This window comes from Thioclava litoralis, from assembly GCF_045278885.1.
Lineage (GTDB): Bacteria > Pseudomonadota > Alphaproteobacteria > Rhodobacterales > Rhodobacteraceae > Thioclava > Thioclava litoralis.
This window is the reverse complement of record NZ_CP135443.1, coordinates 1297501-1412843: the sequence shown is the minus strand read 5'-3', so window position 1 is coordinate 1412843 and position 115343 is coordinate 1297501. Positions and strand designations below refer to the sequence as shown.

Below are 115343 nucleotides of genomic sequence, written 5' to 3'. Positions count from 1 at the left end.
AGTTTGGACAGCTCGACATCTTTCATCATCGCCGCAATCGCAATCATGCGGCCATATCCCTGCTGACTCATGCGCCCCTCCTTTGACGTGCGCGCTGACGCATCTTATCGGCAAAACGGATTGCGGCCGCGACAGACTTGTAATGCTCGCTCTTGATCTCGTCGCCGATATCCAGCGTGGCATAAAGCGCGCGCGTGCTGGGCGGGTCGCGATGGATCGGAATGTTGTGCTCTGCCGCGATCTCGCGGATCTTCAGAGCAACATCATCCACCCCTTTGGCCACACAGATCGGTGCCCGACGCGAGGCACGGTCCCATTTGAGCGCCACAGCATAATGGGTCGGGTTGACCATCACGACATCGGCCTTGGGCACCTCGGCCATCATCTGGTTCATCGCGATCTCGATCCCGCGCTGGCGACGCTGCTGTTTCATATGGGGATCGCCCTCGGCCGACTTCATTTCATCCATCAGCTCCTTGCGCGTCATTTTCTGCCGCTTCAGAAATTCGTAGCGTTGCCAGATATAATCCACCGCCCCGACAATCACGGCCAGCATGGTGATAAGAAACAGAAATTCCAGGATGATATGCATCAGATCCGCAGTGGCCAGATCCACCCCCACCCGCTGCGAGATCAGGATGCGGTCCAGATGGCGCTGAATGAACCATCCCAGCAAAATCGCCACAATCACCAGCTTCACGAAGCTCTTGAGAAACTCGAACAGACCGTTCGGACCGTATTTCTGCTTGGCATTCGAAAGCGGATTGATGCGGCTGCCTTTGGGCATCAGCTTTTCAGGCGCGAAAACGATCGCCTTCTGCGCCAGAAGCGCCGCCAGAACCAGCACCATCGGCACGATAAACCACAAGACAAGCGGTGCGACGACTTCGCCGATGATTCCGCCCGCAATGGTGGAGCCACCGGACTCCATCTGCTCTTGCAGCATATCGACATGGCCGAGAAACTCCATCAGCCGTGACCCCAGCTTCAGCAGCGTCTCGCCTCCGAAGGCATAGGATGCGATCAGCACACCGGCATAAGAGGCGGCCACCGTAATCTCGGCGGATTTGACAAGATCACCCTTTTCCCGCGCCCGATCCAGCTTCTGCTGTGTGGCCTCGTATTCCTTTTCGCTTTCATCGGTATCGCCACTCATCGCATCACCGAAAACGGGTTGAAGAGGAAGCTCCCGAAGGCCTCGCGCCAGACAATAAGCCCTGTGGGCAAAGCGATTGCCATCAGCACGATCCCTGCCAGAGTGATGGCCGGTGCGCCGATCATGGCCACCATAAGCTGCGGCATCGCGCGGTTGATCACCCCCAGCGCAGCGTTATAGACCAGCCCGAGAATGACAAACGGGGCCGCGATGGAAAAGCCCAGCCGGAACGATTTCGCGACACCGGCCACCCCCCATTCACGGATCAGGTCGGGGGCGGGAAACTGTCCAAAGGGGAAGGCTTTATAAGAGCCGATCATCAGTTCGGCCGCCTGCACATGCAGCCCCATCGCAAAGGCCAGCGCCAGACCCGCCGTGGTCAGCATGAAGCCGACGGCAGGCTGGGATTCCCCGCCCGCCCCGAAAATCTGGGCCAAAGAGGTCGCCTGCGCGATGATCATCCCCGCCATTTGCAGCCCGTAGATGAACATCCGCATGATCACACCGATCGAAAGGCCGATCGCGGTTTCGGGCAGGATCAGGCCAAGGCTGACATCATGGGGCAAGTGCGCAAGCTGCGGGCTGACCGCGGGGGCCACCACTGCCGTGAAGGCCAAAGCCGCGCCCAGCTTGACGCGGCTCGACAGGTTCTGTTCGCCGAAGCCGGGCATGACCGATACCATCGCCCCGACCCGCAGGAATACCGCGAAAGCGATCATGAACCCCTGATGGGTAAGATTGAGCACTTGCGCCGCCAGATCGATCATGCGGGCACCACCCCCAGCATCGCAGGTTTCGCATCCAGCCCGATCTCTTCGAAAGACAGCACCGGTGCCGAAATCCCCTTGGCCCCCAGAACGGTCTTGATGAACCGCCGCCGACGCGCCGAGGTCACGATGGCCGGAAACACGCCCTGCTCCCCCACCCGAGCGATACGTTCCGCGATGTTATTGACCAGACGCGAGAATTTCTCGGGCGGAAGCGCAATATCCCCATTCCCGTTATCGCCGGGCAGTTGATAGGCCGTAAAGGTCTCTTCCCATTCCGGTGCCAGTTGCAGCAGGGGCAAGGTGCCATCCTCGCGGCGGTATTCCGCGACAAGCTGGAAGCCCAGCCGCTGGCGGACATGCTCGGTGATCAATTCGGGCGAACTCATCCCGCGCGCCTCGGAGATCGCCTCGACGATCAGCAGCAGATTACGGATGGAAACACGCTCTTCCAGCAGCAGACGCAGCACCGCCAGCAGCATATCGATCGACACTTTATCCGGCACCAGCTCGTCGAGGATACGGCGGTTGGCCTCGCCACGGGCCGGATCGGAGAGGTTGCCGGTTTCCTCCAGCAGGCGGCGCAATGTCTTCAGCGTCATCAGGCGCCCGAAATTGTTCTTGATGACTTCCAGAAGATGGGTCGCCAGAACCTCGGTCGGTGTCACCACGGTCGACCCCGTCAGCGCCGCCTCTTCCTGCGCATCCAGCGGCACCCAGCGGGCGGGCGCACCATAGACCGGCTCGCGGACATTTTCCCCTTTGGGAAGCAATTCGGCATTATCCGCCAGCAGGGCCAGCACCTTTTCGGGGTATAGCCTGTCGCGCGCCTGTTCGACCCCCTGAATGCGGATGCGGTATTCCCCCGGGGCCAGCGTGGAATCGTCGGTCAGACGGATCTCGGGCAGGATCAGACCGAAGCTTGCCGCCACATGATTGCGCATATTGTTGATCCGCACATCCAGTCCCGTCGCGGGGTCCAGCGCCATCGCCACCAGATCGGCGGAGAATTCCACATGGATATCATCGACATCCAGCACATCCCCCATAGATTTCTTCTTCTTGGGTTCGGGGGGCGGCATGCGCATGGCCGCCTTGGCCTCTTCTTTCTTGGTCTTCTTGTGCAGATGATAGGCAGCACCGCCCAAAGCCGCAGCCCCCAGCATGAAGGGCACGAAAGGCAGGCCCGGCACCAATGCGAAAAGCGCCATCAGCACGCCCACGGTAATCAGCGCCGGCGGATATTTCGAAAGCTGTCCGAAAAGGTCGCTATCGGCCGAGCCATTGGCTCCACCGCGCGACAGCAGGATCGCGGTCGCTATCGAGATGATCACAGCGGGGATCTGGCTGACCAGACCATCGCCAACCGTGAGGATCGCATAGGTCTTGAGCGCATCCGATAGCGCCATACCATGCACCGCCATGCCGATCGACAGCCCCACAATCATGTTGAGCATCGTGATCATCAGGCCCGCAACCGCATCCCCCTTCACAAATTTCGACGCCCCGTCGAGCGAGCCGAAGAAGGTGGTTTCCTTCTGTTCGCGCTCGCGGCGGGTACGCGCTTCGGCATGGTCGATGGCCCCCGCGCTCATATCGGCATCAATAGCGAGCTGCTTGCCCGGCATCGCGTCCAGAGCAAAGCGCGCCCCCACTTCGGCCATCCGGCCTGCGCCCTTGGTGATCACGATGAAGTTCACGATCAGGATCACACAGAACACCACCAGACCGATCAGGACAGAGCCGCTCATGATGAAATTCGCGAAGCCCTCGATCACGCCCCCCGCCGCACCGGTGCCGGTATGGCCCTGCCCGATGATCAGCTTGGTCGAGGAAACATTGAGCGAAAGCCGCAGCATCATCGAGGTTAGCAGAACCGTCGGGAAAGACGAGAAATCCAGCGGTCGTTCGATGAAAAGCGTGATGGTGAATATCAGGATCGCGATGGCAAAAGACACCGCCAGCCCCAGATCCAGCACCCATGACGGAACCGGCAGAATCATCATCACGATGACCGCCATCAGGGCCAGTGCCAGCAGGATCGTCGGCTGGAAGATTTGGGCAATGGTGATTTTCACTGTGCGTCCTCCTGCGCGAAGGCCGCGTCATTTTCGGCAGCGACATCCGTCATGGGGGCCAGTGTCGGCGGGGCAACAGCAAACAGGCTGCCCGCACCGGTCGACGACGTTGCGGTGCCTTTCTGGAAGAACGGGTAGGTATTGACCCGCGGCTCGGACGGGGTCTCGGCCACAAGCGCATCGGCACGCAGCACGCGCCCATCAGGAAGCTGGGCAAGCTCCGGCAGCTCGGGGATCTCCGGCAGGCCGTCCGAAGGGGCAGGATCGTTCCAGACCGCCATCACATCCGCACGCAAGGCAGAAAGCGGCGCCTCATCCGCCAACACCACGGACGCAAGCCCGAGGATACCGATTAAAAAGACAGCCAGTAGCCGCCGGTAATTGATCATGGGATTCGCCCCGCAAACGCAATTCTTGCTTTGTGGGACGCTAGGGCGAAATCGTTAGCAATTCGTAACTAGCGACTTTGATTAAAGTTTTATCGAGCCCTAGTTCCGAAGCTGTGCCATGAAATCCGCATGCAATTCCGGCGGCGCCACAACCAGCCCGTCCTCCTGACATTCCGGACGGTTAAAGCCGAAAGGTTCGCCAAGGCGGTTGGTCACCCGCACCCCCGCGCGCTCCGCGATCAGACTGGCGGCTGCCACATCCCATTCCCAGGACTTGCGCATGGAGATCGTTGCGTCAAAACGCCCCTCGGCCACCAGACATAGCCGCCACGCCATAGAGGGACGGAAGGCGCGCTCGTAGCCCGGAAAGCCGTTCAGCCAGATCCCCGGATCATCGCTCAGCTTCGAGGTCAGCACCGTAGCGCCGCGTATCTGCGTGGTCTTGCTGGGCTGGATCGGTGCGCCATTCAGCAGCGCAGGCCCGTCCAGCGTGGCGGTATAGGTCAGGTCCAGCGCGGGCATGTGCACGACACCGGCAATCACGCGCCCGTTTTCGGCCACCGCGACAGACTGCCCGAACCCCGGATCCTCGCCCAGAAACGCGCGGGTTCCATCAATCGGGTCGATGATGAAGACACGTTCGTTTTCAAGGCGTTCAGCCCCATCCACACTTTCTTCCGAAAGCCAGCCATAGGCAGGGCGCGCCCCGCGCAGATGGCTTTCCAGAAAGTCGTTCACCGCCAGATCGGCCTCGGAGACGGGGCCCTGATCGGCGGGCTTGTTCCACGCCTCGGGGGATTGTTTCCAATATTGCAGTGACAGCTCGCCCGCCTCGCGCGCGACCTTCTCAAGAAGCTGCAGATCGTCGATGTAATCATTCACCGGCAAGTGTTAACCCCTCAACCAGAAGCGACGGAACAACATGGCTGAGATGCGCACGCGCATCATTGGCCGCGATCATGCTGCGCAGCATATCACGCAGGTTGCCCGCAATCGTGCACTCATTAACAGCATAGGCAATCTGCCCGTTCTCGATCCAGAACCCGTTGACCCCACGCGAATAATCGCCGGTGTTAGGGTTGATCGTGGCACCGATGAACGAGGTCACCAGAAGGCCTGTGCCCATCTGCGCCATCAGCGCCTCGCGGCTGAGATCCCCTTGGGTCAAGGCGATATTCCCCGCCGCAGGGGCCGGCGCGGAAGACAGGCCGCGCGAGGCATTACCGGTGCTCTCAAGCCCGAGCTTGCGCGCGGTTGCCAGATCCAGCGTCCAGCTTTTCAGAACCCCGTTTTCCACGATCACCCTCCGACGGGTCGGCAGACCCTCGGCATCGAACGGGCGGGAGCGCGAAATCCGCACGCGATGCGGGTCTTCGATGATCGACATCGTCTCCGGCAGAACCTGCTCGCCCATTGCATCGCGCAGCCACGAGGACCCGCGCGAGATCGAGCTGCCATTCACCGCCGACAACAGATGCGAGATCAGGCTCGAGGACACGCGCTCGTCGATCAGAACCGGATAGGCACCGGTTTTCGGGCGGCGCGGATTCTGCCGTGCAACGGTCCGCTCTGCCGCCAGACGCCCCACCTCTTCGGGGCTGGGCAGATCGGCCTGAAAGATGCGGCTTTCTCCGGCATAATCGCGTTCCATCGTCAGACCCTCGCCCGAGATCGCCACACCGGACAGCCCCCGCGATGAACGCGCATACCCGCCGCTAAATCCGTTGCTGGCGGCCATTTCAACACGTTGGCGCGTGAAGGACGCAGACGCGGCCGACACTTGGGTGATCCCCTCCACCGCCAGAGCCGCGGCCTCAAGACGCAGGGCGTCCTCTTCCAGAGCCTGCGCGGTGGGATCCTCCGAGGGGTCCTCCAGCTCGAGCGCCGCAATATCCCAATCGCGGGCAAGCTGCGACGGATCGGCAAGGCCCGCATAGGGGTCTTCAGGCGCAATCCGCGCCATCGTTACCGCACGCTCGGCCATGTCACTGATCGTGCGGTCGGAAATATCCGATGCCGACACGCAGGCCTGACGCCCGCCAATCAGCACCCGCAAACCGATCTCGACCCCTTCGGCGCGTTCGGCCTGTTCCAGAGCCCCCTGCCGCACGTCAATCGACACCGCCGTACCATCGACGGCCATCGCATCCGCGCTCTGCGCCCCTGCCTTCTTGGCAGCGTCCAGCAGTCGGGCGGTCAGATCACTGAGATCAGACATGGGGGTCTCCTTGGTCTAGATGGCAAGACGCCCGGCACGGACCGGGCGACTCACACGATTTCTCATGCTCTTACTGGATACGCTGGCCATTTGCCAGAATTTGCCCATCTTCGGTAAATTCCAGATCGGTTTCCATCGCATCGTCACCGGTTGGTTTTGCATATAGCCCGAGGATCATCTGGGCAAACATCGCCTGATCCTGCGGCAAAAGCCCCATATCGGTCAGTTTCGACATCAGCCCCTTGGCCCCGCTCAGCGCCAGATGCACTTTGCCCACCGGCCACGGAATCCCCGCCGCACTGTCAAACGTTACCGCGCCTTTCCCTTGCAGATCCACCCCGACCGCATTCAGATGCAGGGTATCGAGGTTCATATCCCGCAACTCGCCCGGCGCGCCGGGAAGCGTTGCGAAATCTTCCGAGAAGATGTCCTGATTGACCAGGGCATGGCCCGACAGCTTGAGGTCGAGATGGGCAGGATCATGCGGCAGCTTGCCTTGCGGGTCGAGCATGGTCCAGACCTGATCGCTCAGCGTCAGACCGGAAAGGCCCAGATCCAGCCCGAAGGGTTTGGGATCCTTGCCCGCCGCGATCGGGAAATCCGCACCGCTTTGCGCATGATCAAGCGCGAAAGAAGCCTCGATCGGCATATTCGGTGCCTTGACGTTCATTTTGATGGCATTGCCGTTGGCATGGTAGAAAACCATGCCGTCTTTCATGTCGATTTTCTGATCGCCATGCTCCGCCTTGAACTGGATGCTGGCGTCGCCATCTTCCGATTGCGCATCGAAATTCAGCGACATCGGGCCGACCTTGCTGAACAGGCGGCTTTCCACGCCCGGGGTGCTATAGGCGGCCATCTTGCCGTCAAGCGTGACGCCCTCCGGCAGGGTCGTGGACATGTCGGTAGAAATATCGCTGAGCGCCCCAGCCACGACAAAGCTGCCGCCAGCCGGATCGCTGCCCTTCCCGTTCAGAGTGCCCTGATCGATGTGATAGGTGCCGCTTTGCTTGGTGCCCGCGCGCAGGTCGTTATTGAAATCGCCCTTCATACCGGTCAGGCCAAGGGTCACAACGGTCGGGAAATCGGCCTCGTCCTGATGCACGGTCTGCTTGAGATCCATCTGCAGATCATCAATCCGCAGATCGTAATGCACATTCTGCGGCACGCCCGAGGCCACCACATCGGCCCCCTTCACGCGGAAATCGGAGGCCGCCGTCACAACCGGCTTCCCCTCGAGCACCGTCTTGCTATCGCCTTTGATATCCTTGCCGATATCCACACGCACACGCCCGTCGCCCATCTCGATAAAATCGAGCTTTGAGACCGTGAAACTGTTGGCGGATGTCACCTTGTCGCTGCCCGGTGCCTCGCGCGTCAGCGTCACGCCCTGAACGGTCAGGCCCTTGCCATTCGGCGTGACGGATTGAGCCGAAACCTCGAACCCCATCCCGCGATACAGATCCTGCACATTGGTCCAGACATCCTGCGCCGTGACATCTGCAAACCCTGCCGTCCCGATCATTGCCAGACAGGTCGCCGTGACGGCCACCCCAGTAATACGAGCCATACAAAAGCCCCCTTTAACGAAATTTGGCACACAATCCTTTTTGCCGCCCGCCGCGTCAACCCCGCGCCGCGCCCCCGAAGATCATCTTTCCATGCTTTTGACGAAAACCCTGTGCAAAAAACAAAGCCCCGGCGCGGGCCGGGGCTTTATCAGAACGGATGACCGTCAAATCAGTAGCGGTAATGTTCCGGCTTATAGGGGCCTTCGACCGTGACGCCGATATATTCGGCCTGATCGGGGCGCAGTTCGGTCAGTTTCACACCGATACGGTCCAGATGCAGGCGGGCCACTTTCTCGTCCAGTGCCTTGGGCAGGATGTAGACGCCCGGCTGGTAATCTTCGCCCTTGGTCCAGAGTTCGATCTGCGCCAGCACCTGATTGGTGAAGGAGGCCGACATCACGAAGGACGGGTGACCGGTGGCATTGCCGAGGTTCAGCAGACGACCTTCGGACAGCAGAATGATGCGCGCGCCCGAGGGCATCTCGATCATATCCACCTGATCCTTGATGTTGGTCCACTTGTGGTTCTTCAGCGCCGCGACCTGAATCTCATTATCGAAGTGACCGATATTGCCAAGAATCGCCATATCCTTCATCTCGCGCATATGCTCGATACGGACGATGTCCTTATTGCCGGTGGTGGTGATGACGATATCCACATCCGAGATGACATCTTCCAGACGCACGACTTCAAAGCCATCCATTGCCGCCTGAAGCGCGCAGATCGGGTCGACTTCGGTGACCTTCACACGGGCACCTGCGCCGCGAAGCGAGGCCGCCGAGCCTTTACCCACATCGCCATAACCGCAGACAACCGCAACCTTACCGGCCATCATCACGTCGGTCGCGCGGCGGATACCGTCGACCAGCGATTCCTTACAGCCGTATTTGTTGTCGAATTTCGACTTGGTGACGGAGTCGTTGACATTGATCGCGGGGAACGGCAGCTGGCCCTTCTTATGCAGATCATAGAGGCGGTGCACGCCGGTGGTGGTCTCTTCCGAAACGCCCTTGATCGCGTCGCGGGTCTTGGTGAACCAACCGGGGCTTTGCTCCATGCGCTTCTTGATCTGCGCCTTGATCACGGCCTCTTCTTCGGATTGCGGCACGGGGATGATATCCTCGCCCGCTTCGGCACGTGCGCCCAGCAGAACGTAAAGGGTGGCATCGCCGCCATCGTCGAGGATCATATTCGCGCCCTCGGGGAACTGGAACGAACGGTCGAGATAGTCCCAATGCTCTTCCAGCGACTGGCCCTTCACGGCAAAGACCGGAACACCTGCTTCGGCAATCGCCGCGGCAGCGTGATCTTGGGTCGAGAAGATATTGCACGACGCCCAACGCACATCCGCCCCAAGCGCCACCAGCGTCTCGATGAGAACAGCGGTCTGGATCGTCATATGCAGCGAACCAACGATGCGCGCACCGGCCAGAGGCTTGGATGCGCCGAACTCGGTGCGGCAGGCCATCAGCCCCGGCATCTCGGTTTCGGCGATGTCCAGTTCCTTGCGACCGTAAGCCGCAAGCGCGATGTCTTTGATTACGTAATCAGCCATGCTCGGCTCCCGTTTACCCTTGCTGGGGGATTACCTAGCATCCCCCTGCGTTCTGGGCAATTCTGACGAGCCATTTAACGTAGTGTCTTATCCCTTAACGGGAAGGATTTCTGCGTTTTCCAGCATAGCGACAGGGCTATCACCACGCTCCCAGCCCATACCGGAGGACAGAACACAGGCAACGCCATCCGCACGGTTATAGACCGCCGTCCACGTGCCCATGATATCCGAGGCCCAGAACTCGATCGAACGGTGGTCCCCGATCTCGCGCTGCATCCGTTTCTTCTCGGCGAAATCATGGTCAAGCGTCCGGGTCAGGGCCGCCGGTTTGTCACAATAAGGGACATTGGTGGCCTGATCATCGCCGATCTGCTGGATTTCATCAAACATCGACAGATCGCCGTTGCCATAGATCGGCCCCATCGGCTCGTCCATCGGGCGCCCCATATCTCCGTCATAAGAAACCGTTTGCGGAGCGGCGACAGGGTCCGCCTGCGCCGCCGCAAGGCCGATTTCAGGAACATCCATCTCGAACCCGTCAAAGTTATCCACCTTTGACATGGCAACTGTAACCGGCAGCGCAACCGCAAGGGCCGTAACAGCAGTGATCGTCGCAACTTTCTTTGGGCCGAGGCGCATGATGTTCCTCCTTATGTCCTGTTCGATCCCTCAACGCGCCCCGACCGCCCTTTGTTCCCGTTTCACCGATTTCGCGCTTATCTGACGGGGCTGCAGGCATAACAGCGCCCTGCCAAGGACCGTAAACGGTATTGGATCAAGCCTTTTCATAGGCCGCCTAAATCTGATAAATCCGCGTCGATCTTGTGGTGCAAAGCCGGGTCGTAGCACTCGCCCCAGAATTGCGCCTGACAGATTTCGAATCGGTTAAGAGACGCTTGCGTCACCTTTCATGCGGGAGAAATTATGACCATCAAGGTAAATGCCAGCCGCCCCGCTGCCCATCGAAAGGCGATTATTTTCTGCTGCGACACGGGCTACCTTCCCTATGCAAGCCTCGCCGCAGAGCAGATCCTGCAATCGACACCGCGCCATGATTTCGACATCTGCATCGCCTTCAACGAACGCCCTGTGCGCCTTCCCGAAAGCCTGTCACATCTGAACATCCGTCTTCTGAAGGTGGATATAGGCACGATGTTCGAAGGGCTGCGACTGGATGCGGGCAAAAGCCATGACGTGTATCTCCGGCTCGCCCTGCCGCAAGCACTCCGCGAGGAGTACGACCGCATTCTCTACATGGATGCCGATATCTACGTGCAAAGCGGGGATTTCTCGGCCCTGATGGACTGCGATCTGGGCCCCCGCCCGCTCGCCGCCGTGCGGGACAACATCCAGTGGCGCACCCCCACGCGGCGGGCGATGCAGTTCAAACGGCTCGGGCTGCCAAGTGCCCCCTATTTCAATGCAGGCATCCTGCTGATGGATGTCCATAACTATATGGCCAGCAACCTGCTGGAAAAATGCGTGGACCTCGGGCGCAAAGAAGCGTCGCGCATGATCCGCCATGACCAGAATCTGTATAATTCGGTGCTGCAAGGAAACTGGGCCGAGCTAAGCCCGTTCTGGAATTGGCAATATAGCTGGGCCGCGCGGTTCTTTTGCGACGTACAGGGCCCGCATGTGATCCATTTCATCGGCAATTCGAAACCCTGGAAAGACACGGACGGACAATTCCCTCCCCGCTTCCGTCTGCATTACAGCCGTTTCATCCGCGCGCATTTCCCCGACCATCCGGACTGCCATATCCCGCACTCCCAACTGCCCCCCGATGGTGTCAGGATGCGGAAGATGCTGATCAAGCACCTCCTCTCGTCAAAGGCCATCGGGCGCTATCTGGGCCGCTTCCCGACCGATCTGACGGTGATCAAATGAAACGCGCATGGCAACGCATGCTGTCTGGCCGCAGGCTGGATCTGCTGGACCCGACGCCTATGGATATCGAAATCGAGGATATCGCCCACGGGCTATCTTTCGTGGCGCGCTGGAACGGGCAGACCATCGGTGACTGGGCCTATTCCGTCGCCGAGCATTCCATTCTGGTCGAGGAAATCTTCGGCCTTCTCTATCCCAAAGCGACAGCCAGATCGCGCCTGGCAGCGCTGCTGCATGATGCCCCCGAATATGTCCTGGGCGACATGATTTCCCCCGTCAAGGCGGCCATCGGGCAGGATTATGGCGTTCTGGATGCGCGCCTGACGGCCGCGATCCATCTACGCTTCGGATTGCCGGCACAGATCAGCCAGCAGCTCAAACGCCAGATCAAGCGCGCCGATATCGTCTCGGCGCGCCTTGAGGCCGAACGGATCGCAGGTTTCTCCGCCACAGAGGCCGACAAGATCTTCGGCAGGGTCGATGCCGATCTCGCGGCGCGGCTGGAAATCCAGCTACGCCCCCCGCGCGAGACACGCACAGCCTTTGTCGCGCGCCACGCCAGATTGCTAGAGGCGCTCTGATCAGACCTTACGAATGGTGTCGCCCATCTGCAGCACCGGCTCCAATACCAGCTTCTCGCCCCCGATCATCCCGCTATGCGGCACACCGGCGATAATCTCTGCCGCCTTGAGCCCGATCTCGCGGCGGCAGGAATCCATCGTGGCCAAGCGCCGCGAGAATCCATCCAGCAACCGCAATCCGTTAAACCCCGCCATCCCGATCTGGTTGGGCACATCATAGCCAGTATCCAGACACCACAGCATCCCCCCTGCCCCGATCATATCGTTCGAGTAATAGAGAAAATCGAGATCGGGAGAACGGGTCAGGATCGTCTGGGTCATCTCGCGTCCCTTCGCCAGCGCCGATCCACCGCCATAGAATTCCTCATCGGCAATCGACAATCCCGCTGCGGCAAGCCCTTCCTTGAACCCTTCGAAACGCTTCCGCGCGCGATGGTCTTCCGGCATTTTGGACCCCAAGAAGCCGATCCGCTTATATCCCGCCGTCACGATGGCTTCGGCCATCTGCAAGCCCGCACGACGATGCGAGATCCCCACGACCGAATCCACGCCCTCGCCATCGGCATCCATGATCTCGACCACAGGAATACCCGCATTGATCAGCATGGCGCGGGCGGCCTCGCTATGTTCAAGCCCCGCGATGATCACCCCCGAGGGACGCCAGGACAGCATCTCGTACAGAACGCTCTCCTCCTTTTCAGGCGAATAATCGGTCACACCGACCACGGGCTGCAAGCCACTGCCCTCCAGCCCGTCGGAAATTCCGGCCAGCACCTCCGGAAAAACAAGGTTGCCAAGCGACGGGATAATCACCCCCACCAGATTGACGCGCTGCGAGGCCAGAGCCCCCGCAATCTTGTTGGGCACATAACCAAGCTGCTTTGCGGCTTCCAGAACCCTGCTGCGCGTGGTGGCCGACACATCTCCACGGTTGCGCAACACACGGCTCACCGTCATCTCGGAGACACCGGAGGCCTCGGACACATCACGCAGGGTCAACGGGCGGCGTGTATCATTGGGCGGTTTGGTCACGATGATGTCCTCGACTGCTGTTTATTCTTGTTAGCGTCAATTATTTGTCTTGCGCAAGTGCAACCGCTGCGCTATGTTAGCGATAACAGAAGGGGCGAGAATCCGAAAAACCCCGACTGACATAGGCAAGACCGCGTGTAGACTCCGATCGCGGGATCGCTAAGGCAAAGGGGAAGCGGTGGGCCAATTCGCTTCCCCTTTTCATTTTGCGACCATCATTTGTGATGCGAAAAGCAAATAGGCTTGAAACCGATAGCATTTGTGGGCATCAAGACCCTGCCTCAAGACCAAGTCAGTCTTGCGGGGCCCCGTGGCTCAACTGGATAGAGCAGCCCCCTCCTAAGGGGCAGGTTACAGGTTCAAATCCTGTCGGGGTCACCACTTTACGCTGATTTGCCAATTGTTGTTCGACATCCAAAGGCCGTCTTTTCGACAAAAGACGGGTTTTGAATGATCACCGCATTCTGCCGTCGATCTGGCTGCCGTTGCCAGAATACTGCGGTCAAATGGGACGTGCGGGATCAGCTCTGGCCAAGACCTACCGCCCTTTGCAGCACCGGTTCGGCCTCTTGGCGTAGATAAAGGGGACCGAAGTCCACTCCGTCAGGCGAGAACGGTCTGACGCCGGCGGCGCGCAGCCTGGCGGTGCAGGTCTGGCGGTGGAGGCCGAATTCATCCTGCATGGTCGCAGGGGTCAGGAATCGGCGGTGGAATTTGGTCGTATCGTCCTCAGAGACATAAAGTACGGCCCGCCCAATCACAGGGTGCCGGTTCCAGAATGCTGGGGCATGACCGGCCTGATGCAGCGCCGGATACCAGCCCTTGCGCCTCATGCCGATGCGGGTCGCAAAGACCGAGGCTGGTTGCCCGGCCGCCGCCGTTTCGTCGCGACGGCGGACATGAGGGCGCGCCCCAGTCATGCTGTCGACCTCGGCCTTCGGAACCATGAACGACCGATAACCCGATTGCCCGGGATCGCGCGCAACCCTCATGCGCCCCTCCCTGATGGCATCCAGCATCGCGCCGACCGGCAGGCCGGTGCGCCGTTTCGCGAACTGGAGCCCCTCCCAGCCAGAGCCATCGGCCGGCGGATCGGGTTGCATCAGGGCGTGCAGTTCCGCAACCAGTGCCAGCCCGTCGGCGAGCCGCCAAGGCGCCTTGACTCGAGGATGCCTGGTCAGTGGGCGAATGATGTTCTCTTCCCGTAGGGTGCGAAGCTGTGCCTCGGTCGCGCCCATGGCCGCAAGCATGTCGCCCCGTCCAACCAGCGCTGGGATCTCTGCCAGAAGCCACGCATATTCGGCCACATCGAAAGTTCGCAGCGCAGGTGGGCGCGGATCTGTGGCCGGCAATCCCCCAGCGTCGGTCAGGATCTGCTCGACCAGTTTTGTCGAGACGCCGATCTCATTTGCCGCCGTTCCGGAAGTATGAAGTCGCCGCGCTGGCAGCATCTCACCCAGGACGCGCTCGCCGGCGGCAATCGGCCAGGTCTCGAGAATGCAATCCCGCAGCATTGTGCGGAATGGATCAAAGGCTGCATCTGTCAGATAGTCATCGAGCGCGACATACAGCTTTCCGAAGGTCTGCCGTGGCGCGATCTGCGTGCCGCCGCGGCTTCGGGCAAGGTCCCGAAGGGCCTGACGGAATGCCGCCTCTCCTTGCGAAAGCACAGCGAAACCGGCTGCATGAGCCTCTGCCTCTTGTCTGTCGCCACGGCTTGCTTCGGGGGAGCGATGTTGCAGCAGGGCCATCCCGAAGAGCGCGGAGATCGTTGTTGCGGCATATACACCGTGCCCGGACAGCCAGGTCGGGTCCTCGCCGGTCTCGAGGCGGTTATCCAGCCAGAGATCGTAATCTGTCGGTTCAGAGCGGGGCCGATCGAACGCCCCTGCCATGATCTCTGGGGCAAGATCCCGCAGCCGGGCCACGCTGTCGAACCTCTTGGAAGGCCTAGCCACTTCCCAAAGCGGCACGAGAGGGTGGTGATGGTGGCAGCAGAGATTGACCGACCGCAACAGCCAGTCGCCCCGCATCGCCATCGATCGTTCCGGATGGCCGGGCGTCGCTTGGGCATCTTCTTGCAGGCACAACGGGCAACCTCGCATGACCGGATTGCGCAGGGCGCGCGATACAAAGACTTCACCTCTGAAGGTCATCCTGACGTCACCGACAGGCACGCCAGTCCAGGACGCAAGTTCATCACGTATTGCAGGGTCCAGTCCTGCCGCTTCGGCCAGGCGATCAAGGGCAGCGGTCTCCAGATCCAGAAAGCGGCGGATCTGATAGCCGAGATCGTTGGAAAAGTCGCTCATCGTTGCGGCGTTCATCGCGGCGAAACGCGAAAGGAAGGATAGGACCGTTTCGCGCGGGGCCGGGAGTGGACGGAGAGGCAGGGAGAAAGGCATCGGATTCCATATCGATTTTGTCTTGGACACCATGCGAGAACAGGCCAGGCTGGTCCAGAGACGATCGCCAAAGGGAGCTCGATCTGTCTCGCGATCGCGAGAGGTTCTGCCAGAAGGGCGTATTTTGTTGAAAAACTCGTGCTTGATCGAAGGGCCATCGGCTGATTCAATTCCTGCAAGGGACGGGAGGATCGGCGATGATGGGACCGCGGCAGGAGGCGCAACCGGCGCTGTTCTACGAGTTTTCTCTGGAGGATCATGTCCCGCAGAACCACCTGCTGCGTTCCATTGATCGGTTCGTGGACCTCTCCGGGATCCGAACCTACCTTGCCGATTTCTACAGCCACACGGGGCGCCCCTCAGTCGATCCAGAGCTGCTGATCCGAATGCTGCTGGTAGGGTATTGCTTCGGCATCCGGTCAGAGCGGCGGCTGTGCGAGGAGGTGCATCTGAACCTGGCGTATCGGTGGTTCTGCCGCCTGGACCTCAGCGACCGTGTCCCTGACCACTCTACCTTCTCAAAGAACCGACATGGCCGTTTCCGTGACAGCGAGTTACTGCGGCATCTTTTCGAGACGACTGTCGCACGGTGTATCGCAGAGGGACTGGTCAGTGGCCAGCGCATGGCTATTGATGCCAGCCTGATTGAAGCTGATGCCAACAAGCAGAACTCTACGCCGAAGGATGAGTGGGACGCCGGAGCGATTGATCCCGCGGATGCGCCCAGGGCCGTTCGTGAGTATCTGGACACTTTGGATGAGGCCGCATTTGGTGCCGCCAGCGAGGTTCAGCCAAAGTTCACGTCCCATTCCGATCCGGCCAGCCAGTGGACTGCGGCCCGTAAGGGACCGGCATTTTTCAGCTATTCCGACAACTACCTGATCGACACTGACCATGGTGTCATCGTGGATGTTGAGGCCACGCGCTCAATCCGGCAGGCCGAAGTCGGTTCAACCAAGACCATGCTGAAACGCGTGAAGGCCAGGTTCGACCTCCACCCTGAACGCCTGATCGCGGATACCGCCTACGGCACCGCTCCAATGCTGGGCTGGCTGGTCGACCGCAAGATCGCACCCCACATCCCGGTCTTCGACAAGTCAGGGCGCAATGACGGGACCTGGACCCGGGCCGAATTCGAATGGGACGCGGAAAACAACCAGTACATCTGCCCGGAGGGGCATGAACTGAAGCAATTCCGCCGCAACTATTCTGATCCGAACCGTGGGCCGACAGGTAAAGGCGTCGCCAAATACCGCTGTCTGAAGCACACCTGTCAGGCCTGCCCTTCAAAGGCGCGCTGTTGCCCGAACATGGACTTCCGGTCGATCACCCGCGAGGAACATGAAGACGCTCGACAGGTCGCGCGGGACATAGCGAAGACGGACCAATATGTCATCTCGATGAAGCTGCGGAAGAAGGTCGAGATGCTCTTTGCCCATCTTAAAAGGATCCTTGGCCTGAATCGGCTCCGATTACGTGGACCCTGCGGTGCGAATGACGAATTCCTCCTCGCCGCAACCGCCCAGAACCTTCGGAAACTGGCCAAGATCCTTCCTGCACCGCAGCAACCGCGAAAAGCCTGACAGGAAAGGCGCCCGCGCTCCAATCTGGGCGCAACATTCTGCGCCAGCGAATGGGTGTTTTTCCACGGAATCGGCGGAGAGCGGACTTTCGCTGCGTTTTGGATGAATGACAGCAATGCCCATGAAGCGGACGTATCTAGGATGGAAGAACTTGTTCAGCGTCCAGCCCGCTGAGGGGCCACATATCGGTGGTATGGTGCAGCGGAGCGAGTGTGGGGCTGTGCGCAATCTGGTCAACACCAACGTGGACTGTCGTGCCGAATAGGTTGAAATGACTTCGCTTGCTAGAAAGCTTAAGTGGTGTTTAGATCAGCATGGCTCGGCCGAGACATGTTGCATTAAGTTCATTTAGGAAATCAAATTGTCTATCCCCGATTGGAATATGGCGGGAGTTGTGCCGCCCATTAGGCCCGGCGCTCACCCAGCCGGAAAAGACCGTTCTCCTTATAGAGTTTCGCTGAGTGAATTTGCAGACCGATTTTGCTTGAGCCCCGAACGACTTGAGATACTCAACGGGTTAATAAAACTGAGAGCAGGACTGCATTCCATTGGCGTCACTCAGGGATTCCAGTGGATCGACGGGAGTTTCCTTGAGCACATTGAAGACACCGAGGCTAGGCCCCCGAACGATGTGGATGTAGTCACCTATGCGTTTCTACCTGCCGGAGAAACGCAGCAGTCCTTCATGCCCACGCTTTTTCCGTACATTGATCGCGCAGCTGTCAAGGCCACTTACAAGGTTGACCATATCGTAAGGGTTCTTCCTCAGATTGACATCCATGATGTATGTTACTGGTACAGCCTTTGGTCACACCGTAGGGATGGTATGTGGAAAGGATATGCCGAGGTTGATCTTGCTCCGACTGACGATGTGCAGGCTATGAACCTTCTGGCAGTCAAGAGCTCAGGATTTCAACCATGACGATTAGAAGAAGGGACGCGCTTCTTTCCGAAATCGGTGAGGTGCAAGCAATACTCAAAAAAATACCGAGCGAGAATGTCATTGATCGCTTCGGCCTAGAATCTCGCCTTAAAGAGCTAAACGAAGAGTTGGAGCAGCTTCCGGGTCGCCTCCAAGAGCCCGAAAGACTATCTTTGACCTTTCGGGGGGAGCCCGTCCGTGGGAGCACTGCCATTTCAGCTGATTTCGCTGGCAGCGCCTCTTCCGCATTCGTCGACGCATTCTCAGCCATCATCGCTGGGCTAAAGGGGTCGCTGAAGTATTCCGGTCCCATTCCGGACAAGGCTAGCACCCCTCTAATGATTACAGGGATGGCCACTGGCTCTTTCGGATTTGAAATGGAACTCCCGAACCTGCAAGGTGAGTTCTTTGAAGAAAGAGCGAGCGCCGGTGGTGCTGTCGAGATTTTCAAGGAGTTACTTCGTGTTTCCGCTAAAGGAACTGACGATGATATCTCGGACATTGTGGAAGAAATACACCCACGAGCGGTCCGAAAAGTCGCAAATTTCTTGTCTGAAATCTCAAAAAAGGGGGCATGGTGCGGATTGGAGTTCCGAGATAGCTATTTCAAATATAGTAGCCTTGAAGAGCTGAAGAGCTCAGAGGAAAGGCTGCGAAAGGAAAATATTTCGGAAACTGAAGAGGCGTATTTCGGGGAATTTCAAGGGTTCCTACCTCAAGGGCGGAACTTTGAATTTGCCGTTTCTGACGGCTCCGGAATTATTCGCGGTCGTTTGGGGCCAGATATCGAAGATCCAGACGTTCTCAATCGTGAATGGCTTCATAAACCGACGCGTGTGAAATTTAATGTCGTTCAGGTTGGTCAGGGTCGCCCGCGCTACACGCTTATTTCGCTTGATGACTTGGGTGCTTGAAGTGGCGACTAGAAGAAAGCGAGTCGGGGGGTTAGGGTAGTGGCCCTGGTCAGGGAAACGGATTCTGTGGTGGAGGCTTTATGATTTCGTTGTGGTCATGGCGCAGCCTTCCTCTACGCGCTACCACGTCCGAAGTCTGCTCGAGGCCGGGACCGGTCATTTCCTTCGCCAGAAACGAATGACTGCAAAGGGCCGATGGCTCTACTTTAGAAAAGTTTGCATAGTGCCAGGCAGGATTGGCTCCGCTCCAACTGAAAATCCGTTAGCTGCCAGGAGTGCATCTCTTGTTTGCTTCTCGCAAGTCGCTAGGATCATAAAAGCTTGCTGAAGTGATGAGCCTGGAAAATGGGAGTTTGCTGAATAGCCATGCATTTTTTTCAGCATCGAAATCACGATGGCGCTTAGCGAATAAAATGGCTCATGCGCTAAGTCACGTTCGACGGAATCTTGGTACAAAATACAATATAATCTTTCCATCACTTCTAGCTTTTCACCCCCTTCTGCATCTATTGGCAGAGACATATTCGGGCGGCGGTTGAAATATTCGTGACATTCTTTGTGACACTGCCTACATAGTGTGATCCCATTGCCTGGATCAAACTGTGCCGGACTAGCTATCACTTTTCTGAAAATGTGATGAGCTGCCAATCCATTCACTTCATGACAGTCGACACACCTTTGGCCGTCACGATAGCGCACGAAATCACTCCATTTGGAAAGGCAATAGGATCGAGAACGCCTTTCGCTGACTGCCTTTTGGAGCTTAGATAGTTTCGAATTAAGCAACTGAATATCTGGTTCAATCATTCCAACCTCTCTATTGCCTTACTATATGAAGACCTCTTGACTGCCCCAAGCTCCGTTTTACCTAACGCAGCTACCCAAAAAAAACCACACCGGGCCACCCCACCAACGTCGGCTCTGGTGAGTCTGCGCTGCAGCAGAGAGGCGCGGGACAGATGTCTCCTTTGGGCCGGGACCGGCGACTCGCATGGGTCGATCCGGGCTCAGGTTGCTGGTTGCCGCAAGTCCGCCTCCAGCCCGTTACTGACCTGTGCTGCCAAATTGCTTGCGCTGGAAGCGTCTCTCACCCCTTCAGCAGATTCCGACAAGTACTCCGGCGACTAGCGCCTTCCGTGTGTTTAGTAAGCAAGGGTCGGTCTAAGGGGAGTGATCATCAGAATCTTGTCGTCACGAGAAGACTACGTCGCGGCCGAACTTGAGCCCGGCTACGTCGCATGAGGCGCTTAGGATACGCGTTACATCGGCCTTGGAGCTGTTGGTGCTGATCCACCACCCTGCGCCGGGCCAGAGTTCGCGTGTGTATTGTTTGTTGAGATCGGAACGCCCTGGGTGGACGCGATCGCGGCTCGTGGTCACATAGGGCCTGGTCCGTCCGGCACCTTTGCTCAACTTATGAAGAAAGGTGTCGTCAAGGTCTGCCAGCGCCGTGAGCGCGCAGGTCAGGGCGTCGGAGAGAGTTGCGCACGGCTGTTCGTGTCCCAGAACCGAGACCGTATAGCGGCCCTGCGTTCGCTGTACCGGCAAGGGCATTGGAGCATCAACTTTGTCTTGGGGGCAAACGAGCCGCCCGATAACATCAACGAGTGGCTCGCCGGGCCGGGCATGCCGCGCGAGCGCGACGACGGTAGCCTCTGGCAGCACGACCGTCATGTGGTTCAAGTTTTTCATTGTTGCACTCCTTCCTTCCCACTCTTGCGAAGCTGCTTCCAGCCATGCCCATGGAGGCGACAACAGGTCACTACTGCGCTCCCTTCCATCACGACTTTATGGTCCCGAAACCGTTCCAGCCGCGCGATTTCCTTTTTGTATTTCGCGATCTGCCCCGCGACGTCCTGTCCACGTAGAACGTAGGTATCTGCGCCGATTTGAGTACCATGGACGACAATGACGGCTACGTCTTCGTCACGTATGCCTCTCTGTCTTATGCGGGCCGCCGCATGGCGTGTAAGTTCGAACGCGTTCATTGGACCGCTCCGACATCTGAAGATTGGTCAAGGTCAATCGACGCGATCATCGCCGTCCATTCAACCCACTCTTCCTCGGGCACGCGCTCTTCGATCCATCGTACCCGTTCCGCTGTGGCGTGGTCGGCCAGCAGTTCGTCGGGCATATCGGCCAGGCGCACATGCCCTTGCTCCAGCCCGAACCGAGCGCGCGGCGAAGAGGCGACGATACGGTCGAGGTCCGTGCGGCAAACAGCATATGCTGGGAAGCCATCCGGCGCGTCAGCCCACGCAGTGCCTTCCTCAACCTCGACTCTCGCAGTTGCGTCGAGGTCGTCGGACAGGTGCTTCAGGTAGTCGGCGAATGGGTTGGTCGCGTCCGGGTCTGCTGAGGCGTCGTAAGATCCTTCCGGGATCATTCGGCCGAACACATCACTTGCCTCAATAGAGGCTTCTTCGCCATCGGCGATGTCTTCCGCTCGATACGCGGCCAACCCATAGGCCAGGCGGCCTGCCGCGTCGTGCTGACCATTCAGCACTGCGATGGCTTCACGCGCCCGGGCCAGAAGCTCCCTCCGCCGACGCAGGCTACCCTCGGCCAAGAGTGTGAAAAGCAGTGGTGCCATCTCGATGAGAGCCGAAGCGGGTACGCCATAGCGTTGCTTCGTCAGTGCGTAGGCAAGACGATACCGCGGGCGGATGAGGGCGGCGATCTGGACGGAAGGCTTGCTGTTCTCGGGTCTCCGCTCATCTGGCATTGGCTGGTCGCCGGTTAGGACGCCCCTCTCGACACCAAGTGCTTTGGCGAGGCCACACAAGGTGTTTGCGCGGGGCCTATGTTTTTGGCCTCCCTCAAGGCGCCGGATCGTCTTCGCACTTACCGCGAGCGACCGGCCATCTTCCCCTTTCAGCTTGCTTGTCCGTTCTGCAAGTGTTTCCGGAGACCACCCCTTGTTCTCGCGTAGGGTTCTGACGCGCTTTGGTTTGATTTGCATGTATAACTCCTTTTGCTGAATACCAAGTTCGGCTTTAATGTCAATTCTTTCAATATTCCATATTTGGACATTTGACCGAAGTGCGCGACGCGCCATGCGATATTTGAGGCCACTATTTGGACATAAATGGTCATTGAGTGATGACAGGAGCGTGGAGGGCGCGTTTAAGCAGTGTTCCCCAAGGAACAGTTCGTGCGCCCCATCAGGCTCGGCCGCATGGCTTATAACAAGTTCACCGGCGGTCCTGAGACCAGTCGAACCTCTCGTAGGGGTTATTCAAACATTCTGCGGCTCTGTCGAAAGACCTCAAAGGCCTCCCTCGCAGCGCCATTTCTGAAAAACGGCTTTCGTGCAGTGAACTCAAAGGGGCCATAAATACACACTTCGCTCTGCGGCCTGTCTGAAATTTCTCCGAAACATCACGAACGACCGCTTCTGAGAAGTTGCACCGCAGAGACGGCCAGCATCTTCAAGGTCCGCGAAGGGCCGAAATTACCGATGCCATATTTCTGCATCTGCGAAAGCTGCAATAGCTGTATGTGGTAGTCTGGGCTCAAAGCGGTCATGCGGCGGCGCGGCGGCGCCATCACAAGGGCCGCGTCACCCTATCGACGCGATCGGCCCACTGCTGCCGTTCGCTTGATTGGCCATCGCTGCGGCGCAGGTTCCCAATGCGGTCACTCGAAATATTGCGAACCACGACCAGGTGCTGGAAGGATCGCAATACGGACAAAACTACCTCCGACAAGCTAGAATGTTTCAGTCAACCAGCGCCAAATAAACTCCATTGCTTCCGTTCATTTCTGCTCTGTAGAAACCTTCTCACATGAACAAGCGATAAGGATAAACACTCCGAGGCAGGTCCTGAACGTTCGCTATTGTGCGGGCCAGTTTCTGCGAATAACGAATGCTAACGGGTACTGGGTCGTAGAGGGCATCGTTATTCCAATCCATCTTCGTGAGGGCCAACGCCTCATGGGCTGTGTGTTCAAGTGGTCCGCTGCCGGCATGACGGATCAATTGTAGCGGCCGGGGAATACTCTTCTTACCCTGATAGTAATCGCCTTTGTTTGAGACATCGGGAGCATTGCCCGCCACCCATACCAAGGCAGAATTGCCCGTGCGGATCACCATCGTCCCGCGCGGCACGGGAAACCCCGAAGGTTTTGACGGTGGTTTCTCTACGCCCGACTTGATGAGCCAGACGCCGCGCCAGCACGACGCCGAGCTGACCTCGACGCACTCTATTTCCGCTACACCGGTAAGCGCATCGAAAGCGCCCTCGATTTCAGCTTCCTTGAACGCGGTCGTTTTGTGAATGACCATGCGTTTTGGTAGGTTGCCGCCATTGCGCCCTTGGTAGAGCTCCAAGCTTCGGGCGAGGACCGCGCGCATGTCGTCACGACTTAGAAAAGGGTTCCGGCGGGCTTCGACCACGTCGGCCACAGGGTCTCTCGCCTCGAACGCGACGAACTGCATGCCGCCACCGTCCATGTCGAACACTTGAGAGCAGCAGGTTACATAGTGGGCGTCTTGTTGGTCACCGCGCAGGGCATATGCCAATCCGATGTAGGCGGTGTCCGCCGGCACACCTTTCAGCGGCGCGAGCTTCCATGGCGTGCCTGCAGCCTTCACATACAGAGCGGTTGAAAGACGCCACGCGAGCGAGGCCTTAAAGCTGAAGTTGAAGACCCGATCGTTCAAAACCTGGGTCGGAATATTATACTTGGCGCCCAGAGCTTTCAGCACGTCGTGCGCGTCAAAGAACCTTCCGCGTGTCGCCGTGTCCCAGTTGTCGGGAAAATGGACCAACACAACGTCGAAATCGTTGCGAACGGCGTCGAGGCGGCGGAGCGCGGCCTCCATTGCGAAATATAGGCGCTGCTGTGCGTTGCCGTCACCTGGGAACTGGTCGAGGTGTTCGGGCCACTTGATATGCGCACTCGCTGGCGCGGGATCGAGCGATACGCGGAACAGGCGTTCGAAACCGGGATACTCCGGCACATATTCTAATCTGTCGGAAGGCCGATGGACGCCGCGCAACAGCTTCATCAGTTCGCCACGACGATGAAAAGCGCTTTCCGGGCCAACGGTTGCGATGCGAACGCGGGGAGTGTATCCGCTGAACGATCCTTTCGAATATGGCCCGAAGTTCAGGAGGCCGCGCAATGGATGGATATTGACCTGAGTGGCGTCGGATGGCGAAAACAACAGGTCCGGCTCATCCAAGAGCGTGAATGGCGGTAGCTCGGTGAGGGCTGGGTTCGCCATCATTTGCTCCTGTCGAAGTATTTGTGATGATGCGACGGTCGGCTAAACCCTGTGACGGGTGACACCTTGAACACGGCATCAATGCCAGCGCCATCTTCGAGTCCGAAAGCGCTTCGAAGTGTGCCGCCCGTCTCGGTCAGAAGCTGGGCCCAAGCACCAATAATGCTGGCCCAATTTTTATTATACCGCCGAGCCCATCGTTCTCGGCGCCAGTCACCGGCAGGATCAACTCTTCGCTCGGCCTGGTTTCGCATTTCAGCCGCACCGTCCGCTTGTGGAGGGTCTTGTCGGGGCAACTGGACGAACGTGTAAGGCTCGAAGCCGCACCACCACTTGCCATCAACCTGTTCCAGCTTGAGGTGAACACCCTCCTGAAAAGGCAGGCCAAGCTTGGGCACTGTGCCAAACAGGCTCGTGCCGTAGGCGTCGCGTAATCGGGATAAGGTTTGTTGCTGACGCTGCGTTCGATCAGGATCATCGCCTTCGCGCGGTCCTGCAACGACGAGTGAATGGCCTGAACGCCTGTAGCGAGGGATGAGCGGGCGCTGCCGGGCGAGAGATCGCACGAGCGTGTCGTAGATCAATCCCATCGCCCAGCTATCAGCGACCGGATCCATGTCTATCATTCCAGCGAGCGACGGACCCAGGGGAGCCAAGGCATCCAGGATTTCGTGGTCGCGCCCGAACACCGCCAAATCACGCCCCAAAGCGGCCCCCGTCGCCCGACATCTCTTTGCCTTGAAGATCGCGCGCATCTCTGCCGATGTTGTCGGTTGGCTCAACCTGATGCGCCTGGCTGCGGTCGGCATCGATTGGAGCAGAATTGCCGAATAGCGCAGCACCGGGAATGGGCGGGCTTTGGTATTCGGAACCTGAACGGGTACGAGACGCGGCGTAGGTCGTCCTTCCATTACACGATCAAGAAGCGGTTTGGGTAAATCGGTTACCTTGATGATGTCGGCAGCCAGTTCGTCGAAAGTGGCGCATTCAACGACGGCCACGTCCACGCCAGCCGCCCCGGCGCGCTCTAAGAATTCTGTCACTGCGGGCAGTAATCGCGAAGCTGATGAGGTGAGCCAGTACAGTCCGTTCGGGAATGGCGAAGGCGCTTCGAGAACCGTGTTCAATGCCTCCATGATCGAATTATCGCGTCCGCTATAGCCGACGAAGATCATTCCGAAGCGCTTGGCGGATTCCACCAGCACATGCCGCATCCGGGCGTCTTGTTCCTCCAGTTCCGACCCCGTGTTTTTGATCGCAATTGACTGGTAATCACCATGGAGCTTGGCGACCAACGGCCAGTCCGATTCATTTAGGCACCGCATGGCGCGGTCGGCGGAATCGATCGCAGCTACGGTCGGGCGATTCTGGCTGTCTGTCGGCAGGATCGCATTTGCCGAATGCGCCGACTCCTCGATGAGCGGATCGAAGTTGGTGGTGAAAACGTTATCAACCTTACCTGCAGCCATTAGACTGCCAAGCACCTTATGTCCAAAACAGGGAGACCCCTTCGAGATCGCATCGTCAATGTACTGTCGGCGGTGCCGAGCCAATGGATATACCGCTTCGAAGGCCTTGGAGTATTCCGTAGGATCACCGTCAGGCGGCAAAAGTGAGCTTTGCCGGAAGAAGGCATTGATCCTTTCGATCCAGATCGGGTCAGCGGTGTCGATCTCGCGCCTTGACAGGTTAGTTTCGCGGCAAAATATCTGAGCCTTGAAATCCCGTATCATTGCATAGCCAGTCGGAATACCGGAGGCAGCCGATGCGCCGGCACCAAGAAACCATGCCACGAGGTTTGGCCTGAGATCGAAAGCGGTCGCAAATTGTGCAGCGCTAATTTTCGGGACAGAACTGATTTGAATCTCCTATGACGATGTCCGGGCTGTAGAGGTTTTGTGGATATTCGAAGTTTTGAATAATGCCGTGTTAATGCAATCAGATCATCGTTTCATCTCGTAAACGCACGCGCAAGACTTTACGCGAATATGCTCTAGTATCGCCCGCCCTATCACGCGAGGTGAAGCGTTTTTTCAGCCTATGAGATACTCGCCGAGTCGACTCTGACGTTGCATGTGTCATCACTTTTCGAGGCTCCTTGGGCATGAATTTCTGCTTTCGCCTCAGTCTGCTGGGCGCTCTTCGTTTCGACGAGCCTGTGGTCGCGCATGACAGCCTGCCTCAATGGCAGCTAACACGGACAGTGACGGGCGTGTACGAACCTGCGGCGAAGTTCCGGAAACCGCCCTTCGTTTCGGACTGAAAACCTACGCGTCCGGCCCAAACCGGACCTTGGCATGGGAAACGAAAGCTGCGGTGCAGCTTCCCAAAAGCGGACAAATACCAAATGACAAGACAGAGTTGTCATCGAACAAGCTTTAGCTGTAGCCTGGCGAGAATATGTGGGAGGCTGATTTGGACGAAGAAATCGCGAATTTCATGCTTTTGGCTGCCAAGTTAGAGTTCTTTTTGGTCAATCTCGACCAAACCTTTGCCCATGTGGATGGAAAGACACGGGTGGTTAGGGGCATCGACTGGGACCGGATCGGTCAATCATTGGAAGTCAAGCATCCTTTCAGCGGATTTGATTTCGCAGGATCGGGGTTTCAGCTCTTCAAAGAAACGACGCCTCAACTTCTGTTAGCTAAAGAAGGTGGCGGGTTGAAATGGGACAGTGATGAAATCGAAGTTTCGTCTTGGCAGATATTGTTGGGGCGTAGCTATGCTCAGCTTCGGAACAATGTTGCACACGGAAACAAGGCTCAGCTCTCGGCACCTTTCACACATGATCGAACAAGGGAGTTTCTCGAAGCAGGGCGCCACCTGATCCACTTTCTTGCGGGAGCACATTCATCGGATGACACTTGGAGCTACGCAGTCCAGTTCCATTAGCGTGCTCAACGTATCACGGAAGATCCTCAGGCCATCGAATCGCGGACGGCCATCTCCAGACATTCGCCAAGTTGGGCTTCGCTGCGGAGCAGCTTACCCATACCGGACATCGGCGGCATCGTGCAGCATCGACTGACAGCCCAAGGTGCGCAGCGCGGACAATGCGCCGGTTCGCTGCCGCTATGCCGATGCCTGCTCTCCTGAAGCGGAAGGTGAGCACTATTGGAGCTTAAACCTTCGAACAACGATCATGAGAGATGTGGTTTCGAGATAGACTGAAGTCGCACAATAGGCCCCTGGTCGCAGTTTGATTGGTAAGGTTGCTGCAACAAGGTCGTCACCAATTTCTGCGGCCTGTTAGAGCTTTGTGGTAAAGCCCAACCGGGACCTGCTAAACCTGATTGAATGCTTCGCAACAGCAAATTTCTCAAGGTCACGTACTCGCAAGAAGTTGTTTCAGCGCTTCTGACGGTTCGCCTCGCGCGGAGCCACCGTCTTGTTCAGTAAATACACCGACCAAAGACACTTGCCCAAGTGCCAGTCTCGCGCTGTTCAACATAGGTCCGCCAGACAGGCCTCGTGGGATTGGCGCAGTTTGAAGCATTTCACTGTTGATAGATTTTACCTTGCTTCGTCGATATTGTAGACTAATCAAACCATCGGCTATTTCTTCGGACGTCCCGGTAAATATGTAGGGCTTAGGTTGCAGAGTTGCGCCTGGGCGTTTGAAGTCTCTGGCTAGCCAACCACCAATGGTGATTGGCGAGGAAGGCGTGGTGCTAATATTGCATATCTCCAGGCAAGGGCGACCAGCTAACTGATCTGCATAGAAACATGCAATATCGCGATCTTTCGCAAAGTAAACTTCACTATTGACGTCGCCGACATAGACCCAATTTACGTCAGCATAAAACGCCTTTTCACCAGCTTCATCCTTTCCGTCATGTCCAAACAAAGTGTGTTTCGCCGTGACCAACATCGGACGTGAATTATGGCTTAGGATGAACCCGCTACCTACTTGGTCAGGGAGAGTGGGATCCTTCGCGTTCGACGCATAAATCGGCACGAGTGTCGGCTGCACAATCCTCGCAAAATTTTCTCCAATACGTTCTATGCATTTCTCAATCATCCTGTAGCCGTCTAACCTGTGTTCAGTAGATGTTATCAAGTCAAGAATCTCAGCCAGCAAAAGACCGGCCCTCACCTGCCGTTCAGTCCCTGGCCGATCGCGGCGGTGCGGCTTCACAAGACCGGTCATTCGTTGATCGCGCAGCATCTGCGGGGGATCAAGGTCGGCAGTGCGCAGGTTAGCAATATTTGTAAATGTTTTGGCATCAATCTTCGGGGTGACAGCACATTGGTGCAAGGTTACTGGAAAAATCCGAGGTTTTCTGAAAGGTTAGCCAGAATGCGTCACTGTTCGAGAGACGTTCAGGAATTTCGCTTCCTCTGCATAAATGCAAGTCAACATTTGGCTGCCAGATTTTTGTCTAAAAACGGGTTCGAAGAAGGTTGTTCAATTGCATGATATTCAAAAGAGGGCAGGATGAAATCTTGAGATTACCAGGAGTAATTGCCCTCTTAGTTTCAACGCGTAGCACGATACAGACGCGCACCAGATCAAGTAGGAACATGTGCTTGGGGAGAACTTCGACTAATGGGAACTGAAATTCAACTTACAATAGCTGGTGTTTCCTTATCCTACGCCAAGAATCACATAGGTTTAGACTTCGGCTATCTGTTTCAGGATGGTGACGCAACGTGCCGAAAGTTGGATGGGATCAACTACGAGTACCACGAAGATCACCCTGAAGAGGCCGCAGACCTCGATGAGTTTGAGGAAGTGTTTGCCCGGCCTCTATCGCGGGTATTGCCGCGCCTGCATCTTTTGGGATCTACGATCGAGACAGCACGCGCAGAGTACGAAGCGGTGATAGCCGAAGCGCAGGAAATCGCCTCTTACAGTAACCCACCGGAGGAGCCGAACCTTCTGACCTTTGACGAATACTGTTCTCTGGCCTGTCGCTACCCTTTATCGACCCTCAAAGATGAGGCCGAATTTGACGACGATGAAAGGGCCAAAGGAAAGCTGGCATCCGACGACGATTTCCAACGTCTACCCTGGACGGAAAGCTCCGACATGTTTTGGTCCGAGACAAGCTATTTCGGCGCGAAAGTGGCTATTCTCAGTGCATCATCGATGCTGCAGATTTTTGCGCTCAATCCCGCCAATCTTTGTGTCGATGTCGTTTGGGAGTTTGGTCCGCTGGTCCATGCAGGTTGGGAGCCGCGCGACCTTTTTCAACCGGGCGCGAGGCGGAAGCAGAAAGTTCTAATCGCTACAGAGGGGGCATCGGATGCTCGGATCCTAAAACGTGCCCTCGAAATCTTGCGCGCTGATGTCGCTGACTTTTTCAATTTCGTAGACGTCGACGAGCGACACCATTTTTGGGGAACAGGCAACCTCGTCAAATTTGCAGAAGGGCTTCTCCGTATCGACATACACAACAAAGTGCTCTTCGTTTTCGACAATGATGCGGAGGGTGTGGATGCCTATCGGAAGCTCGATGCTCTCAACCTACCACCTAATATGCGATCAATGTTACTGCCCAACCTCGATGAATTCCGGCAGTTTCCAGCGCTTGGCCCAGAGGGCGTCAGTGTTACTGACATCAACGGACGCGCGGCGGCGATCGAGTGCTATCTCGATCTGAATTTACCAAAGCGGCCGCCTGCGCAAGTTCGCTGGAGCAACTATAAAAAGGATATTGATGCTTGGCACGGAGCATTAGAATTCAAAGAAACGTACCAAAAGCACTTTGACAAGCAGCCACCCGAGGCACTTAAAGAGGGGTCGTACGAAACGTTGAAATTACTAAAGTTACTGGACTCCTTGGTCGCGGAGGCCGCCTTGGTGATGCCATCCGGCTAACCTCTTGCATGTATCCAAAGTCATCCAAGCACCTTGAAGGTCGGCTCTTGAAAGGTGTTCGCAGTAGAAACGGAGCCTTCGCTGCGCCCAATTCGAATGTCGCGATGATCAGCTGCTCAACGGCGGCTGTGCGCAGGTTATCGAACGTTCGGCTTAGATTTCGTGTGACCGCCAAGTGTAGGTATCAGAAATTCCTACACTTGCTCCTCCCAAAATCTAATATTGTTCGGATCACACTTCATTCCCTGCGAACGAAGACCCTTGGCGGCTTCTGGAAATTCGACAAAAATGTCTTGGACAGTTTCGACGTGCTTTCTAAGTTCCATCACGTCTGGGTGCCCATAGTTCCATTTTTTCCCCTCATCATCATACACATCGAGTTCAACTGCTCTTTGTGCCTCTTCGGAATAGTATTTAAAATCAGGCCTTACCTCCTTACCAAGACAGTCGAGGATCAATAGTCTGACGATTTCTCTACCACCGAGCTCAGCATGCAAATCTCTTATTGCCGAGAGCTCATCTTCAAGTCGCTCTTCCCAACCTGAATCGTCAAAATCTGCATCAATTTTTCTTACGGCAGTAGCGTCTTTAACCTTCCGCAATGCGGCGATCTGTTCCTCCGCCTTCGAAAGCAATTCCTCGGCGGTATCTCTCGCCTCCACTGCATCATTTCTTTCTTGTATGGCGGTGGAGTACACTTCGGAAGACACCCTACTTGCAAGCGGGATATCGCTCTTCAAAGTGCTCCATTTTCTCTGAAACTCTCGCATTGCCCTCGAACGGACAGCAGAAGTGGGTAGAGGGATTCCAGTAGCTGCCGAAAGGTCCTCGAACCCCTGTGCAAGTGCGTCCTCATTGTCGATTTTCACCCCCACGATTCCGAGAAGAGTCGCTTGCATTTCGCGGAACGAGTTAGGGGGGACGATTATCGGAAGTCTGTGTGTTCCGAGCACCCATGCTGCGCCGAGCTCTGCCATGCAAAATGGGCTATCTAAATATGATGGCGAAATGAGGGCGACTACCCCTTTAGCGCCGGCGGCCTTGGTACGGATTTCATCAACAAAGTTGCCCCCCTTGGTTACGCCCTGCCCTTCGAGACTGGAACAAAAAATGTCTGCGGATGTTACGCCAAGTGACTTGGCAAGCACGGTTTCGAAGGCCTCAACGAGAGATTCATCAGCTGCCGCATGACTAAGGAAGATCTTGGGTTTTTTGGACATTACCAATTTTAGAATCGCCTTCTAAATGAATGAGAGACTGGGTTGCCGCGTGTCAGGTTTCTTCAGCTACTATCAAACGTCAAATTTATTGTAGCTGATGTCAACGCTCGGAGCCCGAAAGGCAGTAGGGACGTTTCCAGGTTGCATTTGGTAGGAGACGGATCATAGCGGCGCAGTTCGGGGTAGCCCGACATCGCCGCCAGTTTAAAAGTACCGTATGGCCAAAATGCGTAATAAGAGGCGGCGGTCTGCAGGGCTCGGTAGATTTGCATTTCTGCGCTGACTGGTTCTCGGTACGGAGTGCCGCGAAAGCTCGGAGGCCGCCCTCCCTGTAGCAACTGTGATTCGGCAGCGTGATTTTGGCAGAGTGTCCGCTTCCATGATCCGGCAAGGGCTAATTCGCATGCGCAGAGAAGGTTCGGAATCCGCCCTTCTGGTCAAAAGGTGGCGCCCCTTGCTGCGCGGCATATGAATGGCCGCTATCCCAAACTCGCCGCGCACGCCAAGCCGCACTGCCGCAAGTCTGCTCCCCGCCCTTCCGGTAAAAACGCACGCCCGCCTCAAAGCTGCGCTTTGCCACGAAACTTGCAACTTCTTCAGAGCGGCGACACCCACACGGGCCTGCGAATCGGTATGAGCAGCTTGGCCTGAACGATGCCCTAGATGCCCAGAGAATGCCTCCTCACGCCTCCATGCGTCCCTCCAATCGCGAGGCGCGCGACGTTTTCCGGCACGACAAATGCGAAAATCCGATTTCTCGATATGCGGAACAATCTTGAGAACGACGAAAGCCCAAGAAATATCCCGATGCGCAATCTATAAGTAGATGCTGTCGGTAGGGCCTGCCCCATATCTAGAGGGAACCCTTGGCGTCCCCCGGCTACCAGCCTTTGGGAATAGGCAATGAAAATCACTTTTTCGCATTTATATCATTAGCTTAACCATTCTTCCCATACTCGATCATTTGTGGCAGATGCCGTCATTGAAGGGCCTACCGTGTAGTTCACGCCGATACGGTTCCAATGTTTTCGTTTGCCGAGTGCCTGACTATGACCGTGATCCCTCTCCCAGCATAACGCCGCGCCCGCGTGGCCGCGCACCCCTCTAAGACGCCCAATCGGGGCATGCGGCGAAAGTGACATGCCCATTTGCAACCCAAAGCCCCCCGCATGATCACGATCATTGCGGCTGGCGGAGCTATGACGAAAGACCCCATCCATGCCTAAAATCCGCTTCATCCTGAGCGAGCTACCCAATCCAGAGCTAGAAGAGCCCGCAATCTTTCGTCGACTGAAAGCATTCTACATCCGACTTCAAGACAAGCGGCAAAATAGAGAAAACATCTCCGACAAGGAGGGCACCGGCCGCAATGATCTCTGGCATCACGGGCGTGACGAAATCCCAAAGGGTCTCGAGATCCGGATCCGCAGGTGGGCGCGGAAGATCCATCAGAACCATTTGAAGGAGGTGGAGCCAACCCGTCTGTCGCGAGAAGACCGCGAGATGCTGGAAAGCTGTCGCGACGGTGCTGACATCTTCGACTTGCGCTCGGCGCATCATATCGACGAGATCGCGGCCGCACTTCATGAAGAGTTTCCCTGGATGGCCGAAGCGACATCCCATGTCTGGCGCAGCCTCCAGCATAATCGTGCTAGCGGCAGGCCCGGCGCACGATTTGCGCCTGTTCTTCTCGATGGCCCGCCAGGCATTGGCAAAAGCGCATGGGCACGTCGCCTTGCGCAGCTGCTGGAAACGCCGGACATGACCCTCGACGCCACAGGCGAGAATGCCAGTTTCGGACTGATAGGAAGCCAACGCGGGTGGTCAAATGCCGGCCCCGGCCGTCTCGTGGGCCTGATGCTGATGCGACAGGTTGCAAATCCGCTCGTCATCATTGACGAAATAGAAAAATCTGGCGAACCTACATCCAACAAAGGTCGCGCCTTCAGCCTTCCGAACGCTCTTCTTCCACTGCTTGAAGACGTGAGCTCATGCCGGTGGAACTGCCCTTATTTCCAGAACCAGTTCGATATGTCTTTCGTCAATTGGGTCTTCACGTCTAACAGCTTGCGCGGTCTTCCGGAACCGCTTCTGACGCGCATCCGCGTTGTCAGCGTGCCCTCTCCCACGCAAGGGCAGATCAATGACCTTGTCCTTCGTGAGGCCGAGAAGCGGCAGCTCTCTCCCCCTATCACAGCGTCCATCACAACCGCGCTAGCGGCGGCATTCGGGGCGGGCCAGCAGATCAATATCCGGACAGTAAAACGGATGCTCGATCTAGGTATGGATCAAAAAAACAGACCAATACTGCACTGAAAAGCGAAGCGCCCCACGCCCATTAATCATGTGGATTCAATTAGTTGATTCAGTAATCCACATAATAACCAATGGAAACGGTTTTTTCCGTTTGGGATTTTCACCGACATCTCGGAACATAAGCGCATGACCCACCGGAGCAGTTTCGAGTGGGCCAGTTCAGAATTTCGCCCAGAACGGGCCAAGACACAGAGGTCCTGTCGATCAGCACAGTTGCCACGCTAGCGATAGTGTTCAGGCGTGGCAAGAACGACGTGACCTCATCAAGAGAAACAGAGTTAGACCCGAAACACTGCTGTTTTCGGGAACGGAGACGTCATGTCTGACGATCAGATTATCGATCACGACAGCTGGAATTATGCACCAGTCAAGCTGCCCAGGCAGTCGAAAATCACACTCGGGCCGATCTACGGCGTCCTGCCTTGCACCGGCGTTCGCAATCCCGGCTGCCCGACCAAGCATCTGTCGCCGATTGGCCCGCCCGTGGCGGCGGATCCGGAGGACCCTTTCCGGGTCCGTCGGTCTCATCTGCAGAAGATGGAACTCGGAAAGTCACGCGGCAGCTCCCGGCTCTCCTTCGTGACGCGCCTGCACCGCAGGGCCGTGATGCAGGAGTTCTGGTGCGCCTCGATGGAAGAGGCCCAGGTGAAGAAGAACCTCGCGGCCCATCCCGGCGTGCTGAACTTCAAGGAGCAGTTCACGCGTGTCGACTTCGTGGATCTGCACGGGGACGAGAGCTACACCAAGATTGACACACACGTTCTGCTGACCTCCGGTGAAGAGGTCCTGGTCTCGGTCAAGTACGACGAGAAGGCCCGGCGCCCTTCCTATCTGGCCGAGGTCGCGAACATCGCGGCTCAGTGCTCGCGGGATGTCGCCGATCGGTTCGTGGTGCTGTCGCGCTATTCATTCCAACCGGCATGGCGGGATTGCGCGGAGAAAATCCATTATGCGCGGCGGGGCTGGGACCCCGAAGCTGACCGGATCGTCCTGGAAGCGGCGCTCGACCTGTCGCCCCGGTTCACGCTGGATAGGTTGATCGAGACCTCCCGGCTCGACAATCGGGCGTGGCGTGCAGCCGTCCGGCTCATCGGGGATGGCGACATTCGCAAACACCCGCTCGACCGGTTCGAGAGCGGCCTTGTCTGCGAGGTGGCCGCATGACCTATTTCGCGAGCCTCAAGACAACGGATCGGGTCACTTTCGAAGGGGCCGAGGTCAGCAAGATCACCCCGGCCAAGGATCGCGGCTGCGAGATCGTCACGCATTATCTGCTGTCGGTCAAGAACCCCGACCATGGCGTGGATATCCGCAGGTTCCGGGCGGATGAGATTCCCCATCTGCTCAACAACGAACTGCTGATCATCGAGCGCGGCTACTACAGCCCGGCACAGCAGATGGATCGCGCCATGTTCGGCGTGGACGAGATGTTTGGTGCCACGAAGAAACGGCGTTCCCGCGTTGATTTGATCATGTTCCTGTGTCGGCGGATGGCGCACTACCGCGCGCTCGGCATGATCCTGACGCGCGACGGGGTTCAAGCCAGACGTGCGGAGTTGGATAAGGAATACAAAGTCTATCAGGCGCGCCGGGATTATACGACAGAAACTGCGAATGCGACGCAGCGCCTGAAGCCGCTTCCCAGCAATGATGTTCTGCTTGAATACTATCGCAAATTCCGAAAAGGAGGTCAGAAGGCGGGGGTGTTTTGTCCCCCGCGCGCTCGATCGGTGGATTTGGATGAGCAGGCTGTTGAAGATCAGAACTTCATCCTGCGGTGCCTGCAACAGTATCTGAATCCGGCCTTCTCCAAATCCGAAGTGGCAGCTGACACCGTCTCGGAAGTCGAGAAGGAAAACGGGCGCCGCCGCGCCGCAGGCTTCCCGCCGCTGATCGACGTAAAGTCGGCTAGGACCTACGAGCGGTGGATCGACAAATACCTGGACCCGTTCACGGTCGCCGTCAAACGCGAGGGGCTGGCGAAGGCAAAGGCGAAACTCCGCAGCGTCGAGCAGGGCCTAAAAGCCAGCTTCCCGGGGGAGTTGGTCATCTTCGACGCGTGGCAGATTCATGCCCTATCGCTGAACGTGTCGCGAGCGGCTTGGAACCGAATGACGCCCGAGCAGCGTGCCAACGTGAAGCGTGTTCGCCGCTGGATCGTCGTTGCGATCGATGTTGCCACGCGCATGATCATAGGTTTTGCGTTTTGTAGGGCGCCGAACCAAGAAGCTTCGCTGGCGTGTCTTCGCATGTGCTTTGCGGACAAGACGCCGCTCTTCAGGGAGGCGGGGCTCAGCAAGTCTTCCTGGGACAACAGGGCCCCCATCCACATGGTTTCGACCGACTCGGGAAGCGAGTTCGGGAAAAGCCCTTTCGGTGGGTCAAGGTTCGTCGAGGCGGTTCGGATCCTGTCCGGCTCTCTTCTGAATGCCGTGACCGGCGTGGCCGAGCTTCGTGCGCATATCGAGCGCCTGTTTCGCACCTTCGAATTGAAATGGGCGCGGCATTTGCCGGGCTGGACAGCTGGTGCGCACCATTTGAGAAATGATCGGAATCCTGGGCGCGAGGCTTGCCTCACTGATGATGATCTGCACCGCCTCTTCGTCACATTCGTCGCGGACTACAACGCATCGCCCCACCGCGGCCTCGGAGGAGCCACCCCGTTCGGGACATGGGCGAAGCTGTCAAAACACGAACAGTTCGATCCCTCAGCTCTGCCCGGGCCCCAAGCGCTGCGCGAAGCGTGCGGCAGTTTTCATACTGCTGGCGTTTCGCAAGCCGGTATCCAGTTCGAAGGGCTGACCTATTCGAACGAATTCATCCGCAACCAGCGCAGGGCGCCGGGCGTCGACAGGATCGCCCTGCCGGGTGAAAAGCTGGAGATCGTCGTCGACCCCGTGAACCTCGGGGCAATCTCGGTCGTTGCCAAGGACGAGCTGATCTCCGTTCCCTGCCTCAACGAGACCATGCGTGGCAAGTCCCTCGCCTGGTGGAGGGCAGAAAAGGCCCGGCGCAAGGCTGAAGCTGCGCTTGACGTCGTAGATCACGCCGAAGCTCGGTCGGAAGCCCGGGAGAGATGGCGCGGGGAGGCAAAAGCCATTGCGGATTCGGCTGGTGTCACCATGGACAGTCACAGCGACGAAGAAGTGGCGCGTCTTCGGAAGGAGCTGGAGTTCGGCAAGGGCGCGCATGAAAAGCCCTTTGTCGGCCGCGACGAGTATGTCGATCCACTGCAGACCGGCTACGAGATAGGTTCCGGCGAAAGGCCCGGCTTGTCCGTGCCCTCGCCCCCAGCCGGGGCCGATTCCACCGAACACTCCGGTGGAGCCAATTCCCTCAATCGCTTCCGCTCCAACGGCGCGCGCCGCCACTCGAAATTCTGACCCGGAGACATTCCATGACCACCAACGAAGCTCTGAACGTGATAGAAAGAATCCGCGCAAATGTGGTCGCGACCACTACCTTGGATACCTTTTTCTGTGAAACCGCGACCTACCGCATGATCCGCGAGCGGGTGTTCCGCGTCCTCGAGGCACGGGAAAACCGGCTGGCGCGCGGGCTCTACGAACAGAAGGGGGCGGCCTTGATAGGCCCTGCTGGCAGCGGGAAGTCGACGATAATAGGGCGGGTGATCCGTGAATATGAGGAGGCGGCGGTTGCCACTGGCGGTCGGGAGTTCGGCCACAGGATCGTCAGTGTCATCGTGCCGGGAAAGGCAAGCGTGAAGGACACATGCTGCGCCATTCTTAAGAAAATTGGTTACCCGACCAAGGGCAGCCGGACCGAGGACTACCTTATCGACTGCCTGCGGACACAGCTTCAGCATCATCGTATCGCGGCTATTCACCTCGATGAGGTCCAGGACGCAGGGCGTTATGCGACCGAAGAGGCGATGTCTGCCTTCGCGAAGCGGTTCCGCAACCTGATGCAGGTCGGACCCTGGCCGGTCTCGTTGATCATGACGGCGACCTTGGAGGCGAAGAAACTTATCAATCACGATTCGACACTGTCGCGGCGACTGCGCCCCGTTGAGATCCTGGCGATGACGCCCGCAACCGATGGCCCCGCTCTTCGAGGTGCCATGACAGAGCTCCTGAGGCGATCCGGCCTGACCGACGATGGCATGTTAAATCACGCTGAGTTCACGCCGCTCATAATGCACGCCGCAGCGTATCGGTTCGGTCTGGCCGTCGAGATCACGATCGAAGCGCTGTCGGAAGCAATAGACATGGGACATACTCAGGTCAAACTCGATCATTTCGCCGAGGCCTATTATGTTCGCACCAACTGCGACGACGAACTCAACCCGTTCCTGTCCGAGCATTGGCGCGGGATCGACACCTCCCGCGCCATGGATCGCTTTTACCAGGACACGAATGAGGCGAAGAAGCCGCGCAAACGGAAGTAGCAAGAAATCCTCTCCCCGTTAACCCACGTTAGGGTCGCCCGTTGGGCGGCCCTTTTCTTTGTCTGCGCGCCGTGGGGCATCAGGACGGGTCGGGAAAACGATGTCGAAAGACGGTTTTTTGATGTCGGCAGGACGACATTCTAGGTGTCGAGTTAAAGTTTAAGATATTGATTATAAATAATATTACCACACGGCAGAACGGCCTTTGGATGTCGTGCAATACCAATGCACCATAAGCTTGCACGAAATGGCGTTTTTCCATGCCCCCCCTGTCAAGAACTATTTTCAGGGCATCGTGCTTAGCGTTTGGCCAGATAATCCGTGATGGCAGGCATGCTCTCGTTCCGCAGATAGATCGGCCCTGCATCCAGCCCATCCGGCCGGAATAGCCTCACGCTCGCCGCCGAAAACACCGCGAAGATGGTATTGCGATGCAGTCCCGTCTCTTCTGTGATCATCGTCGGCGTTACGAATCGCTGTCGGAAAGCCGTGATCTCCGTATCCGACATCATCCACTGCAAGCGCGCGGTTTTAACGCTTTTGACCTGAGTGGCTGGGACATGGCCCGCTTCGATCAGCGCGGTAAAGGCCGCATAGTCCCTCAGCCCGATCAAGCGGGCGAAAGCTGCGGCGGCCATTTGCTGCTCTTGCAGCATTTCCAGAGCGGCGAGCTCGACGACGATCCCGTGATAGCCAAAGACCTCTGGCAGCTTCTTGGGCTGGAGCCGTCCCTCGCGGATCGCTTCTACGATCCGGGCAACTGGCAGCCCCACCTGTTTGCTCGCAAGGTGGATGGTTTCCCAGCCAGATGCGCCAGCAGGCAGCGGCGTCGCCGGATGTTCCAGATCTTGCAGCAGCGCCAAGCCATCAGGAAGGTGCCAGGGGTTCTTGACCGTCTCGAGCTTCGATCTCGGCGCCAACACGCCTTCTGCCACCAAGGCCCTGAATTCCGTCAAAGTTGCCCCTATGCCGTCGCGCATGGCCTTCGGCCCGACCCGGGTCGCGATCTCGCCCAGCAGGTCCGAATGGATCCGCGCATCGAAGATTTTGCGTGATGGCAGGCGTTGGTCGCCTTCCGCGAAAACGCCGGCTTCGGTCAACAGCGCGTCCAGAAGTCCAGGAACGATCTTCGTCTCCTGCGAAGCACTCAAAAGCGAATGCACCAGTCGCTCCTCAAGCGGCTGGCCGAGCAAGGGCTCACCTGCGGCGAGCGGCCAGATCCGGATGACATGCGCGCGCAAAAGCGCACGAAATGCGTCAAAGTCCGGATCGTCGCGATAGATATATTCGAGCTTGTCGAACAGGGCGCCAAAGGCGCGGCGGCTTACATCCGGATTTCCATCGTCAGCGGTGCTCAGGATGGTGAAGGCGTCCTCGATCGCAATCGGGCCAGCCGAAGCGTATCGGAAGCCGAGCGCCTTGGCGGACCAGTCATCCTCAGCCAGACCTTGGGCGCACTGGAGCTCTGCCCCTAGCAATCCGCAAAATGTCATCGCGGCAAAGAGCGACTGCCCCGCCAGCCATGTCTGATCCCCGCGCCCCGACAGGCGGTCATCAAGCCAGCGATCATAGGGGGGCGGCTCGATCAGCGGCTGATCCAGCCGGCCGTCGCGCAGATCCGGCCAGATCGCGGTCAGCCGCGCGCCGATATCTTCCCGCACAATCGGCGTGGTCTCCTGCCAGAGCGGCACCAGCATGTGGTTATGCTCCACGCAAACATTGACACCGCGACACAGCCAGCTGCCTTGCATGACCATCTTGCGCAAAGGCGGTCGCTCATCCTTGCTGTCCCCGCGAAGACAGATCGGGCAACCACGGATGATCGGGTTGCGCAAAGCCCGCGACACCATCACCTCGCCCCGATAGCGCATGCGGACATCCCCCATTCGCTCTCCTGTCCAGGACAGAAGCTCCGCAAGCTGGGCATCGGTCAGACCGGCTCAGGCGGCGAACGTGGCGATCGCCTCCGGGTCGTGATCCACGATCCGCTTGAAATTGATCCCGATATCCATCGCGAACCCGAAGGCTTCGGTGCCTTGTAACGCAGCCATACGGCAGAAAAAGGAGAGCAAAGTCTCGCGCTCATCAGGCACGACGGTAAGGGAGAGTTTCTTGAGCAAGGGCATGTTCTAATCGAGAAAATGACTGCTTTTGCATACCTCGGGATTTCAGCTGTCCCCAGTCATAATCACACACCTTATCTTGGAAGTATTATCAAAAATAGGTCAAATCATGCTGCACGGAAAGAAGGGCGGATATCGTTAAAAAACTCCAATGCAGCACATTTCCTTTACTATATACTGATCTTCAGGCATGCCATGTAGCACATTTAGTATGTAATTTCGGCGCCGCCTGACTTTTTCAACAATATGGGCGGTTTGCCGACTGTGAGGTCGCGGCATCGCCGCCGCAGCAACCGGCGAATAGCCGCCGTTCACCGGCCTAGGTGTCATTCCGCCCCCAGCCGGAATCGACACCTATCTTTCCATTTGTGTCGGGGGCGAGCGATACTCCGGCGACGCAGCATTTAGATGTTGGGCGATTTGAGGAGATTTCCCGATGTTGTGCCCAGTGACGCGCAAAGGTTTTTGAGACGCGATGAGAAAACTTTCCGAGAAATACATCTATCTGCAAGTTGCCCGGGCGATCGAGGACAAGATTGCCCGAAAGGTTCTGTGCCCAGGGGACAAGATCCCGTCCGTTCGGGTGTTGATGCGCGATGCCGGGGTCAGCCGGAAGACTGTCGAGAAGGCTATCGACGAGCTGCGGCGCCGGGCGGTTATCTACACGCGCGATCGCATCGGTCACTTCGTGGCCGACACCGGGTCGATGCGCAGCAACTGGCTGGATGGCTTCGACGCCGGGCAAACGGACGAGGCGATGGTCGCCCGGCTGATCCTGGGCGGGGAGGAACGCGAGCGGTCCTTTTCGTCGGCGGTTCTCGAGACGGATCTGATCCCGGCGGCGCGGATCGCGACCTTGGCCAAGCAGGCGATCGGACAATCTTGGGACGATTTCGTGACACTGGAATTGCCGCCGGGCAGCGTCCGATTGAGGCGCCTGATCGCGCAGGCTCTGATGCGCCGCGGCGTTCAGTGCTCGGCGGATGATGTTCTCATCACCGAAGGGGACAACACATTCCTGCGCCTGCTGCTACAATTTCTGTCGAAGAGGTTCGGCGCAATCGCGCATGACCGGATCTGCTATTTCGGCTGTCTGAGGGCCGTCGAGGGGCTGCAGCTTTCGGTGCATAAGCTGGAATCCGATAGTGTGCGTGGCTTCGATACCGAGCGCGCGATCGAGCTTATCGAAGCGGACAAGATTGGGATCCTGTTCGTCAATCCGACCCTGAGCAATCCGTTGGGTTACACCTTGCCCATCGAGGACCGGCGCCGGCTGGTGATGGCTGCGCAGGCGCATGAATGCGTCATTATCGAGGATGATGTGTTCGACGGACTTCTCGAGGGCAAGGACAGTCCGCCGCCCTTGAAAGCCTTCGATGAGACCGGATGTGTCCTCTATCTTGGATCGCTCTCCAAGATTTTGGCACCCGGATTGCGGGTCGGGTGGTGTCTTCCGGGGCGCTTTCATGCAGATCTGACAGGCAAGCTGCTGTCCGAGAACCGCTGCACCTCGACCCCTGGACAGAGGATTGCGGAGCGGCTGATCGGCTCGCAGATGCTCGAGGACCACTTGAAGGGCGTGCGCCAGATCTTCGCCCGCCAAAGGCAGGAGATCCTTGGCCTCATTCAGACCCATTTCCCCGCTGGAACGCAGATTTCCCGCCCGCTGGCCGGAGGGGTCTATTGGATCACGCTGCCCGATCGCACCGATGCCGAGGCCTTTTTCTCGACGTTGGAAGCGCGCGGGATCGAGGTTTCGCGCGGCACGATCTTCGGGGCGCCGCGGACCCCGGCAAGCTTTCGGCTCTGCGTGACGCGGAGGCTCTGTGTCTCGTCGCGCGCGGTGTTGATCGAGATCGGCGAGATCGCCGCGAACTGCTGAAATCCCCGGGTCTGTGTCTCTCCGAAATCGGCCTCTGTGCCCCTTTTGGTTGAGTTGGCGCACGCATAGGCTGCGCAAAATTTCAATCCTACGAGGTGGCTATGCTAGCGGCTGCAACGCGCTCGCTTTCACAAGATCGGCAAATCGGCGATACGGGGTTCCTGTGGAACCTGATCAGCCCGACGCAATTCGCCGAGATCGATTTCGGGCCGGATCTGAATGTCGTGGTGAAGTTCGAGGGCTCGAACCCGGGCGGGTCGATCAAGTTGAAGACGGCGCTTGCGCTGGTGGCCAATTGCGAAGCGGCCGGTCGGTTGCGCCCCGGCGGTCATGTGATCGAATCCTCTTCGGGCAATCTGGGTATTGCCTTGGCCATGGTCTGTGCCAACCGCGGGTACAAATTCACCTGCGTGGTCGACCCAAATGCCGCGAAAGACAGCCTCGAGTTGATCCGGGCGCTCGGCGGCAATCTTGTCGTCGTCTCCGAAAGGGACGCGAATGGCGGCTATCTAGGAAGCCGGATCGCCTATATCGAGACCGCGCTGGCGCGCGATCCCGCGCTCGTCTGGACCAACCAATACGCCAACCCCGCCAATCCCGAGATTCACGCGCGCACCACCGCGAACGAGATCCTGATGACCTACCCGGAGGTCGATTACCTCGTCGTCGGGGCGGGCACGACCGGCACCTTGATGGGATGCCTGTCGCGGTTCCACGAGGTTGGCCATCCGGCCAAGATCATCGCGGTCGATGTCCAAGGATCGGTGACTTTCGGAGGACCGTCCGGGACACGTCGCATACCGGGGCTGGGCACAAGCCAGCGCCCGCCGATCAGCGAGGCGCACAGGCCCGATGAGGTCATCATGGTCGATGAGGCGCAGACGATCATCGAGTGCCGGCGTTTCGCGCGGACCTATGGTGTGCTTCTGGGCGGCTCGTCGGGATCCGTTCTGGCCGGTATTCGCACCCTGCAAAATCGCATTCCAGCCGGCGCACTCGTGGTCACGATCAGCCCTGATCGCGGCGATAAGTATGTCGACACGATCTACAGCGATGCCTGGGTTGAACAGCATTACCCTGGGCTCCTCACACGGAACTGATCGCTCAGCTGCGGTCGCCGCCCGAACGGGCGCCTGCCCGGTCGGTTGCACCGGGGTCGATGGACTTTCTCTCTACAGGATCAAACATGATTGTCGAAGAACTGCGCCGTGCCGAACCAAAGGATGGCACTTCCTGGCGCGAGGCCGATGGCCTGAACTATGTCCGGGCGGAGGACATCGCTTCCATTCTGGCCAGTTCGCGCGGCCAGATCATTGATGTGGTGGCCGAAACCTATGACGCCTTCTATCATCAGGAGGCGATCAATCCCGACACTTATTCGTTGCGCTTCCCGCAGAAGGCCAATAGCCGCATCAATGCCTTGCCCTCCTATATCGGGCGCGACATCGATCTTGCGGGGCTGAAATGGGTGGCGTCCTTCCCTGACAATGTGGCGCGCAACCGGCAACGGGCCTCGGCGCTGATCGTGGTGAACTCCTTCGAGACCGGCTATCCGCTCGCGGTTCTCGACGGGACGGCGATCAGTTCCGCGCGAACTGTGGCAAGCGCGGCGCTCGCGGCGAGGCGTCTCGTTCCGTCGCGTGAAACTGACGAGCTCACCTTCTATGGGGCGGGGGTCATCAATCGCGATCTGCTGGCCTATTTGCAGGCCGATGGCTGGCGGTTCGATCATGTCACGATCTGCGATCCTGTTTCCGCCAGCGCCGAGGCCTTCAGTCAACATTGCACGCTTCGGGGGATGTCGGCGCAGATCGGAGAGGCGCCACGGCGCTGCGATAGCGGGCTGATGGCCTTTGCGACCTCGGCGCTCGAACCGTGGTATGATCACCCGTTTCACGCCGATCAGACTGTTCTGCACATGTCGCTGCGAGACGTCGTGCCCGAGCGACTGAAGGCGCCGGTCTTCAATGTGGTTGATGACGTGAACCATGCGTTGAAGGCCAATACTTCGTTGCACCTGTTGCAGCAGATGCAGGGCCATGTCGAAAACGTCGCGAATTTCGCGGCAATCGCCCCGGGGGCGAGGCGGCCGGAAGGGCCGGTTGTCGTTTCGGCCTTCGGCATGGGGATCCTCGATCTCGCCGTTGCGCATTTCGTGCTCAACGCCGCGCAGGACCGCGGGACGCTCTGCCGCATCGATGGGCTTCTGCCGGAGTTCTCCAGATGGTGAGCAACTCCTCTACACCAGTGAATTGTGGCTATCTGGTCATCGGCGGGGGGATCGCGGGCGTCTCTGTTGCGGCGGAACTGGCCGCGGCCGGCGAAAGCACGATTCTTCTCGAGCAGGAAGACCAGCTCGCCTATCATACGACCGGACGATCCGCCGCGATCTTTCTCGAGACCTACGGCAGCCGCATCTTTCGGCTCTTCACTCACTACAGTCGGGAATTCTACCTCAATTCCCTGGGCGACGATCCGCCGCTGATTACGCCGCGAGGTGCGATTTTCGTGGCGCGCGAGAGCGGTCTGACCAAGTTGCGCAGCCTCTATGACGAGGTAGCTCAGCTGACCGACAGCGTGCGCTGGCTTTCTGCAGAGGACCTGCAGCAGGAATTCCCCGCACTCAGGGAAGATTGGGTGGCGGGCGCGCTGGAGCCTGACGCCAAGGATATCGATGTCCACGCCCTGCATCAGTCCTATGTGCGCCGTTTCCGGCGCAGCGGTGGGCATATCCTGTGCGACAGCCCGGTGTCGGCGCTGCGGCGCGAGGGGGATGCCTGGGTCGTGCAGACACCGCAGCGCGTCTATCGCGCAAGGACGCTGGTCAATTGCGCCGGAGCCTGGGCGGATGAGGTTGCCGGTCTGGCCGGGTTATCCCCGCTGGGCATCAGGCCCCTCAAACGCACGGCCATTCTGGCCCGCGTCGATCTCGAGATGGCCGAATGGCCCTATATCGGCGACGTCGAGGAAAGCTTCTATTTCAAGCCCAGCAAGCAGGGGCTGCTCATCTCTCCCTGCGACGAAACCCCGGAACCGGCATCGGATGTAACGGCGGACGAGATGGATGTGGCCATCGCCGCGGACCGTTTCGAGACCGCGTTGCGCGGCAAGGTGGTCTCCGTGCAGGCCCGCTGGGCCGGGCTGCGCAGCTTTGCCCCCGACCGCAATCCCGTGATCGGTTTCGATCCGCGTTGCGAGGGGTTTTTCTGGCTCGCCGGACAGGGTGGCTACGGCATCCAGACAGCCCCGGCGATTGCCGAACTGGCGTCGGCGCTTCTGCGGCAGGCCCGATTGCCCGCATTCATGGACCGGAACGAGATCGACCTCGAAGAAATTTCCCCAACGCGCCTGTGCGGCGCAAATTCGACAAAGGAGTTGTGCGATGTATCATGAAGTGATCGAAAGCCCGGATGCCCCCCTTCCGCTTGGCACCTACACGCAGGCACGCAAGGCCGGGAACATGATCTTTTTGTCGGGGCAGGCACCGATCGACCCGGTGAAAGGGTCTCTGGCGGCCTGCACATCCGAAGTTCAGATCCGTCAGTGCCTCAAAAATCTGGCTGCTGTGGCCGGGCAGGCAGGCGGCAGCCTCGATGACGTGGTCAAGGTCACCGTCTACCTGACCGACTTTGACGACTTCCCGCTCGTGAACCTTTGCATGGCCGAGGTTTTCTCCGCGCCCTATCCGGCGCGCTCCGCCGTTGGTGCGGTGGCTCTTCCGGCCGGCGGCGCCGTCGCCATCGAAGCGATTATGGTGCTCGGCAAGTGATGAAGGTGTTCGCAGGTCCTGAAATGTCCGAACCCGGCAACAGATCATGACCGTTCATTTGACGAACCCGCAGTCACGGGCGCATGCGTTGCAATGCGTGCGCTGTGGCAGGCGTCATCCCTTCGCTCCGTTGCGCCATCTGTGTGACTGCGGGGCAGAAGGGGCGGTGCTGGACGTGGTCTATGACTGGCACGGCCTGCGGCGTGAGGATCTGGACCGCTGCGCGCGCCAGGACATGTGGCGGTATCGGGCGCTTCTGCCGATCGGGCCCGACGCGATCTTGCCCGAGATCAGCGTCGGGGCGACCCCGCTCAGTCCGAATGCGGGACTTGCACGGCAGATCGGTGTCGGAGCGGTTCTGATCAAGGATGAGGGGCGCCAGCCTTCGGGATCGCTCAAGGATCGTGCAAGCGCGATCGCGGTCACCCATGCGCGGGAGGCAGGGTATCGGACCATCGCCACTGCCAGTACGGGCAACGCGGCCGCGGCGTTGGCCTGTCTGGCCGCAAATGCCGGGTTGCACGCTGTCGTCTACGTGCCCGAAACGACCCCTGCGGAAAAGCTTCTCTCCATTCGGGCCTACGGGGCCGAGGTTGTCACGGTCGCGGGCAGCTATGACATGGCGTTCGCCGCCTGCCTGCACGCGGCACAGGAGCGCGGTTGGTATCTGCGCAGCACGGCGATCAATCCGCTGATGACAGAGGGCAAGAAGACCGCGGCCTACGAGATCTGCGAGCAATTGGCTTGGCGGGCCCCGGAGACGGTCTTCGTCGGTGTCGGAGACGGCTCGATCATCGGTGGGCTGCACAAGGGCTTCTCGGATCTGCTGGCGCTTGGCTGGATTGGCTCGATGCCCCGGATTTTCGGGGTTCAGGTCGCGGGAAGCAATTTTCTCTATCGCGCCTGGGGGCAGAAGATCCCGCTTGATCAGGTCGAACGACGAAGCGCTTCAAGCATTGCCGACAGCCTGCAGGCGGAACTGCCGCAAGACCGCTTCAAGGCTCTTGATGCGGTCACCAGAACCGCGGGTGCCTATGTCGAAGTATCCGACGATCAGGTGTTGGATGCCATGCGTCTCATGGCACGCTGCGGCTATCTGGTCGAACCCGCAGCCGCGGCGGCCTGCGCTGGCGCGATCCGTGCGCGCGAACAGGATCTGCTGGGGCCGCGGTCCGAGGCCGTAATCGTCAGTACCGGCAATGGTCTCAAGGACATCTCCAGCCTGCGCCGCATGATCGCCATGCCCTATGCCCCCAAATGAGTTCAAAAGGTCAACTTCCCGTGTTTCAGAAACTCCTTGAAGATACATCGCTCAGTGCGATCACCGCTGGCCTGGTGGCCGTGATCGTCTCCTATGCCGGGCCTCTGGTCATCGTGTTTCAGGCCGCCAAGACGGCCGGTCTGAGTGATATGCAGCTGGCCACATGGATCTGGGCGGTCTCGCTTGGCAGCGGCATTGCCGGTTTGATACTGAGCCTGCGCTACAGGCTTCCGATCATCACCGCCTTCTCGACACCGGGGGCGGCCCTTCTGATCGGTGCTCTGGGCATCTATTCCTATCAAGAGGCGATCTTTGCCTTTCTGGTCACCGGCGCGCTCATTCTTGCCTTGGGATTTTCGACGGGATTTCAGCGGTTGGTGTTGAAGATGCCCCCGCAGATCGCGGCGGCGATGCTGGCGGGGATCCTGTTGCAGTTCGGCTTGCAACTGATCGGGTCGATGCAGAAAACCCCGCATCTTGTCATTCCCATGGCGGTGGTCTTTCTGCTTGGCCGGCGGTTCTATCCGACCTATGCGGTGATCGGCGCCCTCCTGATCGGTCTCGCGATAAGTCTGATCGGGGGCGAGGTGGACACCCACACCATGCAGCTCGCGATCGTCCATCCGGTCATGACCTGGCCCACCGTGTCGCCCGGGGCGCTTGTCGGGATCGCAATCCCGCTCTTCGTCGTGGCCATGGCCTCCCAGAATATTCCGGGGCTGGCTGTGCTCGAGGCAGCGGGCTATTCGCGGCCGCCCGTCACGGGGATCCTGCAGACCACGGGCGCCGTCTCGGTGGGCCTTGCGCCGTTCGGCTCGCATGGGATCACGCTGGCGGCCTTGACCGCGGCCATCTGCACTGGCCCCGAAGCCCACAAGGACCCCTCCAAACGCTATGTCGCCGGTGTCTTTTGCGGCATCTTCTATATCATCTTCGGCCTTCTCGGCCCCTCGGTCGCCAGTCTGATCCAGTCTCTTCCAGTGGAGTTCATCTCTGCCACGGCCGGGCTTGCCTTGCTCTCGGCACTGACCAATGGACTGACAGGTGCGCTGAGCAATGCCGAGCATCGTGAGGCGGCGATGATCGCTTTCCTTGTGACGGCATCGGGGATCGTGGTCTGGGGGATCGGGTCGGGGTTCTGGGGTCTGATCGCCGGTCTGATCGCCCTCGTGATCACGAGAAGCCGTCTGTCAGAGGTCCTGCGCAAGGGCGGTCGCGGAGCGCGCCTGCCGTAAGATGTGCCATCTGCCACTGACTAGGCGGCTCGGCCGTAGGGGCTTGGTCGCCGGAATGGATGCGCCGATCGGGCACATGTTTGAACACACAGTCATCTGCAACAACAACGATAGGCCATCCTCGTCGCCAGCGTCTTCAGTTTCCCCGACCCCGTGTCTGACATGATCGAGGAAGAATACCGGCGCTGGCGCGAAGATGTCATCGCCTTCGCCAAGAAGGATGCGGCCAGCAATGGCACCAAAGTGCTGAGCATTGTCGAGCATCGGGACGAAGCGCATCCCCACATCCACATTCTGGCCGTCCCCATCTGCACGAATGACAATATGCGAATGAACGCGAAGCTGTGCCACGAAGGGCAAGCACCACAGCCACGGCCCTGAGTTCTGGGCGACACTGAGCGCCGCTGACCCTGACTGGGAGCGCAAGAAGCAACGGCTTGATGCCGATGTCGAGCGGTTGATGGCGGCATAACGGGCGCGCAGGTGGGGAGGTGATAGCGGCCTACCAGTGCATATCGGCAGAGTAGCTTCAGCAAAAGAAGAAAAATCGATCCAGCCGGATCAGGGCACTGCCCTGAGTGATTGCCAGAAGTGATGAAAGACAGTGTCCAATCAGGAAGACTATCGTGGCAATCCACAATTTCGGGAAATGGTCGGAGCGAGAGGATTCGAACCTCCGACCCCCTGCTCCCGAAGCAGGTGCGCTACCAGGCTGCGCTACGCTCCGACCGTGGGCGGGGATGTATCGCTCCGACGACATAAGATCAAGAGGAAATCTGCCTGCCGTTTCATTTTGTTTCACGAACCCGCATCTCGCGTCCTAGACCCGGTGTCACGGGCCGCTTGAGCAGCCGCCCCAGAAGCGACGAACGGGGCGCATAGGGCATCTCCAGACGGTGGCGCGTATTGAGCACCGGCATGTTCTGCGAAGTGCCCGCGCTTTTCTCGCGCAGGACCATATAGACGCCCGAGGCAATCACGACGCCCGCCCCGACAAGGGTCGTCAGATCTATTCCCTCGCTGAAGAACAGGTAGCCGAAGACCACGGCCCAGATGATCTGGCTGTATTGCATCGGCGCGACAATCACCGCCTCGCCCTCGCGATAGGCCAGAATGGTGATGAAGCTTGCAGTCAGCCCGAATAACGCGATGGTTCCCATCAAGGCGAAATCGGTCATGTCCATCGGCACGTAAACGAAAGGCAGCGCCATGCCCATTGCCAGAAAATTGCCCATCATCGGGTAGATCAGCAAAACGATCGAACGCTCCTGCGTCCCGATCTTGCGCACGATGACCGAAGCCAGCGCCGTACAGAAGGCCGAGAGCACGGCGGCCAGATGCCCCAGTGCCAGATCCGCCTGTCCGGGGCGCACCACGATCAGCACACCGGCAAGACCGACCGCAATCGCCACCCAGCGCCGCAACCGGACCGTCTCGCCCAGAAGCGGGATCGACAGGATCGTCACCAGAAGCGGTGTCGCGAAAAGGATCGGATAGACCTGCGCCAGCGGCAGCGTCGAGAAGGCATAAAACGCCGTCAGCCCCGCAATGATCATACAGACAGACCGCAGGATCACCCAGCCCGGATAGGCTGGCCGCAGATGCCCCGCCCTTTTGTCGTTGAGCATAATGAATGACAGGATGGGAAAGCTCAGCAAGGCGGCCACAAAGACGATCTGGATCGCCGAGAACTTGCCGCCCAACCCTTTTACGATCGCATCATGCGACGCATAGATCGCCATCGCCAGCAGCCCGTAAAGCGCGCCCTTCAGATTGGATTTTTCCTGCATTACCTGCCTATCCTCTTCCCGAAGAGACAGGCTAGCGACGGCCTCGTAGGTTTCAAGCCATCATTTGGACATAGCGGGCGTTTTAAACACAAAAGACCCCGACGCCAAACGCCGGGGTCTTTTGAAGAGACGATCTTGCGGCGGAACCTCCGCCTGAAGATCAGGCAGCCTCGGCTTCTTCGGCTGCCATACGGCGTTCGCTTTCCTCACGCGACAAAGCGACAGAGGTCCGAATGCCCTTGGAAACGAATTCCATCAGGCCGCTGACAACCCGTTCGTTGGGGTCGATACCGGCACAGGACAGAACCTCGCGGCCATCGCGCGAGCGTGCCCAGCGTGCAATCTGCTCTGGGCCATTTCCGTATTTCTTATCGTCGGCAATCGCATCATCCAGAGCTGCCAGAACGACGGCAGCAAACAGCTTCCGTGCGCGTTGACCTTGTTCATAGTTGAATGCGGAGCCATCCACGAAATCGCGCATTATTCCGTCCTTGTATTATTGCTCTTGCGTTTCCGGGCGTGACGGTCATGTAGGCTGCTTAGCTTCCGATTCGATACAGCCAGCAAATCATATCTGATATGCGCCCAGGGAATACCTTGTTGCAATAGCCGTGAATACGGTAGAATTTTATCTATCGAACACAATATGTAGTAGTTTTTATAAGTAGGGTCACATTGTGGCGCACGTTAACCAATTAACGCCGAGCTGTGTTCCGAACGCAACGGGCGCATGGCTCACAGATAAGTGACGGGGAAATCCGGCAAACCTGTCCGCTTTCCCCCAAGACACTCAACCATACGAGACCAGCGCATCGCCCGCCCGCATCTGCGCGCCCGCGCGATCAAGCCGCAGATAGGCGATCGCATACCCGCCGGACTGGGTAAACAGGACCCCCGCAGGCTTCTCTCCGGCGCGGATCTCGGTTCCGGGTGCGGCATGCCCGGTAATCGCGACCCGCACCAGCCCCTTACGCAACTCGGTCTTGTGCTTCATCCGTGCGGTCACTTCCTGCCCCACATAGCAGCCCTTGCGGAAATCCACACCATGCAGGCGCTCGAACCCCGCTTCCAGAATGAAGGTGTCGGGCGTCAGCTCGATCCCAGTCTCGGGGATACAATGCTCGACGCGGATCGCGTCGAAATCACTGCCATCATCGCCCTCGGTCTCGCCATAAAGCCGCCAGCCCAGCGCGGGATGACGCGGGTCCATCACAGCCCCGTCGGGCCTGACCTCCGAGGTGCCGCGATACAGCTTGAGGTCCGTCTCCGAGATCTCGGCCTTGGCTCGCAGCTTATACATCATCAGGCGGCGGACCGTCGCCTCTGCCAGCCCCGCATCAATATCCAGCAGGATCTCCTCGCCCCACGGCACCAGCAGGAAATCGGCCAGATATTTCCCCTGCGGCGTCAGCAGCGCGGCATAGACCGGCCCGTCCTTCAGGCGCGTCACGTCATTACTGACCAGCCCTTGCAGGAAATGCTCGCGATCGGGACCGCTGATCTTGTAGATACGACGCTGGCTCATGATGGTCTCCTTTGCGCCTGATATAGGCCCGCAACGAAGACGCGTCTATGGGGGCTCACTCGATCAACTGCATCGCGCAGAGATCGGCATAGGTGCCGCCGCGCGCCAGAAGCTCTTCATGCGTCCCCTCATCCTCGACACGGCCTTCGCGGATCACCACGATCTTGTCGGCATTGCGCACGGTGGACAACCGGTGGGCAATCACCAGCGTCGTCCGCCCCACAGACAGCTTCTCCAGCGCTTCGGACACCCGTTTCTCCGACGCCGTATCCAGCGCCGAGGTCGCCTCGTCCAGCAGCAGGATCGGCGCATCGCGCAGGATGGCGCGGGCAATCGCCACCCGCTGGCGCTGCCCGCCCGACAGAGCCGAACCACGCGGACCGGCAGGCGTGTCTATCCCCTCGGGCAGATCCTGCGTGAACTCGCTGACATAGGCCCCGTCCAGCGCCTGACGCAGACGCTCGTCGCTCACCGTCTTGCCCAGCAACACATTCTCGCGGATGGTCTCGTCAAACAGGGCCGCATCCTGCGCCACGGTCGAAAACATCTGGCGCAACTGGCCCAGATCCAGCGTCCGGATATCTGCGCCCCCCAACAGGATCTGCCCCCCGTCAGGGTCCAGCAAGCGTGACAGAAGCGCGAAAACGGTGCTTTTCCCTGCGCCGGACGGGCCAACCAAAGCCGTGGTCTGGCCCTCTTTGGCGGTGAAGCTGAGCCCGTGCAGAACCTGCGTTGCCCCATAGGACAGCGTCACGTTTTCCACCGTGATATCCAGCGAGGCCGGAACCTGTGCCGGATGCAGGGGCGCGGCCACCGTCGGGTGCAGATCGAACAGCGTATAGATCCGCTCAAGGCTTGCCGCGGCGGTCTGCCATTCACCGGTGCCCGCCGCCAGTCGCCGGATCGGCTGGAAGGTCAGCGTCATCGCGGTGAAGAAGGACATGAACTCCCCCACGGTACGCTGCCCCGACAGGATGCCATGCCCTGCCACCACCAGCACGGCAAAAAAGCCAAGCCCCGTCACGATATCCACCATTGCAGGGATCAGCGCACGGGTCGCGGCCATCTTGATCTGCTGACCCATGATCCGGTTGACCAGCACACGGAAACGTCCTGTCTGCTGGTCCTCGATCCGGTTCAGCTTGACCGCGTTGATACCGTGGAACATCTCGTCCAGCCGCGTCGCGCGCTGGCTGGAACTGTCGCGCATCTGCATCGTCTTGCGGCGGATATAGCGCTGCGCGATGACCGCAGGAGCCAAGAGCAGCGGAAAGCCAACCATCGCCACCAGCGTCCAGACCACATCCACCCCCAAAGCCACGGCCATCAGACCGACAAGCGAGATCGCGTCGCGCCCCGCACCGGTGATGAAGGCTTTCCAGATATTCTGCACCGCCTGCGTATCGCCCTGAATCCTCTCGATCAGCGCCCCGGGCGGATTGATCTGGAAAAAGGACTGGTCCAGCCGCAACACATGCCCCACCAGATCGACCTGCATCGCTGTCGATGTCGATTGCGAGATTTTCGTCATGATCGTCTTCGAGGCGATCGAGGTGGCCGCACGGATCAGGAACAGCGCAAAAACCGCACCGCCCGCCCAGTAGATCAGCCCCGGCTCCTTGCCGGAGAACACCTTGTCGAACAATGGCTGCAAGAGCCAGCTCAGCGCCCCCAGCGTCGAGCCTTCGACCACCATCAGCAGCAAGGCGATCGCCATCCACCCCACATGCGGACGCAGATAGTCGCGCCAGATCCGGGCGACCATATGGCGCGAGGTATAGATATTTCGTTTGGCCATCTATCGCTCCTGCGGGAAAGGCTCGGTCGCGCGGTTTTAGCCCAGCCCTTGCACCCCATGCAAGTTCGCCTGCGAAACAGGCAGTTGTGCAGGCTGGCAGAGCTTTACTTTGTATCGTCACAAAGCTGCGGATTGACCCTGCCAAATGGAGTTTTTACCGATAGGTCAACCACAGGGAGACACCCAATGAGCCTTGCCAATGGCCGCACCTATCTTGCCATCCCCGGCCCCTCGGCCTTGCCCGACCGCGTGTTGCGGGCCATGCATCGCGCCGCCCCCAATATCTATGAAGGCGAGATCGAGACCCTTGCCGCCGGTCTGGTGCGCGACCTGAAATCCGTCGCGCTGACGCGCTATCATTGCGGCATCTATATCGCGAACGGCCACGGATTGTGGGAAGCGGTCAACGCCAATCTCTTCTCGCGCGGCGAGACGGCACTGGTGATGGCCACGGGGCGCTTCGGGCATGGCTGGGCCGAGTATGCGCGCCGCATGGGGATCACGGTCGAGATGCTGGATTTCGGGCTGAAATCCCCTGCCGATCCGGCGCAGCTTGAAGCCGCGCTGCGCGCCGATACCGACCGCAAGATCAAGGCGGTTTTCGTGACGCATATGGACACGGCCACCTCGATCCGCAATGACATCCCTGCCCTGCGTGCGGCCATTGATGCGGCAGGCCACCCTGCCCTGCTGGCGGTGGATTGCATTGCCTCGCTGGCCTGCGACGAATTCCGCATGGATGACTGGGGGGTGGATATCATGATCTCGGCCAGCCAGAAGGGGCTGATGGTGCCGCCCGGTCTGGGGTTCCTCTTTGCCTCGGATAAGGCGCTCGAGGCGGGCAAGGCCGCCGATCTGCGCACGCCCTATTGGGATTGGACGCCGCGCCTGTTCCCCGACTATGTCTACGAATATTTCGGCGGTACCGCCCCGACCCACCATATGTTCGGGCTGCGCGAAAGCCTTGATATGATCGCCGAGGAAGGGCTCGAGGCCATCTGGGCGCGCCATGCCACCCTGTCGCAATCGCTCTGGGCGGCCTTTGACGCGTGGTCGGCGGGCGGGCATGACATCGCGCTGAATGTGGCCGACCCCGCGCTGCGCAGCCATTCGGTGACGGCGGCACGGATCGGCGGCGGCAATGCCGAACGGTTGCGCAAATGGCTGGAGGCCGAAGCCGGTGTGACCCTTGGCATCGGGCTGGGAATGGCCGAACCGGGCACCCCCGAAATCGACAGCTATCTACGGGTCGCCCATATGGGCCATGTGAATGCGCATATGACGCTTGGGGTGATCGCCTCGATGGAGGCGGGCCTGCAGGCGCTTGGCATTCCGCATGGTGCGGGCGGCGTGGCGGCGGCGGCCAAGGTGATCGCCCGGCACGGCAGGTAACACCCGCCCCTGACGATTACTCCTAACGATTGCTGTGCGCGGCCATCCAGCCTTCAAGCCATTGCAGGTCGTCCTGCTGCGCCTTGATCAGCTGGGCCGCGCGCTGGCGCATAGCGGGGTCCTCGCCATAATCACGCACCACCTCGGCCATCGCGATCTCGCTTTTCTTCTGCGGGATCATCTGGCGCACGAAATCCAGATCGACATTGCCGCTATAATCATGCGGCAGGGTGCGCGCCATTCGCGCCCGTGCCTGCTGGAATGCCGCCGTCGAGGGCGAGGCATCGGCGGTGGCCATCGCCGCCTTCGATATCTGTGGATAGCTGGCATCTTGGGCATAGGCCCCGAAGGCCAGCGCAAAGGCCACGGGGCTGAGCATCGCGATCTTGTGGATACGTGTCATGCGGCTCATTTCGGATCTCCTTCTCGGATACCCGAAATCTGGCCCCTCAGGCGGCATTGCGCAAATCACCGCTGGGCGATAGCGCCGTGACGTCAAGCGCCCGTGACATATGTTACAATGCGGCGGCGGCCCGTTCCAGCGCCTCGGGCAGAGCCTTGGCCAGCAGGTCCAGCTCGGCATCCGGCCCGCAGGAGATGCGGATACAGCGGTCCAGAGGCGCCACCCCCGGCATCCGCACGAACACATCCGCCTTGGCCAATTCTGCAAGCACGGCACGGGCATAGGCCCCGTCGCGTCCGCAATCGACGGCCACGAAATTGGTGGCCGAAGGCACAGCTTCCAGCCCGTTTTCGGCTGCGATCTCGGCAATGCGGCCCCGCGCGCCCGCAATCAGCCGCGCCATGAAGGCCGACCAAGTGGTATCGGCCAGCGCCGCCAAAGCCCCCGCCTGCGCAATCCTATTCACGCCGAAATGATTGCGGATCTTCTCGAATTGGGCAATCAGCTCGGCCGCGCCCATCGCATAGCCGATGCGCGCACCCGCCAGCCCGTAGTGTTTGGAAAACGTCCGCATGCGGATGACGCGCGGATCATCGACCGCCACCTGCGGCACGGCCTCTTCGGGGGCCATCTCGATATAGGCCTCGTCCAGCACCAGAAGACAGCCCTCGGGGATCTCCGCAATCATCGCCTCGATCGCGGCACCCGTGTTCCATGTGCCCATCGGGTTATCGGGGTTAGCGATATAGATCAGCTTGGCACCGACCTCCCGCGCCTTGGCAATCAGCGCCTGCGGGTCTTCATGGTCGCCCTTATAGGGCAGCTTGTGCAGCACACCGCCAAAGCCCTCGACATGGAAGTTGAAGGTCGGATAGGCGCCTGCCGAGGTCACAACCGCGTCGCCCGTCTCGATGATCAGCCGCACCAGACAGCCCAGCAACCCGTCCACGCCCTCGCCCACCACGATGGTGTTTTCGGGGCGGCCATGATGGGCGGCAAGGGCCTGACGCAATTCAAGGCTGGTGCTATCGCCATATTTCCAGACCTCGCCGGCCTCTGCTGCCATCGCGGCAATCGCCCGCGGCGAGGGGCCAAAGCCGTTCTCATTGGCCCCCAGACGGGCGGCAAAGGGGGCACCACGCTCGCGCTCAAGCGTTTCGGGGCCAATGAAGGGCACCGAAGCAGGCAGGGAGGAAACGAGGCGGGTATAGCGAGGATATGTCATGCGCAAATGGCTAGCAGTTTCGCGGCCAAGCGCAAGACGGGCGGTTCAGAAATCGACCGCGATGCCCTTCTTTTCCCAATCGCCATAGCGCACCGGCTCTGGGCCATCACGCCCGCCCAGTTCGGTCGGCAGGCTCTGTGCCTGCGCCAAGCGGCGGCGCTCTTCGGCCTCGGCCAAGGCACGCTGCGCGGCGGGCGGCAGGTCGGGAGCGGGTGTCGGCGGCGGGCCTGCGGGCAGATCCGGCTGGGGCATTGGCGGGGTCGCGGGCGGCAGATCGGGTTGGGGCTCTTGCGGGGCGGCGTCTTTCGACATGGGGCACCTCTTGTCATGAGAGTTGTCTTAACGACCCAACTGATATAGGCCGCGAAATCGATCCTCACAAGCCGGAGGCCAAGCTATGGCAAAACCCGACCCTGCCCGCCGCGCGGCCCTTGGCCTGATTGTTGGCGTGTTTGACGACCATCTGTCGCTGGCCGACCAGATCGCGATGGATGCGCTGGATGGCCTCAGCCCCGGTGAAAAGGCGCGGGCCCAGCGGCTGGCGACCTCGACCCTGCGCCATATGGAGCGGGCCGACAAGATGCTCAAACCCTTCCTCAAGCGCAAGCCCACACCCGATATCATGGCGCTTCTGCGGTTGGCGACGGTCGAGCTATGTGCCGAAGGCGGCGCGGATCATGGCGTGGTGGATGCCGCCGTGACCCTGTGCAAATCGGGCGGTCGCCGCACCGATAGTTTCGCGGGGCTGGTGAATGCCGTGCTGCGCAAGGTGGCCGAGGATAAGGCCCGCTGGGAGACCCTGCCCTATGGCCAGCTTCCGGGCTGGCTGCGCGGGCGGCTGATGTCGGCCTATGGCAAGGTCTCGGTGCAGAAGATGGAAGAGGCGCACCAGCGTCCCGCCCCTGTGGATATTTCCGTCAAGGAAAACCCCGCCGATTGGGCCGAGCGGCTGGAGGGCGAGGTTCTGCCCACGGGCTCTGTGCGGCTGCATCAACCGGGCCAGATCCGCGACCTTCCGGGCTTTGCCGAGGGGGACTGGTGGGTGCAGGATGCGGCGGCCTCTCTGGCGGCCAAGGCACTGGCCCCCACCGCAGGCATGCGGGTACTCGATCTTTGCGCGGCTCCCGGTGGCAAGACACTGCAACTGGCGGCGATGGGGGCGCAGGTCACCGCGCTGGATCTGTCCGAGCGTCGCCTTGCGCGGCTGCATGAGAACCTTGAGCGCTGCAAACTGACCGCCGAGGTTATTGCCGCGGATGCGCTGGACTGGACCCCCGAGGCGCCTTTCGATGCGATCTTGCTGGATGCGCCCTGTTCGGCCACCGGCACGATCCGCCGCCACCCCGAATTGCCCGCCATCAAGGATAGCGCCTCGATCAAGGGGCTATTCGCGCTGCAAGAAGAGATCCTTGAACGCGCGATGGGCTGGCTGACGCCGGAAGGGCTGCTGACCTATGTGACCTGCTCGCTTCTGCCCGAGGAAGGCGAAACCCAGATCCGCCGCGCGTTGGAGCGCCACCCCGAGTGGGAGGTCATCCGCCCCACGTTGGAGGGCATCGACCCCGAGTGGATCACCGAAGAGGGTGGCTTGCGTCTGCGCCCCGACTACTGGGCCGATAAAGGCGGGATGGACGGGTTTTATGTGGCCACGTTGAAACGGCGGGCAGAATAACGCCCATCATTTGGCGCAGGCTAGGCGGGGGCCTCTTGGCACCCCCTTTCCCCCGACGCATAATCGCCGCACTTCAAGCCCGCGCGGCCCCCTAGATAATTCGAGCGACAGAACCTTGGCCAAACCCACAGCCAGAAAGCCGACCCCCTCTCCCAGCGGACAAAAGCGCGCCCGTCTGGCGCAGGCGTTGAACACGCTGGCGGCACGCAGGGCGGCGCGGGGCGCTCCGGCAACGGGGTTCACCAGCCAGCCCGAGCCGCGCACCATCGGCTCTGTCGCACGCGGGCGGCAGCTGATTGGCGGCAATTTCCTTCTGGCGGGCTTTCTGATCGAGGGGCGCGACCGCAGCCCTTGGGATCTGGCGATGCCCGATCCGGCCTTCGAGGAGGCGCTGCACGGTTTCGGCTGGCTGGATGATCTGGCCGCCGTGGGCGACCGTACCGCACGGGCCCGCGCACAGGATTGGGTCTTTGGCTGGATCGACCGCTATGGCCGTGGCACCGGCGCGGGCTGGCAGCCCGATCTGACGGGCCGCCGCGTGATCCGCTGGATCAATAATGCGCTGATGATCCTGCATGCGCAGGACAAACCCAAGGCCGATGCCTTCTTTGCGGCGCTTGGCGCGCAGACCACCTATCTGGCCAAACGCTGGAAATCGGCACCTCCGGGCCTGCCGCGGTTCGAGGCGCTGACGGGGCTGATCTATGCCGCGCTCTCGCTGACCGGCATGCAGGGCCATAGCGCGCAGGCGCTGGCGGGGCTGGCCGCCGAATGCGCCAGCCAGATCGACATCGAAGGCGGCATCGCCACCCGCAACCCAGAAGAGCTGCTTGAGGTTCTGACGCTTCTCAACTGGGCCAAACAGGCGATCGAAGCCACCGGCGCCGCCCCCGATCCGGCCCATCTGGCCGCCATCGAAAGGATCGCCCCCACCCTGCGCGCCTTGCGCCATGCCGATGGCGGGCTGGCGCGTTTTCATGGCGGCGAGGCCTGCAACCCAGACCGGATCGACCAGACGCTGGTCGAAACCGGCATCCGGCGCGGCCCCACCGGAACTTTGGCAATGGGTTTTGCGCGCCTGCATGGTGGCGGCACCAGCCTGATCATGGATGCCGACAAACCACCCGCAGGGGCGGCATCGACCGATGCCCATGCGTCCACACTGGCCTTCGAGCTCACCTCGCGACGCAGGCCGATCATCGTTAATTGCGGCTCCGGCGCGCAGTTTGGCCGTGAATGGCATCAGGCCGGACGGGCAACGCCCAGCCATTCGACGCTGGCCCTTGGCGGCTATTCTTCGTCACGGCTCGGCCCCGAACGCAGCTTTGGCCGCAGCCCGCATAGCTGGCTGGAAGAAACCCCCGAACTGGTCTGGGCCGTGCGCGATGAAGACAGCGGCCAGAGCTGGATGGCGGGCCATGACGGCTATAGCGCCACCCACGGACTGACCCATCTGCGCCGCCTGTCGCTTGCCACCGACGGCCGCCTGCTGGAAGGGTGCGATTCGCTTTCGGCGGCCACACCGCAGGGGCAAAAGCGGCTGCAAACGGTGCTGGAGCGCGAGAAACTTACCGGCATTCCCTACCAGATCCGGTTCCATCTGCATCCCGAGGCCAATGCCACGCTGGATATGGGGGGCCACGCCGTTTCCATCGCGCTGAAATCCGGCGAGATCTGGGTCTTCCGCCATGACGGGGCGCTAAAACTGGCGCTTGATCCGTCCGTTTACCTTGAAAAGGGCCGCCTGAGGCCGCGCGCGACGCAACAGATCGTGCTTTCAGGCCGTCTTTTGGACGAAAGATGTCAGATTAGCTGGACCTTCACGAAGGCACAGGATAGGTCGCAGGGCACACGCGACCTGCAGTATGGTGCGGATCGCGACGATTCCGACACCTGATCCAAGGATGCTGCCCGTGACCCGTTCCGTTCCGCTCACCCGTGCTTTGATCTCGGTCTCCGACAAGACCGGCCTGATCGATTTTGCCCGCGCACTTTCCGCGCGCGGCGTTGAACTTCTGTCCACTGGCGGCACTGCCAAAGCCCTGCGCGAAGCGGGCATGTCGGTGCGCGATGTGGCCGAGGTCACCGGCTTTCCGGAGATGATGGATGGCCGCGTGAAAACGCTGCACCCCAAGGTGCATGGCGGCCTGCTGGCGCTGCGCGACAACGAAGAGCATCTCGCCGCGATGAAAGAGCATGATATCCTGAATATCGACCTGCTCGTGGTGAATCTCTACCCGTTCGAGGCGACCGTCGCCAAAGGCGCGGCATATGACGACTGCATCGAGAATATCGATATCGGCGGTCCGGCAATGATCCGTGCAGCGGCCAAGAACCACGGTTTCGTGGCGACCGTGGTCGATGTGGAAGATTACGACGCGGTTCTGAAAGAACTGGACGAGAATGACGGTGCGACCACCCTGCCCTTCCGTCAGAAGCTGGCGCAGATCGCCTATGCCCGCACCGCAGCCTATGATGCGGCTGTTTCCACCTGGATGGCAGGCGCCATCGGCGAGAAAGCCCCGCGCCGCCGTGCCTTCGCTGGCACCATCGCGCAGACCCTGCGCTATGGCGAGAACCCGCACCAACAGGCGGCCTTCTATCTGGATGGCACGAACCGTCCGGGCGTGGCGACGGCCAAGCAGCTTCAGGGCAAGGAACTGTCCTACAATAACATCAACGACACCGATGCGGCCTTCGAGCTGGTGTCGGAATTCGGCACCGAAAAGCCCGCCGTTGCGATCATCAAACACGCGAACCCCTGTGGCGTGGCCACCGGCGAGACCGTGATCGAGGCCTATAAGCGCGCCTTCGACTGCGACCGCACCTCTGCCTTCGGGGGGATCATCGCGCTGAACCAGACGCTGGACGCCGAGACCGCCGAAGAGATCACCAAGATCTTCTCGGAAGTCATCATCGCGCCTGCTGTCGATGACGCCGCCAAAGAGGTCATCGCCAAGAAGAAGAACGTGCGTCTCTTGGAAACCGGCGGCCTGCCGGATGTCTATGCGCCGATCACCACCTACCGCCAAGTGGCCGGTGGCCTTCTGGTGCAGGACAAAGACAATGGCATCATCACGCTGGACGACCTGAAGGTCGTGACCGAGCGCAAGCCTTCGGAGCAGGAACTGCAAGACCTGCTGTTCGCGTGGAAAGTCGCGAAACACGTCAAGTCGAACGCGATCATCTACGTCAAGGACGGCGCAACCGTGGGCGTGGGCGCAGGCCAGATGAGCCGCGTGGACAGCACCCGCATTGCCGCACGCAAGGCCGAAGACATGCAGGAAGCCTGCGGTTTCGACAAGACCCCGACCATCGGCTCGGTCGTCGCCTCGGATGCCTTCTTCCCCTTCGCCGACGGTCTGATCACCGCCGCCGAAGCAGGCGCCACCGCGATCATCCAGCCGGGTGGCTCGATGCGCGACCAGGAAGTCATCGACGCCGCCAACGAGCGCGGTCTGGCGATGGTCTTCACCGGCATGCGCCACTTCCGTCACTAATCCGCCAAAGGCGGGCCTCAGGGTCCGCCTTTTTCCAAACGGATTTCAATGAAACGCTTTGTCGGCTATATCCTGATCGCCATTACCTTTCCGCTTTGCCTTGCCACCCTGCTTCTTGGCCCTCGAATTGCCGGACAAGGCTGTGCCTTCGGCAGCGCGACCGGATGCAGCAAAGGGGAAGAGGCTCTGCTCCTCGCGATGTTTATCGGTCTACCGCTCGGCCTTGGCGGCGCAGGGCTCGCGCTTGGCATCTGGCTCCTGCGCTCATCGAAGAAACACCCGCCCCCCATCACCAAAACGCCATCCAGGCCCTAGATCTCTTGCCCCCGCCCCCGCTTTCGGGGCATAGGGGGATGATTGTAAAAGGGATCACGCATGCGTTTGGCAACTCTCTGGGCCTTGGTCGTTCTGGTGCTCGATCAGGCCTCGAAATATATCGTGGTGCATCTGATGCAGCTCGACCAGCGCTATGCCATCGAGGTGCTGCCTCCTTTCCTGAACTTTCGCATGGCGTGGAACAGGGGCGTGAATTTCGGGCTGTTCTCCGGCGATACCGACTATACGCGCATCCTGCTGATCGCCTTGGCCCTGATGATTTCCGTCTGGGTCGCCATCTGGATCGCGCGCAAACCGCAGACGGCCAAGGTGCAGGCCTCCGCCGGACTGCTGATCGGCGGGGCTTTGGGCAATGTGATCGACCGCATTTTCTACGGAGCCGTGGCCGATTTCATCAACACCTCCCTCCCCGGCTGGCAAAACCCGTTTTCTTTCAACGTGGCGGATATCGCGATCTTCCTTGGCGCGGTTGGGCTTGCGCTCTTTACGGGCAATGAATCGCGCGGCAAAAAAGGACGGTCCAAAGGGGCGTGACGCCCGCTGGACTTTAGGTTATGACGAGGCAGTATCGATGAGGGAGTGGCCAATGTCGGCAGCATCAAATCTCGGGATCGCCCTTGCAGGGGTGCTTTTGCTGGGTGCCTGTGGCGGGTCGAATGTGCCCGAACTGATGAAACTGCGTACCAACCGGCCGGGTCCGGACGAGTTTGCCATTGTGCCGACCAAGTCGCTGCAAATGCCCTCGGACCTGAATGACCTGCCGACGCCGACGCCGGGCGGGCGCAATCTGGTTGACCCGACGCCGGAAGCCGATGCGATTGCGGCCCTTGGCGGAAGCTCCAATGCCCGCACGACCGCAGGCGCGGACCGCGCCCTGATCGGCTATGCAATGCGTAAAGGCACGGATCCTGCGATCCGCAGCCAGCTGGCGGCCGCCGATCTGGAATACCGCAAGGACCATAACGGGCGCCTTCTTGACCGCTTGACCGGCAAGACGCTCTATTATCAGGCCTATGCACCGATGGCCCTTGATCAGGAAGCCGAACTTGAACGTTGGCGCAAACTGAACGCCGCAACGCCGTCGGCACCGCCCTCGGGCGCGGCACAGGCCGCAAAATAAGGCCCGCTCTGCCGCGCAGCTATAATTTCTTCGTTATTTGAGGGGAGTTATCCATCAACTCCCCGTCAAACGACTTGCGGGCCACGGCAACAGGCGACAAGGTAGCGCAAAACACTTGAGGTCCGAATGTTGCGCGCATGGCTTGCCGCTGCCTTTGCCCTGACAGCCCTTCCGGCTGCGGCGGCGGAGGTCAGCTCCTTCACACTGGATAACGGGTTGCAGACCGTGGTGATCGAGGATCATCGTGCGCCGGTTGTGGTCCAGATGGTCTGGTATAAGGTCGGCTCTGCCGATGAGGTGCGCGGAAAATCCGGCATCGCCCACTATCTCGAACACCTGATGTTCAAGGGCACCAAGACCATGGCACCGGGCGAATTGTCCAAGACCGTCTCGGCCAACGGGGGGTCCGACAACGCCTTTACCAGCGATGATTACACCGCCTATTTCCAGCGCATCGCGGCAGACCGTCTGGATCTGGTCATGAAGATGGAAGCGGACCGGATGCATAATCTGCGCATCTCTCCCGATGACTGGAAAACCGAGCGTCAGGTGATTCTGGAAGAGCGGTCACAACGGATCGACAGCAACCCGCAGGCACAGTTCGCCGAACAGATGAGCGCGGCGCAATACCAAAACTCGGCCTATGGCACCCCGATCATCGGCTGGCGCGCGGAAATGGAAGGGCTGACCCGTGAGGACGCACTGGCATGGTATAAACGCTATTATGCGCCCAATAATGCCGTGCTGATCGTGGCGGGGGATGTCACCCCCGAAGAGGTGAAGACGCTGGCCCAGAAATATTACGGCCAGATCCCCGCAAATACCCAGTTGCCGCCGCGCCTGCGTCCGCAGGAACCGCCGCAACTGGCCGAACGTAAGGTCGATTTTCAGGACCCGCGCGTGGCGCAGCCCTCTTTGATGCGGACCTATCTCGCCCCCGAGCGCAATCCCGGAGACCAGAAAGAAGCGGCGGCCCTGACCGTTCTGGCCGAGCTTCTGGGCGGCAATTCCCAGACCTCCGTTCTGGGCAAGAAGCTGATCTTCGGCTCGGGCGAGGCGATCTTTGTCAGCGCATGGTATGACGGGATGTCGATCGACAAGACGACCTTCGGCCTGTCTGTCGTGCCTGCCGCCGATGTGTCCCTGCCCGAGGCGGAAACCGCGCTGGACAAGGCGCTGGCCGACTTCATGGCCAACGGGATCGACCCCGACCAGTTCGCACGGATCAAGACCCAGATCCATGCCAGCCAGATCTATACCGAGGACAATGTGCAGGGCCTTGCCCAACGCTATGGCACGGCGCTTGCGTCCGGCTTCTCGGTGGAAGATGTGCAGAACTGGCCCAAGGTGCTGGAAGCCGTCACCCCCGAAGATGTCATGGCCGCCGCGAAAGACGTGCTGAACAAGCGCAATGCCGTGACAGGCTATCTTGAGAAACCCGCCGCGCAGGAGGCGCCCAAACAATGATCCGGCTTTTCCTTGCAGGCCTTTTCGCGCTGACGCTGTCGCTGCCCGCGCGTGCTCTGGATATCGAACAGGTCACCTCTCCCGGCGGGCTTCATGCCTGGCTTGTGGAGGCGCATGACATCCCCTTCACCGCGTTGCGCATCAGCTTCAAGGGCGGTGCCAGCCTTGACGCGCCCAACAAGCGCGGCGAGATCAACCTGATGACGGCCACGCTGGAGGAAGGTGCAGGCGATATGTCGGCACAGGATTTCGCCGCAGCCGAAGAATCCCTTGCCGCGAAATTCGGCTTTGATGTGGGCGACGATACGCTGACCATCAGCGCGCAGATGCTGACCGAAAACCGCGATCAGGCGGTGGACCTGCTGCGTCAGGCGCTGATCAACCCGCGTTTCGACCAATCCGCCGTGGACCGTGTGCGCGGTCAGGTGCAGGCCATTATCGCCTCGAACGCGCAAGACCCCAATGCCATCGCGTCCAAGACCTTTGCCCATGAGGCCTTTGGCGACCACCCTTATGGCAGCTCGATCAACGGCACCGCCGAAAGCGTGGCCGCGCTGACCCGCGAGGATATGTTTGACGCCAAAGCCCGCGTCATGGCCAAGGACCGGATGGTTGTCTCTGCCGTGGGGGACATTACCGCAGACCAGCTTGGCCCGCTGCTGGACAAGCTGCTGGGGGATCTGCCCGCCAAAGGCGCGGATATGCCAGCCAAGGCCAAGCTGAAACTCAGCGGCGGCACCACGGTGGTGGATTTCGACACGCCACAATCGGTGGTGATGTTCGGTCAGGCAGGGATCGGCATGGAAGACCCCGATTTCTTCGCGGCCTTCGTGCTGAACCAGATCCTTGGCGCGGGCGGGTTTTCCTCGCGGTTGATGGATGAGGTGCGCGAGAAACGCGGGCTGACCTATGGCATCTATACCTATCTGATCGATCAGGATCTGGCGAAGACATGGCAGGGCAGCTTTGCCTCGGCCAATGACAAGACCGCAGAGGCGATCAAGGTCGTGAAAGACCAATGGGCCAAGGCGGCCGATGGCAAGGTCAGCGACAAGGAACTGGCCGATGCGAAGACCTATCTGACCGGCGCCTATCCGCTGCGCTTTGATGGCAATAGCCAGATCGCCAGCATTCTGGCAGGGATGCAGCTTTCGGATATGCCTGTCGATTATATCAACACGCGCAATGCCAAGATCGAAGCGGTCACCAAGGACGATATCGCCCGCGTGGCCAAGCGGCTGCTCAAGGCGGAGGATTTGCGCTTTGTTGTGGTCGGTCGGCCTACGGGCCTGAAATAACCTCCGGAGTAATGACCGAGATATCCACAGGAAAGCCTGCCCGAACCCGTTTCGGGCAGGCTTTATTTATGCTAGGTGTGGTGGCATGACGCTTGACACCCCCAATATCGGCCCGAAACGCCCCGTTATCCGCCAGCTTGACGATGCCGCCGCCAACCGCATTGCGGCGGGCGAGGTGGTGGAACGCCCCTCCTCTGCCGTCAAGGAACTGGTGGAGAACGCCATCGACGCAGGCGCCACGCGGGTGGATGTGGCCTATGCCGATGGCGGCAAGACGCTGGTCCGCATCACCGATAACGGCTGCGGCATGACCGCCGAAGACCTGCCGCTGGCGCTGTCACGCCATGCGACCTCGAAGATTGACGGCTCGGATCTGCTGAATATCCATACCTTTGGTTTCCGCGGCGAGGCCCTGCCCTCGCTGGGGTCGGTCGGGCGGCTGACCATCACCTCACGTGCGGAAGGCTATGATGCGGCCACGATCACCGTGAACGGCGGGCAGATCGGCGCGGTGAAACCGGCGGCGCTGAACCGTGGCACCGTGGTCGAGCTGCGCGATCTGTTCTATGCGACGCCCGCGCGGCTGAAATTCATGCGCACCGACCGCGCCGAGGCACAGGCGATCTCGGATGTGATGAAGCGGCTGGCGATGGCCGAGCCGAAGATCAGCTTCACCCTGCGCGATATTTCCGAAGGCCGGCGCGAGCGCGAGATCTTCCGCTTTGACGCCGAGCAGGGCGAGATGTTCGATGCGCTTGGCATGCGACTGGCGCGGGTCATTGGCCGAGAATTTGCCGATAACGCAATCCGGATTGACGCCGAGCGCGAGGGCATCCGGCTGACCGGCTATGCGGCGCTGCCCACCTATTCGCGGGGGGCAGCGGTGGAGCAGTATCTTTTTGTGAACAACCGCCCCGTGCGGGACAAGATGCTGATCGGCGCCCTGCGCGCGGCCTATATGGATTTCCTCTCGCGCGAGCGTCATCCGGCGGCGGCGCTGTTTGTCAGCTGCGATCCCGAGCGGGTCGATGTCAACGTCCACCCCGCCAAGGCCGAGGTGCGTTTCCGCGAATCCCAAGTGGTGCGCGGGCTGATCGTCTCGGGTCTGCGGGCGGCTTTAGGGGGTGCCGGGCATCGGGCCTCGACCACGGTGGCCGATGCAACGCTGGCGGCATTCCGCCCCGAAGCGATGCCCGAAGCAAGCCCCCAACAGCCCAGCTTCGCCCGCGTCTATCAGATGGACCGCCCCAGCATGGGGGCCACCCGCGCGGCCTATGCCGCCCAAGCGCCCGATTTCCAGCCCGCGCCCGCCTATCCGGCCCGCGCCTACCCTTCGCAACCGCAGGACGGCTTTGCCGAAACGACCGCCTTCCACGAGGCCCAGCCCAGCTACGACAGCCCCTCGGCACGGTTTGAAACCGCCCCCGCCCCTGCCGATCTGACCGCCCGTCCCTTGGGGGCCGCGCGCGCCCAGCTGCATGAAAACTACATCGTGGCCCAGACCGAACGCGGTATGGTGATCGTGGACCAGCATGCCGCCCATGAGCGTCTGGTCTATGAGCGCCTCAAACGCCAGATGGCCGAAAACGGCGTGCCTGCTCAGGCGCTATTGATCCCCGAGATCGTCGAGCTTTCGGCAGGGGATGCCGCCCTTCTGCTGGAACATGCCGAGGTGCTGGCCAAGCTGGGCCTCAGCATCGAGGAATTCGGCGGCCATGCGATTGCCGTGCGCGAAACCCCTGCGATCCTTGGGGAAATCAACGCCGAAAACCTGCTGCGCGATGTGCTGGACGAGCTGTCCGATCTGGGCGACAGCCAGCTGGTGCAGGCCAAAATCGAGGCCGTTCTGTCGCGTATGGCCTGCCACGGGTCCATCCGCTCGGGGCGTCAGATGCGCGCCGAGGAGATGAACGCCCTGCTGCGCGAAATGGAGGCCACGCCCCATTCCGGCCAGTGCAACCACGGCCGCCCCACCTATGTGGAACTCAAACTTTCCGATATCGAGCGGCTGTTTGGCCGCACCTGACCCAGTGGACCTGACCTGTGCAAACCCTGCTGAATGATCCTGTGGCGCTGGGGCTTGCGGCCCTTGCGCTTGTGCTGCTTCTGGCGCTGGTCGCCACATTGCGCCGTGCAGGGCGAGCCGAAGGCGCGCTTGCACAGGCCCGCACTTGGGAGGGCGAGGCGCGGCGCATGCGCGAGGCGCTTTTGATCGAGGAAGCCAATTCCCAGCGTCTGCCCGATGTGATGGACGAGCTGCGCCAGACCCGTGCGCGGCTGGAGGGTGAATATCGCCACCGCGTGCAGGCCGAACAGGCGTTCCATTCGCTCAAGCGCGAACATGAGGCGCGGCTGGAAGAATTGCGCGGCATGAAGCGCGAGATCGAGGACCGGTTTTCCCATGTGGCCTCTGGCGTTCTGCAGCAGAACTCCGAAGCATTCCTGCGGCTGGTCTCCGAGCGATTCCAGACCCATCAGCAGGGCGCGCGTGAGGAACTCGACCGCCGCAGCAAAGCCATCGAACATCTGGTGAAACCGCTGGACCAGCGTCTGGGCGAGATGGGTGTGAAGATCGCCGAGCTGGAAAAGGCCCGTGGCGAGGCTTACGGCGCGATCCACCAGCAGGTGCAGGCTTTGGCCGAGGGGCAGGCGCATCTGGGCCTTGAGACCCGCAAGCTGGTGCAGGCGCTGCGCGCGCCAAAAACGCGAGGCCGCTGGGGCGAGATGCAGCTGCGTCAGGTCTTTGAAATGGCGGGCATGACGGAAAATGTCGATTTCCATCTGGAACAGCATGTGGCCACAGATGAGGGTGCGCGCCGCCCCGATGCAGTGGTGCATATTCCGGGGGGGCGCTCGATTGTGGTGGATGCCAAAACACCGCTTGAGGCCTATCTGGATGCGCTCGACGCCGAGACCCCCGATCAGCAGGCCGCGCAACTGGCCCGCCACGCCAGCCATATCCGCACCCATGTCAAACAGCTCGCCTCCAAATCCTACCAGTCGCAGATCGAGGGCACGCCCGATTTCGTGGTGATGTTCATTCCCGGCGAAACCTTCGTGTCGGCCGCCGCCGAAGCCGACCCCGGCCTGATCGACTATGCCTTTGCACAGAAGGTGCTGATTGCCACGCCCACCACGCTGATGGCGTTGGTGAAGGCGATCGCTTATGGCTGGCAACAGGAACGCATGGCCCGAAACGCGTTGGAGGTGCAGAAAACCGCCCGCGACCTCTATGACCGGCTGAAGGTGTTCGGCACCCATGTGGATGGAATCGGGCGCGCGCTCACCCAGTCGGTGGACCGCTACAACAAGGCCGTCGGCTCGCTCGAGGGGCGCGTGCTGCCCGCCGCGCGGCGCTTCGAGGTGATGGGCGTGGTGCCCGAGGAAAGCAGCATGGACAGCCCCGGCTTTGTCGAAGCCCATCCGCGCGGCCTCTCTTCGCCGCTTCTTGCCGATGATACGTCGCAAGCCTGAGATCCAAACGATTTCGCTTGCCGGAGGATCGCGATAGCGCAACACTACCGCTATATGGAGGACTTTCCCATGATGACGCTATCCCCGTCCAAACTTGCCACGATCATCATCCGTGCCCGCAAATTCGATGCCGATATTCCCGGCAGTGGCAAGGCGCGCGAGCTGAAAAGCTTTATCGCGGCCCTGAACGAGGACGAACAGGCCGAACTGACCGCAATCATGTGGATTGGCCGCGATACCTACGAGCCGGAAGATCTGGACGAAGCCATCGAAATGGCGAAAACCGAGGCTACCGTCCCGACCGAGGACTACCTTCTGGATAACCCGCTTCTGGCCGACCATCTGGAAATGGGCGCCGACGCGCTGGGGATCGATCTGGATGCCGCAGAGGAAGAGACCTTCCCCACGGTCTGAGCCGCGCCGGAAAACATGGACCGGACATCTCTATTTTTGTCAGATTAGTGAGGCCGCTTAGGGGTTTTGTCGTCTCTGCGGCCTTGCACAGCGACCTAGGTGCAGGCTACGAAAGAGATAGTTCTTTCGGATCTTTGGCATGCGCGCGCTTTTTTGTCTGATTCCTGCTTTGCTCTGGGCCGAGACGGCTTCTGCCCTGCCGGATGGCGGGTTCCTGCTGGCGACCCCCATTCTTGACAGCCAGACGACAGACCCGCGCTATATCCATCTGCAGATTGACGGCACCACCATCACGGTGACCTATGCCTCGGTCAAAACGCCCGATGTCACGACCTGCCGCGATACCGGCTATTGCGACATGCTCTGGGATGGGCTGAAGCTGCGCTATTCCGAAAAAGACGGCACCATCAAGATCACCGATCGCAATGTCACGCGCGACGACAAGCCCAGCGATGCCAATCGCAAAAGCGGCGATCCGACAGCCGATCAGAAACTCTATTACGAGCCGCTGATCCGGCGCATGAACGGTGCCAAGCTGACCGGCGATGCCGCCGGAGGGTTCACCCTGACCACCGATCTCGGCCAGACCAAATTCACGCCGCTCCCGCGCGAAGGCCTGCCCCTGCTGACGGCATGGGTCAACGAGACCGGTGCCGATATGGACCAGCTCGACTATTGTGACGTGCCGCAATTCTCGCAGCTTTATACCTTCGATGCGGGGCGCAGCTTCCGCGAGGCGCTCGAGGTCTTTGCCGCGCTACAGGCCTCGGAGGCCGCCGCCAACCGCATGGGACTGATGGAGCCTCCGGACGAGGCCTCGAACCGCGAAACTCTGGGCAGCGCCTTCGAGGCGCGCCGCCCCGCAACCATTCTGGAAATGGCGATGTGGCGGCTGACCATCGAACCCGAAACGCCGCTACAGGATATCATCGAAGATATCAGCCGCCAGATCGGCACGCCGGAATCTATGGCGGTCGTAACGCCCCTTATTCCCGCGCTTCCCGCGGCCGCAGCCTATAAGGCCAAACTGCGCGCGATCCGCGACGCGGGCACACCGCTGAATGCGCCGCTCTGCATGGATATGACCTTGGGGCTGCGGCAATAGCATCTGTGGCGGCAACATCCCTGCCCGAGACATCGCGCAAATGCAAAGGCCCCACCCGAGACGGGTAGGGCCAGTTCGCCAGAGTTTTCCCTTAGAGACAATAAGTGAAAAGGCGAAGGGTCAGGCGGCCAGTCGATAGCCGCCGGATTCGGTCACCAGAAGGCGCGCATTGGTGGGATCGGGCTCGATCTTCTGGCGCAGGCGGTAGATATGGGTTTCCAGCGTGTGGGTGGTCACGCCCGCATTATAGCCCCAGACCTCATGCAGCAGGATATCGCGCGGCACCACACCATCGGGGGCACGGTAGAGGAACTTGAGGATATTCGTCTCTTTCTCGGTCAGGCGGATCTTCTTGTCCTTATCGTCGACAAGCAGTTTGAGCGAGGGTTTGAACGTATATGGGCCAAGCTGGAATACGGCGTCTTCCGACTGTTCATGCGTGCGCAGCTGGGCGCGCAGGCGGGCCAGAAGCACGGGGAATTTGAACGGCTTGGTGATGTAGTCATTGGCCCCCGAGTCGAGACCCAGAATGGTATCGGCATCGGTGTCATGGCCGGTCAGCATCACGATGGGGCATTTCACGCCCTGCTTGCGCAGCTTCTTGCACAGCTCGCGACCATCGGTATCGGGCAGACCCACATCCAGAAGGACCAGATCATAAAGACCCGCCTTGGCCTTCTCGACAGCTTCGGCACCATTGCCCGCTTCGAAGACGTCGAAATCCTCCGTCGCGACCAGTTGCTCGGCCAGTGCTTCGCGCAGATCGGTATCGTCATCCACCAGAAGGATTTTCTTCAAACCTGACATTCATGCCTCCGTTCCGGCGGACAGGCCCGTCAAGGGTCACGGCACCGCCAAGTCGTTACTTACATTCTTCGGGTTAGACTTTGTGCCGATGCGCGAATTCGGCAAGGGGGGTGAAATCTTTCTCACGCGGACGTGTCAAAATCACGAGATATGTTTCAATTTGTTTCAGCCCCCGCTATCAGTTTCGCATGATGACCGGTTCTCTTTGCCCCTCGCCTGCCGAACGACTCAATCGCGCCCGCGCCGATTTGCGCATGGGGCTGCCGGTCGTGCTTGATGAAACGACGCTGGCCGCCTCGGTGGAAAGCCTCGATCCGGCGCGCCTTGCGGCGATGCGTGCGCTGGGGCCGCTGACCCTTGCCATCACCTCATGGCGGGCCGAAACGCTGAAGGCCCGCGTCTATGACGGGGATCTGGCCCGTATCATGGTCCCCGAAAGCGCCGATCTGCGCTGGCTACAGGCCATCGCGGACCCCGCGGACGACCTTGCAACCCCGATGAAGGGGCCTTTCAGAACCCAGCGCGAGGACGACGCCTCGGTTGCGCGAGCCGCGATCCGCTTGGTGAAATCGGCCCAGCTTCTGCCTGCCGCGCTTCTGGTTCAGGTGGCTGACGCGCCCGAGGGCCTGACCCGCCTGACCGTCACCGAAGCGATGGAAGGCATGGCGAACGAGGCCCGTTTTGCGCCTGTCTCTGCCGCACGGGTGCCGTTGCGGGCCTCCGAAGCGGGGCGCGTGCATGTGTTCCGCCCCGATAATGGTGCCGAAGAGCATTATGCCATCGAGATCGGCGCGCCCGACAGGATGAAGCCCGTTCTGGCGCGGCTGCATTCGGCCTGTTTTACCGGCGACGTGCTGGGGTCCCTGAAATGCGATTGCGGCCCGCAGCTTGATGCCGCCTTGCGCCAGATGGGCGAGGCAGGGGCCGGTGTCCTGCTCTACCTCAACCAAGAGGGGCGCGGCATCGGGCTGGCCAACAAGATGCGCGCCTATTCGCTACAGGATCAGGGATTTGACACGGTGGAGGCCAATCACCGGCTGGGCTTTGAGGATGACGAGCGCGATTTCCGTATCGGGGCGGCGCTGCTGAAACGGCTGGGCTTTTCCCAGACGCGGCTGCTGACGAACAATCCCAAGAAGGTCGCCATGTTGCAAAGTCACGGCATAGATGTGGTGGAGCGGGTGCCGCTGAAAGTCGGGATGAGCCGCTTCAACGCCAATTATCTGGCAACCAAAGCGGCAAAATCGGGGCATATCCTGTGATGCGCCTCACGCCGCGGGGGCTGTGGATGCGCGGGCGGGTTCTGCCGGTGGAAATCGGTCGTGGCGGGCTGTCGGAGGACAAGCACGAGGGCGACGGGGCCACGCCGGTCGGGACGCTCCGGATTGTCGGCATGCGCTACCGCGCCGACCGGATCGCCGCGCCTGCGGCCTGGGCCATACCCATCGGGCCGCGCGATCTGTGGTGCGATGCCTCCGGCCATCCCGCCTATAACCAGCAGGTCCGCGCCCCCTTCCCTGCCAGCCACGAGATACTGCGTCGCGCCGACCCGCTTTACGATATCATCCTGCTGACAAGCTGGAATTACCCGCAGGCAAAAGACGGCAAAGGCTCCGCCATTTTCCTGCATCAACGCCGCCGCGCGGGCTTTCCGACGGCGGGCTGTCTGGCCTTTCGCCGCGATCACCTGATCTGGCTGGCGCAGAATGTGGAACAGGGCGAGACCCTCGTGATCCCGCCCCTTGCCTGTTACCCGCATCGGCACACGGCCAAGCCGCGCGACAAGGCCTAGGCTTTGGCGTAATCGCGCGCGCCGAAAATGGCCGATCCCACACGCACATGGGTCGCCCCCGCCGCAATCGCGTCCTCGAAATCCGACGACATCCCCATCGACAGCCCCCAAAGCCCGTTGCGGCCTGCCATCTCGGCCAGCGCATCGAAATGCGGGCGGGCGGGGGCGCCCTCGGGAGGGATGCACATCAGCCCCTGCACCGGCAGGTCCATCGCAATCAGCTCTTTCACGAAGGCATCCAGATCCTCGGGCAGGATACCGGCCTTCTGCGGCTCGCGGCCCGTATTCACCTGCACGAAAAGATCGGGTGTTTCACCGCGCTCCTGCGCCAGATGGGCCAGCTTCTTGGCCAGCGACATCCGGTCGACCGAATGGATCGCCTCGAACAGCTCGACCGCCAGCTTGGCCTTGTTCGATTGTAGCGGCCCGATCATTTCCACCCGCACATCGGGATAGGTCTCGCGCCAGCTTGGCCATTTGCCTTGCGCTTCCTGCACGTAGTTTTCCCCGAACAGCCTGTGGCCCTGCGCCAGAACGGCCTCGACACGTTCGGCAGGCTGGACCTTGGAGACCGCGATCAGCTGCACCGACCCCAGCGCACGCCCCGCACGTTTCTCGGCGCTCGCGATGCGCTCGATAATGTCTTCCAGCCCCATGATCCTGTCCTTTGCCTAAACCTCGTCGGGCGCAAGACACCACGCGACAGACAAAAAGGCAAAGCACAAATGCAAAAGAGCGGGCACAAGGCCCGCTCTTTCCGTTCAATCCGGTTAGGGATTAGAACGAGAACTTCATGCCGAGGTCGTACATGACATCGGTGTCGTCCAGGTTCGAGTCAGCGATACCGCCTTTGACCGACAGACCGCCGCCCAGATCGTATTCTGCGCCCAGACCGTACCAGGTCACGTCGTCCGAACCGTCTGCGAAGTAGGTGTTGTCGTCCAGCTCAGCGTATTGGACGTAGCCACCGAAGGTCCATGCGTCCATGGTGTAGTCGGCGCCGATTGCGAAGTAGTTGTCAACCGGGTTGTCTTTGCCGCCTTTGCCGTAGACTGCTTTCACGTTCAGGTCGTTGAACGCGCCAACAAATGCCAGCTCAACCTGGTCCATTTTGTTTGCGGTGTCTGCCGAAACAACGTTGGTTGCTGCGTCGTAGTTGTACAGGCCGGTGACGAAGTTGCCAGCATCGTTGCTGTCAGCATATTCGTAGCCGATACCGAAGGTGTAGTTCTGCCAGGTGTAGGCAGCTGCAACAGCCATCTCTTGGTGATCGTTCTGATCGGTGTAGCCTTCTTTGCCATCCGAGAACGATGCTGCCAGCGAGATCGGGCCGGTCGAGTAGGTGTACAGCAGAACGGGGTTTTCGTTGCCTGCGATACCGAGGTTGCTGTCGCCGGTCAGGTACGCGATGTCGTTGCCGAGACGGCCTTCTTCGTCGCCCAGATCGGTGTAGCCAACTTCGTAGAAGTCGCCCCACAGTGCTTCGGGTGCGCCAACTGCGTCGCCCATTTCAACACGGCCGAACGAACCCGAAACGAACACGGTGCCCGCGCCGCCTTTGGATGCCGAAGCGCCGTTTTCGTCTTCTTGGTCAACACGGAACGAACCGCCGAATGCGATACCCGAGTCCGACTCACCCGACAGGGTGAATTTCACACGTGCACGGCTCGAGAAGTTGATCGCGTCGTCAACCGACTTGACACCCATACGGCCGTCGCCCGAAAGCGAAACTTCTGCTGCTGCGACGCCTGCGGACAGGACCAGAGCGGTCGTCGCGAAGAGAACCTTTTTCATCGTTTTCCCTCATTGTCTCTAAGGTCAGCCCCAACTCAGGGAAATCCGAATTGGGTATGGCAGTCTTTTCACCCTCTGCGCCGCGCAATGCAACGAAAAGCAAAGCCTCGTGAGCACAGGCATATTTGCGTGGTGCACTCTTGCCACACCCCGCCACACGGCGCGGCCCCGCCAATGCGCCCTTTTCCGGCAGTGTGATGACGAATGTTTAAAGGGAAATGCCTTGTCCCCTCTTGGGCCATAAGATAAGGACAAAACCAATAGACGACACTAGATCCTGCGCGCGTGTATGAAGTGTGTGTGGCAGGCGATCAGGGGGCAGCGTTTTGATGACGATCCAAAAGACCATCCGCATGACGGCAGTTGGCGGCCTTATTCTGTCTCTGGCTGCATGCGGCCATAATTTCACGTGGAATCAGAAAAATGCGCCCGAGGGCGGATATCGCGATGTTTCGAAAGAATCGCATATGAGCGATGATGTCGAAGGCGCGACCCGCACGAATCCGGCGGATCGTGGCCCGCGTTCGACGCTGTTCGATCTGTTCAAAAACAATGACGACCCGAATGTGACGGTCGAGGTGAACAAATATATCTGGCAGGCCAGCCTTGATGTGCTCGATTTCCTGCCGATCCAGTCGGTCGACCCGTTCACCGGCGTGATCGTCACCGGCTATGGCACCCCGCCCGGCGGTGGCCGTGCCTATCGTGCCACGATCCATGTCACGGACCCGGCACTGGATGCGCGCTCGTTGAAAGTCGCGCTCGAATCGCGTGGCGGGACGGTATCGGCGGAAACCGTGCAGGCGGTCGAGGATGCGATCCTGACCCGCGCCCGCCAGCTGCGCGTGGCCGATTCGAAGCTGTAAGCGGCCCCGACAGAGGTTCCGAAACGCCCGGCCAAGTGCCGGGCGTTTTGCATAGGGGCCATGCTTTATCCCCAAGCTGTCTGGACCTTGGCCCTGTGGACAGTGTAGCAAGCACGTAAATACAGTAATTCGCAGCTCAAGGGGCGAGACATGGCGCAATACGCACCGAGCCAGACCGAACAGAAATGGCAAGACGCATGGGCGGAGGCCGGTGTTTTCACCGCCAAGCCCGATGCCGATAAAGAGAAATACTATGTGCTCGAGATGTTCCCCTATCCGTCGGGGCGCATCCATATGGGCCATGTGCGCAACTACACCATGGGGGATGTGGTTGCCCGTTACAAAATGAGCTGCGGTCTGGCCGTGCTGCACCCGATGGGCTGGGATGCCTTCGGGATGCCCGCCGAGAATGCCGCGATGGCCTCGGGCGGTCACCCGAAAGACTGGACCTATGCCAATATCGAGACGATGAAGGGCCAGCTGCGCCCGCTGGGCTTCTCGCTTGACTGGACGCGCGAATTCGCGACCTGCGATCCGGAATATTACGGCCAGCAGCAGGCGATGTTCCTTGACATGCTGGATAAGGGTCTGGTCTATCGCAAGAATGCCGTCGTGAACTGGGATCCGGTCGATATGACCGTTCTGGCCAACGAACAGGTGATCGACGGCAAGGGCTGGCGCTCGGGCGCGGATGTCGAGCGTAAGGAACTGACGCAATGGTTCTTCAAGATCTCCGATATGGCGGGCGATCTTCTGGATAGCCTCGAGGGGCTGGACCATTGGCCCGAGAAGGTGCGCCTGATGCAGGCCAACTGGATCGGCAAGTCGCAGGGGCTGGAATTCGGCTTTGAAACGCTGAACGCGCCTGCGGGCTTTGAGACCATCGACTGCTATACCACCCGTCCCGATACGCTGATGGGCGCGGGCTTTGTGGGGATCTCGCCCGATCACCCGCTGGCGAAAGAGCTGGAGAAGGGCAACCCCGAGTTTGCCGCTTTCCTCGCGGACTGCCGCAAGGGCGGCACCACCGAAGAAGCCATCGAGACCGCCGAGAAGCTGGGCCGCGACACCGGCATCCGCGTGAAACACCCGCTGGACCCGAACTGGGAACTGCCGGTCTGGGTCGCCAACTTCATCCTGATGGATTACGGCACCGGCGCGATCTTCGGCTGCCCCGCCCATGACGAGCGCGATTTCGAATTCGCCACCAAATATTCGCTGCCGATCACCCCTGTCTTCACCGCCGAAGGCGCGGAAGAGGCGGCGCTGACCGAGGCCTTCGTTCCGGCGAAAACCGAGAAGGTCCGCTATATCCGTGGATTCGCGGGCAATGACCTGCAAACCGGCGAAGAAGGCGTAGCTACGGCGATCAAGGTCGCCGAAGACAAGGGCTTTGGCAAAGGCGTGACCAAATTCCGCCTGCGCGACTGGGGCCTGTCGCGCCAGCGCTATTGGGGCTGCCCGATTCCGGTCGTCCACTGCCCGACCTGCGGCGTGGTCCCCGAATCGAAGGCCAATCTGCCCGTCCGCCTACCCGATGACGTCACTTTCGACGTTCCGGGCAACCCGCTGGACCGTCACCCGACGTGGCGCGATTGCGCCTGCCCGAAATGTGGGGCAGCGGCCAAGCGTGAAACCGACACGATGGACACCTTTGTGGACAGCTCGTGGTATTACTCGCGCTTCACCTGTGCGCGGGCCGATACGCCCACCACCGATGAGACGAAATACTGGATGAACGTCGACCAGTATATCGGCGGCATCGAGCATGCGATTCTCCACCTGCTCTACTCGCGCTTCTTCGCCCGTGCGATGAACGAGACCGGCCATCTGCCCGATTCGGCGCGTGAGCCCTTCAATGCGCTGTTCACCCAAGGCATGGTGACCCATGCGATCTTCAAGACCACCGGAGCAGACGGTCGCCCCGTCTATCATTACCCCGAGCAGGTCGAAGAGCGCGAAGACGGCACCTATGTGAAGGAAACGGGTGAGAAGGTCACCGTGGTGCCCTCGGCCAAGATGTCGAAATCGAAGAATAACGTCGTGGACCCGATGAATATCATCCGCGATTTCGGTGCCGATACCGCACGCTGGTTTGTTATGTCCGACAGCCCGCCCGAGCGTGATGTCGAATGGACGGCGGCCGGAGCGGAAGCCGCCAGCAAGTTCCTTGCCCGTGTCTGGCGCATTGCCAATGACATCGCGGAAGGGGCCGATGGTGACGCGAAGGCCGATGAAGACCTGATGCGCGCGACCCATAAGGCCATCGACGAGATCACCAAATCCATCGAGGGCTTCGCCTTCAACAAGGCTATCGCGAAGCTTTACGAACAGGCGAACACCCTGTCGAAAACGCAGGCCTCGAATGCGGCCCGCCGCGAAGCGATGAAGCTGACCGCGCAGCTGATGTCGCCGATGGTGCCCCATTTGGCCGAGGATATCTGGGCGTTGATGGGCGGTGAGGGTTTTGTCGTGAAGGCCGCTTGGCCCAAGGCCGATCCGGCGCTGGTGGTGGATGACAACGTCACCCTGCCGATCCAGATCAACGGCAAGCGCCGCTCGGAACTGAGCGTGCCGAAGGATATGCCCAAGGACGAGGTTGAAAAACTGGTTCTGGCAGACGAGCATGTGCAAAAGGCGCTGGCCGGTGGTCAGCCCAAGAAACTGATCGTTGTTCCGGGGCGTATCGTCAATGTGGTCATCTAACCGCCGAACCTTCCTGCTGGGGGCGCTTGCCGCCCCCGCTTTGGCCGCTTGCGGCTTCACTCCCGCCTATGGCCCGCAGGGCGGTGGCGCGAAACTCCTGTCGGCCTTGCAGGTCGATGCCCCCCAAAGCCAGGACGACTTCGCCTATCGCCGCCGCCTGTCCGAACGTCTGGGTCCGGCGCAAACTCCGCGCTACCGCCTGTCCTACACGATCACCACCGGCGTCATGGGACAGGCCATTAGCCAGGACGATGTGACCAACCGCTATTCGCTCAACGGAACGGCCACCTACCGGCTGTATGATATGGCCAATGATGCGGTCCTGTTGACGGGGCGTGTCAGCTCCTTCACCAGCTGGTCGGCAACCGGCACCATTGTTGCTACCCAGACCGCCGAGCGCGACGCCCATAAACGCCTGATGCGTATTCTGGCAGACCAGACCGTGACACGGCTTCTGGCGCAGGCCGGATCGCTTCCCGAATAACCCCATGCGGGCCGTTCCGGCCTTTGCAAGCAAGACCGGCCCAAGAAAGACTCTGGCATGAAACTGACCGGCGCCGCTGCCACACGCTATTTTGCCAAGCCCGATCCAGACCGTATGGGGCTGCTGATCTTCGGGGCGGATGCGATGCGGGTGGCCTTGCGCCGGCAAGAGATGTTGAAGGCGCTTCTGGGGCCCACCGCCGAAGAAGAGATGCGGCTGACCCGCATCGAAGCCTCCGAGCTGCGCCGCGACAGTGCCTTGCTGGCCGATGCCGTCAAAGCCGTGGGCTTCTTCCCCGGCCCTCGGGCGGTTTTCGTGGAACAGGCAACCGACGGTCTGACCGATGCCATCGCAGCGGCGGTCAAGGACTGGCATGCGGGGGACGCACAGATTGTGGTCACCGCAGGGTCGCTGACCGCCAAATCCAAGCTGCGCAAGGTCTTCGAGACGCACCAGAACGCCTATGCCATCGGCATCTATGACGACCCGCCCTCGCGCGAGGAAATCGAGGATATCCTCAAACGCGCGGGCATTGCCCAGATGACGCCCGAGGCCACGACAGACCTGCATAACCTCGCCCGCGCCCTTGATCCGGGTGACTTCCGGCAAACGGTTGATAAGCTTGCGCTTTATATGTATGGCGAAAGCGCCCCCGTCACCCCCGCCGATATCCACGCCTGTGCGCCCGCCACCATCGAGGCAGGCACCGATGACCTGCTGAACATCGTTGCCGAAGGCCGCGCCAATGAGCTGGGGCCCATGATGACCCGCCTGACCGGTCAGGGTATCCAGCCCGTCGCACTTGCCATTCAGGCGCTGCGCCACTTCCGCGCCCTCCATGCTGCGGCCTCCGACCCGGGCGGCCCCGGAGCAGGCATCGCCAAGATGCGCCCGCCCATCTTCGGCCCACGCCGCGACCGGATGCAAAGACAGGCGCAAAGCTGGGGCATGTTCCGTCTGGAAGAGGCGCTCCAGATCCTGATCGAGACCGACCTCACCCTGCGGTCCGCCTCGCGCGCACCACAAATGGCCCTGATCGAGCGTGCCTTCCTGCGGCTGTCGATGATGGCCAGACGATGACGGCGCTGGTCATTGGCGCAGGCCCTGCGGGGCTGATGGCCGCCGAACAGATCGCCCGCGCAGGCCATGCCGTGACCTTGGCAGATGCCATGCCCACGCCCGCCCGCAAATTCCTGATGGCGGGCAAATCGGGGCTGAATCTCACCAAAGACGAACCACCCGAGGCCCTTGCCGCCCATTACCCCGAGGCATGGATCCGCCCCTATGTCACATCCTTCGGCGCCGCGCAGATGCAGGCCTTCGCACGCGACCTCGGCATCGACATCTTCACAGGCTCCAGCGGACGCGTCTTCCCCACCGGCATGAAGGCCTCGCCTTTCCTGCGCGCTTGGCTCGCCCGCCTCGACAGCCTCGGCGTCACAAGACACCAGCGCTGGCACTGGACGGGCTGGGACGGCACCGCCGTCCTTTTCAACACCCCCGACGGCCCGCAAAGACTGACCCCCAAGGTCTGCGTCCTCGCCTTGGGCGGTGCCTCATGGCCCAAACTCGGCTCGACAGGCGGCTGGGCGGAGGCGCTCAAGGCAAAAGGCGTCCTCCTCACCCCCTTCCAACCCGCCAATATGGGCTTCCACATCGACTGGTCGCCCCATATGCAGCCCCATTTCGGCAACCCGCTGAAATCCATCGCGCTCATTACCCCGACCCGCAGCCTGAAAGCAGAATGCGTTCTCTCTGCCCGAGGGCTGGAAGGCGGCGGCATCTATGAACTCTCGGCCGAATTACGCAATGGCGCCCCGCTGGCACTGGACCTGCTGCCCGACACGCCACTCGACGCACTTGCACAGAAACTCGCCAAACCCCGCGGCAAGGCAAGCCTCTCCAACCACCTGCGCAAAATCACCAGACTCGACCCGACCAAGCTGGCGCTTTTGAACGAATGGGCCCGCCCGCTGCCCTCCGACCCAATCCACCTGGCCCGACGCCTGAAACATCTCCCCACCCCCTTGGGCGCCCCCTTCCCGATCACCGAAGCCATCTCCACGGCAGGCGGCATCGCCGCCAAAGCCCTGACAGACAGCCTCGAACTCACAGCCATCCCCAACACCTTCGCCGCAGGGGAAATGCTCGACTGGGAGGCCCCGACAGGCGGCTACCTCCTGACCGCCTGCTTCGCCACCGGATATGCCGCAGGCCGCGCCGCCGCCCGAAGGCTCTCAACCCTTCCAGCTGCCTGACCTTCCAGCTGCCTGAAATATCCCGGGGTGAATGGCCCGCAAGGGCCAGAGGGGCAGCGCCCCTGCCGCGATTGTATCCATCACAAGCCCCCGCTTGACGCGCCAGAGCATTCCCCCGACTGTGGCCGCAAGACAGGGAGCCCCCATGCAAAACCAACGCCTTTTCACCCCGATCCTGATCGGATCCGCCATTATCCTGATGATCAGCTTCGCCATCCGCGCAAGTTTCGGGGTCTTCCAGATCCCGATCGCCGAAGAGTTCAGCTGGCCCCGCGCCGAGTTCTCGCTCGCCATCGCCATCCAGAACCTGTTCTGGGGGATCGGCCAACCCATTTTCGGGGCCATCGCCGAACGTTTCGGCGACCGTCGGGCAATCATTCTGGGGGCCTTCCTTTACGCCGCAGGGCTGGTCTTTTCCTCCTTCGCGACAACGGCTCTGCAACACCAGTTTCTTGAAACCCTCGTCGGGTTCGGCATTGCGGGCACAGGCTTTGGCGTCATCCTCGCCATCGTCGGGCGGGCCAGCTCCGACAAGAACCGGTCTCTGGCGCTTGGCATCGCCACGGCCGCAGGGTCGGCGGGGCAAGTCTTCGGTGCCCCTCTGGCCGAGATCCTGCTGGCCTTCATGAGCTGGCAGAGCGTCTTCATAATCTTCGCCCTGATGATCCTTGCCACCCTCTCCCTGCTGCCCATGCTGCGCGCCCCCGAGGCCAGCGCCCCGAACGGTCCGAGCGAAAGCATGGGGCAGGTGCTGGGCCGCGCGTTCCGCGACCCGAGCTATTCGCTGATTTTTATCGGCTTCTTCTCCTGCGGCTACCAGCTTGGCTTCATCACGGCACATTTCCCCGCCATGATTACCGAAATGTGCGGCGCCATCGCAGCCGGCTCGCTTCTGGCAGGGCTCGGCATCGAGACAACCTCGGCGCTTGGGGCGGTCTCGATTGCCGTCATCGGCATGGCCAATATCGCAGGCACCGTCTTTGCGGGCTGGGCCGGCCATCGCTGGTCCAAGAAATACCTGCTGGCCACGGTTTATCTGGGCCGGACGATTGCGGCAGGGGCCTTCATCCTGTTACCGATCACCCCTGCCTCTGTGCTGGTCTTCTCGCTGGTGATGGGCGCGTTGTGGCTGGCCACGGTGCCGCTGACCTCGGGGCTGGTGGCCCAGATTTACGGGCTGCGCTATATGGGCACGCTCTACGGGGTGGTGTTTTTCAGCCATCAGCTTGGGGCGTTTCTGGGCGTCTGGCTGGGCGGGCGGTTTTACGACATCTACGGCAATTACACCGCGGTCTGGTGGGTGGGCGTAGGGGTCGGGCTGCTCTCGGCCATCATCCATCTGCCCGTGAGAGAACGCCCGCTGGACCTGCAAACCGCCTGAGCCAGCACGCAACGAAAGCCCCGCATCTGCTGGGCTTTTTCCTTCAGGCACCGCTTGTCGCGTCAGAACGCATAGCTTACCCCGATATTCACCGCATTGGTGACAAGATCCGTCGTCAGGCTGCCGCCCTGCTTGAAATCCACATCATTGCGCGACCATGTAAACTGGTATTCGCCAAAGGCCGACCAGCGTTCGGTAAAAGCATAGCTGACGCCCGCGCCCAGCCGGACCGCAGGACCGCCCAGCTGATACCCCCAGGTGCGGTCATTGGCCGTCACCGTCTCAACATGCGGGATGGACACCCCGACCCCTCCCAGCACATAGGGCGTCACCTCTGGCCGCAGCACACCGGGCCAGCGATACATCACATTGACCGTGGCGATATTCAGCCCGTCCGAAAACTCGAAATGCGACATACCGGCCTTGGCCAATGTGGCGCGATCGGCATAGACCTTGGTATGCGTAAACTCCGCGCCCCAGCCAAAACGGGCATCCTGCCAGCGGGTGATACGCGCCCCCCAGTAATAGGGGGCCGTCCAGGAGTTCCCGTCCCAACCGGCTGTAAAGTCGCGGTCACCAAGGTCGAGATGATCGCGGATCCTGACCCCCGAATGCGGAGCGGACTGGCCGCCCAGATAGACCGAGACGTCCGTTTCTGCCAATACGGGTTCAGCCAGCGCAAGCCCCGCGCACCCGCAGGCGACAATTCCGCAGGCAACGCCCCTTGCACGGACCCGCATCGCTCATACTCCCTTTCTGGCACGCAATGGCTTGGCCCGACGCAGCGCGAAAACCTGCGCCGGAAGCCCCGCTCCTGCGGCAAGAACCGGACGCATCCCGCGACGGGCTGCACGACCCGCCGCTTTCGCGCCCCGTCTCAGCAGCCGCCGCATGAAGCTTTCGCGCCGGAACAGGCCATTGCAGGCGATCCCCCAGATCGCGCCCGCCAGAACCTGCCAGATGTCATGATTATGCGACTGGATACGGCTGGCACCGGTGAATGCCGCCGCCAGAATCACCGCCCCCTTTGCCACAGGGCTGGAAAGCAGGCAGCTGTTCACAAGGCTTGCAGCCCCGAATGTGGCCGTCGCGGTATGGCCCGAGGGGAAGCCATAAGGCTTGCCATTGGGCCGCGTGTTCAGCGGAATATCCCCAAGCGTGCGTTTGGTGCCGTGAATTCCGGCAAACAGCACCGCATAGCGGCCCAGATATTCGAGGCCATTACCATTGGCGATCTCGCAGCCCAGCGCCAGAACCGGCAGCGCGATTTGCAGGTGGTCGCCATAGCGGCGCGGGCTGGGTGGGCTAAGCGCGATCACCAGCGCCAGAATCCCCATCACCAGAAGCGGCACCCGCTTTGCACGCAGGCGGCGGCCCGAAGACAGGGAAAAGCTGCGCAAAGGCTGGTTGATCATGGACCACTCCACAACATAAAACGTTGTGGAGAGTTTTCGGAAACGAACCTTACAACCAGATGACAGCCTGTCGGAAAAGGCCGTCTAGCGCGCGTCCTGATCCAGCCCCTGATCTAGCAGAGCCTGCAATCCGGTGCGATAATCGGGATATTTCAGCGTGACGCCCAGCTCATCCTTGATGCGGTCGTTCTTCACGCGGCGCGATTCCGAATAGAAGCTGCGCGCCATCGGCGACATCTCGGCGCTATCGAAATCGACCACGGGTGGTTTGGGCAGGTTCAGCAACTCGGCAGCATAGGCCAGCACCTCGCCCGGATCGATGGGGCAATCGTCGCAGACATTCCACGCCCCCGCCAGATCGCGGCGCAGGATCGCGGCATGGACCACCTGCGCGATATCCTCGACATGGATGCGCGAAAACACCTGCCCCGGCTTGTTGATGATGCGGGCCTTGCCTTGGCGCACCTTTTCAAAGGGCCCCCGACCGGGGCCATAGATGCCCGCCAGCCGGAACAGATTGACCGGAATATCCGCGATCTGGCCCAGACGCGTCCACATCTCTTCGGCCTGAAGGCGGGCGCGCCCCCGCGCGGTAGAGGGCGTGCGCTCGGAATATTCATCCACCCAGCCGCCCTCACGGTCGCCATAGACGCCGATGGTGGACAGATAGCCCATCCATTCCAGTTGCGGCGCATGGGCAATCTCCATCGCGGCGCAGGCCAGCACTGGGTCCATCTGGTCCTCGCCACGCTCGGGCGCCACGGATGACAGGATATGCGTGGCCTCATCCAGCGGCAGCACCGACGGATCATCAGGCGCGGTCCAGAGGATCGGCTTGACCCCCTGCGCCTCGGCCAAAGCGGCACTTTCTTCCGTGCGGACGGTGCCATAGACCGTCCAGCCATTCTCGATCAGTGCAGGCGCAATCGCGCGGGCCGAATAGCCATGCCCGATGGAAAGAAGGGTCTTCATGGCTTTGCCTCGCTATGTTTGTCGATATGGCCCAGATCGCGGTCGGGTTCGATCACATCGCGGATGCGGCGCTTGATCTCTTTGGGTTCGGGGAAGCCGCCATCGCGCTTGCGTTCCCAGATCAGATCGCCATCCAGCCGGATTTCATAGACCCCGCCATAGCCGGGGATCAGCGAGACCTCGGCCAGATCTTCGGTGAAGGTCTGCAACAGTTCCTGCGCCATCCATCCGGCGCGCAAAAGCCAGTTGCAGCCGGTGCAATAGGTGATCGAGATCTTGGGTTTTCGCATCTGTGTCATACGGAAGATGTAGCGCGGACAAAACGTCAAAACAACGCATGATGTTCGCACCATCTTGCGTTGTGGAAAAACCCAAGACACAGTGGGACATGGATATGAACACACTGAAAACATGGCCCGAAGCCGCCACGCGCCTGATTGCCGTGGCCGCAGGGCGCGCGCCCGCCGATCTGGTGATCCGTCAGGGCAAATGGGTCAATGTCCACACCCGCGAGGTGCTGGACGGCCATGATATCGCGATTGCCGATGGCCGCATTGCGGCCGTAGCGCCCGATCTGTCGGCCTCTATCGGCCCCGAGACAGAGGTGATCGAAGCCAAGGGGCGCTTCATGCTTCCCGGCCTATGTGATGCGCATATGCATATCGAAAGCGGCATGCTGACGCCTGCCGAATTTGCCGCAGCCGTCATCCCCCATGGCACCACGACCATGTTCACCGACCCGCATGAGATCGCCAATGTGCTGGGGCTTCAGGGTGTGCGGATGATGCATGACGAGGCTGCCCTTCAGCCGGTGAATATCTTCACCCAGATGCCGTCCTGCGCGCCTTCTGCTCCGGGGCTGGAGACGACGGGCTTCGAGATTTCGCCCGAGGATGTGGCCGAGGCGATGACATGGCCCGGTATCATCGGCTTGGGCGAGATGATGAACTTCCCCGGAGTGGTGAATGCCGACCCCAAGATGCTGGCCGAGATCGCCGCGACCCAAGACGCGGGCAGGACGGTGGGCGGGCATTATGCCTCGCCCGATCTGGGGGCACCCTTCCGCGCCTATGTGGCGGGCGGTCCGGCGGATGACCACGAGGGCACCTGCGAGGCCGATGCGATTGCCCGTATGCGGCAGGGGATGCGCGCGATGGTGCGGCTCGGGAGCGCTTGGTATGATGTGGAAAGCCAGATTACCGCCATTACCGAAAAGGGTCTGGACCCGCGCAATTTCATCCTGTGTACCGATGACTGCCACTCCGGCACTCTGGTCAACGAAGGCCATATGAACCGCGTCTATCGTCACGCGGTCGAGTGCGGGGCCGATCCGCTGGTGGCGCTGCAGATGTGCACGATCAATACCGCCACCCATTTCGGACTGGAGCGCGAGCTGGGCTCGATCACGCCGGGCCGTCGGGCGGATATTATCCTGTCCTCGGATCTCAAGACCCTGCCGGTGGAACATGTCATCGCCCGCGGGAAAACGGTCGCGATGAATGGCACGCTGATGGTCGAGTGTCCGCATTACGACTGGCCGCCTGCTGCTCGGCAGACGGTGAAGCTGGGCAAACGGCTTGGGCCTGAGGATTTCATCATCAAAGCGCCCGAAGGCGCCAATGAGGTCACCGCCCGCGTGATCGGGGTTGTGGAAAACCAGGCGCCTACCCGCGCGCTGACCGCCACCCTGCCCGTCACCGAGGGCCGCGTGGAGGCTCAGGGCGAGGTCGCCCAGATCGCGCTGGTCGAACGCCATCGCGCCACGGGTCAGGTCACCAACGGCTTTGTCTCGGGCTTCGGCTATACAGGGCGGATGGCGATGGGGTCCACCGTGGCCCATGACAGCCACCATATGATCATTGTCGGCACCGACCGCGAGATGATGGCCAAATGCGCCAATCGTCTGGGCGAGATGGGCGGCGGGATTTCCGTCTGGAAGGATGGCGAGGAACTGGCCTCGGTGCCGCTGCCGATTGCGGGGCTGATGTCGGATGATCCGGCGGCCACCGTGGCGGGACGCGCCGATGCGATGGTCGCGGCGATGGCCGCCTGCGGCTGCACCCTGAACAACGCCTATATGCAGCACAGCCTGCTAGCCCTTGTGGTGATCCCCGAAATCCGGATCTCGGACCTTGGCCTTGTGGATGTGACGAAATTCGAACTGACGGAGCTTTTTGAATGAGTGAGCGCCTCGAAATCCAGATGCCAGCAACCGCCGAGCCGGAATTCTTTGATGATGCGAAGGCCGCCGTGGCCCGCGTGATCGCGCTTTACGAAGAGGCGACCAGCTTCCTGCTGGAGAAGTTCAACGCCACGATGGAAAGCGGTCAGGCCGCCACGCGGTATCGCGCCTTCTATCCGGAAGTTCGGGTCACCGTGGCCTCGCATCTCAAACATGACAGCCGGCTGAGCTTTGGCCATGTGCCGGTGCCGGGGGTCTTTGCCACCACGATCACCCGCCCCGATCTGTTCCGCAACTATCTGACCCAGCAGCTGGACCTGATGATCCGCAATCACGGCATCAAGGTGCAGGTGGGGCCTTCGAACACCGCGATGCCGGTGCATTTCGCCGTGGCCTCACGCCCCGATGTGACGATCCCACAGGAAGGCGCGCTTGATTTCTCGCTGCGCGATGTCTTCGATGTGCCCGATCTGGCGAATATGAACGATGATATCGTCAATGGCACCTTCACTGTAGGCCCCGATGGCACCAAACCTCTGGCGCCCTTCACCGCCCAGCGGGTGGATTATTCGCTGGCGCGGCTGTCGCATTACACCGCGACCTCGGCCGAGCATTTCCAGAACCATGTGCTGTTTACCAACTACCAGTTCTATGTGGATGAATTCGAGAAGATGGCCCGCGAGAAACTGGCTGATCCGTCTTCGGGTTATACCAGCTTCGTGGCGCCCGGCAATTTCGAGATCACCGACCCTCAGGGCGATATTCCGGGGCTGGCGAAACTGCCGCAGATGCCCACCTACCATATGAAGAAACCCGATGGTCAGGGGATCACGCTGGTCAATATCGGGGTCGGCCCGTCGAATGCCAAAACCGCGACCGACCATATTGCCGTGCTGCGTCCGCATGCCTGGCTGATGGTGGGCCATTGCGCGGGGCTGCGCAATTCGCAGAAGCTGGGGGATTTCGTGCTGGCCCATGCTTACCTGCGCGAAGACCATGTGCTGGATGATGACCTGCCGATCTGGGTGCCGATCCCGCCCTTGGCCGAGATTCAGGTGGCATTGCAGGATGCCGTGGCCGAGGTCACCCGGCTTGAGGGCTACGAGCTCAAGCGCATCATGCGCACAGGCACCGTGGCCAGTATCGACAACCGCAACTGGGAACTCCGCGACCAGACCGGCCCCGTGCAAAGGCTCAGCCAGTCCCGCGCTGTCGCACTGGATATGGAAAGCGCCACGATTGCCGCCAACGGGTTCCGCTTCCGTGTGCCCTATGGCACGCTTCTCTGCGTGTCGGACAAGCCGCTGCATGGCGAGCTGAAGCTGCCCGGCATGGCCACCGAATTCTACCGCACGCAAGTGGCCAACCATCTACAGATCGGGGTGCGCGCGATGGAACTGATCTCGGCCATGCCGCTGGATCGCATCCACAGTCGCAAATTGCGAAGCTTTGAAGAAACCGCCTTCCTCTAAATGGGTCTCGCCTGCCAATCATGCAGAATTCATGTATCGCGCGCGATTTTTCGCGCGTGACATATGAAAAACCCTTGCAGGCGCGCGAAAAACCGTGTGTTACAAGGCCCACGAGCGATTTTCGCGCCTGATAATTGATCCCGCAAAAGCGGGGCGACAAAGAGGAATATTTGATGTCGAAACCGATGACCAAAACCCAACTGGTGACCGCTCTGGCCGAAACCATGGGTTCGGATAAGAAGACTGCATCGGCAGCTCTGGATGCGATCAGCGAAATCGTGACCAAAGAAGTGGCTGAAGGCGGCGCTGTGACGCTTCCGGGTCTTGGCAAATTCATGTGCAAAGATCGCCCCGAGCGTCAGGTCCGCAACCCCGCCACCGGCGAAACCATGACCAAACCGGCAGACCGTCAGGTGAAAGTCACCATCGCAAAAGCGCTGAAAGACTCGGTCAACGGCTAATTTCGCCGACAAACGACATCTTGGAGAGGGTCGCCGTTACTTCGCGCGGCCCTCTTTTCGTATCGGATAGGACAATCATGGATTTCCGTGCAATTTTCATGGGGCTGGCCTTTGCCCTGATGTGGTCTTCGGCCTTCACGTCCGCCCGGATCATTGTCACCGAGGCCCCGCCAATGGCGGCGCTGGCCGCGCGGTTCCTGCTGTCGGGTCTTGTCGGATGCGGACTTGCCGCCGCTTTAGGCCAGAGCCTGCGGCTCAGTGCCGCCCAATGGCGCGGCGTGATCATCTTCGGCCTGTGCCAGAACGCGATCTATCTGGGGCTCAATTTCATCGCCATGCAATGGGTGGGGGCCTCGGTTGCCTCGATCATCGCCTCAACCATGCCGCTGATCGTGGCCGGACTGAGCTGGATCGTATTGCGTGACCGGATGAAGCCGCTCGGTCTTGCCGGTCTGGTGCTTGGCATTATGGGAGTCGCCATCATTATGGGCGCGCGTCTTTCGGGCGGGATCAGCCCGATGGGGGTGGCATTGTGCTTTGCGGGCGCAATGGCGCTGGCTGTGGCGACCTTGGCCGTGCGCGGCGCGACCTCGGGGGGCAATGTGCTGATGACCGTCGGCTTGCAGATGTTTGTCGGAGCCATTCCGCTCAGCCTGCTTTCGGCCTTCTTCGAGCCGCATGATATCATCTACACACCGAAACTGGTGATCGCCTTTCTGTATACCGCCTTGGTGCCCGGTGTTCTGGCGACGTGGGTCTGGTTCCTTCTGGTCGAGCGTCTGGGCCCGATCAAGGCCGCCACATTCCACTTCCTGAACCCCTTCTTCGGCGTCGCACTCGCCGCGATCATCCTGCACGAACCTCTGGGCTTGGGCGATTTCATCGGTGTGGCCGTGATCACGCTGGGCATTATCGCCGTGCAATATTCCAAACGCAGCCCCTCGCAACTGAAGCTGACCCCCAGCACCGCCCAAGAGCCCGCCCCCTCTGGCCACTAGGGGCTTGGCCCTGCGGGCGGTCGCGCCAGAGGGGCTGGCAGGCGCGGGCGTCCGCTTTCCGCCCCCGTAGAACAGAACCGGCGGGCTTATTTCAGGATGGCGCGCAACCGTTCCAGCGCGGCATCGGCCTTGGCGGCAGACTCGGCCAGCCCGTCGGCCACATCACCGCGCAGATCGTCCGTCATACCGTCGCGGCGCAAGATCTTGGCACCGGACCGCGTCACCGATGTCAGATTGGCCAGCGTATGCGCGATGTCCCGCAATTCCTCGCGCAGGTCGGTTTCGGTCCGCCTGCTGATATCCGTGCGCTTGGCACAGATCAGGATATGCTGGATCCGGTTGTCACGATCTTGCAGCGGCATCATGGTGACATCCCAATGGGTGGCATATCCCGGCCCGTGCCAGACCGTCTGGAAACCGCTCCGCTGCCCCTGAAACGCCAGATCGACACAGCTCCGCGCGGTCGCCCCGTCCGGACCCTCAAGCACATCGGCCCAAGCCTGCGTACAGATCTCGACAAATCCGGCATCCCCCAACAAGACCCCGTGCCGATGGGCGGCCACGATAAGGTTCTGCCTGTCGAGGATCAGCGCACAGGTCTCTGCCGGCGGCGTCGCATCCGTGCCGGATGTCTCGACCTCGGTATATTCGGCAGGGGCCGAAAATCCCTGCGCCTGCAGAAATTCCTTTACCAACAACATAGGCTTGTTCCGCTGAAATCGTCGTTCTGCGGCCAGTATCGGAAAACCAGGCCTTTTCATCAATAATTTTCTATAGTTTCAGCCCAATACGTTAGGACAAAAACAAGAGATATCGAGCAGGGCGGGAACCGAATCCGCTGGCGGGTGTTGTTAGCTCAAACGCAGTTAGCTTGGAGTAGTAACATGGCCGGACTTGGTTGGATTGCAGCAATTATCGTGGGTGGCCTCGCCGGATGGATCGCTGAGAAGCTGATGCATTCGAATATGGGCCTGCTGATGAATATCGTTCTGGGCATCGTTGGTGCCGTTGTTCTGAACTTCATCCTGTTCGCCATTGTCGGCACCACGATGGGCGGCTGGATCGGTCAGCTGATCGTTGGTGTGATCGGCGCCTGCCTGCTGATCGGCGGCTATCGCATGATCCGCCGCGCCTAAACGCGCCCCGCCTTCATTGTCTCGGAAAAGCCTGGCCCTCTTGGGTCAGGTTTTTTCGTTTGACGCGACGGGCTACGCTTTCTAAGCGAGAGAAAAAGGAGCGCGCCCCGATGAGTGACAAACCCGTATCCGACAAATCTGTCGAGCCCCCGAAAAAGCCCAAACGCCCGCAGGAGGTCTATACGCTGGTCGTCGAGGTCGGGCGCTGCGCCAATGACGGCCTGCCCAAAGGGGCGACAGGCGGGGCGCTGATGTGCTTTGCCTCGGGGGTCGACGAGGCCGAAGCCGTGCGCGAAACCGTGGCAATCCTCAAACAGGCCGAGCTGGCCCCGCTGGATGTGAACAGCTACGGCACCTTGGCCGAGCGCGAGAAACAGGGCCATGAGGTGGGCGAGGACGAGCGCGCCCTGATGCAGCGGGCTCTGGACGAGAATTCGGTTATCGTTGCGCAGATGACCCCGTTCTTCAAAGACAGCTAAGCGCCCCATACCGGACCTGCGCCCGACTGACGGGAAACGGGTGGCAAGAAGCTGCTGCCCGTCCTGCTCTTTCACGCGGGCTCACAGCGGCTTGATTGCAACCCAACGGCGTCCTGCTACACTGGTCACAAAGGCGGCATATAAGCCGCGTGTTCGAGCAGAAAAAGGGACGCCCATGTTTCGTGCCGCTAAAGTGACTTTCATCTCTCTGATGGCTCTGACCAGCCTGTCGGCCTGTGCGGGGCCGGTCGATGTCTCGCCGCGCCCGATGGTGCGGGGGGCGGATCCGGTGGCAGATCCGGTGCCGGATACCGATCCGGCCACGCAGGCCCGTTTTCAGGCTTGGGTCAATAATTTCCGCAGCCGTGCCCTGTCGAGCGGGATTTCCGAACGCACATGGGACCGCGCCACCCGTGGCATCAAATATAACCCCAAAGTGATCGAGCGCGACCGCTACCAGTCCGAGTTCACCAAATCCATCTGGGACTATCTCGACAGCGCGGTCTCCGATACCCGCATTGCCAATGGCCGTGCGGTTCTGGCGCAAAACCGTGCCGCGCTTGACAAGATCGAAGCGCGCTACGGGGTGCCCAAAGAGGTCGTCGTGGCCGTATGGGGGATGGAATCCAATTACGGGGCCAATCGCGGCAAAATGGCTGTGGTGTCCTCGCTGGCGACGCTGGCCTATGATGGCCGCCGTGGCGAGTTTTTCGCCAAACAGCTGATTGCGGCGCTGCAAATCATCGATGCGGGGGATATCGATGCCGACCACATGACCGGCTCTTGGGCGGGGGCGATGGGCCATACCCAGTTCATCCCCACCTCCTATCTCAGCTATGCGGTTGATTTCACGGGGGATGGCCGCCGTGACATCTGGTCGAACGACCCGACCGACGCCTTGGCCTCGACCGCGTCCTATCTGGCGAAATCCGGCTGGCAGCGCGGGCAGGAATGGGGCCGCGAAGTGGTGCTGCCCGCAGGTTTCAACTATGGCCTGACGGGCAAGGGAACGCGCAAGACGGCAGCGCAATGGGCGGCACTTGGCGTGCGTGATGCGCAGGGCCGCGCGCTTCCCGATATGGGCGCCACCTCGATCATCGTGCCGGCAGGGGCCAAGGGACCGGCCTTCCTGATTTCGGGCAATTTCCGTGCGATCCTGCATTACAACAATGCCGATAGCTACGCGCTGGGGGTGTCGCATCTGGCGGACCGGATCGCGGGCAAGGGGCCCTTCGTGCGGGATTGGCCGCGCACCGGAAAACCGCTGAGCGAGGCCCAGAAGATCGAACTGCAAGAGCGCCTGACCGCGCGCGGTTTCGACACGCAGGGCACCGACGGCAAAATCGGGGCCAATACCACCGAGGCAATCGTTGCCTACCAGCGTTCGGCGGGTCTGGCACCGGACGGGTATCCGACATTGGAACTCTTGCAGACCCTGCGCTAACGCGCTTTCATGGCGGGACCAGTTAGGAGCCCCGCCATGACGACCCAGCTAGAGACCGCTTTCGCCGCCATTGATGCCGCAAATGCGCAAGACCCCAATCTGGAGGACGGTCAGCCTGCCGCCCTGCTATACGGTCAGCGCATGAGCGCCGAGCAGGCGGCGCTGTGTCCCCATGCCTCGGACCGCCTGAAAATCGCGGCGCGGGGCCAGCATATCGAACGCTGGACATTGCCGCGCGACACCTATCCACAAGGTCGTGCAGGCTATCTGGAATGGCGTCGCGAACAGGGCCGCAGGCATGCCGCCCGTGTGGGGGCGATCATGGCAGAGGCGGGCTATGGGGCCGAGGATGTCGCGCAGGTCGAAAAGATGCTGCGCAAGGAAGGGATCAAGCGCGACACGGAAGTGCAGGCGCTGGAAGATATCATCTGCTTTACCTTCATCCGCCATTATCTGGGCGGGTTCGCGCAGACCCAAGAGACGGAGCAGCTTCTGGAGATCGTCCGGAAAACCGCGCGTAAAATGTCGCCCGAGGCGCGCGAGAAAGCCCTTGCCACATTCGAGATGCCCGAGGCCTTCGCGGCAGCCTTTGCCTGAGGCTATGCCCCGGATTTTGCCCTGACTTTATCAGATGATGTCGCCAGAGCCGGAGCCGTTCGCGGAAAGCCGCTTCCGGTCTGCCCCCTGTCTGGGCGTGGCAAACGTGCGGCTGTTTACGAAAACAGCCCCCGAAGAGATCTTCGGGGGCTGTCTGGCAGAATGGCAGCCCTGAGGGGCTGCACCGGAAGTCAGTCGCGCAGCAACTCGTTCACGCCGGTTTTCGAACGGGTCTTTTCGTCCACACGTTTCACGATCACGGCGCAATAGAGGCTGACGCCGTTTTTCGACGGCATGGAGCCCGAGACGACCACCGAATAGGGCGGCACTTCGCCATACATCACTTCGCCGGTTTCACGGTCCACGATCTTGGTCGACTGGCCGATATAGACGCCCATGCCCAGCACCGAGCCCTCGCGGACGATCACGCCCTCGACAACCTCGGAGCGCGCACCGATGAAGCAGTTGTCCTCGATGATGGTCGGACCCGCCTGCATGGGTTCCAGCACGCCGCCGATGCCGACGCCGCCCGACAGGTGCACGCCCTTGCCGATTTGTGCGCAGGAGCCGACGGTCGCCCAAGTGTCGACCATCGTGCCCTCATCCACGAAAGCGCCCAGATTGACGAAGGACGGCATCAGCACCACGCCCTTGGCAATATAGGCCGATTTGCGCACGACGCAGTTGGGCACGGCGCGGAAACCTGCGGCCTTCCACTGGTTCTCGCCCCAGCCTTTGAACTTGCTGTCGACCTTATCCCACCAGCCGCTGCCTTGCGGGCCGCCTTCGTGGATTTCCATGTCTTTCAGGCGGAAGCCCAGCAGCACGGCTTTCTTCGCCCATTGGTTCACATGCCAGTTGCCGTCTGCCTGCTTTTCGGCCACGCGCAGCTTGCCCGAATCCAATGCGTTCAGGGTATCGGTGATCGCCTCGCGGGTCTCGCCGGTGGTTGCGGGCGTGATCGTGTCGCGGGTTTCCCAGGCGGCTTCGATGGCCGCTTCAAGCTGTGCATTCGACATGGTCTTCTCCAAGCATTTCGATTGAGACCCGTAATGCCAGTGCTTTCGGAATTTCTCAATGCAAAACCTGTTTTATGGGAGTCTGGCAGAACCGCGACAAAGCGCATAGGTTCGCCGAAATTCAGAAACAGGAGTTTTCATGGCCAGCGAACACGACCCCGCCTTTCAGGAGCCGCATAATTCGACGCTGCGCGACAGTGTCGAGGATGCCCGCTCTGCCGAGCGTGTTCCCGACACGCCGCAGACCCGCTCGCCCGCCTACAAGCTGGCCTTCACCGATAAAGACTTCCTGATGCGCGAAGAGCTGCGGCCCGTGCGCCTGCAGCTTGAACTGCTCAAGCCACAGCTCATCATGGATGAACGTGGCATCGAATCGACGGTGGTCATGTTTGGCGGCGCACGCATTCCCTCGCCCGAAAAGAAAGACACCGCCAAGACACCGCAACTGGCCGAGCTGACAAAATATTACACCGAGGCCGAACGGTTTGCCGAACTGGTCACCGCCCGTTCGCTTGAGGCCTATGGCCGCGAGCTGGTGGTCTGCACGGGCGGCGGCCCGGGGGTGATGGAGGCCGGCAATCGCGGTGCGCATAAAGCGGGCGGGGAATCTATCGGGCTGAATATCCTGTTGCCGCATGAACAGGCCCCCAATGCCTATGTCACCCCTGCCCTGTCCTTCAACTTCCACTATTTCGCCATCCGCAAGATGCACTTCCTGATGCGGGCCGCGGCGATCGTAGTCTTTCCGGGGGGCTTCGGGACATTGGACGAGATGTTCGAAAGCCTTACCCTGATCCAGACCCGACGGATGAAACGGGTGCCGGTCATCCTGTTCGGCCGTGAATTCTGGCAGAAGATCATCAACTGGGAGGCGCTGGCCGAGGCAGGCACCATCGCGCATGAGGATCTGGATCTGGTGCGCTTTGTCGAGACGGCAGAAGAGGCGATGGCCGTGCTGGAGGCTTTCCACCCCGAGTGTGAATGCTGACCCCGCCTAAAGGGTCAGCGCCTCGGCACTGACTTCGGCAAGCTGCGCGCGATCCTCCCGACAGGCGCGCGCAGCCGCCACCAACGCCCGAAACAGCGCGCGCTGACGGCGGGCATAGGTGAGATATTCGGGATGCCATTGCACCCCCAAGGCGAAGGGATCGGCGATCCGTTCAATGGCCTGCACCATTCCCGAGGGGTCGCGCGCCGCCACCACCAGCCCCTCTCCCAGACGGTCCACGGCTTGACTGTGCAGCGCGTTCACCCGCATCGGCGCCGCCCCTGTCAGCTGGGCCAGTCGGGTGCCCGCAATCACCTGCACATCCTTCTTGGGCAAGAGCGTCGAATATTTGCGCGCGCCATAATGGCTGTAGGCATCCTGATGCAGCGTGCCGCCCAGTGCCACATTCAGCATCTGCGACCCGCGGCAAATGCCCAAAACCGGCTTCCCCAGATCGAAGGCCTGCGCCACCACCCCCGCCTCGAGCCTATCGCGCGCGGGGTCCAGCACGGCCGTTGTGACCAGCTCGCCGCCATAAAGCTCGGGCGAGATATCATCCCCGCCACCCACGATGACACCGTCCACCTGCGTTGCATCGGCCTCGCCCCGCGTGCTCCAGCGCACCGAACGTCCCCCCGCCAGCCAGACCCCGAAGGCGATGAACGGAAAGACCCGCCAGCCGGTTTTCACCGAAGTGGTGACCCCGATCACAGGGCGCATCCTGCGGCTCATCCGATCAGATCCGCATCGCGCAGGATGCGCCCGACATGTTCGGGCCAGCCCAGACCAAGGAAGTTCATGCCGCTATGCTCGGCGGGCCAGTCACGGCAAAGCTGCCGCAGCACCGCTTCCTTGCTGGCCACCTGTTCGACGAGCCACCAGCGGCACCATTCGTAATCCAGCGACCATTGCGGGTCCGAGATACGGCAATCGGGCAGCCGGAAGTGGAAAGCGGGGCGCGGATTGACCGTGCCGCCCTTGCCATCGCTTGCGGCAATGATCTCGGGATGCAGCTCGACAAAGACCGGCAGCATATCCAGCCCGTGATTGCGCGACAAAGTGGCCTCGCGATAGGCGCGGATCACATCGGGCAGGGAAGCCTCCGGCCCGAGTTCCACCAGATGGCGCACCAGCTTTTCGGGATAGCGGTCGGTAAAGGGCAAAGCCTGCCGCGTCATCTCGATGGGAAGCGCCCGCCGCATCCACGGTTCAAGCAGCGCGTAGGCCAGAAGCGGGCGCACCACATGGTCCGGCCCCGCGATCGAGGGGTTGAAATGCACGCCAAAGCCGTAAAAGGCGCTGGCTTCGCTGCCCAATGCCCCGCGCTCGCGCAGCGTAGTCAGAAAGGTGGAAAGATCGGCAAGCTGCTCCAAAGTCAGCGGCTGGGTCACGATCTCGACCGGAAGCACCTCGCGCCCGAGCCGCATCCCGAGATCGCGCAGCGGACCGGAAAGCGATTTGCGCAACGCGATGTCCAGATAGATATCCAGATCACCGATCCGCGTGCCACGCACCTTCCAGTCATCCCCTTCGGCGCGCTGTGCCGTGCCTCCCAGAAAAGTGGCGGCAAGTCGGGCCGTTTCCGCCTCGTCCAGACCGGCAAATTCCACCTCGACGCCGACACGGCGCGGGGTGCCATCCGGTCCGGTCCTATCGGGCAGCGGGGCAAAACGCTCTGGCGCGGCGATCCTTATATCGGTCATTCTCGTCTCCGTCCTATCCGGTGAACGCATCCCATCACGGAAACGTTCCCCAGATGTGACCGCCTTGCGCAACGCGGGCTTTCGACACCGGTCGCGGAGAAAGCGTCAGGGACGGGGCGTCAGTATCGCAAGGGATCGTGGCCGCAATTCATCAAAGCATAGCGCCAAGCGGCCTGCTGCGACAGATCTGCCGGACGGCCTGCCGCCAAGGTCCGCTCGATATCAAAGGTGATCTCGCGCATCTTGCTCCATTCGGCGGCGGTCAGATCGGTGGGCTTGAGGCGCGCAAGCTCCAGCACCTTCAGCGCCGTCAACTGGCCGTTCTGCCCCAGCATCGCACAGGCGCTGCGGCTTTCCTCGGTGTCCAGCCATGCTTCCAGCTCGGCCGGTTTCATATTCATCAGGTCATGCCAATCATCAAGAATGTCGCGTTGTTCATCCTGCGTCATGATGCCCCCCCAGGTCAGGAATTGATCCGGAAAAAACGCCGCACCGCAGCATCCGGTTCCCGAAAAGTTTACGGAACCGTCACAATGCAAAAGGCCGCCCCGAAGGGCGGCCCGAAGGCTTACAGACCGGCCTCGGATTCGATGTCCTTGCGGGACTTCCGCGCCCGTTCGGTGGCGGATTTCAACTGGCCACAGGCGGCCATGATATCCTCGCCACGCGGGGTGCGGATCGGCGAGGCATAGCCCGCTTTATAGATGATATCCGCAAACCGCTCGATCCGCTCCCAATCCGAGCGCTGATAGGGCGCGCCGGGCCATTCGTTGAAGGGGATCAGGTTGATCTTGGCGGGAATGCCCCTGATCAGCTTGATCAGACGGCGTGCATCCTCGTCGGTGTCATTCACATCCTTCAGCATCACATATTCAAAGGTGATGCGTTCCGAATTGGACAGGCGCGGGTAATCGCGCAGCGCGTTCAGCAGCGCCTCGATATTCCACCGCTTGTTGATCGGCACCAGCTTGTTGCGCACCTCATCGGTGGTGGCGTGGAAGCTGATCGCCAGAAGGCAGCCGATCTCTTCGGCGGTCTTGGCAATCTCCGGCACCACGCCCGAGGTCGACAGCGTGATCCGGCGGCGCGAAAGCGACAGCCCCTCACCATCCATCACCACTTTCATCGCATCGCGGACGTTATCGAAGTTATAGAGCGGCTCGCCCATGCCCATCAGCACGACGTTCGACACAAGGCGCTGTTCGTTCTTGGGCGAATTCTGCTCGGGCCATTCGCCAAGGTCGTCGCGCACCAGCATCAGCTGGCCGACAATCTCGCCTGCGGTCAGGTTGCGCACCAGTTTCTGCGTGCCGGTGTGGCAGAAGGAACAGGTCAGCGTGCAACCCACCTGAGACGACACGCACAGCGTGCCGCGCCCCTCTTCGGGGATATAGACGGCCTCGACCTCATGCCCGCCCTGAATGCGCAGCAGATATTTGCGGGTGCCATCCTCCGAGATCTGACGCGTCACCACTTCGGGCAGGCGGATCTCGAACTTGGCCTCCAGCATCTCGCGGTAGGCTTTGGCCAGATTGGTCATCGCGTTGAAATCGCGCACGCCCCAGTAATAGACCCATTGCCAGATCTGGCCTTCACGCATCTTCGCCTGCTTCTCGGGCGTGCCAGCCTCGATGAGCGCCGCGCGCAGCTGCGGGCGGGTGAGGCCGACAAGATTGATCTTGTCGGAAGAGAGGTCTTTACGCGGGATCGTCAGCACGTCCTGCGTGATCGGTGCGGATGCGTCGGTCATGGCGATTTCCTGAAAATGAGTGGCCCCTATACAGGATTCGGCGCAAAATTCAAATAGCAAAGGCGCACAGGCCCAGCGCATCGGTCCCCGGGCCGCAAACCGGCGTGGTTATCGCCCCTGCAACTGTCCAACGACGGGCCAATGTCACCTGCGCCCCGCCCTCCGGCTTCAGCCCTGCCGAGGAGGGATCAGGCCCCTGAGCACATCGCGCAACATGGCCTTTTGCGCAATCTCCAACCGCACCGGAAGCGTCAGCACCTGCGGTCGGAAACTTGCCGGAAGGCGCACGGCGTCCTTTTCCGTGGTGACAAGCTGCAGTCCGGACTGTCTCGCCTCCAGCTCCAACCGCGACAGAAGCTGTCGGGTAAAGGGCTGGTGGTCATCCAGCGCCTCGCACCGCTGAAGATCCGCACCGAGGCCGCGCAGCGTGTCGAAAAACTTCTCGGGATGCCCGATGCCGGCAAAAGCAAGGCAGGCCAGCCCCTGCCAGTCCATGCCGGTGGCCAGAGGTTGCAGACTGGCCTTGAGATGCGGACAGGGCAAGGCATCGCCCCAAAGGGTCTGGAACCGCATCTGGGCCGCCTCGTTCCCGATCGACATCAGCAGATCCGCGCGCGCAAGCCCCGTTGCAACAGGTTCGCGCAAAGGGCCTGCAGGCAGACAGCGACCATTGCCGAAGCCCTTATGGGCATCCACCACCACGATCGTCAGATCCTTGACCAAGCTGGGATTCTGGTGACCGTCATCAAGCAAGATGACATCCGCGCCCGCAGCTTCGGCGGCCTCGCCCCCACGGGCGCGGTCTTTTGAAACCCATGTCGGGGCGAAGGCGGCCAGTAGCAGAGGCTCGTCGCCCACCTCCGCCGCCTGATGGCGATCGGGATCAACCTGCACCGGCCCCTCCAGATGGCCCCCGTGCCCGCGGCTGACAATATGCGGGGTCAGCCCTTCCTCCTGCAGCATCTGCGCGATGGCGATGGTGGTCGGGGTCTTCCCCGTGCCGCCCGCATTGATATTCCCGACACAGATCACCGGCACCGAAAGGTGAACGCCCCTATGCGCAAGACGCTTCTGTGTGGCTTTCGCGGTCACATGTCCTAACGGGGCCAGCAATCTTGCCATAAGGCTTGGCTGTGAAGGGGCGCTATACCAGAAGGCGGGCGGGCGCATGGGCGGCTCCGATCATGACAGGGAATTAGGGCGCGGCGGGAAGGGCCTGATGGATGGCATCGATCAGGGCTTCTATCGCGCCCGCACCAGCGGTTTCAACATCCCAGGCATTGCGGGCCAGAAAGGCGGCGCGATGCGGGGCAAGCAGGTCGATCACCGCTTCGGACAGATCGTCCTTCGAGGTCAGGCGCTTGCTGGCCTGACCGGCCTGAAGCTCGTGATAGGCGGCCTCGAAGGCGCCGGTATCCGGCCCGTGCAGCACCGCCGAGCCAAGAGCGGCGGCCTCCATAGGCGAGCGCGGCGCGCGCGACTGGCCACTGAAGGTGCCGCCGATATAGGACAGCGGGGCCAGCCGGTACCACAAGCCGTAATCATCGGGGTCATCGGCAATGAAGACCTGCGTATGCGGGTCCGGCTCGCCCTCCAGAGAGCGCCGCGCGACATGCCAGCCCTCATCCGTCAGCCTCTGCGCCAGCTCCACGGCATCGCCGGAACTGTCGGGGGCCAGAAACAGCAGCAGCCGGTGGGCATGGCGCAGGGCCTGCATATGGGCCTCAAGCACCATGTCCATCTCGTCCTCGGGCACCGAGGTCGCAAACCATGTGGGGCGGTTTTGCAAAAGATCGCCCATCGCCACCAGCTCTTTTCCGGAACAGCTTAACGGCGGCGGCGGCAGCGACAGCGGGCCGCAGGCGATCAGCCGGTTCGGATGCGCGCCGAGGCCGATCAGATGCAGGTTTTCCTCGGTGGTCTCGGTCAGAATGGTATGGACCATGCGCAGCAGCCGCGCGGCATAGGCGGTTCGGGGATGGTGCCCGCCCACCAGAATGATCGGGATCGCGTGGCTATGCGCGCCCGAAATCAGCGCAGGCGGCAGATCCTGCCCGATCAGCAGCACCAGATCGGGCGCCCAGACCGTGAGCGCGGCGTGGATATCGGCATTGGTATCGGGCGGATCGGGAAAGGGATGGCATTCCCGCGGCAGCGCCACACGATCCAGCAAAGTCGCAGGACCTGTCACGATAAACGGACGGTCCGCCAGACGCCCGATCAGCATCTGCAGCACAGCTTCGATATGGGGAAGGGAGGAAACGCCCGACAGCCGGACCCAGATGGGTGGCTTCGTGCGGCCTGCAACGGGCGTCAGACGCTCGGGCAGGGCAGATGGCCGGTTCAGCCCCGACAGTTTCAGGTGCAACCAGAGCGGAACCGGCATGATAGGGTATCAGAACCCGAGTTCGGCGGTCGGCGCCGCTTCCATTTCTTCATCGCGCAGGCGATGGAGATGCGCGATGAAATAACGCATATGGGCGTTATCCACGGTGCGCTGCGCTTCGGCTTTCCAAGCGTTGAAAGCTTCCGCATAATTGGGATAGATCCCGACGATGTGGATGTCTTTTACGTCGCGAAAGACGGTCTTCTGCGGATCGATGAGTTCGCCGCCGAACACGAGATGCAGACGTTGCGTCGGAGATTTGGGCATTTCGATGAACCTCTCTTGTGAGAATGGCGCGACCCTAGGCCAAGCGCGCGCGCTTCTCAAGGTATGCAGCGCATTTGGTTGCTTTTCAAATGCGTGAGCAAGAGATACCTAATTGCCATGACACAGACACTTTCCCAGATCTACGAGGCCCGCGTGGCCGAGGGCACCCTGCGTGGCGATGATGCGCAGCGCGCCGTATTACCGCTTCTGGAGCGCGTTCGCCGCGATCTGGAAACCCTCCCCGAGACCCCGCCCAAAGCCGGATTTTTCGGTATGTTCGGCAAAAAAGCCGCGCCGCCGCAGATCAAGGGGCTGTATCTTTGGGGCGGCGTAGGACGCGGGAAATCCATGCTGATGGACCTGTTCTGCGAGGCGGTCACAGCGCCCAAGCGCCGCGTGCATTTCCACGCCTTCATGCAGGAAGTGCAAAACGACATCGAGAAAGCGCGCAAGGCCAAGGTCGAGGATGCGATCCAGCCGGTGGCAAAACGAATCGCTTCCGAGCTGAAACTGCTCTGTTTCGACGAGATGCAGATCACCGATATCGCCGATGCGATGATCGTGGGGCGGCTGTTCGAGTTGCTGTTCGAAGCGGGTGTCGTGGTGGTGACCACCTCGAACCGCGTGCCCGAGGATCTGTATAAGGACGGGCTTAACCGCCAGCTTTTCCTGCCCTTTATCGCGATCCTGCGCGACAAGCTGGAGGTGCACGAGATCATCTCGGTCAATGACTACCGCCAGAACCGTCTGTCGGGGCAGCAGGTCTATTTCACCCCCGCCGACCGTGAAGCCAAGACGCAGATGGACAGCCTTTGGGCCGAACTGACCGGCGGCCATGACGAGAAACTGTCTCTGGCCCATAAGGGCCGCGAAATCACGTTGCCGCATTACCACAATGGCGTGGCGCGCGCGTCGTTCTGGGATCTATGTGCCGCAAATTTGGGCGCTGGCGACTATCTGGTTATCGCCGAAAATGTTCGCGTTTTGTTTTTGGACGGGATTCCCAGTCTGGATTCATCTAAATTTAACGAGGCTAAGCGTTTTGTAACCATGATCGATGCGCTCTACGAGGCGAAGGTCCGGCTGATTGCCTCTGCAGCAGCCGAACCCGAACATCTCTATAACGAGGGCACCGGCAGTTTCGAATTTGAACGCACCGCCTCCCGTTTGCGCGAAATGCAGGCCGCGGATTGGGGGCAAGACCACGGAGACTGAGATGCAGGCCCTAGAGCGCGATATTTCCCGGATCGAAGAGATCGAAGCGGTTGCCCGAGATCTGAAACGCGCTCTGAACCTGTTACCCGGCTGGGCGGGCACCCGTGTGGAAGAGGTGCTGCGCCTGACCCCAGACCGCGCCGTGGCGGTCATCCGCCGCCGCGACGAAAGCTTTGTGCTCAAGCAGTTCTTCGGTGACAAGGGCCCTGCCCGCGCCACCCTGATGGCCGAGGCTCTGGGCCATGCGGGCCATATGCAGGACGGGGCGCATCAGGTGGTGGCGCTGGTGGCCTCTTTCGCCTCGCAGGGCATGATCATCATGGGCCGCACCCCCGGTCTCCGGCTGGATCGCGTCCTCAAAGATGCCGCCCCCGATATGCGGCTGCGGCTGGTCGGGGCGGCGGGACACTGGCTGGCACGCTACACCGCGCCCACCCGCGAAGAAGGCCGGTTCTACGCCACTTTCTGGCTGCGCCAGATCGAGGACCTTCCGCACCGGCATATGCAGGGCGAGGCGCGCAGGCTATCGGGCGAAATCCTCGACAAACTGGCCCGTATGGCGCCCGATCTGAATGGCAAGATGGTGCTGCGCGCCCGCAGCCACGGAGATTTCGTCGACCGCAACCTGAATGTCGCCCCTGACGGGAAAACGCTCTGGGGCTTCGATATCGACCGGTTCCCGCTCCTGCCGATTGCCCGTGATGTGGCACGTTTCCTCAGCTGGCGGGCGAGCGACCGCGCGGAGCATCTGGGGCGCGCCGGCCTGCCGGTCGACGAGGTTACGGCCATGTCGGCAAGCGATGTCCTGCCGCAGGCCGAATGGCAGGACATGGTGCCCTTCTTCGCGGGCGAGACATTGGTCCGCCGGTTTGCCGACCGCCTCGGCGACGCGGACCGCCTGATCCCCGTCGCTAAGGCGTGGCTTGGCTGATCGGCGCGGCTCTCAGCTTCTGGGCATCTGGTCAAGGATCTCGCGCACGCGCGGGATCACCTTCGTGCCGTAAAGCTCGATATTGCGCAGGATGGCCGAGGCTTTCTGCGGACCCGAGCTGTATTTCAACTGGAACCGGCTCAGCCCCAGCGTCGCCACCGTCGAGGCGATTTTCAACGCGACCGTCTCGGGCGCGCCGACATAAAGCGAGCCATGTTCGATCTCGCGCAGGTAATCCTCGCGCCGCAGCGGCGGCCAGCCCCGCGAGGCGCCAATCGACGCATGCATCTTCTGGTAGCCCTCGAAATAGGTCTCGCGGGCAAGCTCGTCGGTTTCGGCCACAAAGCCCGGACTATGCACGCCGACCTCTTTCGGCGTGGTCCCCATCTGCGCATGGGCGCGGCGATACAGATCCACCAGCGGCGCGAAGCGCGCGGGCGCACCGCCGATGATCGCCACCAGCAGCGGCAGATCATGCGCCGCCGCCGAGACGATACTCTCGGGCGAGCCCCCCACACCGCGCCATGTCCGGATGGGAACTTCGGGGCGCGGATGGACCGTGGCGTTTTTCAGGGCAGGCCGGAAACGGCTTTCAAAGCTCACCTTCTCGTTGCGGATCAATGTGACGAACTGTTCGAACTTCTCGTCAAACAGCGCCTCGTAATCCTCCAATGCGAAACCGAACAGAGGAAAGCTCTCGGTAAAGGACCCGCGGCCAAGGGTGACTTCGGCGCGCCCCTGCCCGAAAGCATTCATGGTGGAAAACCGCTGGAACAGGCGGATCGGGTCGTCCGAGCTGAGCACCGTCACCGACGTTCCGACCTTGATACGCGAGGTCTGTGCCAGAATGGCCGACATGATCGGCTCCGGCGAGGAGATCGCGAAATCGGGGCGGTGATGCTCGCCCAGACCAATGAAATCGGCCCCCGCCTCTTCGGCCAGAACCCCTTCGGCCACGGTATTGCGGATCACCTGCGCCGGCGACAACCGCGCGCCGCTATCGTCGGTCGTGATATCCCCGAATGTATCGAGGCCAAGTTCGAGATGGGTCATGAAAGGCTCCTTCGCTGGAGCACAATCTAGGCAAAACGGGGCCAGCTCCCCAGCCCCTTTCCCGCACAGACCCTGTTCAAAAAGATCAGCCGTTCTCGCGCAGCACAGCGCCCGCCAGATAGAGCGAGCCGCAGATCAGCACCCGCGCATGGGGATCTTTCGCGACAATATCCGCCAGAGCCTGCGCAACCGTCTCTGCCTCGGCCACATGGGCAAAGCCCGCGCGGGTGGCCGCCTCTGCGGTGGCCTCTGCCGGAAGGGTATTGGCCTCACCGGGGATGGACACAGCCGTCAGGCTCCGGGCGCGCTTGGCCAGCGGATGCAGATACCCCACGATATCCTTGGTATTCAACATGCCGCAAATCAGATGCGTAGGGCGGTCGGGCAGGCGGTCCAGCGTTGCCGCAATCACCGCGCCTGCGGCAGGGTTATGCCCGCCATCCAGCCACAGCTCCGCACCTTGCGCGGCCTCGACCAGAGGGCCGGTCTTCAGCTTCTGCATCCGTGCGGGCCACTCGGCCTGTGTCACCGCCGCCTCACAGGCGGCCTCGTCACAGCCAAGGAAACGCAGCGCCGTCAGCACGGCGCCTGCATTCATCACCTGATGCGGGCCGGGAAGATTGGGCAGCGGCAGATCCAGCAGGCCGGTCTCGTCCTGATAGACCAGACGCCCCGCCTCTTCGCGCACATGCCACTGCTGGCCATAGGCCAGAACCGGCGCGCCCAGACGCGCGGCGCGGGCCTCGATGACCTCCAGCGCCTCGTCATGCTGCGGGCCGATGATCACCGGAACCCCGCGCTTGATGATGCCCGCCTTCTCGGCGGCAATCTCGGCCAGAGTCTCGCCCAGATATTGCTGGTGGTCCAGATCGACAGGCGTGATGATCGACAGCGCAGGAGTGATCACATTGGTCGCATCCAGCCGCCCGCCAAGCCCCACCTCCAGCAGCGTGTAATCCGCCGGATGGCGCGAAAAGGCCAGAAAGCCCGCACAGGTGGTGATCTCGAAAAAGGTGATATTCCCGCCGTTGTTGCGGGCCTCGCATTCATCCAGCATGGCAGAAAGCTCGGCCTCGGAAATCAGCTCTCCGGCCAGACGGATGCGCTCGTGAAAGCGCGCCAGATGCGGCGAGGTATAGGCATGGACCGACTTGCCCGCCGCCTCGAGCCCCGCGCGGATCATGGCTTGGGTCGATCCCTTGCCATTGGTCCCCGCAATATGGATCGCGGGCGGAATCTTGTCCTGCGGCTCGCCCAAAGCGGTCAGCAGACGCTCCATCCGGTCCAGTGTCAGATCGATGATCTTGGGATGCAGCCCCATCAGACGCTGCAGGATGATATCGGACGTGTCCCTCATGAAAGCCCCCTCAGGCATAGGCAATCAGGGTGCGCCAATGGCGCATCCCTGCGCGGGGGCGGGGGCTCGATGCCCGCGGCGCCGCGACCCGCCGATATCGTGCAAACGCCGGGTCGCTCCGGCGCGACAGGTCAACCCTTGGCGTCCGCCGCAGGCTGGGGCGCGGCTTTGGCGACGGCAGGCGCCTCCTCAGCCACTTCAGGCACCTCTGCCTTGATTTCCGGCGCAGGCAGATCGGCGGCGATCGCAGGCGGCATGTTCATCATCATACGGATGATGGTGATCAGTTCCTCACGCAGCTCCTTGCGGGGCGTCACGCGGTCCAGCATGCCGTGATCCAAGAGATATTCGGCGCGCTGGAAGCCCTCGGGCAGCTTCTCGCGGATGGTCTGCTCGATCACACGCGGGCCTGCAAAGCAGATCAGCGCATTGGGCTCGGCAATCTGCACATCGCCCAGCATCGCATAAGAGGCCGTCACCCCACCGGTGGTCGGATGGGTCAGCACAACAATATAGGGCAGTCCCGCTTCGCGCAGCATATCCACAGCCACGGTCGTGCGCGGCATCTGCATCAGAGACAGGATCCCCTCCTGCATCCGCGCACCACCGGCGGCCGAAAACAGCACCAGCGGGCGGCCCAGTTTCACCGCGCGTTCGGCTGCGGCCACAATCGCATTGCCGACATACATCGACATCGACCCGCCGATAAAGCTGAAATCCTGCGCAGCCGCCACGATGGGGGTGCGACCGATCTCGCCCTCGACCACCAGCATGGCTTCTTTCTCGCCGGTATTCTTCTGGGCGGCTTTCATCCGCTCGGGATATTTCTTCTGGTCCTTGAAATGCAGCGGATCGACGATCGGCTCCGGCACTTTCACCTCGGTGAAGATGCCACCGTCAAACAGCGCCTCGAAGCGCCTGCGGGGGCTGATCGCCATGTGGTGGCCGCAATTCGTGCAGACATTCAGGTTCTGAGCCAGTTCGCGGTGAAACAGCATGGACCCGCATTCCGGACATTTCGTCCAGAGATTTTCCGGGATCTCCCGGCGCGAGAAAAGCGAATTGATCTTCGGGCGGACGTAGTTCGAGATCCAGTTCATGTTCTTGCGGCCCCTTTGGCTCCTATTGCGGTCCAGATAAGACGGGTCGCGAAGAAATGCAATCAACCAGCGTTCAAACCCGCAGGCTCAGGCGGATCAAAAGCCATGAAACCGTAATTGACGCACCATCGACCAGCATTGCTGGGGCGATTGTGTTAAAATCTTGGAGGTTCGCCACAATACTGAACAGGGCAACCCCGTCGATATGGCCGTAATAGCTGACCAGCAGGATCGCCGAGAGGTTATTGACCAAATGGAAGGCCAGCGCCGCGCCCAGATTGCCGGTCCGTGCGGTCAGATCCGAGGCCAGAACACCGTAGAACGCCGCCCAGATCACCGGCCACAGCGCCTGTGCGCCATAGGTGCCCGCGTCGTAATGCAGCACCCCGAACAGGATCGATGGCCCCCCCATGCAGATCAGGACATTGTTGTTCGACCACGCGCCCAGCTGCTGCATCAGAAAGCCGCGAAACAGCACTTCCTCGGAGCAGATCTGCACGAAGACAAGCGGGATAACCACAGGCCACCACGGCAGCGCCGCCGACAGCGCCGTGGCATGGCCGACATCCGGTGCCCGTGAACCGATCCACGCCATCACCACCCCCAGCGCCAGCAAGGGCCAGAAGGCACGGCGGAAATCGCCCCCCCATCCGGCGCCGAACAGGCTGTTGGCGGGGCGTTTGCACAGATATTGCGTGACAATCAGCACGCCAGCCACAAGCGGCAGAAAGCTTGCCAGCAGCACGGTGACGCCAAAGGGGCTGGAGCCGGTGGCAATTTCCTGCAACCGGAAAACCTGCGCCATCCCCGTCATATGGGCGAGGCTCATCCCGATCAGGGTCGAGGCCCCCAGCGCATAGATCGCCATAATCGCGAGAATCCCGACAAGGCTGCGCCAGAGTTCGGCGGTGGCACGGGCGGGGGCGGTGTAGCTGGCAAGCAGGGGATAATGGGGCACGTCAGATCCGGGCGGTTACAGAATATGCCGCACAGTAAGAGCTTTGCGCGGCCTTGTCATCAAACGCTCTTTCGGGTTGCGCCTCTTTACATTCCCTGCCGGCCGGCAGACAGTCGCGATCCTGTTTTTCCCACATCCATACGGCCTTAGGGAGGTTCCTGTGTTTGAAGTCTCGTTCGATCTGGCCATGCTGCTTTTGGGAGCCGCTTTTCTGGCGGGGTTTGTGGATGCCATTGCCGGAGGGGGCGGGCTGATCACCGTGCCGATCCTGATCATGGCAGGAGCCTCGCCGCTACAGGCGCTGTCCACCAATAAGGTGCAGGGCGTCTTCGGAGCCGCCACCGCGGCTTTATCCTACGCCGGATCGGGGCATGTGAATTTGCGGACACAATGGAAGGCGGCGCTTTTGTCGGGCTGTGCGGGGCTGCTGGGCGCAGTCCTTGTGTCGAAGATCCCGACCGACGGGCTGCGTTATGCGCTGCCGGTGATCCTGATCGCGATTGCCGCCTTTTTCGCCTTCCGTCCGGGCCTGGGGGACGAGGACCGCGCCCAGCGTATGCCCCCCGCCACCTTCACCGCCTTCATCGTGCCCCTGATCGGCTTTTACGATGGCCTGATCGGCCCCGGCACGGGGAGCTTTTTCATGATCGGCTTCGTGATGCTGGCGGGCTATGGCGTGCTGAAGGCCACCGCCCATACCAAGCTTCTGAATTTCGCCTCCAATACCGGCGGGCTGATCGGCTTTGCCGCGATGGGCGCCCCTTGGTGGATCATGGGGCTCTCGATGGGCGTGGCGCAGATTTTCGGGGCGCGGCTGGGCTCGCATATGGCCATGAAAAACGGGGCCCGATTGATCCGCCCGCTGCTGGTGGCCACCTCGAGCCTGCTGGCGCTGAAGCTTATCTGGGATCTGCTGTAACGCCCGCGCCCTCCAGCTCGTAAGGCAGGGCAAATTCCTCCAGCCTGTGGCGCAGCTGCGCGTGATCACATTCGGGGGCGGTCCGGATATGCGCCACAAGCCCGCGCCTGCGGTCCTGACGCACCTCCGCGACATGCGCTGCCAGTCCGGCTTCGGCCAGAACATCCGAAAGCACGCGCTGGATCGCCCGACGCCGGAGTTCGGGCTTGAAGATCTTGCCCACCGCCGTCTTCGGCAGTTCCGGCAGGATTTCGATATGTTTGGGAATGGCGGCGCGTTCATGGACATGCGCGCGCAGATAGGCCATCAGCTCGGCCTCGCTGACCTGATGGCCCTGACAGAGTTCGACATAGACACAGGGCAATTCGCCCGCAAAGGCATCCGGCTGGCCAATGGCACCGGCATTGGCAATCGCGGGGTGGCGGGCCAGCGGCTCTTCGATCACCGCAGGGTCGATATTATGCCCGCCGCGAATGATCAGATCCTTTGCCCGCCCCGTGATCCAGAGATAGCCATCGGCATCGATACGCCCCAGATCACCGGTGCGCAGGAAGCCGTCTTCGGTATGGCGGGCCTCGCCATTGGGGCAGGCATCCTGTGCCACCCCGGGATTGCGCACACAGATCTCGCCGATCTCGTCCACGGCACAGGCGATCTCGTCCCCGTATTCCTGACGCCGGATACTGACCTGCGTATAGGGCATCGCAATACCGATAGAGCCGATCTTCTTGACCCCGTCGGGCGGGTTCACGGCCACCAGACAGGTGGCCTCGGTCAACCCGTAGCCTTCGGCGATCTCGACCCCCGTGGCGGCGGTGAAGCGGTGATAGAGCTCGCGCGGCATCGGCGCCGAGCCCGAGATCGCGATCCGCAAGGACGAGATATCAGCATCGACCTTGCGCTGCATCAGCGCCGAACAGGCCGTGGGCACGGTGATCAGGAAGGTCACCTTCCAGCGTTCGATCAGCTTCCAGAAATTGTCGAACACCCCTGCCCCGCGATAGCCCGCGGGCGTGGGGTAGATGACATGCGCGCCGCTGGCGATGGCCGACATCAGCACCGGATAGGCCGCAAAAACATGGAACATCGGCAACGGACACAGCAGCACATCCTCTTCGGTGAACAGAAGATGCCCGCCCAACCAGCCGTTATAGATCATCCCCGAGACCCGATGCTGGGCAATCTTGGGTGCGCCCGTGGTGCCACCGGTATGGAAAATCGCCGCGATACGATCTTCGGGCGGATCATCAAAGACCAGACGGTCCGCAGGCTGGCTTGCGCAGAGGCTATGGAAATCGTGATAGCGGCGGTTTTCAAGCCGCGCCGTTTTGGGCCGCAGGAAAGGCACGGCCAGCCGTTTGACCCCGCGCAGATAGCGCGCCAGATCGATCTCGATGATATCGGTGACCTCGGGCGCATCAGCCAGGGCCTGCGCCATCTTCTGGGCGATATCGGTCTGGGGAAAGGCGCGCAGGGTGATCACCACACGGGTTCGGGTCTCGCGCAGGAGCGCCGCGATATGTTCGGCGTCCAGCAGCGGGTTGATCGGAAAGATCGTCGCTGCCACCGTACCTGCCAGAAAGCTGATCACGGCTTCATTGCAATTTGGCAGCACATAGGCCACGCGGTCCTCCTGCCCGATCCCGCGTGCATGGAGCGCATTGGCCAGCCGGGTCACCGCCGCCAGAAGCGCGGCCCAGTCCAGAGTTTCGGCAGGGGCTTTGGGGGCCGAGAACAGCTGGAAGGAAATCGCCGGACGCTGCGGATGCGCCTGCGCCGTTTGCGAAAGGAAGCGGTGGATCGTGGGCGCTTTGGGACGGTCGGGCCAGGACATCTCGGCCTCGACGGTCTGGCGATCCTCTAGGGTCTTAAAATGTCTCATCGCGCGACATCCCACTGGTCAAATAATACCCGCCTCAAGCGTGATTGTGCTGGTCTAACGAATTTGGCAGGGTAAATCCACGGCTTGCTTGCGCGCAGATGCACGGGAAATCAGAAGAATGCCTCAACAATGATGTGAAATTCACCCACAGGGGCTTTCCTGTAGGGTCAATTTTGCGCTACTATCCGCAAATCGAGTTGAAATCCGTTTCACGCTAAGAAAAAGAGCATAAGCCATTCTGGCGGGACCGAGGCACCAAGCAGCTGGAGGCTGTATCTATGATGAATTCCGTTCTGCGCACCACTGTTGCCGTGGCGATGACCTGTGCGGCCATGAGCCTGCCTGCATTGGCGCAGGAAACCACCAACCGTGTCGCTGCTGAAACCGACTGGAGCGTCTTTGTTGAAAACAGCCCGAAAGAATGCTGGGGCGTTTCGGCACCGAAGACGACCGTGAACACCAAAGACGGCAAGCCGGTTCAGGTGCGCCGTGGTGATATCCTGCTCTTCGTCACCTTCCGCCCGGGCAAACAGCCCGAAGTGTCTTTCATGGGCGGCTATCCCTTCGCAGGTGGCTCGACCGTGGATATGACCGTGGGCAGCAACACATTCAAGCTGTTCACCGATGGCGAGGGCGCATGGGCTGGTTCTCCTGACGAGGACAAGAAGATCATCGCAGCGCTGAAAGCCGGTGCCGATGTCAAGCTGACCGCCCATTCCGCGCGCGGCACGCAAACGCAGGACACCTTCTCGCTCATGGGCTTCACCGCCGCAATGGGCGAGGCGGAAAGCCGCTGCAAATAAGCGAACGCTTAAGTTAATAAAAAGCGGGCCAAACGGCCCGTTTTTTATTGCCGCGATACCGGTGCGGTTTTCACCAGACTCCGGGCACAAGCGAGCCGGTGATGTTCAGAGTGACCTGCCTGATTGAGCACATCGCACGCGGAGGCTATCTTCAGGCGCAATGCCATACGCCTGAAAACCTCTGCGCTAAACCGCTATTTTCACGGGCTTTGGCCAAAGATGCCCCTCCGTACAAATAGCGGACGCCTTTCCGATGCGCAGTCCACCCGGATCGCTGCCGCCATCGCCAGCACCACGTCGCAGATCGAGGCTCGCAATACGGATCATGCAAAGACCCAGACAGTCGGGACGGCATACGGTTAGTGAAGGATCCGGCGAGCGGTAAGCGTCAAGCTCGGCTCAATCCACCCGAGGAATGGGTCATCAAGGAGGTCGAGCATCTACGGATTATCGAAGATGACCTTTGGCGCCGCGTGAAGGCACGGCAAGACACCATCCGGGAAGAGATGAACCATACCGCGCAGGATGACACACCGCTGCGCCGCGATTTCGCGCGCCAACCGAAGTTCCTGCTCTCCGGCCTGATCAAATGCGGCTGTTGCAGTGGCAACTACATCCTGATCAACCGCACCCGCTACGGGTGCTCCGTCTCCCTGAACAAGGGACTGGCAGTCTGCGACAACCGCGCGACCATCAGGCGAGAGGACCTCGAAGCCCGCGTGCTCGGCGGGCTGAAGGATCGCCTGATGCACCCGGAGCTGATTGCTCTGTTCGTCGAAGAATAGGGCACATACCAAACGGAGTAAGTCGCTCAACGACAGCCATCGCCCGCAATATCTCCTGTCGGGCCTTCTGAGATGCGGCTGTTGCGGCTGCGCCTACGGGAGGAGGAGTTGAAGGCTCTCAAAACCGAACTCGCCGCCACCTCCGCACCCGAAGAGATCAAGATGCCGACGCTCAAAGACCTCAAGCTAATCACCACTCACAACTGGCGAGGCTGGAGAACTTGCTGACTGGCTCGGATCAGCTCATCGCCGCAAATGCGTTCCTCACAGGCCTGATCGACCGGATAGAGCTCATAGGGGCCCCAGACAGTCGGGACGGCATACGGATCACGATCATCAGCAATGTGGGGGGCCTCTTTGGAGGCCCTTCTTCATTCCAAGGTATTGATAGACAATAAAAAAGCCTCCTTAGGGAGGCTTTGCGGCTGATTGGTAAGATTTCATTGGTTGCGGGAGTAGGATTTGAACCTACGACCTTCAGGTTATGAGCCTGACGAGCTACCGGGCTGCTCCATCCCGCGTTATTTTGTGTCTGATTTGGGGGGTGTTATCGTTATAGAGATGAATGACGCTCTTTATTAGGTTTGGCGGTGACCTACTCTCCCACGTCTTGAGACGCAGTACCATTGGCGTGTTGGCCCTTAACGGCCGGGTTCGGAATGGGACCGGGTGTATAGCCAGCGCTATGACCACCAAACCGAATAAAGAGCGTCCAAGTCAAATTGTATGCATGATTTTGATCTGCAGGAGTGTCTGTCTACTACTGGATCAAATCAAGCCAATCGGGCAATTAGTACTGGTCAACTGAATGCATTGCTGCACTTACATCTCCAGCCTATCGACGTGGTGGTCTTCCACGGCCCTCAAGGGATACCTAGTTTTGAAGGGGGCTTCCCGCTTAGATGCTTTCAGCGGTTATCCTGTCCGGACATAGCTACCCAGCACTACCGTTGGCACGATAACTGGTCCACCAGTGGTCCGTTCACCCCGGTCCTCTCGTACTAGGGGCAACTCTTCTCAAGTATCCTACACCCACGGCAGATAGGGACCGAACTGTCTCACGACGTTCTAAACCCAGCTCACGTACCTCTTTAAACGGCGAACAGCCGTACCCTTGGGACCTGCTCCAGCCCCAGGATGAGATGAGCCGACATCGAGGTGCCAAACGGTGCCGTCGATATGGACTCTTGGGCACCATCAGCCTGTTATCCCCAGAGTACCTTTTATCCGTTGAGCGATGGCCCTCCCACTTGGGACCACCGGATCACTATGGCCGACTTTCGTCTCTGCTCGACTTGTCAGTCTCGCAGTCAGGCAGGCTTTTGCCATTGCACTCAACGACCGATTTCCGACCGGTCTGAGCCCACCTTCGCGCGCCTCCGTTACTCTTTGGGAGGCGACCGCCCCAGTCAAACTACCCGCCACACAGGGTCCCGGATCCGGATAACGGACCGCGGTTAGACATCAAGAGTGCGAAGGGTGGTATCTCAAGGATGCCTCCACCGGAACTGGCGTTCTGGTTTCAAAGGCTACCACCTATCCTGCACATCACAATCCTGATGCCAGTGTGAAGCTGTAGTAAAGGTTCATGGGGTCTTTCCGTCTAACCGCGGGTAGTGTGCATCTTGACACACAGTTCAATTTCGCTGAGTCCACGTTTGAGACAGCGGGGAGATCGTTACGCCATTCGTGCAGGTCGGAACTTACCCGACAAGGAATTTCGCTACCTTAGGACCGTTATAGTTACGGCCGCCGTTTACCGGGGCTTCAATTCAGAGCTTGCACCCCTCCTTTTAACCTTCCGGCACCGGGCAGGCGTCAGACTGTATACGTCGCCTTACGGCTTCGCACAGCCCTGTGTTTTAAGTAAACAGTCGCCACCCCCTAGTTTGTGCCCCCCACCACTAGTTGCCTAGCGATGGGGCCTCCTTCTCGCGAACTTACGGAGGCATTTTGCCGAGTTCCTTAAACGTGGTTCTCTCAAGCGCCTTGGTATTCTCTACCAGTCCACCTGTGTCGGTTTCGGGTACGGTCTTATAGAGAGGCTATTTCCAGGGACCTGTAGGCTGCCCACACAATCCGATAAGTGTGAACAACGGTTCAGATCCGTCACCATCTCACGGCCCAGGAAT

The 115343-nt window shown here is 60.6% G+C and carries 103 protein-coding genes, 3 tRNA genes and 2 rRNA genes (2 of these 108 only partly in view); 55 read left to right on the top strand and 53 right to left on the bottom strand.

Annotation, left to right across the window (positions count from 1 at the left end; all coding sequences use genetic code 11):
• From RPE78_RS06915 to RPE78_RS06870, 10 genes are all read right to left on the bottom strand, one after another.
• Positions 1 to 71: the start of a hypothetical protein gene (locus tag RPE78_RS06915; protein ID WP_406720142.1), read on the bottom strand. The gene continues 307 nt to the left of window position 1, outside the view; 71 of the gene's 378 nt are visible here — the first part of the coding sequence; it begins with the start codon at positions 69 to 71; its stop codon lies off the left edge, out of view.
• Positions 68 to 1156, bottom strand: a complete 1089-nt coding sequence (gene flhB, locus RPE78_RS06910) for a flagellar type III secretion system protein FlhB (RefSeq protein ID WP_406720141.1) — start codon at positions 1154 to 1156, stop codon at positions 68 to 70. Before flhB ends, RPE78_RS06915 begins: the two co-directional genes overlap by 4 nt.
• On the bottom strand, positions 1153 to 1923 hold the full coding sequence (locus RPE78_RS06905; RefSeq protein ID WP_339108747.1) for a flagellar biosynthetic protein FliR: 771 nt from the start codon (positions 1921 to 1923) through the stop codon (positions 1153 to 1155). The genes flhB and RPE78_RS06905 overlap by 4 nt, the downstream gene beginning before the upstream one ends.
• Complete coding sequence (gene flhA / locus RPE78_RS06900; RefSeq protein WP_406721628.1) at positions 1920 to 3944, bottom strand: flagellar biosynthesis protein FlhA; 2025 nt, start codon at positions 3942 to 3944, stop codon at positions 1920 to 1922. The genes RPE78_RS06905 and flhA overlap by 4 nt, the downstream gene beginning before the upstream one ends.
• Positions 3945 to 3997: 53 nt before the next feature.
• The gene (locus RPE78_RS06895; RefSeq protein WP_406720140.1) at positions 3998 to 4390 is read right to left on the bottom strand and encodes a hypothetical protein; all 393 of its coding nucleotides are present in this window, start codon (positions 4388 to 4390) and stop codon (positions 3998 to 4000) included.
• A gap of 99 nt (positions 4391 to 4489) precedes the next feature.
• Positions 4490 to 5272: a 3'(2'),5'-bisphosphate nucleotidase CysQ gene (locus tag RPE78_RS06890; protein WP_406721627.1), complete on the bottom strand. Its 783-nt coding sequence runs from the start codon at positions 5270 to 5272 to the stop codon at positions 4490 to 4492.
• A complete protein-coding gene (locus RPE78_RS06885; RefSeq protein WP_339108744.1) occupies positions 5265 to 6608 on the bottom strand; it encodes a TldD/PmbA family protein in 1344 nt (447 codons plus the stop codon). The genes RPE78_RS06890 and RPE78_RS06885 overlap by 8 nt, the downstream gene beginning before the upstream one ends.
• Before the next feature lie 70 nt (positions 6609 to 6678).
• Positions 6679 to 8178 (bottom strand): DUF2125 domain-containing protein, encoded by a 1500-nt coding sequence (locus RPE78_RS06880; protein WP_339108743.1) that lies wholly within the window; start codon positions 8176 to 8178, stop codon positions 6679 to 6681.
• 170 nt (positions 8179 to 8348) lie between these two features.
• Entirely contained in the window at positions 8349 to 9734 is a 1386-nt protein-coding gene (ahcY, locus tag RPE78_RS06875; protein ID WP_339108742.1) for an adenosylhomocysteinase, read from the bottom strand.
• An 87-nt stretch (positions 9735 to 9821) separates the two neighbouring features.
• On the bottom strand, positions 9822 to 10373 hold the full coding sequence (locus tag RPE78_RS06870; RefSeq protein ID WP_339108741.1) for a hypothetical protein: 552 nt from the start codon (positions 10371 to 10373) through the stop codon (positions 9822 to 9824).
• Positions 10374 to 10658: 285 nt separating this feature from the next.
• On the opposite strand from RPE78_RS06870, the gene RPE78_RS06865 reads away from it, so the two are divergent.
• Both RPE78_RS06865 and RPE78_RS06860 read left to right on the top strand, forming a co-directional pair.
• Positions 10659 to 11624 (top strand): glycosyltransferase family 8 protein, encoded by a 966-nt coding sequence (locus tag RPE78_RS06865; RefSeq protein WP_339108740.1) that lies wholly within the window; start codon positions 10659 to 10661, stop codon positions 11622 to 11624.
• Positions 11621 to 12205 (top strand): hypothetical protein, encoded by a 585-nt coding sequence (locus RPE78_RS06860; RefSeq protein WP_339108739.1) that lies wholly within the window; start codon positions 11621 to 11623, stop codon positions 12203 to 12205. Before RPE78_RS06865 ends, RPE78_RS06860 begins: the two co-directional genes overlap by 4 nt.
• On the opposite strand, the gene RPE78_RS06855 is transcribed toward RPE78_RS06860, so the two are convergent.
• Positions 12206 to 13237: a LacI family DNA-binding transcriptional regulator gene (locus RPE78_RS06855; protein ID WP_406720139.1), complete on the bottom strand. Its 1032-nt coding sequence runs from the start codon at positions 13235 to 13237 to the stop codon at positions 12206 to 12208.
• Positions 13238 to 13541: 304 nt separating this feature from the next.
• On the opposite strand from RPE78_RS06855, the gene RPE78_RS06850 reads away from it, so the two are divergent.
• Positions 13542 to 13618: transfer RNA gene (locus tag RPE78_RS06850), tRNA-Arg, on the top strand.
• 140 nt (positions 13619 to 13758) lie between these two features.
• On the opposite strand, the gene RPE78_RS06845 is transcribed toward RPE78_RS06850, so the two are convergent.
• Positions 13759 to 15642, bottom strand: a complete 1884-nt coding sequence (locus tag RPE78_RS06845) for a TniQ family protein (RefSeq protein WP_406720138.1) — start codon at positions 15640 to 15642, stop codon at positions 13759 to 13761.
• 197 nt (positions 15643 to 15839) lie between these two features.
• Here RPE78_RS06845 and RPE78_RS06840 point away from each other — a divergent pair, with 197 nt between their 5' ends.
• From RPE78_RS06840 to RPE78_RS06830, 3 genes are all read left to right on the top strand, one after another.
• Positions 15840 to 17225 carry an IS1182 family transposase gene (locus tag RPE78_RS06840; RefSeq protein WP_406721608.1) on the top strand — a complete coding sequence of 462 codons (1386 nt, stop codon included), beginning with the start codon at positions 15840 to 15842 and terminating at the stop codon, positions 17223 to 17225.
• Between the two features lie 361 nt (positions 17226 to 17586).
• Positions 17587 to 18147, top strand: coding sequence for a DUF6932 family protein (locus tag RPE78_RS06835; RefSeq protein ID WP_406721607.1), 561 nt, complete (start codon positions 17587 to 17589; stop codon positions 18145 to 18147).
• Entirely contained in the window at positions 18144 to 19061 is a 918-nt protein-coding gene (locus RPE78_RS06830) for a hypothetical protein (RefSeq protein ID WP_406721606.1), read from the top strand. The genes RPE78_RS06835 and RPE78_RS06830 overlap by 4 nt, the downstream gene beginning before the upstream one ends.
• Before the next feature lie 201 nt (positions 19062 to 19262).
• Here the strand turns inward: RPE78_RS06830 and RPE78_RS06825 are convergent, their stop codons facing one another.
• The 5 genes from RPE78_RS06825 to RPE78_RS06805 all read right to left on the bottom strand — a co-directional run bounded on the left by RPE78_RS06825 (position 19263) and on the right by RPE78_RS06805 (position 26087).
• Positions 19263 to 19868, bottom strand: coding sequence for a hypothetical protein (locus tag RPE78_RS06825; RefSeq protein WP_406721604.1), 606 nt, complete (start codon positions 19866 to 19868; stop codon positions 19263 to 19265).
• 384 nt (positions 19869 to 20252) lie between these two features.
• The gene (locus tag RPE78_RS06820) at positions 20253 to 20753 is read right to left on the bottom strand and encodes a hypothetical protein (RefSeq protein WP_406721603.1); all 501 of its coding nucleotides are present in this window, start codon (positions 20751 to 20753) and stop codon (positions 20253 to 20255) included.
• 292 nt (positions 20754 to 21045) lie between these two features.
• A complete protein-coding gene (locus tag RPE78_RS06815) occupies positions 21046 to 22023 on the bottom strand; it encodes a multiprotein-bridging factor 1 family protein (RefSeq protein ID WP_406721602.1) in 978 nt (325 codons plus the stop codon).
• An 822-nt stretch (positions 22024 to 22845) separates the two neighbouring features.
• A complete protein-coding gene (locus RPE78_RS06810; RefSeq protein ID WP_406721601.1) occupies positions 22846 to 24294 on the bottom strand; it encodes an argonaute/piwi family protein in 1449 nt (482 codons plus the stop codon).
• The gene (locus tag RPE78_RS06805) at positions 24294 to 26087 is read right to left on the bottom strand and encodes an SIR2 family protein (RefSeq protein ID WP_406721599.1); all 1794 of its coding nucleotides are present in this window, start codon (positions 26085 to 26087) and stop codon (positions 24294 to 24296) included. The genes RPE78_RS06810 and RPE78_RS06805 overlap by 1 nt, the downstream gene beginning before the upstream one ends.
• Positions 26088 to 26709: 622 nt before the next feature.
• Between RPE78_RS06805 and RPE78_RS06800 the strand changes: the two genes are divergently transcribed.
• A complete protein-coding gene (locus RPE78_RS06800) occupies positions 26710 to 27186 on the top strand; it encodes a hypothetical protein (RefSeq protein WP_406721598.1) in 477 nt (158 codons plus the stop codon).
• A 433-nt stretch (positions 27187 to 27619) separates the two neighbouring features.
• Here the strand turns inward: RPE78_RS06800 and RPE78_RS06795 are convergent, their stop codons facing one another.
• A complete protein-coding gene (locus tag RPE78_RS06795) occupies positions 27620 to 28444 on the bottom strand; it encodes a hypothetical protein (protein WP_406721597.1) in 825 nt (274 codons plus the stop codon).
• 399 nt (positions 28445 to 28843) lie between these two features.
• Here RPE78_RS06795 and RPE78_RS06790 point away from each other — a divergent pair, with 399 nt between their 5' ends.
• On the top strand, positions 28844 to 30118 hold the full coding sequence (locus RPE78_RS06790) for a HEPN/Toprim-associated domain-containing protein (RefSeq protein WP_406721596.1): 1275 nt from the start codon (positions 28844 to 28846) through the stop codon (positions 30116 to 30118).
• A gap of 194 nt (positions 30119 to 30312) precedes the next feature.
• Here RPE78_RS06790 and RPE78_RS06785 read toward each other — a convergent pair whose 3' ends face one another.
• A complete protein-coding gene (locus RPE78_RS06785; protein ID WP_406721595.1) occupies positions 30313 to 31338 on the bottom strand; it encodes a toll/interleukin-1 receptor domain-containing protein in 1026 nt (341 codons plus the stop codon).
• 1218 nt (positions 31339 to 32556) lie between these two features.
• On the opposite strand from RPE78_RS06785, the gene RPE78_RS06780 reads away from it, so the two are divergent.
• The 4 genes from RPE78_RS06780 (at position 32557) to RPE78_RS06765 (ending at position 38062) form a co-directional block, all read left to right on the top strand.
• Entirely contained in the window at positions 32557 to 33654 is a 1098-nt protein-coding gene (locus RPE78_RS06780; protein WP_406721594.1) for an AAA family ATPase, read from the top strand.
• A 318-nt stretch (positions 33655 to 33972) separates the two neighbouring features.
• A complete protein-coding gene (locus RPE78_RS06775) occupies positions 33973 to 34818 on the top strand; it encodes a hypothetical protein (RefSeq protein ID WP_406721593.1) in 846 nt (281 codons plus the stop codon).
• The gene (locus tag RPE78_RS06770; protein ID WP_406721592.1) at positions 34815 to 37037 is read left to right on the top strand and encodes a hypothetical protein; all 2223 of its coding nucleotides are present in this window, start codon (positions 34815 to 34817) and stop codon (positions 37035 to 37037) included. The genes RPE78_RS06775 and RPE78_RS06770 overlap by 4 nt, the downstream gene beginning before the upstream one ends.
• 14 nt (positions 37038 to 37051) lie before the next feature.
• Positions 37052 to 38062, top strand: a complete 1011-nt coding sequence (locus RPE78_RS06765; protein ID WP_406721591.1) for an ATP-binding protein — start codon at positions 37052 to 37054, stop codon at positions 38060 to 38062.
• A gap of 299 nt (positions 38063 to 38361) precedes the next feature.
• Here the strand turns inward: RPE78_RS06765 and RPE78_RS06760 are convergent, their stop codons facing one another.
• Entirely contained in the window at positions 38362 to 39996 is a 1635-nt protein-coding gene (locus tag RPE78_RS06760) for a TniQ family protein (protein WP_406721626.1), read from the bottom strand.
• Between the two features lie 6 nt (positions 39997 to 40002).
• On the bottom strand, positions 40003 to 40182 hold the full coding sequence (locus RPE78_RS06755; RefSeq protein WP_406721590.1) for a hypothetical protein: 180 nt from the start codon (positions 40180 to 40182) through the stop codon (positions 40003 to 40005).
• A 478-nt stretch (positions 40183 to 40660) separates the two neighbouring features.
• Here RPE78_RS06755 and RPE78_RS06750 point away from each other — a divergent pair, with 478 nt between their 5' ends.
• The 8 genes from RPE78_RS06750 (at position 40661) to RPE78_RS06715 (ending at position 48713) form a co-directional block, all read left to right on the top strand.
• The gene (locus RPE78_RS06750; RefSeq protein WP_406721589.1) at positions 40661 to 42067 is read left to right on the top strand and encodes a PLP-dependent aminotransferase family protein; all 1407 of its coding nucleotides are present in this window, start codon (positions 40661 to 40663) and stop codon (positions 42065 to 42067) included.
• A 101-nt stretch (positions 42068 to 42168) separates the two neighbouring features.
• Positions 42169 to 43167 (top strand): 2,3-diaminopropionate biosynthesis protein SbnA, encoded by a 999-nt coding sequence (gene sbnA, locus RPE78_RS06745; RefSeq protein ID WP_406721588.1) that lies wholly within the window; start codon positions 42169 to 42171, stop codon positions 43165 to 43167.
• 86 nt (positions 43168 to 43253) lie between these two features.
• A complete protein-coding gene (locus RPE78_RS06740; RefSeq protein ID WP_406721587.1) occupies positions 43254 to 44297 on the top strand; it encodes a hypothetical protein in 1044 nt (347 codons plus the stop codon).
• Positions 44291 to 45460, top strand: a complete 1170-nt coding sequence (locus tag RPE78_RS06735) for an NAD(P)/FAD-dependent oxidoreductase (protein WP_406721586.1) — start codon at positions 44291 to 44293, stop codon at positions 45458 to 45460. The genes RPE78_RS06740 and RPE78_RS06735 overlap by 7 nt, the downstream gene beginning before the upstream one ends.
• Positions 45450 to 45836, top strand: coding sequence for a Rid family detoxifying hydrolase (locus RPE78_RS06730; RefSeq protein ID WP_406721585.1), 387 nt, complete (start codon positions 45450 to 45452; stop codon positions 45834 to 45836). The genes RPE78_RS06735 and RPE78_RS06730 overlap by 11 nt, the downstream gene beginning before the upstream one ends.
• A 46-nt stretch (positions 45837 to 45882) precedes the next feature.
• Positions 45883 to 47097, top strand: coding sequence for a threonine synthase (gene thrC, locus RPE78_RS06725; RefSeq protein WP_406721584.1), 1215 nt, complete (start codon positions 45883 to 45885; stop codon positions 47095 to 47097).
• A 20-nt stretch (positions 47098 to 47117) separates the two neighbouring features.
• Positions 47118 to 48332 (top strand): benzoate/H(+) symporter BenE family transporter, encoded by a 1215-nt coding sequence (locus RPE78_RS06720; protein WP_406721583.1) that lies wholly within the window; start codon positions 47118 to 47120, stop codon positions 48330 to 48332.
• 162 nt (positions 48333 to 48494) lie between these two features.
• Entirely contained in the window at positions 48495 to 48713 is a 219-nt protein-coding gene (locus tag RPE78_RS06715; RefSeq protein ID WP_406721582.1) for a hypothetical protein, read from the top strand.
• 269 nt (positions 48714 to 48982) lie between these two features.
• Here RPE78_RS06715 and RPE78_RS06710 read toward each other — a convergent pair.
• From RPE78_RS06710 to RPE78_RS06690, 5 genes are all read right to left on the bottom strand, one after another.
• Positions 48983 to 49059: transfer RNA gene (locus tag RPE78_RS06710), tRNA-Pro, on the bottom strand.
• A gap of 61 nt (positions 49060 to 49120) precedes the next feature.
• A complete protein-coding gene (locus tag RPE78_RS06705; protein WP_406721581.1) occupies positions 49121 to 50122 on the bottom strand; it encodes a DMT family transporter in 1002 nt (333 codons plus the stop codon).
• A 160-nt stretch (positions 50123 to 50282) separates the two neighbouring features.
• Positions 50283 to 50603, bottom strand: a complete 321-nt coding sequence (locus RPE78_RS06700; RefSeq protein ID WP_339108726.1) for a DUF6280 family protein — start codon at positions 50601 to 50603, stop codon at positions 50283 to 50285.
• 309 nt (positions 50604 to 50912) lie between these two features.
• A complete protein-coding gene (locus tag RPE78_RS06695) occupies positions 50913 to 51647 on the bottom strand; it encodes a folate-binding protein (protein ID WP_339108725.1) in 735 nt (244 codons plus the stop codon).
• A gap of 55 nt (positions 51648 to 51702) precedes the next feature.
• Positions 51703 to 53445, bottom strand: a complete 1743-nt coding sequence (locus RPE78_RS06690; protein ID WP_406721580.1) for an ABC transporter ATP-binding protein — start codon at positions 53443 to 53445, stop codon at positions 51703 to 51705.
• Between the two features lie 186 nt (positions 53446 to 53631).
• Here RPE78_RS06690 and RPE78_RS06685 point away from each other — a divergent pair, with 186 nt between their 5' ends.
• The gene (locus RPE78_RS06685; RefSeq protein ID WP_406721579.1) at positions 53632 to 54837 is read left to right on the top strand and encodes a pyridoxal-phosphate-dependent aminotransferase family protein; all 1206 of its coding nucleotides are present in this window, start codon (positions 53632 to 53634) and stop codon (positions 54835 to 54837) included.
• A 22-nt stretch (positions 54838 to 54859) separates the two neighbouring features.
• Here RPE78_RS06685 and RPE78_RS06680 read toward each other — a convergent pair whose 3' ends face one another.
• The 3 genes from RPE78_RS06680 to RPE78_RS06670 all read right to left on the bottom strand — a co-directional run bounded on the left by RPE78_RS06680 (position 54860) and on the right by RPE78_RS06670 (position 56777).
• On the bottom strand, positions 54860 to 55249 hold the full coding sequence (locus RPE78_RS06680; RefSeq protein WP_339108722.1) for a DUF305 domain-containing protein: 390 nt from the start codon (positions 55247 to 55249) through the stop codon (positions 54860 to 54862).
• Positions 55250 to 55352: 103 nt separating this feature from the next.
• Entirely contained in the window at positions 55353 to 56465 is a 1113-nt protein-coding gene (locus tag RPE78_RS06675) for a pyridoxal phosphate-dependent aminotransferase (protein ID WP_406721578.1), read from the bottom strand.
• 45 nt (positions 56466 to 56510) lie between these two features.
• Positions 56511 to 56777: a DUF1674 domain-containing protein gene (locus RPE78_RS06670; RefSeq protein ID WP_406721577.1), complete on the bottom strand. Its 267-nt coding sequence runs from the start codon at positions 56775 to 56777 to the stop codon at positions 56511 to 56513.
• An 85-nt stretch (positions 56778 to 56862) separates the two neighbouring features.
• On the opposite strand from RPE78_RS06670, the gene RPE78_RS06665 reads away from it, so the two are divergent.
• From RPE78_RS06665 to RPE78_RS06610, 12 genes are all read left to right on the top strand, one after another.
• A complete protein-coding gene (locus RPE78_RS06665) occupies positions 56863 to 58137 on the top strand; it encodes an RsmB/NOP family class I SAM-dependent RNA methyltransferase (protein WP_406721575.1) in 1275 nt (424 codons plus the stop codon).
• A 115-nt stretch (positions 58138 to 58252) separates the two neighbouring features.
• Entirely contained in the window at positions 58253 to 60034 is a 1782-nt protein-coding gene (locus RPE78_RS06660; protein ID WP_406721574.1) for a heparinase II/III family protein, read from the top strand.
• Positions 60035 to 60050: 16 nt separating this feature from the next.
• Positions 60051 to 61637, top strand: a complete 1587-nt coding sequence (purH, locus tag RPE78_RS06655) for a bifunctional phosphoribosylaminoimidazolecarboxamide formyltransferase/IMP cyclohydrolase (RefSeq protein ID WP_339108718.1) — start codon at positions 60051 to 60053, stop codon at positions 61635 to 61637.
• A 48-nt stretch (positions 61638 to 61685) separates the two neighbouring features.
• On the top strand, positions 61686 to 61952 hold the full coding sequence (locus RPE78_RS06650; protein ID WP_406721573.1) for a hypothetical protein: 267 nt from the start codon (positions 61686 to 61688) through the stop codon (positions 61950 to 61952).
• Positions 61953 to 62012: 60 nt separating this feature from the next.
• Positions 62013 to 62507 carry a signal peptidase II gene (gene lspA / locus RPE78_RS06645; protein WP_339108716.1) on the top strand — a complete coding sequence of 165 codons (495 nt, stop codon included), beginning with the start codon at positions 62013 to 62015 and terminating at the stop codon, positions 62505 to 62507.
• A 52-nt stretch (positions 62508 to 62559) separates the two neighbouring features.
• Positions 62560 to 63093, top strand: coding sequence for a DUF3035 domain-containing protein (locus RPE78_RS06640; RefSeq protein WP_339108715.1), 534 nt, complete (start codon positions 62560 to 62562; stop codon positions 63091 to 63093).
• 126 nt (positions 63094 to 63219) lie between these two features.
• Positions 63220 to 64560, top strand: a complete 1341-nt coding sequence (locus RPE78_RS06635; protein ID WP_406721572.1) for a M16 family metallopeptidase — start codon at positions 63220 to 63222, stop codon at positions 64558 to 64560.
• On the top strand, positions 64557 to 65858 hold the full coding sequence (locus RPE78_RS06630) for a M16 family metallopeptidase (RefSeq protein WP_406721571.1): 1302 nt from the start codon (positions 64557 to 64559) through the stop codon (positions 65856 to 65858). The genes RPE78_RS06635 and RPE78_RS06630 overlap by 4 nt, the downstream gene beginning before the upstream one ends.
• A gap of 85 nt (positions 65859 to 65943) precedes the next feature.
• Positions 65944 to 67884 (top strand): DNA mismatch repair endonuclease MutL, encoded by a 1941-nt coding sequence (mutL, locus tag RPE78_RS06625; protein ID WP_406721570.1) that lies wholly within the window; start codon positions 65944 to 65946, stop codon positions 67882 to 67884.
• Positions 67885 to 67901: 17 nt separating this feature from the next.
• Positions 67902 to 69332: a DNA recombination protein RmuC gene (gene rmuC, locus RPE78_RS06620; protein WP_406721569.1), complete on the top strand. Its 1431-nt coding sequence runs from the start codon at positions 67902 to 67904 to the stop codon at positions 69330 to 69332.
• Positions 69333 to 69401: 69 nt separating this feature from the next.
• On the top strand, positions 69402 to 69746 hold the full coding sequence (locus RPE78_RS06615; protein ID WP_339108710.1) for a DUF3775 domain-containing protein: 345 nt from the start codon (positions 69402 to 69404) through the stop codon (positions 69744 to 69746).
• 139 nt (positions 69747 to 69885) lie between these two features.
• Positions 69886 to 70851 carry a hypothetical protein gene (locus tag RPE78_RS06610; RefSeq protein ID WP_406721568.1) on the top strand — a complete coding sequence of 322 codons (966 nt, stop codon included), beginning with the start codon at positions 69886 to 69888 and terminating at the stop codon, positions 70849 to 70851.
• 120 nt (positions 70852 to 70971) lie between these two features.
• On the opposite strand, the gene RPE78_RS06605 is transcribed toward RPE78_RS06610, so the two are convergent.
• Positions 70972 to 71658, bottom strand: a complete 687-nt coding sequence (locus RPE78_RS06605; RefSeq protein ID WP_339108708.1) for a response regulator transcription factor — start codon at positions 71656 to 71658, stop codon at positions 70972 to 70974.
• A gap of 188 nt (positions 71659 to 71846) precedes the next feature.
• Between RPE78_RS06605 and ribA the strand changes: the two genes are divergently transcribed.
• Together ribA and RPE78_RS06595 are read left to right on the top strand one after the other, a co-directional pair.
• Positions 71847 to 72920 carry a GTP cyclohydrolase II gene (ribA, locus tag RPE78_RS06600; RefSeq protein WP_406721567.1) on the top strand — a complete coding sequence of 358 codons (1074 nt, stop codon included), beginning with the start codon at positions 71847 to 71849 and terminating at the stop codon, positions 72918 to 72920.
• The gene (locus RPE78_RS06595) at positions 72920 to 73450 is read left to right on the top strand and encodes a L,D-transpeptidase (RefSeq protein WP_406721566.1); all 531 of its coding nucleotides are present in this window, start codon (positions 72920 to 72922) and stop codon (positions 73448 to 73450) included. Before ribA ends, RPE78_RS06595 begins: the two co-directional genes overlap by 1 nt.
• On the opposite strand, the gene RPE78_RS06590 is transcribed toward RPE78_RS06595, so the two are convergent.
• Positions 73447 to 74106 (bottom strand): YggS family pyridoxal phosphate-dependent enzyme, encoded by a 660-nt coding sequence (locus RPE78_RS06590; protein WP_339108706.1) that lies wholly within the window; start codon positions 74104 to 74106, stop codon positions 73447 to 73449. The two genes, RPE78_RS06595 and RPE78_RS06590, sit on opposite strands and share 4 nt — an antisense overlap.
• 121 nt (positions 74107 to 74227) lie before the next feature.
• Complete coding sequence (locus tag RPE78_RS06585; protein ID WP_406721565.1) at positions 74228 to 75244, bottom strand: porin; 1017 nt, start codon at positions 75242 to 75244, stop codon at positions 74228 to 74230.
• Positions 75245 to 75573: 329 nt separating this feature from the next.
• On the opposite strand from RPE78_RS06585, the gene RPE78_RS06580 reads away from it, so the two are divergent.
• The 6 genes from RPE78_RS06580 to RPE78_RS06555 all read left to right on the top strand — a co-directional run bounded on the left by RPE78_RS06580 (position 75574) and on the right by RPE78_RS06555 (position 82939).
• Positions 75574 to 76110, top strand: coding sequence for a DUF3576 domain-containing protein (locus RPE78_RS06580; protein ID WP_406721564.1), 537 nt, complete (start codon positions 75574 to 75576; stop codon positions 76108 to 76110).
• A 150-nt stretch (positions 76111 to 76260) separates the two neighbouring features.
• A complete protein-coding gene (gene leuS, locus RPE78_RS06575) occupies positions 76261 to 78816 on the top strand; it encodes a leucine--tRNA ligase (RefSeq protein WP_406721563.1) in 2556 nt (851 codons plus the stop codon).
• Positions 78803 to 79300 carry an LPS assembly lipoprotein LptE gene (gene lptE, locus RPE78_RS06570; RefSeq protein ID WP_339108702.1) on the top strand — a complete coding sequence of 166 codons (498 nt, stop codon included), beginning with the start codon at positions 78803 to 78805 and terminating at the stop codon, positions 79298 to 79300. The genes leuS and lptE overlap by 14 nt, the downstream gene beginning before the upstream one ends.
• A gap of 57 nt (positions 79301 to 79357) precedes the next feature.
• Positions 79358 to 80380, top strand: coding sequence for a DNA polymerase III subunit delta (gene holA / locus RPE78_RS06565; protein ID WP_406721562.1), 1023 nt, complete (start codon positions 79358 to 79360; stop codon positions 80378 to 80380).
• Positions 80377 to 81558, top strand: coding sequence for a TIGR03862 family flavoprotein (locus RPE78_RS06560; protein WP_406721561.1), 1182 nt, complete (start codon positions 80377 to 80379; stop codon positions 81556 to 81558). Before holA ends, RPE78_RS06560 begins: the two co-directional genes overlap by 4 nt.
• 145 nt (positions 81559 to 81703) lie before the next feature.
• Entirely contained in the window at positions 81704 to 82939 is a 1236-nt protein-coding gene (locus RPE78_RS06555; protein WP_406721560.1) for an MFS transporter, read from the top strand.
• 62 nt (positions 82940 to 83001) lie between these two features.
• Here the strand turns inward: RPE78_RS06555 and RPE78_RS06550 are convergent, their stop codons facing one another.
• From RPE78_RS06550 to RPE78_RS06535, 4 genes are all read right to left on the bottom strand, one after another.
• Positions 83002 to 83601: an outer membrane beta-barrel protein gene (locus RPE78_RS06550; protein WP_339108698.1), complete on the bottom strand. Its 600-nt coding sequence runs from the start codon at positions 83599 to 83601 to the stop codon at positions 83002 to 83004.
• Between the two features lie 81 nt (positions 83602 to 83682).
• Entirely contained in the window at positions 83683 to 84354 is a 672-nt protein-coding gene (locus tag RPE78_RS06545; protein ID WP_406721559.1) for a phosphatase PAP2 family protein, read from the bottom strand.
• A gap of 84 nt (positions 84355 to 84438) precedes the next feature.
• Positions 84439 to 85326: an SDR family oxidoreductase gene (locus RPE78_RS06540; RefSeq protein WP_406721558.1), complete on the bottom strand. Its 888-nt coding sequence runs from the start codon at positions 85324 to 85326 to the stop codon at positions 84439 to 84441.
• Positions 85323 to 85625: a SelT/SelW/SelH family protein gene (locus RPE78_RS06535; RefSeq protein ID WP_339108695.1), complete on the bottom strand. Its 303-nt coding sequence runs from the start codon at positions 85623 to 85625 to the stop codon at positions 85323 to 85325. Before RPE78_RS06535 ends, RPE78_RS06540 begins: the two co-directional genes overlap by 4 nt.
• 89 nt (positions 85626 to 85714) lie before the next feature.
• Between RPE78_RS06535 and ade the strand changes: the two genes are divergently transcribed.
• The 4 genes from ade to RPE78_RS06515 all read left to right on the top strand — a co-directional run bounded on the left by ade (position 85715) and on the right by RPE78_RS06515 (position 90439).
• The gene (gene ade, locus RPE78_RS06530) at positions 85715 to 87508 is read left to right on the top strand and encodes an adenine deaminase (RefSeq protein ID WP_406721557.1); all 1794 of its coding nucleotides are present in this window, start codon (positions 85715 to 85717) and stop codon (positions 87506 to 87508) included.
• A complete protein-coding gene (locus RPE78_RS06525; protein ID WP_406721556.1) occupies positions 87505 to 88980 on the top strand; it encodes an AMP nucleosidase in 1476 nt (491 codons plus the stop codon). Before ade ends, RPE78_RS06525 begins: the two co-directional genes overlap by 4 nt.
• A 173-nt stretch (positions 88981 to 89153) precedes the next feature.
• Positions 89154 to 89441 (top strand): HU family DNA-binding protein, encoded by a 288-nt coding sequence (locus RPE78_RS06520; RefSeq protein WP_339108692.1) that lies wholly within the window; start codon positions 89154 to 89156, stop codon positions 89439 to 89441.
• Between the two features lie 77 nt (positions 89442 to 89518).
• Complete coding sequence (locus RPE78_RS06515) at positions 89519 to 90439, top strand: DMT family transporter (protein WP_406721555.1); 921 nt, start codon at positions 89519 to 89521, stop codon at positions 90437 to 90439.
• Positions 90440 to 90525: 86 nt separating this feature from the next.
• Here RPE78_RS06515 and RPE78_RS06510 read toward each other — a convergent pair whose 3' ends face one another.
• Positions 90526 to 91140, bottom strand: a complete 615-nt coding sequence (locus tag RPE78_RS06510) for a hypothetical protein (protein ID WP_406721554.1) — start codon at positions 91138 to 91140, stop codon at positions 90526 to 90528.
• Positions 91141 to 91323: 183 nt separating this feature from the next.
• Here RPE78_RS06510 and RPE78_RS06505 point away from each other — a divergent pair, with 183 nt between their 5' ends.
• From RPE78_RS06505 to RPE78_RS06490, 4 genes are all read left to right on the top strand, one after another.
• Positions 91324 to 91575 carry a GlsB/YeaQ/YmgE family stress response membrane protein gene (locus RPE78_RS06505; RefSeq protein WP_339108689.1) on the top strand — a complete coding sequence of 84 codons (252 nt, stop codon included), beginning with the start codon at positions 91324 to 91326 and terminating at the stop codon, positions 91573 to 91575.
• A gap of 110 nt (positions 91576 to 91685) precedes the next feature.
• On the top strand, positions 91686 to 92054 hold the full coding sequence (locus RPE78_RS06500; RefSeq protein ID WP_339108688.1) for a hypothetical protein: 369 nt from the start codon (positions 91686 to 91688) through the stop codon (positions 92052 to 92054).
• A 175-nt stretch (positions 92055 to 92229) separates the two neighbouring features.
• Complete coding sequence (locus RPE78_RS06495) at positions 92230 to 93498, top strand: lytic murein transglycosylase (protein WP_406721553.1); 1269 nt, start codon at positions 92230 to 92232, stop codon at positions 93496 to 93498.
• 36 nt (positions 93499 to 93534) lie between these two features.
• Positions 93535 to 94095 (top strand): DUF4202 domain-containing protein, encoded by a 561-nt coding sequence (locus RPE78_RS06490; RefSeq protein ID WP_406721552.1) that lies wholly within the window; start codon positions 93535 to 93537, stop codon positions 94093 to 94095.
• A gap of 191 nt (positions 94096 to 94286) precedes the next feature.
• Here the strand turns inward: RPE78_RS06490 and dapD are convergent, their stop codons facing one another.
• Positions 94287 to 95114 (bottom strand): 2,3,4,5-tetrahydropyridine-2,6-dicarboxylate N-succinyltransferase, encoded by an 828-nt coding sequence (gene dapD / locus RPE78_RS06485; RefSeq protein ID WP_406721551.1) that lies wholly within the window; start codon positions 95112 to 95114, stop codon positions 94287 to 94289.
• Positions 95115 to 95253: 139 nt separating this feature from the next.
• Here dapD and RPE78_RS06480 point away from each other — a divergent pair, with 139 nt between their 5' ends.
• Complete coding sequence (locus RPE78_RS06480; RefSeq protein WP_339108684.1) at positions 95254 to 96102, top strand: LOG family protein; 849 nt, start codon at positions 95254 to 95256, stop codon at positions 96100 to 96102.
• A 6-nt stretch (positions 96103 to 96108) separates the two neighbouring features.
• Here RPE78_RS06480 and RPE78_RS06475 read toward each other — a convergent pair whose 3' ends face one another.
• The 7 genes from RPE78_RS06475 to RPE78_RS06445 form a co-directional block, all read right to left on the bottom strand.
• Entirely contained in the window at positions 96109 to 96834 is a 726-nt protein-coding gene (locus RPE78_RS06475; protein ID WP_406721550.1) for a gamma-glutamyl-gamma-aminobutyrate hydrolase family protein, read from the bottom strand.
• Positions 96831 to 97805: an amidoligase family protein gene (locus RPE78_RS06470; RefSeq protein WP_406721549.1), complete on the bottom strand. Its 975-nt coding sequence runs from the start codon at positions 97803 to 97805 to the stop codon at positions 96831 to 96833. Before RPE78_RS06470 ends, RPE78_RS06475 begins: the two co-directional genes overlap by 4 nt.
• A 119-nt stretch (positions 97806 to 97924) precedes the next feature.
• Positions 97925 to 98254: a DUF3140 domain-containing protein gene (locus tag RPE78_RS06465; RefSeq protein ID WP_339108681.1), complete on the bottom strand. Its 330-nt coding sequence runs from the start codon at positions 98252 to 98254 to the stop codon at positions 97925 to 97927.
• Between the two features lie 119 nt (positions 98255 to 98373).
• Positions 98374 to 99555, bottom strand: coding sequence for a 23S rRNA (adenine(2503)-C(2))-methyltransferase RlmN (gene rlmN, locus RPE78_RS06460; RefSeq protein ID WP_339108680.1), 1182 nt, complete (start codon positions 99553 to 99555; stop codon positions 98374 to 98376).
• Positions 99556 to 99723: 168 nt separating this feature from the next.
• Positions 99724 to 100725 carry a tetraacyldisaccharide 4'-kinase gene (gene lpxK / locus RPE78_RS06455; RefSeq protein ID WP_406721548.1) on the bottom strand — a complete coding sequence of 334 codons (1002 nt, stop codon included), beginning with the start codon at positions 100723 to 100725 and terminating at the stop codon, positions 99724 to 99726.
• Positions 100726 to 100750: 25 nt separating this feature from the next.
• On the bottom strand, positions 100751 to 101941 hold the full coding sequence (locus RPE78_RS06450) for a 3-deoxy-D-manno-octulosonic acid transferase (RefSeq protein ID WP_406721547.1): 1191 nt from the start codon (positions 101939 to 101941) through the stop codon (positions 100751 to 100753).
• Positions 101942 to 101950: 9 nt separating this feature from the next.
• A complete protein-coding gene (locus tag RPE78_RS06445) occupies positions 101951 to 102208 on the bottom strand; it encodes a DUF4170 domain-containing protein (RefSeq protein WP_339108677.1) in 258 nt (85 codons plus the stop codon).
• A 117-nt stretch (positions 102209 to 102325) separates the two neighbouring features.
• Here RPE78_RS06445 and zapE point away from each other — a divergent pair, with 117 nt between their 5' ends.
• Together zapE and RPE78_RS06435 are read left to right on the top strand one after the other, a co-directional pair.
• Positions 102326 to 103423, top strand: coding sequence for a cell division protein ZapE (zapE, locus tag RPE78_RS06440; protein ID WP_339108676.1), 1098 nt, complete (start codon positions 102326 to 102328; stop codon positions 103421 to 103423).
• A 1-nt stretch (position 103424) separates the two neighbouring features.
• Positions 103425 to 104354 (top strand): hypothetical protein, encoded by a 930-nt coding sequence (locus tag RPE78_RS06435; RefSeq protein ID WP_406721546.1) that lies wholly within the window; start codon positions 103425 to 103427, stop codon positions 104352 to 104354.
• A 12-nt stretch (positions 104355 to 104366) separates the two neighbouring features.
• Here the strand turns inward: RPE78_RS06435 and RPE78_RS06430 are convergent, their stop codons facing one another.
• The 4 genes from RPE78_RS06430 to RPE78_RS06415 form a co-directional block, all read right to left on the bottom strand.
• Entirely contained in the window at positions 104367 to 105407 is a 1041-nt protein-coding gene (locus tag RPE78_RS06430) for an LLM class flavin-dependent oxidoreductase (protein WP_406721545.1), read from the bottom strand.
• Between the two features lie 85 nt (positions 105408 to 105492).
• Positions 105493 to 106764 (bottom strand): bifunctional folylpolyglutamate synthase/dihydrofolate synthase, encoded by a 1272-nt coding sequence (locus RPE78_RS06425; RefSeq protein WP_406721544.1) that lies wholly within the window; start codon positions 106762 to 106764, stop codon positions 105493 to 105495.
• A gap of 131 nt (positions 106765 to 106895) precedes the next feature.
• Complete coding sequence (gene accD / locus RPE78_RS06420; protein ID WP_406721543.1) at positions 106896 to 107864, bottom strand: acetyl-CoA carboxylase, carboxyltransferase subunit beta; 969 nt, start codon at positions 107862 to 107864, stop codon at positions 106896 to 106898.
• A 73-nt stretch (positions 107865 to 107937) separates the two neighbouring features.
• Complete coding sequence (locus RPE78_RS06415; protein ID WP_406721542.1) at positions 107938 to 108822, bottom strand: lysostaphin resistance A-like protein; 885 nt, start codon at positions 108820 to 108822, stop codon at positions 107938 to 107940.
• A gap of 160 nt (positions 108823 to 108982) precedes the next feature.
• Here RPE78_RS06415 and RPE78_RS06410 point away from each other — a divergent pair, with 160 nt between their 5' ends.
• The gene (locus RPE78_RS06410; protein ID WP_339108670.1) at positions 108983 to 109741 is read left to right on the top strand and encodes a TSUP family transporter; all 759 of its coding nucleotides are present in this window, start codon (positions 108983 to 108985) and stop codon (positions 109739 to 109741) included.
• Here RPE78_RS06410 and RPE78_RS06405 read toward each other — a convergent pair.
• On the bottom strand, positions 109722 to 111623 hold the full coding sequence (locus RPE78_RS06405) for an acyl-CoA synthetase (RefSeq protein WP_406721541.1): 1902 nt from the start codon (positions 111621 to 111623) through the stop codon (positions 109722 to 109724). The two genes, RPE78_RS06410 and RPE78_RS06405, sit on opposite strands and share 20 nt — an antisense overlap.
• Before the next feature lie 281 nt (positions 111624 to 111904).
• Between RPE78_RS06405 and RPE78_RS06400 the strand changes: the two genes are divergently transcribed.
• Positions 111905 to 112426, top strand: a complete 522-nt coding sequence (locus RPE78_RS06400; RefSeq protein WP_406721625.1) for an invasion associated locus B family protein — start codon at positions 111905 to 111907, stop codon at positions 112424 to 112426.
• A 362-nt stretch (positions 112427 to 112788) separates the two neighbouring features.
• On the top strand, positions 112789 to 113211 hold the full coding sequence (locus tag RPE78_RS06395; RefSeq protein WP_406721540.1) for a recombinase zinc beta ribbon domain-containing protein: 423 nt from the start codon (positions 112789 to 112791) through the stop codon (positions 113209 to 113211).
• Between the two features lie 444 nt (positions 113212 to 113655).
• Here RPE78_RS06395 and RPE78_RS06390 read toward each other — a convergent pair.
• From RPE78_RS06390 to RPE78_RS06380, 3 genes are all read right to left on the bottom strand, one after another.
• Positions 113656 to 113732 (bottom strand) — tRNA-Met (locus RPE78_RS06390).
• Between the two features lie 61 nt (positions 113733 to 113793).
• Positions 113794 to 113908: ribosomal RNA gene (gene rrf, locus RPE78_RS06385) — 5S ribosomal RNA — on the bottom strand.
• Between the two features lie 72 nt (positions 113909 to 113980).
• A 23S ribosomal RNA gene (locus RPE78_RS06380) occupies positions 113981 to 115343 on the bottom strand (it continues 1468 nt past the right edge of the window).

Coding starts and splice junctions, on each gene's coding strand:
- RPE78_RS06845 (WP_406720138.1), bottom strand. CDS start 15,642: ATGCCTTTCTCCCTGCCTCTCCGTCCACTCCCGGCCCCGCGCGAAACG.
- mutL (WP_406721570.1), top strand. CDS start 65,944: ATGACGCTTGACACCCCCAATATCGGCCCGAAACGCCCCGTTATCCGC.
- ade (WP_406721557.1), top strand. CDS start 85,715: ATGGATATGAACACACTGAAAACATGGCCCGAAGCCGCCACGCGCCTG.
- RPE78_RS06795 (WP_406721597.1), bottom strand. CDS start 28,444: ATGACCGGTCTTGTGAAGCCGCACCGCCGCGATCGGCCAGGGACTGAA.
- RPE78_RS06560 (WP_406721561.1), top strand. CDS start 80,377: ATGACGGCGCTGGTCATTGGCGCAGGCCCTGCGGGGCTGATGGCCGCC.
- RPE78_RS06820 (WP_406721603.1), bottom strand. CDS start 20,753: ATGAAAAACTTGAACCACATGACGGTCGTGCTGCCAGAGGCTACCGTC.
- ahcY (WP_339108742.1), bottom strand. CDS start 9,734: ATGGCTGATTACGTAATCAAAGACATCGCGCTTGCGGCTTACGGTCGC.
- RPE78_RS06670 (WP_406721577.1), bottom strand. CDS start 56,777: ATGTCGAAAGACGCCGCCCCGCAAGAGCCCCAACCCGATCTGCCGCCC.
- RPE78_RS06860 (WP_339108739.1), top strand. CDS start 11,621: ATGAAACGCGCATGGCAACGCATGCTGTCTGGCCGCAGGCTGGATCTG.
- RPE78_RS06580 (WP_406721564.1), top strand. CDS start 75,574: ATGACGATCCAAAAGACCATCCGCATGACGGCAGTTGGCGGCCTTATT.
- RPE78_RS06585 (WP_406721565.1), bottom strand. CDS start 75,244: ATGAAAAAGGTTCTCTTCGCGACGACCGCTCTGGTCCTGTCCGCAGGC.
- RPE78_RS06685 (WP_406721579.1), top strand. CDS start 53,632: ATGAGCCTTGCCAATGGCCGCACCTATCTTGCCATCCCCGGCCCCTCG.
- RPE78_RS06880 (WP_339108743.1), bottom strand. CDS start 8,178: ATGGCTCGTATTACTGGGGTGGCCGTCACGGCGACCTGTCTGGCAATG.
- flhA (WP_406721628.1), bottom strand. CDS start 3,944: ATGGCGGTCATCGTGATGATGATTCTGCCGGTTCCGTCATGGGTGCTG.
- RPE78_RS06535 (WP_339108695.1), bottom strand. CDS start 85,625: ATGACACAGATGCGAAAACCCAAGATCTCGATCACCTATTGCACCGGC.
- RPE78_RS06905 (WP_339108747.1), bottom strand. CDS start 1,923: ATGATCGATCTGGCGGCGCAAGTGCTCAATCTTACCCATCAGGGGTTC.
- RPE78_RS06630 (WP_406721571.1), top strand. CDS start 64,557: ATGATCCGGCTTTTCCTTGCAGGCCTTTTCGCGCTGACGCTGTCGCTG.
- RPE78_RS06675 (WP_406721578.1), bottom strand. CDS start 56,465: ATGACATATCCTCGCTATACCCGCCTCGTTTCCTCCCTGCCTGCTTCG.
- RPE78_RS06400 (WP_406721625.1), top strand. CDS start 111,905: ATGAATTCCGTTCTGCGCACCACTGTTGCCGTGGCGATGACCTGTGCG.
- holA (WP_406721562.1), top strand. CDS start 79,358: ATGAAACTGACCGGCGCCGCTGCCACACGCTATTTTGCCAAGCCCGAT.
- RPE78_RS06650 (WP_406721573.1), top strand. CDS start 61,686: ATGAAACGCTTTGTCGGCTATATCCTGATCGCCATTACCTTTCCGCTT.
- RPE78_RS06465 (WP_339108681.1), bottom strand. CDS start 98,254: ATGACGCAGGATGAACAACGCGACATTCTTGATGATTGGCATGACCTG.
- RPE78_RS06525 (WP_406721556.1), top strand. CDS start 87,505: ATGAGTGAGCGCCTCGAAATCCAGATGCCAGCAACCGCCGAGCCGGAA.
- lspA (WP_339108716.1), top strand. CDS start 62,013: ATGCGTTTGGCAACTCTCTGGGCCTTGGTCGTTCTGGTGCTCGATCAG.
- RPE78_RS06790 (WP_406721596.1), top strand. CDS start 28,844: ATGGGAACTGAAATTCAACTTACAATAGCTGGTGTTTCCTTATCCTAC.
- RPE78_RS06555 (WP_406721560.1), top strand. CDS start 81,704: ATGCAAAACCAACGCCTTTTCACCCCGATCCTGATCGGATCCGCCATT.
- RPE78_RS06665 (WP_406721575.1), top strand. CDS start 56,863: ATGGCAAAACCCGACCCTGCCCGCCGCGCGGCCCTTGGCCTGATTGTT.
- RPE78_RS06870 (WP_339108741.1), bottom strand. CDS start 10,373: ATGCGCCTCGGCCCAAAGAAAGTTGCGACGATCACTGCTGTTACGGCC.
- RPE78_RS06425 (WP_406721544.1), bottom strand. CDS start 106,764: ATGAGGGACACGTCCGATATCATCCTGCAGCGTCTGATGGGGCTGCAT.
- RPE78_RS06765 (WP_406721591.1), top strand. CDS start 37,052: ATGACCACCAACGAAGCTCTGAACGTGATAGAAAGAATCCGCGCAAAT.
- RPE78_RS06695 (WP_339108725.1), bottom strand. CDS start 51,647: ATGAGCCAGCGTCGTATCTACAAGATCAGCGGTCCCGATCGCGAGCAT.
- RPE78_RS06545 (WP_406721559.1), bottom strand. CDS start 84,354: ATGATCAACCAGCCTTTGCGCAGCTTTTCCCTGTCTTCGGGCCGCCGC.
- RPE78_RS06895 (WP_406720140.1), bottom strand. CDS start 4,390: ATGATCAATTACCGGCGGCTACTGGCTGTCTTTTTAATCGGTATCCTC.
- RPE78_RS06515 (WP_406721555.1), top strand. CDS start 89,519: ATGGATTTCCGTGCAATTTTCATGGGGCTGGCCTTTGCCCTGATGTGG.
- dapD (WP_406721551.1), bottom strand. CDS start 95,114: ATGTCGAATGCACAGCTTGAAGCGGCCATCGAAGCCGCCTGGGAAACC.
- RPE78_RS06610 (WP_406721568.1), top strand. CDS start 69,886: ATGCGCGCGCTTTTTTGTCTGATTCCTGCTTTGCTCTGGGCCGAGACG.
- RPE78_RS06785 (WP_406721595.1), bottom strand. CDS start 31,338: ATGTCCAAAAAACCCAAGATCTTCCTTAGTCATGCGGCAGCTGATGAA.
- rlmN (WP_339108680.1), bottom strand. CDS start 99,555: ATGACCGACGCATCCGCACCGATCACGCAGGACGTGCTGACGATCCCG.
- lptE (WP_339108702.1), top strand. CDS start 78,803: ATGTGGTCATCTAACCGCCGAACCTTCCTGCTGGGGGCGCTTGCCGCC.
- RPE78_RS06505 (WP_339108689.1), top strand. CDS start 91,324: ATGGCCGGACTTGGTTGGATTGCAGCAATTATCGTGGGTGGCCTCGCC.
- RPE78_RS06435 (WP_406721546.1), top strand. CDS start 103,425: ATGCAGGCCCTAGAGCGCGATATTTCCCGGATCGAAGAGATCGAAGCG.
- RPE78_RS06810 (WP_406721601.1), bottom strand. CDS start 24,294: ATGGCGAACCCAGCCCTCACCGAGCTACCGCCATTCACGCTCTTGGAT.
- RPE78_RS06825 (WP_406721604.1), bottom strand. CDS start 19,868: ATGATTGAACCAGATATTCAGTTGCTTAATTCGAAACTATCTAAGCTC.
- RPE78_RS06480 (WP_339108684.1), top strand. CDS start 95,254: ATGGCCAGCGAACACGACCCCGCCTTTCAGGAGCCGCATAATTCGACG.
- RPE78_RS06735 (WP_406721586.1), top strand. CDS start 44,291: ATGGTGAGCAACTCCTCTACACCAGTGAATTGTGGCTATCTGGTCATC.
- thrC (WP_406721584.1), top strand. CDS start 45,883: ATGACCGTTCATTTGACGAACCCGCAGTCACGGGCGCATGCGTTGCAA.
- RPE78_RS06730 (WP_406721585.1), top strand. CDS start 45,450: ATGTATCATGAAGTGATCGAAAGCCCGGATGCCCCCCTTCCGCTTGGC.
- RPE78_RS06520 (WP_339108692.1), top strand. CDS start 89,154: ATGTCGAAACCGATGACCAAAACCCAACTGGTGACCGCTCTGGCCGAA.
- RPE78_RS06690 (WP_406721580.1), bottom strand. CDS start 53,445: ATGGCCAAACGAAATATCTATACCTCGCGCCATATGGTCGCCCGGATC.
- RPE78_RS06750 (WP_406721589.1), top strand. CDS start 40,661: ATGAGAAAACTTTCCGAGAAATACATCTATCTGCAAGTTGCCCGGGCG.
- RPE78_RS06450 (WP_406721547.1), bottom strand. CDS start 101,941: ATGCCGGTTCCGCTCTGGTTGCACCTGAAACTGTCGGGGCTGAACCGG.
- RPE78_RS06705 (WP_406721581.1), bottom strand. CDS start 50,122: ATGCAGGAAAAATCCAATCTGAAGGGCGCGCTTTACGGGCTGCTGGCG.
- RPE78_RS06470 (WP_406721549.1), bottom strand. CDS start 97,805: ATGACCGATATAAGGATCGCCGCGCCAGAGCGTTTTGCCCCGCTGCCC.
- flhB (WP_406720141.1), bottom strand. CDS start 1,156: ATGAGTGGCGATACCGATGAAAGCGAAAAGGAATACGAGGCCACACAG.
- RPE78_RS06495 (WP_406721553.1), top strand. CDS start 92,230: ATGTTTCGTGCCGCTAAAGTGACTTTCATCTCTCTGATGGCTCTGACC.
- accD (WP_406721543.1), bottom strand. CDS start 107,864: ATGAACTGGATCTCGAACTACGTCCGCCCGAAGATCAATTCGCTTTTC.
- RPE78_RS06740 (WP_406721587.1), top strand. CDS start 43,254: ATGATTGTCGAAGAACTGCGCCGTGCCGAACCAAAGGATGGCACTTCC.
- RPE78_RS06500 (WP_339108688.1), top strand. CDS start 91,686: ATGAGTGACAAACCCGTATCCGACAAATCTGTCGAGCCCCCGAAAAAG.
- RPE78_RS06640 (WP_339108715.1), top strand. CDS start 62,560: ATGTCGGCAGCATCAAATCTCGGGATCGCCCTTGCAGGGGTGCTTTTG.
- RPE78_RS06595 (WP_406721566.1), top strand. CDS start 72,920: ATGCGCCTCACGCCGCGGGGGCTGTGGATGCGCGGGCGGGTTCTGCCG.
- RPE78_RS06615 (WP_339108710.1), top strand. CDS start 69,402: ATGATGACGCTATCCCCGTCCAAACTTGCCACGATCATCATCCGTGCC.
- RPE78_RS06840 (WP_406721608.1), top strand. CDS start 15,840: ATGATGGGACCGCGGCAGGAGGCGCAACCGGCGCTGTTCTACGAGTTT.
- RPE78_RS06770 (WP_406721592.1), top strand. CDS start 34,815: ATGACCTATTTCGCGAGCCTCAAGACAACGGATCGGGTCACTTTCGAA.
- RPE78_RS06405 (WP_406721541.1), bottom strand. CDS start 111,623: ATGAGACATTTTAAGACCCTAGAGGATCGCCAGACCGTCGAGGCCGAG.
- RPE78_RS06775 (WP_406721593.1), top strand. CDS start 33,973: ATGTCTGACGATCAGATTATCGATCACGACAGCTGGAATTATGCACCA.
- RPE78_RS06635 (WP_406721572.1), top strand. CDS start 63,220: ATGTTGCGCGCATGGCTTGCCGCTGCCTTTGCCCTGACAGCCCTTCCG.
- RPE78_RS06865 (WP_339108740.1), top strand. CDS start 10,659: ATGACCATCAAGGTAAATGCCAGCCGCCCCGCTGCCCATCGAAAGGCG.
- RPE78_RS06510 (WP_406721554.1), bottom strand. CDS start 91,140: ATGTTGTTGGTAAAGGAATTTCTGCAGGCGCAGGGATTTTCGGCCCCT.
- leuS (WP_406721563.1), top strand. CDS start 76,261: ATGGCGCAATACGCACCGAGCCAGACCGAACAGAAATGGCAAGACGCA.
- RPE78_RS06475 (WP_406721550.1), bottom strand. CDS start 96,834: ATGAGCCGCAGGATGCGCCCTGTGATCGGGGTCACCACTTCGGTGAAA.
- RPE78_RS06780 (WP_406721594.1), top strand. CDS start 32,557: ATGCCTAAAATCCGCTTCATCCTGAGCGAGCTACCCAATCCAGAGCTA.
- RPE78_RS06430 (WP_406721545.1), bottom strand. CDS start 105,407: ATGACCCATCTCGAACTTGGCCTCGATACATTCGGGGATATCACGACC.
- RPE78_RS06815 (WP_406721602.1), bottom strand. CDS start 22,023: ATGCAAATCAAACCAAAGCGCGTCAGAACCCTACGCGAGAACAAGGGG.
- zapE (WP_339108676.1), top strand. CDS start 102,326: ATGACACAGACACTTTCCCAGATCTACGAGGCCCGCGTGGCCGAGGGC.
- RPE78_RS06885 (WP_339108744.1), bottom strand. CDS start 6,608: ATGTCTGATCTCAGTGATCTGACCGCCCGACTGCTGGACGCTGCCAAG.
- RPE78_RS06680 (WP_339108722.1), bottom strand. CDS start 55,249: ATGAGCCGCATGACACGTATCCACAAGATCGCGATGCTCAGCCCCGTG.
- lpxK (WP_406721548.1), bottom strand. CDS start 100,725: ATGCGCCCGCCCGCCTTCTGGTATAGCGCCCCTTCACAGCCAAGCCTT.
- ribA (WP_406721567.1), top strand. CDS start 71,847: ATGATGACCGGTTCTCTTTGCCCCTCGCCTGCCGAACGACTCAATCGC.
- RPE78_RS06540 (WP_406721558.1), bottom strand. CDS start 85,326: ATGAAGACCCTTCTTTCCATCGGGCATGGCTATTCGGCCCGCGCGATT.
- RPE78_RS06700 (WP_339108726.1), bottom strand. CDS start 50,603: ATGCGCGATTTCGTGGATGGCTCCGCATTCAACTATGAACAAGGTCAA.
- sbnA (WP_406721588.1), top strand. CDS start 42,169: ATGCTAGCGGCTGCAACGCGCTCGCTTTCACAAGATCGGCAAATCGGC.
- RPE78_RS06830 (WP_406721606.1), top strand. CDS start 18,144: ATGACGATTAGAAGAAGGGACGCGCTTCTTTCCGAAATCGGTGAGGTG.
- RPE78_RS06590 (WP_339108706.1), bottom strand. CDS start 74,106: ATGGGGCTGGAAGACATTATCGAGCGCATCGCGAGCGCCGAGAAACGT.
- RPE78_RS06715 (WP_406721582.1), top strand. CDS start 48,495: ATGATCGAGGAAGAATACCGGCGCTGGCGCGAAGATGTCATCGCCTTC.
- RPE78_RS06490 (WP_406721552.1), top strand. CDS start 93,535: ATGACGACCCAGCTAGAGACCGCTTTCGCCGCCATTGATGCCGCAAAT.
- RPE78_RS06605 (WP_339108708.1), bottom strand. CDS start 71,658: ATGTCAGGTTTGAAGAAAATCCTTCTGGTGGATGACGATACCGATCTG.
- RPE78_RS06445 (WP_339108677.1), bottom strand. CDS start 102,208: ATGCCCAAATCTCCGACGCAACGTCTGCATCTCGTGTTCGGCGGCGAA.